Genomic DNA, 113,590 nt, shown 5'->3' with positions numbered 1-113,590 from the left:
CCGGCACGGCTTCGGGCGGCACGATGACCTCCGACTCCGGCAGCAGCGTATAGAAGTCGTACTTGGGCTTGACCGGCTGCTGCTGCGCAGGTGCGCTGCCTTTACCGGCTTCGGCGACCTTCGCCGGCTTCTGCTGCTCGGGCTTGGTGCGCTTGATGTCGTCGCCGCCAGGCTCGAGCTTCATCAGGAAGACGATGAAGGCGCCGACGGTCAGGCCGACCGCCAGCCAGATCCAGCCCGGGATCGGCTGTTTGGCCGGTGCCTGGTTACGGCTGGCGCCACGCTTGGGTGCGGGTTTTTTCTTGGCAGCCAACTTACATGCGCTCCAGGGTTTCCAGGCCGAGCAGTTCCAGGCCCTGCTTGAGGGTCCGACCGGTCAGGGCGGCCAGGCGCAGACGGCTCTGTTGCTGCTCGGCGGTCTCGGCGGCGAGGATCGGGCAGTTTTCGTAGAAGCTGGAGAACAGGCCGGCGATGTCGTACAGGTAGCTGCACAGCACGTGTGGGGTGCCCTTCTCGGCCACGTTGTTGAGCACTTCGCCGAACTGCGCCAGGCGCGCGGCCAGGTCCTGCTCGTGGGCAGCCTGCAGGGTGATCTTGCCCTCGACTTCGTCAAAGCCCTTGCCCAGCTTGCGGAACACACTGGCCACGCGGGTGTAGGCGTACAGCAGGTACGGCGCGGTGTTGCCGTCGAAATTGAGCATCAGCTCGAAGTTGAAGCTGTAGTCGCTGGTGCGGTGCTTGGACAGGTCTGCGTACTTCACTGCGCCGATGCCGACCACTTCACCGATGCGGCGCAGTTCGTCCTCGGACAGGCTCGGGTTCTTGTCCTTGACCAGGGTATAGGCGCGTTCCTTGGCCTCTGTGAGCAGGTCGATCAGCTTCACGGTGCCGCCGTCGCGGGTCTTGAACGGGCGGCCGTCGGCGCCGTTCATGGTGCCGAAGCCCATGTGCTCCATCTGCATCGGGTGGCCGACGAAACCTGCGCGGCGGGCGACTTCGAATACCTGGTTGAAATGCAGGGCCTGGCGCTGGTCGACGAAGTACAGGGCACGATCGGCCTTGAGCACATTGCTGCGGTAGCGTACGGCGGCAAGGTCGGTGGTGGCATAGAGGTAGCCACCGTCGGCCTTCTGCACGATCACCGGCAGCGGCTCGCCTTCGGCATTCTTGAATTCGTCGAGGAATACGCACTGGGCGCCCTGGTCCTCGACCAGCAGGCCCTTGGCCTTGAGGTCGGCCACGACATTGGCCAGGTCGGCGTTGTAGGCGCTTTCGCCCATCACATCGGCCATGGTCAGTTTGACATTGAGCAGCTCGTAGGTCTTCTGGCAGTGGGACAGGGAGATGTCCTTGAAGCGGGTCCACAGGGCCATGCACTCGGGGTCGCCGGCCTGCAGCTTGACCACCAGGCCACGGGCGCGGGTGGCGAACGCTTCGGACTCGTCGAAGCGCTTCTTGGCTGCGCGGTAGAAGTTCTCCAGGTCCGACAGTTCGTCGCTGGTGATCGGGTTCTCTTCCAGGTAGGCCAACAGCATGCCGAACTGGGTGCCCCAGTCGCCCACGTGGTTCTGGCGGATCACCTGGTCGCCGAGGAACTCCAGGACCCGGGCGACGCTGTCGCCGATGATGGTCGAGCGCAGATGGCCGACGTGCATTTCTTTGGCCAGGTTCGGTGCCGACAGGTCGATCACCACCTTCTCGCTCGGGCCGGCCTTGCGCACGCCCAAGTGATCGTCGGCCAGGGCGGCGTCCAGGCGGTTGGCCAGCGCCTGGGTGTTCTGGAAGAAGTTAAGGAAGCCTGGGCCTGCGATCTCGACCTTGGTGATGTCGTCGCTGGCCGGCAGGGCATCGATGAGTTTTTCGGCCAGGTCGCGTGGCTTCATGCCGGCGGGCTTGGCCAGCATCATGGCGATGTTGCTGGCGAAATCGCCGTGGGTCTTGTCCCGGGCATTTTCCACCTGGATCGCCGGCGTCAGCCCTTCAGGCAGCACGCCGTCGGAGACGAGTTGGGTGAGGGCTTGCTGGATCAGCTGGCGAATGGTGTCTTTCATGGCGTTCTCTTTTCGACCGCAAGCGCGGTGGGGCGCTTCGATGCGCAGGTGGAAAAACTGGGCATTATCCGTTCCTGGGGGCGTGTTGCCAACCTTTGGTGCTGCATGGTCCGGCCCTATCGCCGACTACAGGTACGGCGTTGTCTCTGAAATAGTGCAGGGCAGGTGGGAGCCGGCTTGCCGGCGATAGGGCGATCGGTTCAGTACAGGTCGACCGGGTCCACGTCCAGCGACCAGCGTACCTGGCGCCCTGACGGCATGTGCTCCAACACTAGCAACCAGGCGCTGATCAGTCGATGCAAAGGCGCCCGGGTATTGGCCTGGAGCAATAATTGCGCGCGGAAGCGCCCGGCTCGGCGCTCCATGGGCGCCGGTACCGGGCCGAGCAGCTCGATACCGTGCAGGTTCTGCTCGGCCAGCAGGCGTTCGGCCGCGGCGCAGGCCTCGTCGAGAAAGCCCTCCGCCTGGCCCGGCTTGTGCGCCTCGGCGCGCAGCAAGGCCAAATGGGCGAAAGGGGGCAGGCCTGCAGCCCGACGTTCGCTCAGGGCCTGTTCGGCGAAGGCGAAGTAGCCCTGCTCGGTCAGCTGCACCAGCAAGGGGTGCTCGGCCAGGTGGGTCTGGATGATCACCTTGCCTGGCTCCTCGGCCCGCCCGGCGCGGCCGGCCACCTGGACAATCAGCTGGGCCATGCGCTCGCTGGCGCGGAAATCGCCGGAGAACAGGCCGCCATCGGCGTCGAGGATGGCCACCAGCGTCACCCGGGGGAAGTGGTGTCCCTTGGCCAGCATCTGCGTCCCGACCAGGATGCTGGGCTGGCCGCGCTGGATGGTGGTGAACAGGTTGTGCATGGCGTCCTTGCGCGAGGTGCTGTCGCGGTCGACGCGCAGGACAGGGTAGTCGGGGAACAGCGTTTTCAGGCGCTCCTCGGCCCGCTCAGTGCCCGCGCCCACCGGGCGCAGGTCGACATGGGCACACTGCGGGCACTGGTGCGGCAAGCGCTCGTCGTGGCCGCAATGGTGGCAGCGCAGCACGCCGGAGCGTTGGTGTACAGTCATCCGCGCATCGCAGCGTGGGCATTCGCTCAGCCAGCCGCAGTCATGGCACAGCAGCGTCGGGGCGAAGCCGCGGCGGTTGAGGAATACCAGCACTTGCTGGCCGGCTTCCAGGGTCTGGCGGATGGCTTGCTGCAGCGGGCCGCTGATGCCGCTGTCCAGGGGCAGGCTGCGCACATCCAGGCGCAGGAAGCGAGGGGCACGTGCGCCGCCGGCGCGCTGGTTCATGCGCAGCAGGCCGTAGCGCCCGCTGTGGGCGTTGTGCAGGCTCTCCAGCGAGGGCGTGGCGGAGCCGAGCAGGATCGGGATGTTTTCCTGGTGGGCACGAACCACGGCCAGGTCCCGGGCGTGGTAGCGCAGGCCTTCTTGCTGCTTATAGGAACCGTCGTGCTCCTCATCGATGATGATCAGGCCCGGATTCTTCATGGGCGTGAACAGCGCCGAGCGCGTGCCGATGATGATGTCGGCCTCGCCATCGCGGGCCGCCAGCCAGGCATCGAGGCGCTCACGGTCGCCTACCGCCGAGTGCAGCAGGGCGATGCGGGCATTGAAACGCTGCTCGAAACGCGCCAGGGTCTGTGGACCCAGGTTGATCTCGGGGATCAGGATCAATGCTTGCTTGCCCGCTTCCAGGGTTTCACGGATCAGCTGCAGGTAGACCTCGGTCTTGCCGCTGCCCGTCACGCCGGCCAGGAGGAAGGCGTGGAAGGCGCCGAAGCCCGAGCGCACGGCATCGAAGGCAGCCAGCTGCTCCTCGTTAAGAGGCAGTTCCGGCTGTGCCAACCAGTGTTCGTGACGAGCCTGGGGCAGGTGGCGGCGTATTTCCACCTGGACCAGTTCCTTGGCCAGCAACAGATCCAGGCTGTCTTTGTTCAGGCCCAGCTTGGCCAACAGGCTGTGGGCGACACCGTGGGGGTGTTGCGACAACGTCTTGAGGGCTTCGCGCTGGCGTGGTGCACGGGCGATGCGCGGGTCTTCCAGGCGGGCGCCGGGCGCCACGTGCCAGAAGCGCTCCTGACGCATCTCGGCCGGCTCGCCCTGGCGCAGCAGGGTCGGCAGGGCCCAGTTCAGGGTGTCGCCCAGGCTGTGCTGGTAATACTGCGAGGTCCACAGGCACAGCTTGAACAGCGCGGCGGGCAGGGGCGAGACCGGGTCGAGCAGGGCGCTGGCAGGCTTGAGCTTGTCTGCCGGGACTTCGCTCTTGTCGCAGACTTCCACCAGCACGCCGATCATCTCCCGGCGCCCGAACGGCACGCGGATGCGCATGCCTGGCACCAGCGCCTGGCGGGCCATGCTGGCCGGGGCCCGGTAGTCGAACAGGCGACGCAGGGGCGAGGGCAGGGCAAGGCGCAGGATGACGTCGGACACGCGGAAGGTCTCTGGAGGGCATTTCGGAATCCGCCGAGACTAGCAGACGACAGTCGGTGATCGCGACACCTTGCGTTGGCGTGATGCTCTGGTATTATTCGCCGCCTAATTACGTGCGGTATTCAACAATTGGTGTTGGGTGGCGGCACGCAGCTCGAGGAAGTGACGATGAAACCAGAAATTCACCCGAATTACGAAGTAGTTGCAGTCACCTGCAGCTGCGGCAACAAGTTCGAGACCCGTTCGACCCTGGCCAAGCCTCTGTCGATCGACGTCTGCTCCCAGTGCCACCCGTTCTACACTGGCAAGCAGAAGGTCCTGGACACCGGTGGTCGCGTACAGAAGTTCGCCGATCGCTTCGGTATGTTCGGTACCAAGAAGTAATCATGCGTATGGCGAACCCCTCGGGTTTCGCGCTGCTGCAGAAAAAGGCGCCCCTTGTGGGCGCTTTTTTTGTGGGCGCGATCTGGCACCTCCCCGCTCTGGCCTACTGCCCCCTCCCCGACAAACCGCAGCAAGTGGCGGTGCGCCAGGTGGTCGATGGCGACACCTTGCGCCTGAGCGATGGGCGCAGCGTTCGCATGATCGGGCTCAACGCACCGGAAATCGGCCGCAAGGGGCGCTCCAGCGAACCCTATGCCGAGGCTGCCAAGCGCCGCCTGCAAGCTTTGGTGAAAGCCAGCGACGGGCGCGTCGGCCTGGTGCCGGGCGTGGAGTCGAAAGACAAGTACGGGCGCACCTTGGCGCATATCTACGGTCGCAATGGCGACAATCTCGAGGCGGTATTGCTCAGCGAGGGGTTGGGCTATCGGGTCGCGGTGGCGCCCAACGTCACCCTCGCTTCCTGCCAGCAGCAAGCCGAGCAAGCGGCCAGGGCAGCCCGAACCGGGCTCTGGCGGCAATCGCCGGTGCTGCGTGACGGCGATGTGCGACAGTCTGGGTTCGCCATCATCAGCGGCAAAGTCCAGGGCATCGAGCGCAATCGTGGCGGCGTCTGGCTCGATCTTGGCGAGCAAGTGGTGCTGCAGGTTCCCGCTCGTCTGCAACGCAACTTCCCGGCAAGGTTCTTCGATAGTCTCAAGGGACGCCAGGTCGAGGCGCGTGGCTGGGTGCTGGATCGTTCCCGCAAGGGCGGCCTGAAGCCAGGGCAGCGGCGTTGGTTGTTGCCATTGACCGATCCGAGCATGTTGGAGCGTGTTTCAGGTTAAATAGTTGTAGACATTTCGCTATTGGATTGTACACACTTGATGGCGTATGCCCCGTGGGTTATAGCGTAAAGTCGTAGGCTAAAGGCCTTGACACAAGTGACCGGGCAGTCTTGTAGCCCCCCGGCTCTTTGCGTATCCTCGGCGGTCCGTCAGAACAGTAAACAAGCGGAATGCCCACCATGTCAGACCTGAAAACCGCCGCTCTCGAATATCACGCTCAGCCTCGCCCGGGGAAACTGAGCGTCGAACTCACCAAGCCAACCGCAACCGCTCGTGACCTGGCCCTGGCCTACAGCCCGGGCGTCGCCGAGCCGGTGCGCGAGATTGGCCGTGACCCAGAGCTGGCCTACAAGTACACCGGCAAGGGCAACCTGGTCGCAGTGATTTCCGATGGTACCGCCATCCTCGGCCTCGGCGACCTGGGTCCGCTGGCCTCCAAGCCGGTCATGGAAGGCAAGGGTGTTCTGTTCAAGCGTTTCGCCGGTATCGACGTATTCGACATCGAAGTCGACTCGGAAAGCCCGCAGGCCTTCATCGACACCGTCAAGCGCATCTCCATCACCTTCGGTGGCATCAACCTGGAAGACATCAAGGCGCCAGAGTGCTTCGAGATCGAGCGCACCCTGATCGAGCAGTGCGACATCCCGGTCTTCCACGATGACCAGCACGGTACCGCGATCGTCACCGCGGCCGGCATGATCAACGCCCTGGAAATCGCCGGCAAGAAGCTCGAAGACGCCAAGATCGTCTGCCTGGGTGCCGGCGCTGCCGCCATCTCCTGCATGAAGCTGCTGGTCAGCATGGGTGCCAAGGTCGAGAACATCTTCATGATCGACCGCACTGGCGTCATCCACGCTGGCCGCGACGACCTGAACCAATACAAGGCGCAGTTCGCCCATGCCACCGACAAGCGCACCCTGGCTGACGCCCTGGAAGGTGCCGACGTGTTCGTCGGTCTGTCCGGCCCGAATCTGCTGAGCGCCGAAGGTCTGAAATCCATGGCGGCCAACCCGATCGTGTTCGCCTGCTCGAACCCGGACCCGGAAATCGCCCCGGAACTGGCCCACGCCACCCGCAACGACGTGATCATGGCCACCGGTCGTTCCGACTACCCGAACCAGGTCAACAACGTGCTGGGCTTCCCGTTCATCTTCCGTGGTGCCCTGGACGTTCGCGCCAAGCGCATCAACGAAGAAATGAAGATCGCTGCCGCCATCGCCCTGAAGGACCTGGCCAAGCTGCCGGTGCCGAAGGAAGTGTGCGACGCCTACGGCGTACAGGCCCTGGAATTCGGTCGTGAGTACATCATTCCGAAGCCGATGGACCCACGCCTGATCACCGTCGTCTCCGACGCCGTGGCCAAGGCTGCCATCGAGTCCGGCGTAGCTACCCTGCCATATCCGAAGCACTACCCGCTGCAGAGCGTGAACGACGTGTTCAACGGCTGATCCAGGCCGTAGCGCCATGAAAAAGCCCCGGCTCGTGAGAGTCGGGGCTTTTTCGTTTGGGGCTCCTACCTGCCCTGCGCTGTTTTCAGAGACACCGCCGTACCTGTGGGAGCTGGCTTGCCAGCGATAGGGCCGGAGCAGGCAACTCAAGAGAGTCGCTCCCGCAGGGGCAATCTCCTGAAAGTGGACGTCGCGCCTGCTAGAACAGATCCATCGGCGCGGTTTCGTCCGCCGGCAGCGGGCTGCCGGGGATGGCGCCATTGCCCAGCTCGTCCACCGAAGGCGGCGAATCCTCGGCCTTGAACAGCTCGAAATAGGCGTTCGGCGTGCTCGGTGTGGCCGCGCGGCCGCTGACCGGGTCGACCCGCAGGCTGAGGATGCCCTCCGGCTCGGCGGGCGCGTGCTCGGGTTTGTCCTTGAGTGCCGCGCCCATGAAGCTCATCCAGATCGGCAGCGCCGCGGTGCCGCCATACTCGCGCCGGCCCAGGGTTTCCGGCTGGTCGAAGCCGACCCATACGGTGGTGACATAGTCGGCGTTGTAGCCGGTGAACCAGGCGTCCTTGGATTCGTTGGTGGTGCCGGTCTTGCCTGCCAGGTCGCTGCGACCCAGGGCCAAGGCACGGCGGCCGGTACCGCGCTTGATTACGTCCTGGAGCATGCTGGTGAGGATGTAGGTGGTGCGCCCATCGATGATGCGTTCGGCTACCGCTGGCACCTGTAGCTGTGGCGTAGCCTGGCCGGCGACCACGGGCGCTTCGCCGGGCAGGGCGGCGGTGCTGATCGGTTGTTCCGGTGCGGCGATGCCGGCTTGGTCCTGGTCGCCTTGTGGGACCCGGGCCGGGTTGGCGGTGAACAGGGTCTCGCCGTTACGGCTCTCGATGCGCTCGATCAGGTACGGGCTGATCTTGTAGCCGCCGTTGGCGAAGGTGCTCCAGCCAGTGGCGATCTCCATCGGGGTGAGGGTCGCGGTACCCAGGGCCAGGGACAGGTTCGGCGGCAGGTCCTGCTTGTTGAAGCCGAACTTGGTGATGTAGTCGATGGTCTTGCCTACACCCATCGATTGCAGCAGACGGATCGAGACCAGGTTGCGCGACTTGTACAGCGCCTCGCGCATGCGGATCGGGCCGAGGAAGGTGTTGGTGTCGTTCTTCGGGCGCCAGACCTTGTCCAGGTACTCATCGACGAACACGATCGGTGCGTCGTTGACCAGGCTGGCCGCCGTATAGCCGCTGTCGAGTGCGGCACTGTAGACGAATGGCTTGAAGCTCGAGCCCGGCTGGCGCTTGGCCTGCATGGCGCGGTTGTAGTTGCTCTGTTCGAACGAGAAGCCGCCGACCAGGGCGCGGATGGCGCCGCTGTACGGGTCGAGGGTGACCAGGGCGCTCTGCGCGCCGGGGACCTGGCTGAACTTGAGCTTGCCGTCTTCCAGGCGCTGGATGCGGATCAGGTCGCCGACCTGGGCTACGTCCTTCGGCGACTGCGGGGAGCGGCCCTGGGCATTGCTGTTGATGAACGGGCGGGCCCACTTCATGGTGTCCCAGGCGACATGTTCCTGCTGGCCACCGCGGGTCAGCACCTGCAGGCCGTCAGCCTGCACCTGGGTGACGATGGCCGGTTCCAGGCCACCCAGGATGCGCTGCTTACCCAGCTCCTGCTGCCAGGCTTCGAGGGTCTTGCCCGGGAAGCGCGCCTCCGGGCCTCGGTAGCCGTGGCGTTCATCATAGGCGGACAAGCCGTTGAGCACGGCCTTGTTGGCCATTTCCTGCATGTCGCTCGGCACCGTGGTGGTGACGCGGAAACCTTCGGTGTAGGCCTCGCTGCCATAGCGGCCGACCATTTCGGCGCGGGCCATCTCGGCGATGTAGGGCGCGTTCACTTCCGGCGTCGGTACGTGATAGCTGGCATTGAGCGGCTCGGCCAGGGCGGCTTCGTAGCTAGCCTGGTCGATCTTGCCGAGCTTGTACATGCGCCCCAGGATCCAGTCGCGACGCTCCTTGGCGCGCGCCGGGTTGGCCAGCGGATTGAAGCGCGAAGGGGCCTTGGGCAGGCCGGCGATCATGGCCATCTGCGCCAGGCTGACGTCACGGATCGACTTGCCGTAGTACACCTGTGCCGCAGCCTCGATGCCGTAGGCGCGGTTGCCCAGGTAGATCTTGTTGACGTACAGCTCGAGGATCTCGTCCTTGGTCAGCTCGCGTTCGATCTGCAGGGCCAGGAGGATCTCGTTGGTCTTGCGCGAGAAGCTGCGCTCGCTGGTGAGGAAGTAGTTCTTCGCCACCTGCATGGTGATGGTGCTGCCGCCAGTCTGGATGTGGCCGGACTTCACCAGCTGGGTCGCGGCACGCATCAGGCTGCTCGGATCGACCCCGTAGTGGTTGAGGAAGTTGTCGTCCTCGGCTGACAGAAGTGCCTGGATGAATTGTGGGGGGATGTCCGCGAAGCGGATCGGCGAGCGGCGCATTTCGCCAAACTCGGCAATCAGCTTGCCGTCGCTGCTGTATACCCTCAAGGGGATCTGCAACTGGATGCTTCTGAGGGACTCGACCGAGGGGAGGCTGGGGCTAAGATACAGAAACGCACCGCTCACACCGAGTACGAGCGCGCAGATGACTGCGACGAAAGACCACCAGAAGAACTTCAGCAGACGTATCAAGGCTTTTGGGTGTCCAGGTTGGGAGTGGATTGCACGCGGTCCGGCGGACAGGAAAAAACGCTGGGCATTATAAGCATTTTTCGCTTTGCCGGGGTGACCGGCCGGCCTGGGCGGTCGGCTCCGGTGGCGCGGTATTGCGACGAACTGTCAGGAAAACGCCATGCTTGGACGCTTCGGCAGGGATGCCGGTTCACTGCTGGGGGTGGAAATTGCCTCCGATTCCGTTCGAATCCTTCAATTGCAAGGGCGTCACGGGCGTCGTTCGGTCGGGGCCTGGGCGCTGGAACCTTTCGAATCGCCGGAGGGCGGGTGGGCTACCCGCCCCGATGTGGTGGCCGGTGCGCTGCGGCGCGCCTGGCATCGCAGCGGTAGCCGGCAACGCCAGGCGGCAGTCGCCCTGCCGGCCTCGGAGGTGATCTGCAAGGTCTGTAGGCTGCCTGCGGGTTTGTCCGAATCCGAGATGGAGGCACAACTGCTGGTGGAGGCCGAGCGCCTGTTTCCCTTCCCCTTGCAGGACCTGGCGCTGGATTTCCAGGTACTGGAGCCTGCGGCTGGCCAGGCCGGTGAAGCCCGCGTGCTGGTGGGGGCGTGCCGCCAGCAGTCTCTCGCACCATTGGAAGAGGTGCTCGGCAGCGCCGGGCTGCAGCCCGTGGCCGTGGAGGTCGACAGCATTGCCCTGGCGCGGACCCTGCCAGCAGGCGACGGTTCGCCGGCATTGCTTCGGATCGAGCCGGACTGTGCGGTGCTGCATGGCTGGCCGGAGCCTGGTCTGCCCCAGCGGACGACGCTGCGGCTGCTTGCCTCGGAGGATCGTTCACTGGCTGCCGAGCGTGTCGCGCAGTGGTTGCGCAGTGCCTTGTCGTTGGCCCTGTGCAAGCCTCTTCTGGTCGCCGCCGACGAAGGTTGGGTCGATGCCTTGTCCGAGCAGTTGGGCATGCCCTGCACGGTATTCCAGCCGTTTACCCGGTGCGAACCAAGCCTGGTGCTGGCGTTGGGCCTGGCGATGGGGGATGCCCGATGAGGGTGCGCCTGAACCTGTTGCCCTGGCGCGAGCATCGCCGCCTGGCTGCTGTGCGGCGGTTCAAGACGGCGCTGGTCGTCTGTCTGCTGTTCGCGCTCGGTGGCGTGATGCTGTTGGACCACCTGGCACGCCAGCGCCTGCAGCAACAAGCCTTGGCGGCCACCGCCAGGCAAGCAGCCTTGCAGCCGGTAGAGCAGGCCCTGGCGCGTATCGAGGCGCTACGTGAGCAGCGCCTGAGCATCGAAGGGCAAACCCGTGCGCTGGCGCGCTTGAGGTCCGGCCAGGGTGCGTTCGTGACAATGCTGCTGGAGCTCGAACGGGTAATACCTGACGGATTGCACCTGAGCGAGCTGCAACTCAAGGATGACGAGGTTCGGCTGTTGGGGCTGACCGCCTCTCCAGCGGTGCTTGCCCAGTTCATGCGTGACTTGATGCAGGCCTCGGTATTGCAAGGCTTGGAATTGAAACGGCTTCGCAACCTGCCTGCCGGAGACGAGTTCCTGTTGGTCGCGCGCCTATCGGCAACCTGGTCATGAAAGGGCTGGGCGAGGCGCAGTGGTCGGAGTGGGTTGGTCGTTCACGGGTCGTCATGGTGGTTGCCCCTGGGCTGCTCATGCTGGCGGTATTTCTCCTCGGGTGGCTCCTTTTCCTGCGGGAAAGCCATCGGGCCTTGCAGCACGGCGAGACCTCAGCCGATGACTTGCGCCTGGTGCACGAGCGCAAGGCCCAGGCCGCTCGTCAGCTGCAGCCGGCCACCGAGGCGCTGGCCGACCTGCAGCGTCAGTTGCTCGACGCGCGCTGGCGACTTTCGGCAGGGGAGGACATGAGTGACCTGTTGGACGGGTTGGCCAGCTCGGGGCACGCCTTGGGATTGGTGTTCGAGCAGCTCGATGTGTTGCCTGAGGGCGCCGGGCTGGGGTACCGGGTGGTGCCGCTCGAGATCCAGGTCATTGGCACCTATCCGGCCTTGCGATCTTGGCTGCAGGCGTGGCTGGATCAAGTTCGCCTGTTGCGGCCTACGCGTCTGGAATTGACCGGTGTGCAAGGTCGGCCGGGTGTGCGGCGGCTGAGCTTGCAGGTCGAGTCGTACCATCCCGCAGAGGCCCTGGCAGCGCCGGCTTCGTTGGCCTATGAGCCGGCGCGGTCTGTTGCCCAGCCTGCCAGTGTGGATCTGTTCGCGCCGTGGTCGATGCAAAAGCCACCTCGAGGCTTGGCCGGGGTTGCGCTTGCACAGGTGGAAATGGTGGGGAGCCTGTCGCGCAATGGGCAAAACCAGGCGTTGCTCCAGGCTGCGGGTCGCCTTTACCGGGTGGGCGAGGGTGACAGGCTGGGCCGGGACCAGGGCATTGTCGTGGCGGTGAGCGCCCAACAGGTCGAAGTGCGTGAGCGTGTGTTCGTCGCAGGTGCCTGGCACGAGCGGACGGCATACCTGAGGCTAAGGAAGCAGGTGGGTAATGAGGTCATGGATGAGCGTGAACGGGCTGGGGAAATGGATGCTGGCGATACTCCTGACGGGCAAGGCCAGCATGGCGCTGGGCAGTCGGGATGAGCCGCTCTCGCTGAACTTCCAGGACATAGAGGTACGTGCGGCGCTGCAGGTGCTCGCCGACTTTGCCGGTGTCAACCTGGTGGCCAGCGACACCGTGCAAGGCAACCTGACCCTGCGCCTGGAGGGGGTTCCCTGGGAGCAGGCCCTTGACCTTGTGCTGCGCAGCAAGGGCTTGGCCCGACGTGAGGAGGGCAATGTACTGCTGGTGGCACCGGCAGCCGAGTTGGCCGAGCAATTTCGCGAAGCACGCTTGGGGCAGGCGCTGGAGGCGCAACAGCAGCCCATGCGTCGGGCATTGCTGCCGATTCACCACGCCAAGGCTGCGGACCTGGCCGAGCTGTTGCTGGCTGCGCTGGCCGACGATGGCATCCTCACCGGGCGCGGCAGCCTGAGCGTGGACGCCCGCACCAACACGTTGGTGGTCTACCAGCCTGCCGATCGGCTGGCCGAACTGCGACAGTTGGTGGCGCAGTTGGACGTGCCGGTGCGCCAGGTGCTGATCGAGGCGCGTATCGTCGAGGCCAATGTCGACTATGAAAAGAGCCTGGGGGTGAAATGGGGCGCGCCGCTGCAGGGCGAGGAGGCTCGCCTGGGCAAGGATCTGTTCGTCGATCTGGGCGTGGAGCGGGCCAGTTCGGGTGTCGGGCTGGGCCTGCTACGTGGGGGCACGTTGCTGGACCTGGAACTCAGTGCCATGGAGAAGAGCGGTAACGGCGAGATCATCTCCCAGCCGAAGGTGGTCACGGCGGACAAGGAAACGGCGCGGATCCTCAAGGGTACGGAGGTCCCCTACCAGGAAACCAGCAAGAGCGGCGCCACCTCCATCTCGTTTCGCGAAGCATCGCTTTCATTGGAGGTCACGCCGCAGATCACGCCGGACGGCAAGGTGATCATGGCGGTGAGGGTGACCAAAGACGAGCCTGACTACGTCAATGCACTGAACAACGTACCGCCGATCCGCAAGAACGAGGTCAACGCCAAGGTCCGGGTGGCCGATGGCCAGACCATCGTCATCGGTGGCGTCTACTCGACCACGCAAAACAAAGTGGTCGACAAGGTGCCATTTTTAGGCGATCTGCCGTATGTTGGGCGGCTGTTTCGACGCGATGCATTACAAGAGAAAAAATCCGAGCTGCTGGTCTTCCTGACTCCGCGTATCATGAGTGACCAGGCGATTGCTGTGAGTCGTTGATTCTGTGCGAAATTTGATACTTGTGGGGCCCATGGGCGCTGGTAAAAGCACCATCGGACGCCTTTTGGCCAAAGAGCTGCGCCTGCTGTTCAAGGATTCCGACAAGGAAATCGAGCTGCGAACCGGCGCCAATATCCCGTGGATCTTCGACAAGGAAGGCGAGCCGGGTTTTCGTGACCGTGAGCAGGCCATGATCGCCGAGCTTTGCGCCCTCGATGGCGTGGTCCTGGCAACCGGTGGCGGTGCAGTGATGCGCGAGGCCAACCGCAAGGCCCTGCACGACGGCGGGCGGGTGATCTACCTGCACGCCTCGGTGGAGCAGCAGGTCGGGCGTACCGCCCGCGACCGCAACCGCCCTTTATTGCGCACGGCCAACCCCGAGGCGACCCTGCGCGCCCTGTTGGAAACCCGGGACCCGCTGTACCGAGAGATTGCCGACCTGGTGGTGGAAACCGACGAACGGCCGCCGCGCATGGTGGTGCTCGACATTCTCGAGCGCCTGGAGAAGTTGCCGCCCCGGTAAGCCGGGACTATGCTCGGCGACCAACGCCGAGGCGGGTTGAACGTTACCGCGCGGTGTCGCCTGGACGATGCCGCGCCCTAGTACATTGTGGGGATACATGCAGACACTAAAGGTCGACCTGGGCGAACGCAGCTACCCGATCTACATTGGCGAAGGCCTGCTGGACCAGCCCGAACTGCTGGCACCGCACATTGCCGGGCGGCAGGTCGCCATCGTTTCCAACGAAACCGTCGCGCCCCTGTATCTCGAGCGCCTGAGCCGAACCCTCGGTGCCTATTCGGTGCTGCCGGTGGTGCTGCCCGATGGCGAGGCCCACAAGAACTGGCAAACCCTGCAACTGATCTTCGATGCCCTGCTCACTGCGCGCCACGACCGCCGCACCACCGTGGTAGCCCTGGGCGGTGGCGTGATCGGCGACATGGCTGGTTTCGCCGCCGCCTGCTACCAGCGCGGCGTCGACTTCATCCAGGTGCCGACCACCCTGTTGTCCCAGGTGGACTCGTCGGTAGGCGGCAAGACCGGCATCAACCACCCGCTGGGCAAGAACATGGTCGGCGCGTTCTACCAGCCCAATGCGGTCCTGATCGACACCACTAGCCTCAAGACCCTGCCCGAGCGCGAGCTGTCGGCGGGCCTGGCGGAAGTGATCAAGTACGGCCTGATCTGCGACGAGCCATTCCTGACCTGGCTCGAAGAACACATGGGGGCCTTGCGCGCGCTGGAGCCTGCCGCCCTGACCGAGGCCATCCGCCGCTCCTGCGCCGCCAAGGCGGCCGTGGTCGGTGCCGACGAGCGCGAGTCCGGCGTGCGGGCGACCCTGAACCTCGGCCACACCTTCGGCCATGCCATCGAGACCCACATGGGCTACGGCATCTGGCTGCATGGAGAGGCGGTGGCCGCTGGTACCGTGATGGCCCTGGAGATGTCCATGCGCCTGGGCTGGATCGACCAGCCCGCGCGGGACCGTGGCATTCGCCTGCTGCAGGCTGCAGGCCTGCCGGTGGTGCCGCCCGAGGAAATGACCCCAGCGCATTTCATGGAGCACATGGCGGTCGACAAGAAGGTGCTCGACGGTCGCTTGCGCCTGGTGCTGCTGCGCCAGATGGGCGAGGCCGTGGTGACCGACGACTATCCGAAAGAGATTCTTCAAGCCACGCTGGCGGCGGACTACCGCGCGATCGTGGCCCAGCTTTGAGGTTGTGACAGCGCGATGACCAGTTTGCATGCCGATGAGGCGTTTCTCGACCACTACCAGTTGAGCCATGACCCGTTCGCACCTCGGGTGCCCGGCTTCAAGTTCTTCCCCGCCCAGCGCAAGCCGGTGCTGGGCCAGCTCCATCACCTGGCACGCTACAGCCAGCTGATGCTGGTGGTCACCGGCCCCATGGGCAGCGGCAAGACCCTGCTGCGCCAGGCCCTGGTGGCCAGCACCAACAAGCAGTCGGTGCAGAGCGTAGTGGTGTCTGCTCGCGGCGCGGGCGATGCGGCCAGCGTGCTCGGCCAGGTGGCCCAGGCGCTCGACGTGGCCCATGCCGAGGTCCAGGCCATTCTTGCTCAGGTGGTGCAATTGGCACTGACCGGCCAGGAAGTCTATTTGCTGGTGGACGATGCGGAACAACTGGACGAGTCGGCACTCCAAGCGTTGCTGGAGTTGGCGGCCGGCGTTCCTGAAGGGCGTCCGCACGTATTCCTGTTCGGCGAGCCGTCGTTGATCGCTGGCCTGGAAGGGCTCGATGCCGGTGGCGAGCGGTTCCATGTCATCGAGCTTGCCCCGTACAGTGAGGAGGAGACCCGCGAGTACCTGGAGCAGCGCCTGGATGGCGCGGGCCGAGGCATCGAGGTGTTCACCCGCGAACAGATCGTCGACATCCATGAAAACTCGGACGGCTGGCCTGGAACGATCAACCAGGTTGCCCGCGATACCTTGATCGAAGCCATGATCGCCAGCCGCAGTACGGCCAAGCGACCATCCATGGGGTTCAATATGCCTAAGAAACATGTGCTAGCGCTGTCCGCTGTCGTCGTGGTCGCGGTTGCCGCGGCGGTGCTGATGCCCAAGAAGAGCGACAAACCCGCCGAGGCGCCGGCCGCCCAGGCCCAGCTGCCTCTGGGCGAAGGCCAGCCGGCCATCGAGTTCTCCGGCTCATCGCAGCCCATGCCGCTGCCGCTGGTTGGTCAATCGCAGCCGGTGATGCGTGAGCCGCTGGCCCAGGCGGCCGGGATGGGTGACGGCGAGGAAGGCAGCCCAGCTGGCGACACCGCGCTGCAACCCGCGACGCCACCGACCGTGACCACGACCGCGCCGCCGCAGGGCGTGCCTGCTGGCCCTGCACCGGCTCCAGCGCAGCCTGTGACCAATGCTGCGCCCCAGACCATCGCCACGGCGCCCGCGCAGCCGGTTGCGCCGGCGCCCAAGCCTGTTGCCACCCAGCCGGCCAAGCCGGTTGCACCTGCCAAGCCTGCTCCGGCACCGACCCAGGTGGCCACGGCCAAGCCTGCGGCCAAACCTGCCGCGGGCGGTTCGGGCAACAGCAGCTGGTACACCGGCCAGAAAGCCGGCAACTACGTGGTGCAGATCCTGGGGACCAGCTCCGAGGCGTCGGCCCAAGCCTTCGTCAAGGCCCAGGGTGGCGACTATCGCTACTTCAAGAAAACCCTGCAGGGCAAGCCGCTGTACGTGGTCACCTACGGTAATTTCGCCAATCGCGATGCAGCGGTTGCGGCAATCAAGAACTTGCCAGCCAAGGTCCAGGCTGGTAAACCTTGGCCTCGTACCGTCGGCAGCGTCCAACAAGAGCTGGCGGCGGCCCGCTGATACCTTCCGGGCGGCAACATCCCGCCGCCCAGTTGCAAAGCGATTCCCGACTTGCAGAGCCTGCTGCGCCTGAGCGCGGCAGGCTTTTCTGTCCCAGACTGCCGGCCACAAGCCCACTCTTGCAGTCCTGGCTGAAACGCTTCAGACTCGAGCCAAGCCGCTACCACGGCTCATGGCGCAAAAACATTCAAAAATGCGACATAAGTTTTCAATGATGCGCCATGAAAATTTGTGGGCGTTGCTGTCCCTGTGCAACAATGGTTTCCCATTGCCCACCGCAAAAAGCTGGCGTTTGATCGGCGTGGATGGTAAGTGGTTGTACTAAAAAGAGATTTGCCTTCGTTGAGAGGCGAACCTGGTGAGAAAGTGTCTATGAAAACAGGTCTGTACCATCCCGAAGAATTCAAGGACAACTGTGGTTTCGGCCTGATCGCCCATATGACGGGCGAGGCGAGCCACCATCTTCTGCAAACCGCCATGCAGGCACTGACCTGCATGACCCACCGCGGCGGTATCAACGCCGACGGCAAGACCGGCGACGGTTGCGGCCTGCTGATGCAGAAGCCCGATCAGTTCCTGCGTGCCGTGGCCCAGGAACACTTCGCCGTCGAGCTGCCCAAGCAGTATGCCGTCGGCATGGTGTTCTTCAACCAGGACCCGGTGAAGGCCGAAGCGGCCCGCGCCAACATGGACCGCGAAATCGTCAATGCCGGCCTGAAGCTGATCGGCTGGCGCAAGGTGCCTATCGACACCCGCGTACTCGGCCGCCTGGCCCTGGAGCGCCTGCCGCAGATCGAGCAGGTGTTCATCGGCGGTGAAGGCCTGAGCGACCAGGAGTTCGCGATCAAGCTGTTCAGCGCGCGTCGTCGCTCGTCCGTGGCCAACGCCCACGACGCTGACCACTACATCTGCAGCTTCTCGCACAAGACCATCATCTACAAAGGCCTGATGATGCCGGCGGACCTCGCCGCCTTCTTCCCGGACCTGGGCGATGAACGCCTGAAGACCGCCATCTGCGTCTTCCACCAGCGCTTCTCCACCAACACCCTGCCGAAGTGGCCGCTGGCCCAGCCCTTCCGCTTCCTCGCCCACAACGGCGAGATCAACACCATCACCGGCAACCGCAACTGGGCCGTGGCCCGTCGCACCAAGTTCGCCAACGACCTGATCCCCGATCTCGAAGAGCTCGGCCCGCTGGTCAACCGCGTCGGTTCGGACTCCTCGAGCATGGACAACATGCTCGAACTGATGGTCACCGGTGGCATCGACCTGTTCCGCGGCGTGCGCATGCTGGTGCCGCCGGCCTGGCAGAACGTCGAGACCATGGACGCCGATCTGCGCGCCTTCTACGAATACAACTCCATGCACATGGAGCCGTGGGACGGCCCGGCCGGTATCGTCATGACCGAAGGCCGCCACGCGGTCTGCCTGCTCGACCGTAACGGCCTGCGCCCGGCGCGCTGGGTCACCACCAAGAACGGCTACATCACCCTGGCGTCGGAAATCGGTGTGTGGGACTACAAGCCCGAGGACGTCCTGGCCAAGGGCCGCGTCGGCCCGGGCCAGATCTTCGCCGTGGACACCGAGACCGGCCAGATCCTCGACACCGATGCCATCGACAACCGCCTCAAGTCGCGCCACCCATACAAGCGCTGGCTGCGCCAGCACGCCCTGCGCATCCAGGCGACCCTGACCGACGACCAAGGCGTGGCCAGCTACGATGCCGACCAGCTCAAGCAGTACATGAAGATGTTCCAGGTCACCTTCGAGGAGCGTGACCAGGTGCTGCGTCCGCTCGGTGAACAAGGCCAGGAAGCCGTGGGCTCGATGGGCGACGACACGCCGATGGCCGTATTGTCCCAGCGCGTGCGTTCGCCGTACGACTTCTTCCGTCAGCAGTTCGCCCAGGTAACCAACCCGCCGATCGACCCGCTGCGTGAAGCGATCGTCATGTCCCTGGAGATCTGCCTGGGTGCAGAGCGCAATATCTTCCAGGAGTCCCCGGAGCATGCCTCCCGGGTGATCCTCAGCTCGCCGGTGATCTCCCCGGCCAAGTGGCGCTCGTTGATGAACCTCGAGCGCGAGGGCTTCGACCGCCAGTTGATCGACCTCAACTACGAGGAAAGCGTCGGTCTGGAAGCGGCCATCCGCAATATCGCCGACCAGGCCGAAGAGGCCGTGCGCAGCGGCAAGACCCAGCTGGTGCTGAGCGACCGCTATATCGCCCCGGGCAAGCTGCCTGTGCACGCTTCCCTGGCCGTCGGCGCAGTGCACCACCGTCTGACCGAACAGGGCCTGCGGTGCGACAGCAACATCCTGGTGGAAACCGCCACCGCCCGTGACCCGCATCATTTCGCGGTGCTGATCGGCTTCGGTGCGTCCGCCGTGTACCCGTACCTGGCCTACGAAGTCCTGGCCGACCTTATCCGCACCGGCGAGGTGCTCGGCGACCTGGACGAAGTCTTCAAGTACTACCGCAAGGGCATCTCCAAAGGCCTTCTGAAGATCCTGTCGAAGATGGGTATCTCGACCATCGCTTCGTACCGTGGCGCCCAGCTGTTCGAAGCCGTGGGCCTGGCCGAGGAAGTGGTCGGCCTGAGCTTCAAGGGTGTGTCCAGCCGGATCAAGGGCGCACGTTTCGTCGACCTGGAGAGCGACCAGAAGCTGCTGGCCGCCGAAGCCTGGAGTGCGCGCAAGCCGATCCAGCAGGGCGGCCTGCTCAAGTTCGTCCACGGTGGCGAATACCACGCCTACAACCCGGATGTGGTCAATACCCTGCAGGCTGCCGTGCAGCAGGGCGACTACGCCAAGTTCAAGGAATACACCACGCTGGTCGACCAGCGTCCGGTGTCGATGATCCGCGACCTGCTGAAAGTGAAGGTCGCTGACCAGGCGCTGCCGTTGGAGCAGGTCGAGCCGCTGGAAGAGATCCTCAAGCGTTTCGACTCCGCAGGCATCTCCCTCGGTGCCCTGTCGCCGGAAGCCCACGAAGCCCTGGCCGAGGCCATGAACCGCCTGGGCGCGCGCTCCAACTCCGGTGAGGGCGGCGAAGACCCGGCGCGCTACGGCACCATCAAGAGCTCGAAGATCAAGCAGGTGGCTACCGGCCGTTTCGGCGTCACCCCCGAATACCTGGTCAATGCCGAAGTGCTGCAGATCAAGGTGGCCCAGGGCGCCAAGCCCGGTGAGGGCGGTCAGCTGCCCGGCGGCAAGGTCAACGGCCTGATCGCCCGCCTGCGCTATGCCGTGCCGGGCGTGACCTTGATCTCGCCACCGCCGCACCATGACATCTACTCGATCGAAGACCTGGCCCAGCTGATCTATGACCTCAAGCAGGTCAACCCGCAGGCCCTGGTATCGGTCAAGCTCGTGGCCGAGGCGGGGGTGGGCACCATCGCCGCCGGCGTGGCCAAGGCCTATGCCGACCTGATCACCATCTCCGGCTATGATGGTGGCACCGGCGCTTCGCCGCTGACCTCCATCAAGTATGCCGGCGCCCCATGGGAACTGGGCCTGGCCGAAACCCACCAGACCCTGCGCGGCAACGACCTGCGCGGCAAGGTGCGGGTACAGACCGACGGCGGCCTGAAAACCGGCCTGGATGTGATCAAGGCCGCGATCCTCGGCGCAGAAAGCTTCGGCTTCGGCACCGCGCCGATGATCGCCCTGGGTTGCAAGTACCTGCGCATCTGCCACCTGAACAACTGCGCTACGGGCGTGGCCACGCAGAACGACAAGCTGCGCAAGGATCACTACATCGGTACCGTCGACATGGTGGTGAACTTCTTCACCTTCGTCGCCGAAGAAACCCGCGAGTGGTTGGCCAAGCTGGGCGTGCGCAGCCTGGGCGAGCTGATCGGCCGCACCGACCTGCTGGAAGTGCTGCCTGGCGACACCGAGCGCCAGCAGTTCCTGGACCTGTCGCCGCTGCTGGGCAGCTCGCATATCCCGGCCGACAAGCCGCAGTTCTGTGAAGTCGACAAGAACCCGCCGTTCGACAAGGGCGAGCTGGCCGAGAAGATGGTCGAGATGGCCCTGCCGGCCGTTCGCGACCTGGCCGGTGGCGAGTTCAGCCTGGATATCTGCAACTGCGATCGCTCCATCGGTGCGCGTGTCTCCGGCGAGATCGCCCGCCTGCATGGCAACCAGGGCATGGCCGGCGCGCCGATCACCTTCCGCTTCAAGGGCACCGCAGGCCAGAGCTTCGGGGTATGGAACGCCGGTGGCCTGAACCTGCACCTGGAAGGCGACGCCAACGACTACGTCGGCAAGGGCATGACCGGGGGCAAGCTGACCATCGTGCCGCCTGCCGGCAGCCCGTTCGAAACCCAGCACAGCGCCATCATCGGCAATACCTGCCTGTATGGCGCCACCGGCGGCAAGCTGTTCGCTGCCGGCACCGCGGGCGAGCGCTTCGCTGTGCGTAACTCCGGCGCCCACGCTGTGGTCGAGGGTACCGGCGATCACTGCTGTGAATACATGACCGGCGGCTTTGTCTGCGTCCTGGGCAAGACCGGTTACAACTTCGGTTCTGGCATGACGGGCGGTTTCGCCTACGTGCTCGACATGGACAACACCTTCGTCGACAAACTCAACCACGAGCTGGTGGAAATCCAGCGGATCAGTGGCGAGGCGATGGAGGCCTACCGCAGCCACCTGGCGCGGGTCCTTGCCGAATACGTGGAAGAAACCGGCAGCGAGTGGGGGCGCGAGCTCTCGGAGAACCTGGACGACTACGTGCGGCGCTTCTGGCTGGTCAAGCCGAAGGCGGCCAACCTCAAGCAACTGCTGTCCAGCACCCGTGCCAACCCGCAGTAACAACAGCTGCAAGTGGCAAGCCCCGTGCGCGGGGCTTGCCCGGCTCAAGTGATCGTCTTGCAGCTTGCGGCCCAGGCCAGCAACTGCGGTATAGAGGTTTTGAAAAATGGCTGAACGTCTGAACAACGACTTCCAGTTCATCGAAGTAGGGCGCAAGGACCCCAAGAAGAAGCTCCTGCGCCAGCGCAAGAAGGAGTTCGTGGAAATCTACGAACCCTTCAAACCGCAACAGTCCGTGGAGCAGGCACACCGCTGCCTGGGCTGCGGCAACCCGTATTGCGAGTGGAAGTGCCCGGTGCACAACTTCATCCCCAACTGGCTGAAGCTGGTGTCCGAAGGCAACATCCTCGCGGCGGCAGAACTTTCGCACCAGACCAACACCCTGCCGGAAGTGTGCGGCCGCGTGTGCCCGCAGGACCGTCTCTGCGAAGGTGCCTGTACGCTGAACGACGGTTTTGGCGCAGTGACCATCGGCTCGGTGGAGAAGTACATCACCGATACCGCCTTCGCCATGGGCTGGCGCCCGGACATGTCCAAGGTCAAGCCGACCGGCAAGCGCGTCGCGATCATCGGCGCGGGCCCAGCGGGCCTGGGGTGTGCCGACGTGCTGGTGCGTGCCGGCGTGACCCCGGTGGTGTTCGACCGCAACCCAGAGATCGGCGGCCTGCTGACCTTCGGCATCCCCGAGTTCAAGCTGGAAAAGACCGTGCTCAGCAATCGCCGCGAAGTCTTCACCGGCATGGGCATCGAGTTCCGCCTGAACACCGAGGTGGGCAAGGACATCACCATGGAGCAGCTGCTCGCCGATTACGACGCGGTGTTCATGGGCATGGGCACCTACACCTACATGAAGGGCGGCTTCCCCGGCGAAGACCTGCCAGGTGTGCATGACGCCCTGGACTTCCTGATCGCCAACGTCAACCGCAACCTGGGCTTCGAGAAGTCGCCGGAAGACTTCGTCGACATGCAGGGCAAGAAGGTCGTGGTGCTTGGTGGTGGCGACACCGCGATGGACTGCAACCGCACGTCGATCCGCCAGGGCGCCAAGTCGGTGACCTGTGCCTATCGTCGTGACGAAGCCAACATGCCGGGTTCGCGCCGCGAGGTGAAGAACGCCAAGGAAGAGGGCGTGAAGTTCCTCTACAACCGTCAGCCCATCGCCATCGTCGGCGAGGACAAGGTCGAAGGTGTGAAGGTGGTCGAGACCCGTCTCGGCGAGCCGGACGCCCGTGGCCGCCGCAGCCCCGAGCCGATCCCGGGCTCCGAGGAGATCCTGCCGGCCGATGCCGTGGTGATCGCCTTCGGCTTCCGCCCGAGCCCGGCGCCGTGGTTCGAGCAGCATGGTATCCAGCTGGACAGCCAAGGCCGCGTGGTGGCGCCGGAGAAGGGCAAGTTCAAGCACCAGACCAGCAACCCGAAAGTGTTCGCCGGTGGTGACATGGTGCGCGGTTCGGATCTGGTGGTTACTGCCATCTTCGAAGGGCGTACGGCCGCTGAAGGTATCTTGGACTACCTGGAAGTCTGATCCATTGTTGGGGGCCGCTGTGCGGCCCTTTCGCGGCGCAAGGCCGCTCCTACAGGATATGCGCGATCCCCCTGTAGGAGCGGCCTTGCGCCGTGAAAGGGCTGCAAAGCAGCCCCCTCTATGCATTTTGTATACAAAAACCATTGATCCACGGCATCCAATAGACAAACAGCCGTGCCTTTTCTCTGTACGTCTGAGAAAATGCCCGCACTTTTTTGCTGGATGCCGACATGACTGCCCTGAAGAACGATCGTTTCCTGCGTGCACTGCTCAAGCAACCCGTAGACGTCACCCCGGTCTGGATGATGCGCCAGGCTGGCCGCTACCTTCCGGAATACCGCGCCAGCCGTGCCAAGGCCGGTGATTTCATGAGCTTGTGCATGAACCCGCAGTTCGCCTGCGAGGTCACCCTGCAGCCGCTGGACCGCTACCCGCTGGATGCGGCGATTCTCTTCTCGGACATCCTCACCATCCCCGACGCCATGGGCCAGGGCCTGTACTTCGAAACCGGCGAAGGCCCGCGTTTCAAGAAGGTCGTCAGCACCCTGGCCGACATCGAGGCGCTGCCGGTTCCCGACCCGCAGAAGGACCTGGGCTATGTGATGGACGCCGTCAGCACCATCCGCCGCGAGCTCAACGGCCGCGTGCCGCTGATCGGCTTCTCCGGCAGCCCCTGGACCCTGGCCACTTACATGGTCGAAGGCGGTTCCTCCAAGGACTTCCGCAAGACCAAGGCCATGCTCTACGACAACCCCCAGGCGATGCACCTGCTGCTGGACAAGCTGGCCCAGTCGGTCACCCGCTACCTCAATGGCCAGATCCAGGCCGGTGCCCAGGCGGTGCAGATCTTCGATACCTGGGGCGGCAACCTGTCGGCGGCGGCCTACCAGGAATTCTCCCTGGCCTACATGCGCAAGATCGTCAGCGGCCTGATTCGCGAACACGATGGGCGCAAGGTGCCGGTGATCCTGTTCACCAAGAACGGCGGCATCTGGCTGGAAAGCATCGCCGAAGCCGGCGCCGATGCCCTGGGCCTGGACTGGACCTGCGAAATCGGCGATGCCCGTCGCCGTGTGGGCGACAAGGTCGCGCTGCAAGGCAACATGGACCCGACCGTGCTGTACGCCAAGCCCGAGGCCATTCGCCAGGAAGTGGCGCGGATTCTCGAAAGCTACGGGCATGGCAGCGGCCATGTGTTCAACCTGGGGCACGGCATTACCCCGGAAGTGGACCCGGAGCATGCTGGTGTGTTCATCAATGCAGTGCATGAATTGTCGGCGCGGTATCACGGCTGAGCCGAAGGGAAGGGTTCTCCTGCAATAGGGGAACCCACCTATTAAAGAGCTACCGCTTCAATACGTTATATTGACCTCGCGAGTTCACTATTGCCGCACTTATTTGGTGCGTGGGTGAACAAAATTATTTTTTGTTAATAAAAATTACTCTGATTAATTGGTGTGGTTATACCTACTAATCTTGCGAGGTATGTAGAACTTTCCTACATAAAGAGCTCCGATGACGTAGTTAGATTGCGATCGTCACGTGCGCCGGTCTTACTGGGTGCTTACTGGCTATTAGAGTCTAATAATTTCTTCGGAGTTTTCTTGTGACTACCAGAAGTGTAATGTGTAAAGGGTTTGCCTTGAGCGGCCTTTGGGTCGCGGTCCTTGGTGCGGGCCTGCATGCGCAGGTGGTAAATGCGCATGGACATCTTGCTGACCCACCTTCTCGCGCTGCGCTCTGCCATGCGAAGTATCAACATCAGAACGTCGATTGTGGACAAGTCCAATACGAGCCTTGGGCTGTCGGTGAGGTTGTCGGGAGCTTCCCTGGCGCAGGTCCTGCCGATGGGGTAATTGCAAGTGGTGGCGTTCGCCTCGACTTCGCAGCGCTTGACGAACAGTCCGCCAACCGTTGGCACCTGACGCCGATTGTCGACCGCAATGTTCAGTTTGCTTGGCACTACGAAGCTCCACATCCTGTGAAGAACTGGGAGTACTTCATTACCAAGGCAGATTGGAATCCTAACCAGAAATTGACGCGGGCCTCGTTCGACTCGACTCCGTTCTGCAGAGTTGAGGGACATAATCAGATACCTAACCCAGGGACAGGCACCAACCCAACGCATAGTTGCACCTTGCCTGCAGACCGGTCGGGGCAGCATGTCATTCTGGCTATGTGGGACGTTGGGGATACAGACAAAACCTTCCATAGCGTTGCTGATGTCGATATCCAACTCGATGGCGGTCCTGCCCCGGAATGGCCTCGCCTGGCAGAAATCTCGCCAAACCGCGATCTCGAAGTTGGAGACAAAGTCATTGCCCGTGCATTTGACGCCAACGGCGAGAACCAGGCATTCAGGGTGACCATCACAATCGATAATGCTGAAGAAGCGATTGGCGCCAACTGGGCCTTCAAGCTCGCTAAGCGGATCAACGAAACCCAGACGCTGGTGCGTGCCGGCAAGCTGGACGCCGAGGGCAATATCGAGCCTGTGCCAGGTTCCAATACCATCTTCGCCAAAGTGGAGAGTGGTCTGACCAACTATATCGTTGACATCGAGGCCGCTGCGGGCGACCCAGCCACCATGCACCTGCATGACGTCAAGCCTGAATACACGCTTAAAGACGGCAAGACCACGATGGACTTCAGCGTAATGAGCAACAAGGCGCTGAAGGTCAAGGCCCAGCTGTTCGATGCCAACAACAAGCAAGTCGGCTTTGCTCAACAAGCGGTCAACGGCACTGCCAAGTTCGTGTTGAATGTCGAGAGCGTCGAAGGTGCGCATACTCTCAAGGTCGTAGGTGTGGACAAGGGCGAGCGCGTGTTGCTGCAGGAAGAGCGCACTGTTGAGCTGAAGGCCGCAGGCAACGTGGAATACGACTTCGAATACCCGCAGTCCATCAGCAGCTACGTAGCTGGCACCAAAGTGCTGCAGCGCAAGACCGGAGAAGTCTTCGAGTGCAAGCCATTCCCTTACAGCGGCTGGTGCAGCAACCCTAGCGCTATCCATTACGAGCCCGGTTTCGGAAGCAACTGGTCCGACGCTTGGAACAAGCTCTAACGGATTGAACCGGGTACCCGTTAACGGGTACTCGGTTTCCTATCGGTATTTTTATGCAAGTGCAAAAGTATTGCTGGCAGCAGATCCTCCTGCACTGGATCTCTGCCCTGGTCATCATCTGGGTGCTAATCAGTGGCTTCTATGTCGCGCACATGGATGTCGCCACCACCACATTCCATGCCGTTGCGTTCTTCAATGTCGCCCTGACCACGCTGTTCATCCCGGTCTTCTTGCTGCGTTGGCTGGTGCGTTTGGTCAAGCCCGCGCCCAAGAGCCTGCATGACGACCCGCGCAATCGCCGCATCGTCCATGTCGTGCATGAAGCCCTGTACTGGACCATCGCCACCGTCCTGTTGTCCGGTGTGCTGATGATGGACCGCGACATCGATGTCTTCGGCTGGTTCGCCATCGCGCCGGTGCTGAGCGACCCGTTCTGGCACGGTGTCTGGTTCAACATCCACATTGCATCCTGCCTGCTGTTGGCGCTGGGCGTGGCGATGCATATCGCCGCGGTGGTGCTGCATGAGCTGTCCGGGCGGCGAGTACTTCGGCGGATGCTGCCCTGAATCCGATGAAGCTTTCCGTGCACCTGCCCTGGGCTGCGATGGTGCTGGCCACAGGGGCCCTGCTGATATGGCGTGATGCGGCCAACCCGGTGGTGGCAGACGCTGCCGCCCCGGCCGTGCCCGTGGCCCCTGCGTCGGCTGCGCAAAAGCCATTGCCTGTGGCCACCCTGGCCCTGGCGTTCGGCTTCCAGGCACCCGGCCAGCCCCAGTCGAGCCGGTCGGACATCACCCTCAAGGCCACGTTCGTTTCCAGCCAGGGCGATGCCCGCGCGCTGGTCAAAAGCGCCAACGGCGATGCCATCTATCGGGTCGGCGACCGCCTGCCGGGCGGCGGTGTGCTGCGGCGTATCGACGTGCGCTCCATCGTGCTCTGGGTCGGTGGCCGCGAAGAAGCCGTGTCGCTGTCGACCAGCAGTTCTCCTGTATTCCAAGCGACCGCTAGCGCCAAGGGTGCTGCTTCGGTTTCCCCTTCTTCACCCCGCCTGTTGCGGGAGGTGCAATGACTTTCAAGCGATACCTGCGCGCCGCCTCTCTCGGCGCCTGCCTTACCCTGACCTGTTCCCTGGCGCTGGCTGACGAGCCTACCTGGCAGCTGGCGATGAGCGATGCCGACGTGCGCGATGTGGTACGCGAAGTGGGGGCGATACTCGACCAGACGATCATCCTGGACCCGCGCGTACAGGGGCGGATCACTGTCCTGTCCAGCGAGGCGCTCGATCGTGAAGGTATACGCCGGCTGTTCTATTCGGTGCTCAACGCCCAGGGCTTCGCCGCAGTGAACGACGGTGACCGGCTGTTGGTGCTGCCGGCCAGCGAAGCCAAGGCCTGGGCCAACCAGCAGGTCGAGGCCATCCCGGCAGCATTCACGACACGCGTGCTGCCCTTGTCCGGCAGTACCGCATCGGACCTGGCAGGGCTGCTGCGCCCGTTGGTTTCCAGCAATGGCTATATCGGCCCTTCCAGTTCGGCCAATGCCTTGGTGGTCACCGACTCGGCTGCCAATCTGGACCGCCTGGAAGACCTGGTGCTGCAGCTCGACAGCGGCCAGCGGCATGACTATGAACTGGTGACCCTACACAAGGCCCAGGCCAGCGACGTGCTGGCCGTGGTGGAAGGAGCCGCCGGTGGTCCGGAGAGCGGCGTGCGGGTGCTGGCCGACCTGCCAGGCAACCGCCTGCTCATCCTCGGGCCCGCCAAGTCGCGTCAGCGCCTGGCGCAGTTGAGCCGCTCGCTGGATGTCCCTGCGCCTACCGCCTCGCAGAACTGGCGTGTGGTCCGCTTGCAGCACAGCAATGCCGAGCAGTTGGCTGAAGTATTGGGTGATGTAGGCAAGCGCCTGGACGGCAAGCCGACCGGTGACGGCCTTGGCGAGACGCTCAACGGTGAAGCCATGGTCAAGGCCGATGCCAACCAGAACGCCTTGGTGCTGTTGGGCGAACCCCAGACCCTGGGCAGCGTCGAGCAGATCATCGAACAACTGGACCAACCACGGGCCCAGGTGTTGATCCATGCGGCCATCGTCGAAGTCAGCGGTGACATCAACGAGGCCCTCGGCCTGCAATGGGGCATCGACAAGGGCGGCCTGAAGGGTGGCATCACCTTCCCGGACAGCGGCGCTTCGCTGGCCGATCTGCTCGGCGAGGGCAAGTCCATCCCGGCGGGCGCTGCCGTGGCCATCGGCTCGGATCGCTTCGGCCTGCTGGTGTCGGCCCTGGCCAGCAATACCCGCAGCAACCTGCTGTCCACCCCCAGTCTGCTGACCCTCGACAACCAGGAAGCGCAGATCCTCGTCGGCCAGAACGTGCCGTTCAAGACCGGCTCTTATACCACCACCGGCAGTGGCGCGGACAACCCGTTCACCACCGTCGAGCGCAAGGACATCGGTATCAGCCTGAAGGTACGTCCGCACATCAACGAAGGCCGGACCTTGCGCCTCGAGGTCGAACAGGAAAGCTCGGAGCTCGCCCCCAGCACGCTGGAAAACGACCTGATCACCAACAAGCGCACGCTCAAGAGCACCATCCTCGCCGCGGATGGCGAGATCATCGTGATCGGTGGCCTGATCAAGGACAGCGTACGGAAAGAGCAGCGTGGTGTACCGTTGCTCAGCCGCATTCCCTGGGTGGGTGGCCTGTTCCGCTGGAACCGGGATGTCCAGGAAAAGACCAACCTGATGGTCTTCCTGCGCCCCACCATCCTGCGTAGCCAGGCCGAGCTGGTCCAGGCAGGACGACGCGCCTACGAAAACGTTCGTGCAGTGGACGACTCGGTGCTGCCGGAGGACGCCCAGAAGCTGTTCGAGGCCCAGCGCCTGCCTGACAACCAAGGCGGCCGTCGATGACTGCCAGCCTGCCGTTCAGCTTCGCCCGGCGCCACGGCATCCTGCTCGACCAGCAGGCGGACGAACCTGCCTTGCTGATGCGCGAGGATGCATCGCTGGCCGCCATGGCCGAGGCCTGCCGCTTGGTGGGCAGTGCCTGGCCGCTGCGCCAGGTGGATGACGCCTGCTTTGCCGAGCGCCTGGCCAGCTGCTATGGCGGCAGCCAGGACGCGGCGCAGGCGGTGGTCCAGGGCCTGGACCAGGAAATCGACCTATCCCGCCTGGCCGAAGCCTTGCCGCAGACCTGCGACCTGCTCGACCAACAGGACGATGCGCCGATCATTCGCCTGCTCAATGCCCTGCTCAGCGAGGCCGTCCGCTCCAGGGCTTCGGATATCCACCTGGAAACCTTCGAGCAGCAGCTGCGGGTGCGCATGCGTATCGATGGCGTGATGCGCGAAGTGCTGGCGCCGCCGCGGGAGCTTTCCGCCTTGCTGGTTTCCCGTATCAAGGTCATGGCGCGCCTGGACATTGCCGAGAAACGCGTGCCCCAGGATGGCCGGATCAGCCTGCGCCTGGCCGGTCATGAGGTCGATGTGCGGGTCTCGACCTTGCCGGCGGCCCATGGTGAACGGGTGGTACTGCGCCTGCTGGACAAGCAGGCGGTGCGCCTGGATATCGACCATATGCAAATGGCAGGTTCGGTGCGCACGGGCTTCTTGCGCATGCTGGAAAAACCCCACGGTATCTTCCTGGTCACCGGCCCTACCGGCTCCGGCAAGACCACCACGCTGTACACGGCGCTGTCCTACCTCAACCAGGTATCGCGCAACATCCTCACGGTGGAAGACCCGATCGAATACCACCTGCCCGGCATCGGCCAGACCCAGGTCAACACCAAGGTCGACATGACCTTCGCCCGGGGCCTGCGCGCCATCCTGCGCCAGGACCCGGACGTGGTCATGGTCGGCGAGATCCGCGACCGGGAAACCGCCGACATCGCCGTCCAGGCCTCGCTGACCGGGCACCTGGTGCTATCCACCCTGCACACCAACAGCGCGTTGGGCGCCATCACGCGCCTGGCGGACATGGGCATCGACACCTGCCTGCTCGCCTCGTCGCTGGCCGGGGTCATGGCCCAGCGCCTGGTGCGCAGGCTCTGCCCGCACTGCAAGGTCGCCTGCGAGGTGGACGATGCCATTGCCAGCGCGCTGGGGCACCCCGCCGAACGGCCAGCGGTGGTCTACAAGGCCCAAGGGTGTGGCGAATGCCAGCAGGGTTACAGCGGCCGACTGGCCTTGCATGAAATGGTGGTGGTCGAGCCGCCGCTGGCGCAGGCGATCCATACGCGCGCGTCCCAGGCACAGATGCTGGAGCTGATCCGCCAGGACACGCCGAGCCTGTTCCAACATGGCGTCGAGCGTATCCGCCAAGGGCAGACCAGCGTGGAAGAACTGCTACGCGTGACGGGGCACGACTGACATGGCGTTGTTTCGCTACCAGGCTCAGGACGCCCGCGGCGCCCGCCAACGGGGCACACTGGAAGCGCCGGGTGCGCGCCAGGCCCGGCAGGCCCTGCGCGACCAGGGGCTGCTGGTGCTGCAGGTCGAACCTGTACGGGAATCGCCGCTCAATGGCTTGCTGACGCGCAACCACCTGAGCCTTGCCCGGCGCTCGCTGCTGACCCGGCAACTGGCGACCTTGCTGCATGCGGGCGTGCCGCTGACCGAAGCCTTGCAGGCCGTCGCTGCGCAAACCACTCAACGCCAGGTGCGGCAGGTGCTGCGCGGCGTGGCTGAGCGCGTCGCCGAAGGCCACGCCCTGGCGCAAGCGCTTGGGGCTTATCCACAGGCGTTTCCCATGGTCTACCGGGCCACCGTCGCTGCGGCAGAACGCTCGGGGCACCTGGCCGGGGTACTCGACCGCCTGGCCGAACATGGCGAGAACCAGCAGGCCCTGCGCCAGAAAGTCCAGCTGGCGATGGTGTACCCGGTGATCCTGCTGGTGGTCTCGTTGCTGGTGGTGGGCTTCCTGCTGGGCTATGTGGTGCCGGATGTCGTGCAGGCGTTCTCCCGGGACCAGGCCCAACTACCCATGGCGACTCAGGTACTGATTGCGCTCAGCGACGCCACCCACCGCTATGGGGTAGTGGGCGTTGCGGCCCTGGCGGCAGCGGCTGCGGCGGTGTATTGGGGCTTGCGTCATCCCGCCCGGCGCCGGAAATGGCAGGGTGTGTCGTTGCGCCTGCCGGCATACGGCGAGTTCGTTCGCGCCAGTGAAGCGGCGCGTTTCATCAGCACCTTGGCGATCCTCGGCCGCAGCGGTGTCGCCCTGGTCGAAGCCATGCACATCGGGGCCGGTGTCATCGGCAACCTGGTATTGCGCGAGCGCTTGCTGCAAGCCGCCCGCGAGCTTGGCGAAGGCGCCACGCTGGCCAACTGCCTGGCGCGCAGCGAGACCTTGCCGCCCCTGATGCTGCACATGATCGCCAGCGGCGAGCGCGCCGGTGAGCTGGACACGATGCTCGAACGTGCCGCCGACCTTCAAGGCAAGCAGCTGGCGGGGCGGATATCCCTGCTGGTGAGCCTTTGCGAACCCCTGATGCTGCTGGTGATGGGCGGCATCGTGTTGTTCATCGTGCTCGCCATCCTGTTGCCGATCCTCAACCTCAACCAACTGGTCAATTGATATGTCCATTCGTTCCGCGCGCCGCACACAACGCGGCTTCACCCTTATCGAAATCATGGTGGTGGTCATCATCCTTGGCGTGCTGGGCGCGCTGGTGCTGCCCAATGTGATGAGCCGTCCGGACCACGCCAAGCTCACTGCGGCCCGTACCGACATCCAGTCGATTTCCACCGCCCTGGAAATCTACCGGCTGGACAACGGCCGCTACCCAAGCACTGCCCAGGGTCTCGACGCCCTGGTCAAACGTCCCACCGTGGCGCCGTTGCCGCGTCAGTGGAATGCCCAGGGCTACCTCAAGAGCACGCCTACCGACCCGTGGGGCTCGCCTTACCAGTACACGAGCCCCGGTACGCATTCGAGCCAGGGTTACGACCTTTATTCCCTGGGCGCCGATGGCCAACCAGGTGGCGAGGGCATGGATGCCGATATCGGTAACTGGCTCGAATGACAGGGTGCCGCTCCCGGGGCTTCACCCTGTTGGAACTGCTGGTGGTCATCGCGTTGCTGGGCATCGTCATGGCCATGGCAGGGCTGACGTTCGGGCGTGACCCACAGCGTGTGGCCAGGCAGGAGGCCGGTCTATTCCTGCAGATGCTGCAGCATGCGCGGCAACAGGCGGTGCTGGAGGGGCGTGCACTGGGCATTCGCGTCGACACCCAGGGCTATCGCTTGCTCAAGGCGGCCGGGCAAGGCTGGGAGCCTGCAGGCCCGCCGCGAGCTCTCGAACTGGAGCTGCGCCTGGAGATCGACGGGGTGCCTGTATCGATTTCCCCACGCGGCAACGCACCGCAATTACTGATGTACGGCAACGACGAACACACCCCTTTCTCGTTGTATTTCATGGCGCCGGACAGGCGCCTGGCCAGGGTGTCGAGCGATGGGCTCAATGATCCGAAACTCACGCCGTGAGCGCGGCTTCACCTTGCTGGAGGTCTTGGTTGCGCTGGCGATCTTCGCGGTTCTGGCGGTGGCGGTGAGCTCGGCTACCCGGCATGTCCTGATGCAGTCCCAGGGCTTGCAGGACCGCCTGTTCGCCAGCTGGATCGCCGACAATCACCTGGCCGAACTGCGCCTGCAGCCGACACGTGGCGACGGGCAGCGCCCCATGGAAGTGTCTTTCGACCAACGACGCTGGACAGTGGCTCAAGAGCGCCGTCGCCTGGGGGACCGGGCCCTGGTCGAAGTGGTCGTGCGGGTCGGCCTGGCAGCGGACCGCCAGGTGCTGCACCAGGCCACCGGTTGGCTGGAGGACGTCGATGGGGCGAAGTGATCGTGGCCGCAAGCGTCGTCAGCGGGGCTTCACCTTGATCGAGCTGCTGTTGGCCATTGCCCTATTTGCATTGTTGGCGGTTGGGACCGCGCGCTTGCTCGACGTGTTGGTCCGAGCCGATGGCAAGCGCCAGGAGCAGGCCGAAGACCTGCGCGCCTTGGGCAGGGCGATGAGCCTGATCCAGCGGGATGCGTTGCACGGCTATCTCCCTGCGAGCCTGAAACAGCGTGGTTTTGGCGTCATGCTGGAGCAGCAGCGCATGGCATGGTGGATTGCAGGTGTGCAGGACAGCCAGCCCTTGCCGCGCAGCGAACTGCGGCTGGTCAACTACTGGTTGAAGGATGGCGTGCTATGGCGTCAGCGCCATACGCTGGAGCACGGCCAGAGTGCGCCCCAGCGCTTGCTCGATGGCGTCGTCGAGCTGCGTTGGCGCTTGTATGTGCCGGATGTCGGGTGGCAGGCACATTGGCCGATCGTCCAACGTCGGCCGGCGCCGCCGCAGGCGTTGGAGATCATTCTGTCCACCAAGCGGTTTCAACAGATACGGCGTGTATTTCCCTTGGCCGGGGTCAGCCAATGAAGCGCAGGCGACAAGAGGGGCTGGCCCTGGTCACGGTGCTGTTGATCATGGCGCTGCTGTCGTTGCTGGTCGCCGGCATGCTGCGCAGCCATCAGTTGCTGTTGGGGGGCGTTACCCAGCAAATGGAGGCCACGCGACTGCTGCAGCTGGCCCATGGCGCGGAGCGCAGGATTCTGCTGCAGCTGCGCCAGCAGGTGGGCGAGGTCGTGCAGGTCGCCCACGGCGGTCAGCAATGGGCCCGCGTCCAATCGCTGTCACTGGGTGAGGGGCGGGTTCGCACGCAGCTTTCGGACCTGTCGGCGCGTTTCAACCTGGGGGCATTGCTGGCGGGCAAGACCCCCGACCCGATACTGCTCGAACGCTGGGAGCGCCTCTGCCAGTCGTTGCAGATAGAGCCCCCTGAGCTGGACAACCTGGTCGGGCAGCCGCTGCTGGACCCAACGCAACTTCGCGCGTTGCCGGGCGTGTCCGCCGAGGTGATGGACCGCCTGAGGCCCTGGGTCGTTGCGTTGCCCAAGGAAGCCCGGCTCAACATCAATACCGCCCCGGCACAGGTCTTGGCTGCGCTGGAGGGGCTGTCGCCGGCGGTTGCGCGTCAGTTGGTGGCTGAACGGCCCGAGCAGGGCTACACCCGGGTCGACCAATTCCTGGCCCTGCCACAGGTGGATGGCCTCGGCATCACCAGCCGTGGGCTGACGGTGAGCAGCCAGTGGTTTCGTCTCGAAGTGCAGGTGGAGCTCGGTGGCAGGCGGATGTACCTGTACAGCGACCTGGAAATCGATCTGAACACGCACCGGGTTCGTGTGGTGCGACGTGTGTTTTCTGCAACGCGGGAGCAAATGCCGGATGAGTGACAATTGGTTGTACCTGCTGCCCGCAGGAACAGGGGCGATCGATACGCAGTGGCCTGTGTGGGTGCGAACAGCCGCTGGCCAGCTGCACCGCATCTGCATGGGTGAAGCGGCGTCGATCCTGGGCGGCGCGGCAGTGGTAGTGGTGCCGATGGAAATGGTCGGCAGCTGCGAAGTCGGCCCGCTGCCAGGCCGGCGGCCCAAGCCTGATACCTTGGCCTTCGCCGTCGAGGATCAGCTGGCAGCACCGCTGGAGAGCGTGCACCTGGCCTTCGGCCCTGCGAACGAGCAGGGGCATCGTCGGGGGCTTGTGATTGACCGAGAGGCCATGGACAGCCTGCTGGCCCTGTTGCAGGCACAGGGTATCGAACCGCTTGCCCTGCATGTCGATGCCGACCTGCTGTGTGGCGAACCCGCGTGCGCGTTGTGGGTCGAGGGGCGTTGGTTGATTGGCGGTACCGGGGGGCCACGGTTGGCTGCCGCCCCTCAGGTCGCCGAAGTGCTGGCGCAAAAGCTGCCGGCCATGGCGTGGCTGGCCGAAACGCAACCTGCAGGGCTTGCCCTGCGTACCCAAGCGGTCCCCTGTGCCTTCGATACGCTCAGGCAAGGCCGTGGGCAGGCCATCGACCTGCTTCAGGGCGCCTATCGACGACGCCGTGCGAGCGTGCCCTGGCGTGCCCTGGCGATTGGGGTGGTGATGGCGTTCGCGATGATGTGCGTGGCCGATTACCTGCGTGCAGGCTGGCTGCTGCAGCGTACGGCGCAGCTGCAGGCGGAAAGTCGCCAGGCCTTTCAACGTTGGGCGCCCGGGCAGCCTGTCAGTGCGGATCTCGCCAGCCAGATACGGGCGCTCGAATACCACCCGCAACCGACAACGGCCATAGAAGGGCTGGCGTCGCTCGGCGAGCAGTTGGTCGAAACCGGGAACGTAACCGTTACCCAGGCGACGCTGAGCGCCGCCGAAGGCTGGCGCGTGGAGGTGCTGGCGCAAGGGTTCGAAGACCTCGAGCGCCTTCGCCAACGCGTTCCGGCGGTATCGATGGATCAGGCCCGCCAGGACGAACGGGGTGTGCGGGCCACGCTGACCTGGAGGGCAGCACGATGATGCAATGGCGCGAACATGCCTTGGTGCGCCAATGGCGAGAGATACCGGACGAGCGACGGATGACGATCGTCATCACCCTATGGGCGTTGGCCTTGGTTGCGTTGTGGCAGCTGGCCTGGGTACCAGGCCAGGCACGTCTGCAGCAGGCTGAGCAGGCATTGGCCCGAGAACAAGCGCTGGCCGCCCATCTGCAGCGGGTATCGGCCGGGCCCGCCCGGGCGCAGGAGATCGTCCAGGCGTTGACACCGGCCAGGCTGAGCGAGCGTGCCCAGGCGGCGGGCGTGCGCATCATTGGCCTCGAGATCAGGGCGCAGCAGGTCGAGGTCAGCCTCGAGGGCTCGCCTGCGTTGGTGTTCGCGTGGTTGCATTCGCTGGAGCGCGAGGGTGGTCGCGTGCGGGAGATGCAGCTGCAGGTCATTGGCGAGCAGCTGCAGGCGAGGGTCGGCCTGGAGCTGGAGGAGACGTAAGGCTGATTAAGCTTCGCTTCAGCCTGCTTCGGTAGGCTGTTCCCATCGAAACCGAAACAGGACCTGACACCATGAAAACCCGTTACCTCGCCCTGATCCTCGCTCCGTTGTTCAGCACCGCCGCCCTGGCGGCCGGCTATACCGGCCCCGGCGCCCAGTCGGTGACCACCGTTGCCGCCGCCAACGATGCCGCCGACGACACACCGGTGGTGCTGCAAGGCTTCGTGACCAAGAAGATCAACAACGACGACAAGTACGAGTTCAAGGACAACACCGGCACCATCACCGTCGAGATCGATGACGAAGACCTGCCGCAGACGCCGTTCAACGACAAGACCAAGGTCAAGCTCACCGGCGAGGTGGAGAAGCACTTGATGAGCCGTGAAGTGGATGTGGACATCGTCGAGATCGTCAACTGATCCCTGGCCCATTCGCAGGTGAACCCGCTCCCACAGGCGTCGCTCTGGTCTGAAGGCCGCGCGCGTCCTGTAGGGGGCGGGTTTACCGTGCGGCTCAGGGATACGAGTAGTCATATCGCAGAAAAGTTTTTCATTTCCCTTCCTTGCGTCAAATATTTTTATGGTTCTCCGTAACGATTCCCGGCGTCAGCCTCAGGAAGCAGTTGCTCAGCGAATCTGGCCACCACATGGTCAAACGGGTTCTGCCTGTCCAATGGCAGCGCGCGTATTGTTGTCGCTAGTTGTAAAAGTTCATCATTGCTAACGGTAGCGAGGAAATGTTGGTCGAAAACTTCGGATATGGCATCTGCACGTCGATTATTGAGATAAGGAATATCTAGGGCCAACACCTCGATCATTTTTGCAGCGGCCGAGTCTACTTCTAGGGTCGACTGGATATTTCCATCTAAAAGGTAACGGAAACGCCCCTCGCAATCATCTTCAAGGGGAGAAATGTGTAGGTCTTCATCGAACCAGTTTCCTTTGTGATGACCGCAGTGCAATGGTGTTCCTGGATCAGTTTGACGAATGCACGACGCGTGCAGATTCTCGTAATCAAGCTCAAGCTGTTTGAAAAGCTCTTGAGGTCTGAAGTGTTCGATATGGCTGTCTTCTATTGAGATCCGTCTCCCGCAGTAGCAACATAGGCTTCCTTGCTCATTAAGCAGGCTGAGGTGAAGCTCGCGCTTCTGGGGGTTTTGTAAGGTTGCATAAGTGGGTTGCCAGTTTTCATTCGCTTGCGCCTTCCATGAAGTCAGGCTCGCTGGGGCGTCAGATTTTATGATTCTTTTCATCTTCCCAGAATTTCCTTTCTCCGGATGAGCGCTTCCGCACCTGCGAACTCGGGTAGATCAGGGGCTTTTTCTTTTAATAGTTCTAACTTGCCCTTGGCTAGGTCAAGTTTATTGTCTTCGATCAAAGTAAATAGGTCGGTCAGTAGAACTTGAATGTCTGGATCCCGTTTCTCGACATCCATGACTTCCGAAAGAATGCTGCTAGAGTCCAAGCCGTAGGTTACCCTAGGGTGGGAAGCATCGCCATGATCTAGAACGATGACCTCTTCAGGTTTAAGCGTTCCAATAATCTGCGGTGAGTGACTTGCAGCGATGAATTGGACTTTTGGAAACGCTGCCTTAAGCGCCTTGACAAGGCTGCGTTGCCAAGCAGGGTGCAGATGAATATCTAGCTCATCGATTATTACGATACCATTGGTGGCTATAAGTACGTCTGGACCAAGATGTGGGTTTAACAGGCACATGCGCCTGGCAATATCAGAAAGAAGGGCGACCAAAGCGCGCTGGCCATCACTCAAGTTATTAAATGGCAGTGGCTTATCGTTTTCTAGATCGAGCATCAAACTTCGAAGCGTCATGTCGTAACGTAGCCCAATGGATTGGGGTAACGCGTGTTTGATCGCTTCGTTCAGAAGATCCAACTCATCTTGTTGCAGTTTATCTCGTGTCTCCGACTCGGCAATAGCCTGAAGGCGCTCGAGCGTTTTGCTGATCACCCATCGTTCTAAGTCTTCGATATTGGACGCGGCGTTCCACCAATATTGATACCCCGCCATTCTAGAAGGTTGGTCGGTTGCAGCGGACAATGCTGTGACATTGCCAGGGGCCCATCGGCGATCGGATTTATAGAATGCCAGCACTGGCAAGGTTATGCTGTTGCCTGTATCCAAGTTGGTCAGTGCTTGATCTATGTGCGCTTTGAAGTCGTAATCAGTGTTTACTGATGGATCGCTACGAAGCTTTTCGATTGTCCATTGCGTTGCGCCAAATGCTTCGCCCTTTGCAGTTAAACGCATGGGGTAGCATCTTTCAAATCTTACCTTTCCATTAATTTTGTCCAGCGTAAACCTTACGTCCTCCTCGTCTATAGCCGTATAGTGGGCTAGCGCGGAGTGGCTGACATCTCTTAATGAGGTGGCTATCGCCTTAAGCAACGAGGTTTTGCCGATGCCGTTTACACCGATAATAAGATTGAAATGTGAATTGAAATTGAATTCGGCTGTCTCATGGCAGCGGAAGTTTTCGATCTTCAAGCTATCAAGGCGCATTTTTAAATCCTAACCTCACGGGCTGAAAGGCTAGTGTAACGCGACCTGATATGGAAACCAGCATGAGCATGCATGACGGGTTGTTTCTGACGAAACTTTACTTCGGGTCAATATTGGCCTAACGGACGTCATAGACTTGTCGAGATCGTCCTGATCCCTGGCCCATTCGCGGGTGAACCCGCTCCCACAGGCGTCGCTCTGGTCTGAAGGCCGCGCGCGTCCTGTGGGGCGGGCTTACCCGCGAATGGGTTCAAGCGGTCTTCGGTGGCAACCTGCTCAGGTGCAACGCCACCAGCAACGCCACCGTCAGCAGGCTGCCGATGAACAGGCCGATGCCGTTCCATCCGGCCTGGTGCCAGAACACCCCACCCGCCGTCCCGGCCACGCTGGAGCCTGCGTAATAGCAGAACAGGTACAGCGACGATGCCTGCCCCTTGGCCTTCAACGCCCGGCGCCCGATCCAGCTGCTGGCCACCGAGTGTGCGCCGAAGAAGCCGAAGGTGAACACCAACATGCCCAGGATCACCATCGTGAGCGGGTTGGCCAAGGTCAGCAACAAGCCGCCGGCCATCACCAGGATGCTCGCCCAGAACACTTTGCGCCTACCCAGTTTGTCCGCCAGCGCGCCCACCTGGGCGGAGCTGTAGATGCCCGACAGGTACACCACCGACAGCAGGCCCACCAAGGCCTGGTTCATGTGATAGGGCCCTGCCAGCAGGCGATAGCCGATGTAGTTGAACAAGGTGACGAAGGCGCCCATCAGCAGGAAGGCCTCGAGGAACAGCCAGGGCAGGCCGGCATCACGAAAATGCATGGCGAAGCCGTCCAGCAGGCTGCGAGGGTTCATGGGCTGGGGGCGGAAATTGCGGGATTCGGGCAGCACCTTCCAGAACACCAACGCCGCCACCAGGGCCAGGCCGCCGATGGCCAGCATCGCGGTGTGCCAGCTGACGAAGTCGATCAGCACGCCGCTGATCAGGCGTCCGCTCATGCCGCCGATGGCATTGCCACCGATGTACAGGCCCATGGCCAGGCCGATGTGCTGTGGATGGATTTCTTCGCTCAGGTAGGTCATGGCCACGGCGGCCAGGCCACTCAAGGCCAGCCCCACCAGTGCCCGGGTGGCCAGTACCAGCTCCCAGGTCGGCATCACCGCGCTGGCCAGGGTTGCCAGGGCGGCGCAGAGCAGGGCGCAGACCATGACCGGCTTGCGGCCGATACGGTCGGAAACCGGCCCGGTGACCAGCAGGCCGAAGGCCAGCATGGCCGTGGATACCGAAAGCACCAGGCTGCTCTGCGCGGCGTTGATGGAAAACTCCTGCGACAGCAAGGGCATCATCGGCTGTACGCAATACAACAGGGCGAAGGTGGCGAACCCGCCGCTGAACAGCGCCAGCACGGTCTTGATGAAGGCGGGCGTGCCTTTTTCGATCCAAACGTCGTTCAGGGCAGGCGTGGCAGGCTCGGGCTCGATGGAAAACGGGGCGACGACGGATTTCACGGAAGGTACCTCAGGCGCTGGCCGGTGTTGCGTTGAAAAAAATCATATAGCTGCCTAATGGATACATCCAATATATTGTTCGACCTGTTTAAGACGTTCTGCGACTTGTTTGGGGCCGATCATGGAATTGCGTCACCTGCGGTATTTCATCGCTGTGGCCGAAGAACTGCACTTCGGTCGTGCTGCCCAGCAGTTGGGCATCTCGCAACCGCCATTGAGCCAGCAGATCCAGGCCCTGGAGCAGGAACTGGGCGCGCGCCTGTTCGAGCGCACCAACCGCCGGGTCGAGCTGAGCGAGGCCGGGCGTCTGTTCCTCGACGAAGCGCGCCAGGTCCTGGCCCAGGTGGAAAAGGCCGCGGATGTTGCCCGGCGTGCGCAGTTGGGTGAGCTGGGCGAGATGAAGATCGGCTTCACCTCTTCGGCGCCGTTCACGTCGAGGATCCCCAAGGCACTGCATGCCTTTCGCCAGCGCTTTCCCGCAGTGCACCTGAACCTGCGCGAGATGAGCAGCCGTGACGTGGCCGATGCGGTGTTCGACGAAACCATCGAGGTCGGCCTGATGCGCCCGATGGCATTGCCCGAAGGGCTGGTGGCCACCGAACTGTTCAGCGAGCCGCTGGTAGCGGTGATCCATGCCTCCCATCCCCTGGCCCAGGGCAGCGAACAGGGTGTGTACATGCAGGCCCTGGCCAACGAGCCCTTCGTGTTCTTCCCACGCAGCTACGGCAGCGGGTTGCATGCGCAGTTGCTGAGCCTGGCGCGCCAGGCCGGGTTCAGCCCGCATTTCGCCCAGGAAGCGGGCGAGGCGATGACCATCATCGGCCTGGTGTCGGCGGGGTTGGGCGTGTCGGTGCTGCCGGCGTCGTTCCAGCGCATGCGTATCGATGGCGTGGTGTACCGGACCCTGCTGGATGAGGGCGCGACGACCGCGGTGTGGCTGGTCCAGCGGCAGGCGGCAGGCTCGGCCATGGCCAGGGCGTTTGCCGAATTGTTGACCCGGTAGGGCACTGCTGTTCGCCGCTGCGCTTTAAGTGAACAGTATCAGCCTGTGACCGGCCAGCGCCGGAACACCAACGAGGTGTTCACCCCGCCAAAGGCGAAGTTATTGTTCATCACATACTCATGCTGCATGGCCCGGAACCCGCCGCGCAGGTAGTCCAGCTCGCCGCAACGGGGGTCGATGTGGTCGAGATTCAGGGTATGTGCGTATTGGTCGCGGTTCATCATCTCGATGCTGAACCAGGACTCCAGCGCCCCGCAGGCCCCCAGGGTATGGCCGAGGAAGCTCTTCTGCGAACTGATGGGCATGCGCGGGCCGAACAGCTCATGGGTGGCCAGCGTCTCGGCGATGTCGCCTTGCTCGGTGGCGGTGCCATGGCCATTGACGTAGCCGATGGCCTCGGGCCCAAGGCCGGCGTCTTCCAGCGCCAGCTCCATGGCCCGGCGCATGGTGGCCTGTTCGGGGCGGGTGATGTGCTGGCCGTCGGCGTTGCTGCCGAAACCGACGATCTCGGCATGGATACGGGCGCCCCGAGCCAGGGCGTGCTGCAACTCCTCGAGCACCAGCATGCCGGCGCCTTCGCCCACCACCAGGCCATCCCGTGCACTGTCGTAGGGCCGTGGGGTCAGGGACGGGGTATCGTTCTTCAGGCTGGTGGCGTACAGCGCGTCGAAGACCATGGCCTCGCTGGGGCACAGCTCTTCGGCGCCGCCGGCGAGCATCAGCGGCAGGCGCCCGTACTTGATCGCTTCGTACGCATAGCCGATGCCCTGGCTGCCGCTGGTGCAGGCACTGGAGGTAGGGATCAGGCGCCCGGTGAGGCCGAAGAAGATGCTGATGTTGGCCGCGGTGGTGTGCGGCATCATGCGTACGTAGGAGTTGGCATTCAGGCCATCGGCCTTGGAGTTGAGCAGCATGTTGCCGAAGGCCTTGATCTCTTCGGTGCTGCCGATCGACGAGCCGCAGGCGACCCCCATGCGGCCGTCTCGGATGCTCGGGTCGTCGAGCAGCCCGGCGTCGAGCAGCGCCTGCTCGGCAGCCGCCACTGCCAGGCGGGCCACCCGGCCCATGCTGCGCAGCTGCTTGCGGGTCCAGTGCGTGGGCACCTGGAAGCCGTCCACGGGCCCGGCCAGGCGGGTATTGAGCTCCTCGAAGCGGTCCCATTCGTCCATGCGCCGGATACCGCTGTGGTTGGCGGCGAACTGCGCAGCGATGCTCGTCCAGTCGTTGCCCAGGGCAGTGATGCCGGCCATGCCGGTGACCACGACACGGCGCATCAGCACAGCCCTCCGTTGACCGCCAGGACCTGGCGGGTGATGTAGGCGGCCTCGTCCGACATCAGGAAGTTCACCGCGCCCGCCACTTCCTCGGGCGTGCCCATGCGTTGCGCCGGGATCATCTTCAGCAGCTCCTCCACCGGCACCTGTTCGTCGAGCATGGCGGTATCGATCAGGCCCGGCGCCACGCAGTTGACCGTGATGCGGCGCTTGCCCAGCTCGATGGCCAGCGCCTTCGCCGCACCGATCAGGCCGGCCTTGGAAGCGCTGTAGTTGACCTGGCCACGGTTGCCGATCAGGCCGGACACCGAGGTGATGCAGACGATCCGGCCAGGGGCACGGCGGCGGATCATCGGCATGATCAGCGGGTGCAGCACGTTGTAGAAGCCGTCGAGGTTGGTGCGCATGACGGTATCCCAGTCGTCCTCGGTCAGCGCCGGGAAGGCGCCGTCACGGGTCAGCCCGGCGTTGCACACCACGCCGTAATAGGCACCATGGGCTTCGACATCGGCCTCGAGCGCCGCGACACAGCCGCCTCGGTCGGCCACATCGAACTGCAGGATCCGCGCCTGGCGGCCCAGGGCACGGACTTCGCCGGCGACCGCTTCGGCCTCGTCTCGCGCGCTGCGGCAATGCAGGGCCAGGTCGAAGCCGGCGCGGGCCAGGCGCAGGGCGATGGCGCGCCCGATCCCTCGGCTGGAACCGGTGACCAGGATGGTGTCAGTCATGCTGCGACTCCTCCGGGCCCGCCTCGGCCAGATAGCTGGCGGCTTGCGGCGGGCGGTAGACATTCAGGCGGGCGCTGGCATCTATGCCTTCGCCGCGCAGGTGGCATTCGAACACGCCCATGCCGTTTTCGTCCTCGAGCGAACGCAGGGCATGGATGTGCAACTGCGCACCGGCGGGAAACGCCTCGACATTGCATTCGAACTTGCGCGTGCCGAGCAAAAAGCCCATTTCCACAGGGCGCCCCTGGCGACGCGCCTGGCAGCCGGCATAGGCTGCCACGCTCTGGGCCATCAGTTCCAGGCCAAGCCAGGCGGGCAGGCTGCCGTCGGCCCGGTTGAACTGGCCATCGGGGCGAACCGTCGTGCAGGTGTGGATCTGCTCGTCGTCGCAGCTGTCGATGCGCTCGATGAGGATCATGTCCCCGGCGTGGGGCAGCAGTTCGGCCAAGGGCCAAGTGATCATGGGGCATCTCCGAGAATCAGGCTGACATTGTTGCCACCGAAGGCGAACGAATTGCTCATCAGCCGGCGTGGCCCGTGCGCTGGCAGGCGCTGGCGGCCATCGACCAGGTTCAGGCCCGGCAAGCCCGGGTCGGGCTGGCCATCCCAGCAATGGGGTGGCAACAGGCCCTGCGGGTTGTGCCGGCTCAGGCTCAGCCAGCAGAACGCGGCTTCCAGCGCGCCGGCAGCCCCCAGGGTATGGCCGGTCATGGGCTTGCTGGACGAGCAGGGCAACTGGCCGCCGAACAGGCTGTGCACGGCCAGGCATTCCATGGCGTCGTTGTGCACGGTGGCGGTGCCATGCAAGTTCAGGTAATCGACCTGCCCTGGCGTCAGGCATGCATTGTCCAGTGCTTTGCGCATGGCCTGCAAGGCGCCCTTGCCGCTGGGGTCCGGTGCCGAGATATGGAACGCATCGGAACTGGCGCCGGCGCCGAGCAGGGCGATGCCGTGCCCGTCGGGTGTCGCTTGGCGGGTCATCAGGAACAGGGCAGCCCCTTCGCCGATGTTGATACCGTCGCGGTTGGCCGAGAGCGGGTTGCAGCGCTGCTCACTGACGGCCTCCAGGGCGGTGAAGCCATTGAGCGTCAGGCTGCAGAGGCTGTCCACGCCACCGCACAGCACGGCATCGCACAGGCCCAGGTCGAGCAGGCGCCGTGCGCTGAGCAGCGCGCGGCCGCTGGAGGTGCAAGCGGTGGACAACACGTAGGCAGGCCCTTGCAGGCCCAGCCAGGCTGCCAGGAAGTTCGCCGGCGCGCTGAGTTCCTGCTGGTCGTAGCGGTAGTCGGCTGGGAAGCGGCCCGCCTGGAGGTAATGGGCGATGCCGGTGGTGGCTTCGGCGATCCCCGAGGTGCTGGTGCCCAGCACTACGCCGACCCGTTGCGGGCCGTGGCGCTCGAGGGCTTGCCGGATAGCCGGTTCGATCTGCAAGGCGGCGGCCAGCAGCAGCCGGTTGTTGCGGCTCTGGTGGTCGGGCAGCGGCAGCTCGGGCAGTGGCCCGGTCACGGCACCTACCGGCAGGCCGCGCCCGGGCACCCAGCCGTCCTGCAGCTGCATGCCGGAGCAGTCGCCGGCAAAGAGCCGGCGGGCCACGTCGGCCTGGCCGTGCCCGAGGGCACAGACCAGGCCCAGGGCGTCGAGGAAGGCGGTCATGGTGCGTTCTCGCTGGGCAAGGGGGAAACGTAGTAGCGCAGGCCTTGATCGAGGGCCAGGGTGAAGTCGTCGGCAGTGCGATAGGTGACGCGCCAGCGGCCTGGCAGGCGACGTTGCTGGTCGTGGCCGATGGCCCGGGGATAAAGCCGGGACAGTTGGGTCTCTGGGGTCAGGGCGAACAGCATGGCGGCGAACAGCTCGCGGGCGGCAGGGTTCGGCGGCAGCAGGCCGTCGGCTTGCCACTGCTGGCCTTCGAGCAACTGGCGTGCCTGGGGAGCGCCCAGCAGGTCCAGCAGCGACCAGCGCAGATGGCCGTCTTCACGCTGGATCACCAGCAACCAGTCCTGGCGTTGGCCGCCTTGTTCCTGCTGCACATGGAACTGGCGCGGCAGCTCGAGCGGGGGCAGTTGCTCGGGCAGGGGGGGCTGCCAGGCGCAGGCACCGAGCAGCAACAGCATCATCACGGTCAACAGGTGTTTCATGGTGCTATGTCCCTTGCTCACGGCTCGCCGCCCAAGGTGCCAGCAGGAAGCTGAACACCAGCCCCAGGCTCACGGCCAGGCCGAAGTTGCTCACTGCCGGCGTGCTGGACAGCGCCAGCAGGCCGAACGACAACCAAGTGGTGGCCGCCGCCAGCAAGGTGCCCAGCAGGCTGACCGCGGTACCGCCGATGCGCTCATGCATCAGGATGGCATAGTCCACGCCGATGGCGGTCACCAGCAGCAGGCCGAACAGGCTGAACAGGGTCAGTGGCTGCCCCAGCCAGCCGAGGCAGGCCAGGCTGCACAGCGCCGCCAGCAGCGGCAGGGCGACGATGCGCAAGGCCGCGCCCAGCCCGAAGGGCAGCACCAGCAGTACCAGGATCAGCCCACAGGACAACAGCTTGAGTTCGGCGGCGCTGACCTGGGTGGCGGCGAACAGCTGGTTGAGTTCGCCCAAGCGGTCGACCAACTGCACGCCCGGCAAATCCTGAGCCTGCAGGCGAAGCAGGGCGACATCGCCCTGGCCTTGCAGGCTGACGACGGCGGCCACGCCATCGTCGGTGCTGCCCAGCCACAGCGGCCGCCAGGCTTCGCCCAGCGGCCCGGCGAGTACCTGGTCGATCGTCAGCAGGGGCAAGGCTTGCAGTTGCTGCAGCTCGCCGCGCAAGGCTGTTTCAGGTACCCCCAGGGCCAGCAGGGGTTGCCAATGGTCGGGCAACTGCACCAAGGCCTGCTGCAACTGCCGTTGCTGCGCCGGGCTGGCCACCCGCTGGCTGAGCGTCATATAGCCCTTGAGCTTGCCCAGATCGACCAGTTCATCGAGTTTGCCGGCCAGTGTCTGCAGGCGCTCGAGCAGCTGTGTTTCATCGCTGGCGCGCACCAGGTAGAACTGGCTGGTCGGCTGGTAGCCCGTGATCCGCGCCACGGCCTGGGCTTCTTCGAGCAGCTGTGGCGGTGCGCCGACCCACTGGCGGATGTCGTTTCGTGTCTGCAGCTGCCACAAACCTGCAGCGCAGAACGCCAGCAGCAGGGCAAGCAGGACGGCGCTCGGTACCTTGGCCAACACGCGTTCGCGCAGGTCGGTCAGCCTCTGGGCGATACGCAGCGGCAAGCGCGCCGGGCGCAGCTGCGTGCCGCCGAACAAGGCCGGCAGCAGGCACACCGCGCTCAGGTAGGCGCCGACCAGGCCAGCGGCGGAAAACGCCGCGATCTGGGTCAGTGCCGGGAAGGGTGTGAAGGCCAAGGCCAGGTAGCCGATGCAGGTGGTCGCCAGGCTCAGGCTCAGCCCGGGCAAGGTCAGGCGCACGGCTGTCCAGCTGTGCCAGGGGCGCAGGCTCCAGCTCTTGGACAGGTAGTGCAGCGGGTAGTCCACCGCCACGCCGATCAGGCTCGAGCCCAGCACCAGGGTCATGACATGCACGCGGCCGAACAGGGCCGTGCAGATCACCGTGCCGAACAGCATGCCTACCAGCACCGGCACGAAGGCCAACAGCACCCGCCAGCGCCGGAACGCCAGCAGCAGCAACAGAAGGATGCCCAGGGTGGCGCCGCCCCCGACCCAGGTGATTTCCCGGCTGGCCTGGCGTTGTCCGCTGGCCGCATGCAGCAGCCCGCTGGCGGCCAGCAGTTGGGCGCCTTGCTGTTCGGCCTGCTGGCGGCCGATGGTGAGCAGGTCGGCGATCTGCAACGGCAGCTGCAGGTCGAAGGCGTCGTCGCGGGTGCTGGCGCGCAGCATCACCCAGTGCCTGCCACCTGCCTCGGCGACCAGGGCGCCGCTGGCCGTGTCCAGCTCGACATTGGCGGGTTTGGGTTGGCTGGCCTGGACGCGCGCACCCAGGCCCAGCCAGTCGTCCTGGTTGGCCAGCAGGCTGAAGCCTGCGAAAGGGTCGAACAGCGCCTGCACGCGTTGTTCGATGAAGGTGTCGGGCTGTGTCAGCAGCTGTTGGCGGTCGGTGGCGCCGAGCATCGCCAGGCGGCCTTGCAGCACCTGGGCGCGCATGGCCTGCAGGTCGGTCTGCAGGTTCCATTGCACCTGCTCGAACAGGCCGCTGGCCTGCCACTGGCCCGCCAGGCGCTCGGCCAGGCCCAGCGCCTGCTGGCGGTCGGCATGACCGACCAGTACCAGCAGTTGGCGGTTGAGCGGCGCCTGCATGCGCTGCTCGGCGCGCGCGACCAGTTCGTCCTGCGCAGCCCCTGGCACCAGGGTCATCAGGTCAGCGGAAACGGGGGCGCCGCGATGCCATTGCCAACTTGCCAGGGCGAGCACGGCCAGCAACAGGGCCAGGAACAGCCTGGGCAGCAGTCGTTCAGTCGGCAAAGTCACTGCGCTCCGAATCGCTCAAGGCCGTGGCGCCGGTGCTGCCAGGCATACGCAGCACGGTGCTGTCGCCCTGGGTTTCGGCCAGCACGATACGCTCCACGAAACGCCCGCCGGCAATATCGATGTGGGTGAACACCTGCTTGAGCAGCAACGAACGAGGCACCAGGTGCAATTGCCAGTGTTCGGCATTGCCGGTAAGGCTCAGCTCGAAGTCGCGCTGCAGGCCACTGCTGTCGCCTTGCAGCACGGCGAAGAACAGGCGGTTCTGTTGCGCCCCGGCACTCTGGCTGGGCAGCTTCTGCCAACCACTGGCGTCGCGCCGGGCTATGCCGTCGGCGGTGATGCGGTAGTCCTGGCGCAGCGGTGTCTGCAGCAGCCAGAGCAACCCGTGGTCGCGGGCCAGGACGAAGCGGCCCTGGCTCACCAGTGGCTGGGGCAGGGCGCGCAAGTGTTTCTCCTGGACGAAGGGGCCCTTCACCACTGTCGATGCGCCGAGCTGTTTTTGCAGCTCATCCAGGCTGAACGCCATGGCCTGCCGGCTGGCCAACAGCAAGGCGGCCATCAGCAGGTAGCCGGCCAGGCGCCTCATGCCAGCACCTTGCCGACGGCGTCGAGCATGGCCTGGGGCGAGGCCAGCTGCATTTCGCCGCTGTCGATGTGCACCGCGACCTGTACCGTGCTGGCGCGGGTCATGCGCTCGCCGCTGAGTGCATCGCTGATCAGGTAGTTGATCTTCAGGCGATGCTCCCATTCCACCAGGCTGGCACGTACCTTCAGGCGCTGGCCGAAGGTGGCGCCGCGGATGTAGCGCAGTTGCAGGTCGATCACCGGCCACATGTAGCCGCTGGCCTGCATGCGCGGGTAGTCGTGGCCCAGGCGTTCGAGCAGGGCGCAACGGGCCTGCTCCAGGTACTTGACGTAGTGACCGTGCCAGACGATGTGCATGCTGTCGACATCGAAGAAGGGCACGAGGATCTCCGTGTCCACATGGAATACCCCAGGCTTACGCATGCAGCCTCCAGTGGCGTTCGCCGATACGCGCCAGGCACAGGCGCAGCTCGCGCTCCAGGGCGCGGTCCTCGGTGACTGGGGCGAAGTCCTGCAGCAGGGCGGCATGCATGCTTGCCAGTGCCGGCGGCAACGGGATGGCATCGGCCCCACGGCCGCGCAGCCACACCCCCTGGTTGGCGGCCAACAGGGTCGCTGCGGCCACCTGTTCGCTCAGCTCCAGCACGCGCAAGGCATCCCGGGCGGCGATGGTGCCCATGCTCACTTTGTCCTGGTTGTGGCACTCGGTGGAGCGCGAGAACACGCTGGCCGGCAGAGTCAGCTTGAGGGCCTCGGCGGTCCAGGCACTGGCGCCGATCTGCACGGCCTTGAAGCCATGGTTGAGCATCGCGCGCCCGGGCTCGGCACCTGACAGGTTGCTGGGCAGGCCATGGTTATAGCGCTCGTCCACCAGCAGTGCCAGCTGGCGGTCGAGCAGGTCGGCGACATTGGCTACCAGGGTCTTGAGGCTGTCCATGGCGAAAGCGATATGGCCGCCATAGAAATGCCCGCCATGCAGCACCCGTTCGGCGTCGCCGTCGATGATCGGGTTGTCGTTGGCGCTGTTGAGCTCGGTCTCGATGAAGCTGCGCAACCAGCCCAGGCTGTCGGCCAGCACGCCCAGCACATGGGGCGCGCAACGCAGCGAGTAGCGGTCCTGCAAGCGGTGCAGGGGTGCCGCCGGGGCCTCGATGGCCAGGTCCTGGCGCAACCAGGCGGCGACCTGGTTCTGGCCGGGGTGTGGCTTGGCGGCGAACAGGCGCTCGTCGAAGTGCTCGGGGTTGCCTTGCAGGGCGATGACGTTCAGCGCCGTGATGCGCGTGGCCAAGTGCAGCAGGTAGTCGGCACGGGCATAGGCCAGGCAGGCCAGGCCGGTCATCACCGCGGTGCCGTTCATCAGCGCCAGGGCCTCCTTGGGGCGCAGCACCAGGGGCTGCCAGCCCAGCTCGCGGTGTACATCGGCGCTGTCACGGCGCTGCCCCAGGTACATCACTTCGCGCTCGCCCGACAAGGCTGCAGCGACGTAGGACAGCGGTGTCAGGTCGCCGCTGGCGCCGACCGAGCCTTCCTCGGGAATCAGCGGCAGGATGTCGTACTCGAGAAACGCCTGCAGGCGCTCCAGCAACGCCACGCGCACCCCCGACATGCCGTGGCTCAGTGAGCGCAGCCGGGCCGCCAGCACCGCCCGTGTGGCCGGCGCGTCGAGCAGCCGGCCAAGGCCACAGCCGTGGAAGGTGTACAGGTGGCGCGGCAAGGCTTCGACATGCTCCAGCGGCACGGCCACCACGCAGGAGTCGCCGTAGCCGGTGGTGACGCCGTAGATCACCCCTTCCTTGTCCAGCAGGCTGTCGACGAAACGCGCGCCGCGGGCGATGCGCTCGCGGTACGCGGCGTCTTCCTGCAACAGCGGGCGGGCGTGGCGTTGGCTCAGGGCCAGGATGTCCTCGATGGCGAGCGGGGCCTCGCCAAAGGTCACGGGCTCATGGGGATGCGTCGTCATCGTCGTTCCAGAAAGGGTAGAAGTTGAACCACTGGCCAGGGGCCTGCAGACAATAATGGCCCAGGCGGGCGGCATAGCGCCCGGCCCATTCGGCAATCACCTGCTCGCGCAGGTCGCGGCGCCACTGCAGGCGCTCGGCGAATGGCTCCAGGGTGATCCGGTAGCGGCCCTGGTGCTTGAGGCAGAACAGCAGGTTGACCGGGCAGCCCAGCAGGCCCGCCAGCAGCCAGGGGCCTTGGGGGAAGGGCGCCCGGTGGCCGAGAAAATCCACGGCCACGGTGCGGCTGCCGTGCAAAGGCACGCGGTCGCCGGCGATGGCCAGCCATTCGCCGCGCTCCAGGCGCTCGGACAGTTGCAGCATGATCGCCGGGTCCAGCTCGCTGACCTGGATCAGCCGCAGGTGGCTGGCGCCGGCCTCCCCCAGCAGGCGATTGAAGCGTTCGGCATGGCGGGTGTGCACCAGCACGTTCATGGTCACCCGCTCGCCCAGCTCCGCCAGGGCCCGGCAGACTTCCAGGTTGCCCAGGTGTGCGCCGACCAGCATCTGCCCACGGCTGCCGCGCAATTGCCGGCGCAGCTGGCTGAGGTCGTCGATCTCGATATCTTCAAGGCGCAGGCGGCCGTTCCAGGCGTCCAGCTTGTCCAGCAAGGCGTCGGCGAAGGCCATGAACTGGCCGAACACTCGCCCATGGGTCGGTGCCGGTACCTGGCCGCCGCTCCAGGCGGCCAGCCGTTGCTGGTACTGCCAGGCGCTACGCCGGGCCTTGCGACCGAACAGGAAGAAATACAGCACGATGCCATGGATCAACGGGCTGAGCAGGCGTCGGCCGAGCAGGCGCACCAGCACGGCGGTCAGCTTCATCAGCCAGAAGCTGCCGCGTTCACCCTGTTCGGCCCAGTGCCGGGAAGGGCGGTTCATCGTCGCCACCTGCGCCAGAGGATTCGCGGTGCGCGCAGCAGCATGCCGAAGAACAGCCGGGCGTGCATCCGCGAGATCAGCACGTTGTCGTGCAGCAGGCGAAAATGCGAGACGCCATCGCTCGGGTAATGCACCCGGATCGGCCGCCAGCGCATCGGCTGCCCGCGCCAGGCCAGGCGCACCAGGACCTCCGTGTCGAAATCCATGCGCTGCCCGAGGCGTACCCTGTCCAGCAACGCCAGGGTGGGGGCGAGCGGGTACACGCGAAACCCGCACATCGAGTCCGGGATGGCCAGCGACAAGGTGTTGATCCACACCCAGACGTGGGTCAGGTAGCGCCCATAGAGGCGCCCCTTGGGCACGCTGGCGTCGTACTGTGGATAACCGCACACCAAGGCCTGTGGGCAAGCCCTCGAGTCGGCCAGGAATGCGTGGACATCGGCAAGGTCGTGCTGGCCATCGGCGTCCACCTGCAAGGCATGGGTGAAGCCCAGCCGGGCGGCTTCGCGCAGGCCGGCCATCACCGCGCCGCCCTTGCCCTGGTTGACGGCCAGGCGCACCAGGAACACCTGTTCTTGCCTGGCCAACTGGTCCAGCACCTCGGCGCAAGGCGCGTGGCTGGCATCATCCACCAGCACGCAAGGCAACCCGGTGCCGAGCACCTGGGTGACCACCGCCGGCACGGCGTGTTCATGGTCGTATACCGGGATCACGGCGCAAGGCTTATGCACGGCCGGGCTCCAGGAGAATACGGCCACTGGAGCAGGCCTGGCCGTTGCTGGCGTAGGTGAAGTACAGCTTGCCGCGCTGGGCATCGTAGCGCAGGGTCAGCTCCAGCTCGTCGCCTGGGCGAACCAGTTGCTGGAACTTCAGCACTTCCATGCCGGCGAAGTGCAGCCCTTGCGGCAGCAGGGGCGTGGCCAGGGTCATGGCCCAGTCGACCTGCACCACGCCGGGCAGAATGGGGGTGGTGGGAAAGTGACCGGTGAAGCAGGCCAGGTCCGCCGGTACCGCCAGGCGCAGGCTCAGTTGCTGGTCGTCAGGTGTCGCCTGGAGCACGTCCGGAGCATTGTTGCGTGGGGCCTGCAGCAGTGCTTGGACCTGCGCCTGGGGAAGCTTGCCCTGGCCGTTGAGCGGCAGTTGCCGCAGCAGGCGCCAGCGCCGTGGCAGGGCCAGGCGCTCGCAATGTTGCGCCAGGTGCTGGCGCAGCGTATCGAGCAGGGCACGACGCCCCTGGGTACGCAGCTGATGCAGGCCAGCGGGGCTGGGCACGAGCAAGACGCCGAGGAACGCACGGCCTTGCTGCACAACGCCCAGTCGCGCTTCGCTGACCCATTCATGGGCGCACAGCGCCTGCTCCAGCAGCGGCAGCGAGATGCGCTTTTCTTCAAGCTTGACGATACGGTCCAGGCGCCCAAGCAGGTGGAAGCGGCCATCGTCGGTGAACTGCACGGCATCGGCGGTGTGTTCGACATGGCCTTGCGGCAGGTAGGGCGAGGCGACACACAGGGCGCCGTCCGCCGACTGGCTCAAGGTAATGCCTTCGAACGGACGCCATGGGGCATCGCCCTCGCGCCAGGCGATGCCACCGGTCTCGGAGCTTCCGAGGATTTCCACCGGCCACTGGCCCAGGCGCCGATGCAACTGCTGCGCGGCGTCCTCGGGCAGGGCGCCGCCGGAGGAGAACACCCGGCGCACTTGGCCCAGGGCCGGCCAATCGAGGTTGTCGCCCATGCGCTTGAGCAGTGCCGGGCTCGCCACCCAGGCGAAGCCCGGCTGTTCGCGGCTGGCACGCTGCAGGTCCTCCGGGAAGGGCAGTTGGCGACGCAGGAAGCTGCGCCCGGCGCACAGCGGCCAGAGGACGCGGAACAACAACCCGTAGATGTGTTGGGTGGCGACGCTGCCGATGATCCAGGCATCGCCCAGGTCAGAGCCCCAGAGGCGCTCAAGGGCTTGCACTTCATTGGCCAGCTGGCGCAGTTGCTTGTCGATGCGCTTGGGCTCGCCGCTGGAGCCTGAGGTGCACAGGCTGATCCGGCAGGCGTCCAGGTCCAGGTCGGCAGGTGCCAGCGGTACGCCTGAAAGCGACGCCAGGCTGTGGTCGCCCGGCTGGTCGCTGAGCCACAGATCGACCTGGTCGCTCCAGCGCGCACGGGTCTGTGCCTGCAGGTCGGCGGGCAGCAGTACCTGGGCCCCGGCTCGCCAGGCGCCCAGCAAGGCAATGGCCAGTTCGCCGGCATCCTCCAGATGCACCGCCAGGCGCTGCACGCCACGTTCGCGCAGGCCACCTGCCAGGCACAGGGCGGCCTGGCAGAGGGTGGCGTGGTCCAGCGCAGGCGCGCGGGTAACGACCCGAGGGGCGGCCTGTGGCCGCAGCAAATGCTGGGGTTCGATCCAGTTCATGAGCGTGCTCGCATACGTTGCCTGGCCAGCCATTCCACGGCGAACAGCACCCCCATGGCCAGATAGGCGATCAGGCCGTTGTAGAGGGTCCACCAGGCCAACGGCGCCCACAGGGTCAGGCCTGCGGCGATCAGCCCGTTGGCCAGGAAGAACAGGCACCAGACCTGCGTCACCCGGCGTGTGTAGGCAATGGCGGCGGCAGGCAGCTGCGGCTCGCGCAGGCGTGCCAGGCGTTCCACCAACGGTGGCCCGTACCTGAGGCTGGAGGCGAATAGCGCCAGCAGGAACCCATTGACCAGCACCGGGTACCAGCGCAGCAGCTGGCGGCTGTCGGACAGTGCCAGCAGCGCGCAGAAGGCCAGGGCGATGGTGGTCATCCACAGGTTGCCGGGCCGGCGCGGCGCGCCCAAGGCGCGGGCCAGCCACAGTGCGGCGAGCACCAGGGCGAACTGCCAGGGGGCGAAACGGGCCAGGCCGTAGTGCACGGCGAAGGGGTAGAGCACCCCGGCCAGCACCAGGCCGAGGCCGACCAGGCGCTTCATGCGGCGGAATTCACCAGGCGGTGCACCGCCTCGACCACATCCTCGACGGTGCGCACGGACTTGAAGTCCTCGGCGGTGATCTTCTTGCCGGTCTGGCGCTTGATATGGTCGATCAAATCGATAGCGTCGATGCTGTCGATTTCCAGGTCCTGGTAGAGGTGGGACTCCGGGCGGATGCTGGCCGGATCGAGTTCGAACAGCTCGACCAGGGCATCGCGCAGGAGGTTGAAGATGGCTTCGCGGTTTTGCATGGTGCGGTCTCAGGCAGCCTGTCGGGCAGTGATGAATGCCGCCAAGGTGGCGACATTGGTGAAATGGGAACGGGTGTCCTTGGCGTCGGCATCGATCTTGATGCCGAAGCGCTTCTGCAGGGCCAGGCCCAGTTCCAGGGCATCCACCGAATCCAGGCCCAGGCCTTCGCCGAACAGCGGCTGCTGGTCATCGATGTCCTGGACGCCGATGTCCTCCAGGCCCAGGGCGTCGATGATCAGTTGCTTGATATCACGGTGCAGGTTGTGTGGATCGCTCATCTTCGGCGAGCTCCTTGAAGAAGTACTGGTGCAGGTAGTCGTTGAGGCGGCGCGAGGCCACCGGTGCCGGGCCCAGCGCGGCGAAGGTGGCCGGGTCGATGTCGGCGCCGACGCGTAGGCGAAAGTGCACGCGGCGGTGCGGGATGCGGTACCAGGGCTCATGCTTGGTCAGTGTGCTGGGGCTGACGCTGATCGTCACCGGTGTGATGATTTTCGCACCGCGCAGGGCGATGGCCGCGGCGCCACGATGAAAGGCCGGGGCCTGGCCGGGCGGGGTACGGGTGCCTTCGGGGAAGATGATCAGCGGCTGGCCCTGGCGCAGGGTCGCGGCGGCGGTTTCCAGCATCTGCAGGCTGCCGTCGTTGCCGATATAGCCCGCTTCACGCACCGGGCCGCGGGTGAACGGGTTGTCGAACAGGCTCTGCTTCACCACGCAGTTGGCGTTGCGCGCCAGGCCGATGAGGAACACCACGTCGATCAGCGAGGGGTGGTTGGCGATGATCAGCTGGCCGGGGCGCCCCAGGCGCTCGGCTCCCTCCACCTCATAGGTCAGCACGCCGGTGACGCGCATGAAGCGGATGAAACGCCAGAACAGCCCGCCGATGGTGCGTCGCGCACGGCGTTGATGACGCGCCACGCCACCGGGCAGACAGGCCAGCAACGGGAATACCAGCACGCGCAGGCACAGGCCGCCGATACCGAAAACGGCGAAGCTCAGCGCGGTCGCCAGCAGGCGCCAGGGGTAGGCGTCCGTTGGCCTGTTCACGCGAGCCGATGCCAGTTCCATGACCGCAGGGCTCCTGGGTGGGTGAGTCGGGTTTGGCCGGCGAGCAGGTTCTTCAGCCAGTTCAGGGCGTGGGGCAGGGCGACGGGTGTGGCGCTGCTGCCGGGGGCCATGTCCAGGCGCCACTGGCTGCCGGGGGTGAGCAACAGGCCGAGGGCATAGCTGAAAGGCACATCCCCGACCCATGGGCTGTAGGCCACGGGCGGCGTCTCCTCGGCCACGATCAGCAGCACTGCCGGTGCACCGTCGTGCAGCAGGCCGGCGGCCTCCAGGAGCCCTTGCTCGAAACCATCGCCTGCGGCGGCCAGGGCGGTCATCTCGCAGGTCTGGCCACGGATGATCGACCACAGCCCGATCACCGCGTTGTGCACCGAGAGGCTGAACTGCGTCGGCGAAAGTGGCTGGCCCTGGGCGAGTTCGCCGAGCATGGAGAAGGTGCGCGGCGTTTCGCCATGGCGCGAGGCATATACCAGCGGCAGCGCGTCGTGGCCCTCGGCCAATGGCCAGCCGACGGCGAACGCCATGCGTGCCAACAGGCCCAGGCGCCTGCGTTGCAGGGCTGGCAGGAACGAAACGTCCGGCGCAGGGCCGTCGCCCTGCGGCAGTGACCTACCCTCGGCCCAGGCACGCCAGTCAGCAGGCGTCTGCAGGCCAGGGGCCCAGGCGCGCCATTGGCTGATGTTGAAAGTGATCACGATGTGTCTGGTTCCCGCCCTGAAAGACTTCCTTTGGCCAAGGAATGCGTCGGAACAATGACCTGACAGGGGTTGGTGCTCGTCGAGTGGCGCGCATTATCCCGGTGCAGGCGATCTGTAGCAAATACCCGTTGGACAATGGCGAACGGGCAAGTCGCCGGCCAGGGATGAAAGGTTCTATCGTTTGCCGGCATTTTCCGATGAACGGTGTAGGCAATATATCGGCCTGCAGGTAGGAAGGTTGAGGCAGGCGGTACTGGTCATTGTCATGCGCGGGCCACATACTCGGGCATTCGTTGATACACGGAGGTCTCCCATGCGGCGCGTGGTATTCAATCAGAAAGGGGGCGTGGGCAAGTCGAGCATTGCCTGCAACCTGGCGGCGGTCAGTGCCAATGAAGGCTACCGGACCTTGCTGGTGGACCTGGATGCCCAGGCCAACTCGACCCAGTACCTCACCGGGCTCACCGGCGAGGATATTCCCATGGGCATCGCCGATTTCTTCAAGCAGACCCTTTCCAGCGGGCCGTTCGCCAAGAAGAACCGGGTGGATATCTACGAAACGCCGTTCGACAACCTGCACGTGATCACCGCCACGCCGGAGCTGGCCGACCTGCAGCCCAAGCTCGAGGCCAAGCACAAGATCAACAAGCTGCGTAAGTTGCTCGACGAGCTCGACGAGGACTACGAGCGGATCTACATCGACACCCCGCCTGCGTTGAACTTCTATGCCGTTTCCGCGCTGATCGCAGCGGATCGCGTACTGATTCCTTTCGATTGCGACAGCTTCTCACGCCAGGCCCTGTATGGGCTGTTGGCGGAGATCGAGGAGCTCAAGGATGACCACAACGAGGAGCTGGTGGTCGAAGGTATCGTCGTCAACCAGTTCCAGTCACGGGCCAGCCTGCCGCAGCAGATGCTCGACGAGCTGCTGGCCGAGGGCCTGCCGGTATTGCCGGTGTACCTGGGCAGTTCGGTGAAGATGCGCGAGTCGCACCACGCCAGCTTGCCGCTGATCCATCTGGAGCCGCGGCACAAGTTGACCCAGCAGTTCGTCGAGCTGCATGCGCTGCTCGAAGAAAACGCCTAGACCCCCTGGCTACGCAACCACTCCAGCAACGACTGGAGGGGAAACGCCCCTGCCTGGCGACCGACTTCGCGGCCGTTCCTGAACAGGATCAGGCTGGGGATCGAGCGGATGCCCAGCTGCGCGGCCAGGTTGCGGTTGGCCTCGCTGTCGAGCTTGGCCAGGCGGCAGCGGCCGGTGAGTTGGCGGGCGGCCTGTTCGAAGACCGGAGCGAAGGATTTGCACGGGCCGCACCAGTCGGCCCAGACATCAAGCAACAGGGGCAGGTCGCCTTTGATCTGGCTGGCGTAGCTGCGCTCGGTAAGGTCGAAGGGCTTACCCAGCAGTACGTCCTGTTTGCAGCGGCCGCATTTGGGGGCATCGCCCAGTCGCTCGGCCGGCAGGCGGTTGAGGCCATTGCAGTGGGGGCATGGGATTAGCATTGGGTCGGACATGGTGTTTCCTCTTCAAGTCTTGCGCGCCCCTTGTAGGAGCGGCCTTGTGCCGCGATGGGGCGCGAAGCGGTCCTGATCCTGATGCACCGCGTTCGCTGGTCCTAGGGCCGCTGCGCGCCCCATCGCGGCACAAGGCCGCTCCTACAGGAGTAGGTGATCTTCAGGATGAGCAACTGATTTCCAGATGCTTGCCCCACTCCGGCGGCCGCTCGGCATAGGCTTGCATCCCCGGTTGCTCCTCGAATGGTTTGCACAGCACCTGGTGCAAGCGCCGCACTTCGCCGTAGTCCCCGGCTTCGGCCGCTTCGATGGCCTTTTGCGCCAGGTAGTTGCGCAGGATGTACAGCGGGTTGACCGCATGCATGCGCGCGCGCCGGCCTTCGGCATTGGTGGGTTCGCGTTCACAGCGGGCCAGGTAGTCCTGGCTCCACGCATCGAAACCGGCCAGGTCGATGAAGTCGTCGCGTACCACCTTCAGGGCATCGGCCACCGGTCGGTCGCCCAGCTTGCGGAAGAACAGGTTGTAGTCCACACCGCCGCTTTGCATGCGTTGCAGCAGGCGCTCGACCAGTGCCATATCGTCGTCCTCGGCGGTGGTCAGGCCCAGGCGCCGGCGCATGAGGTCCAGGTAGTGGGCCTGGTACAGCGGCAGGAACAGCCCCAGGGCCTCCTTGAGCGGCTCCACTTCGATCACGGTGGTCAGGGCCTGGGCCAGGGCGCTCAGGTTCCAGTGGGCGATGGGCACCTGGTTGGAATAGCTGTAGCGGCCGCGGTCATCGGAGTGGTTGCAGATGAAGTTGGCGTCGAAATCGTCGAGGAAGGCGTATGGGCCGAAGTCGAAGGTGATGCCCAGGATCGACATGTTGTCGGTGTTCATCACCCCGTGGCAGAAACCGTAGGCCTGCCAGTAGGCGATCAGCTCGGCGTTGCGCTCGACGATGGTGCGGAACATCGCCAGGTACGGCTGCTCTGCGTCCTGGCACTCGGGGTAGTGGTGTTCCAGCACATGGTCGATGAGCACCTTCTGCTGCTCGGGCTGGCGGGTGTAGTAGAAGTACTCGAAATGGCCGAAGCGGATGTGGCTCTGGGCCAGGCGTAGGAGCATGGCAGCGCTTTCACGGGTTTCGCGCCAGACTGTGGTGCTCGAGCCGATCACGCACAAGGCGCGGCTGCTGGGAATGCCCAGGGCGTGCAAGGCCTCGGAGGCGAGGAATTCACGGATCGAGGAACGCAGCACGGCGCGGCCGTCGCCCATGCGCGAATAGGGCGTCTGGCCGGCGCCCTTGAGGTGCAGGTCCCAGTGCTCGCCGGCGTCGTTGAGGACTTCGCCCAGCAGCAGGCCACGGCCATCGCCCAGGCGCGGGTTGTAGGAGCCGAACTGGTGGCCGGAATAGACCATGGCACGCGGGTCGGCCTCTTCCCACAGCTTGTGGCCGCTGAACAGCTCGGCAAACACCGGCAGTTCGGCCTGGGCCGGGTCCAGGTCGAGCAGGGCCATGGCCGCCTCGCTGGCCACCACCAGGCGTGGCTCGGCGATGGGGTCGGGCAGCACCTCGGTGGAGAAGGCGTCGCCCAGGCGGGCGAAGCGGTTGTCGAAGGTCAGTTGGTCGAGGGCTTTCACGGGGCCTGCTCCTGGGCTTTGGGGCTGAGGGGCCGCGTTGCGGCCCGTCGCGGGGCAAGCCCGCTCCTACAAGGGACGCGCGGAACCTGTAGGAGCGGGCTTGCCCCGCGAACGAGGGCGCAGCCCTTGCAAGGATTCTGCACAGAATAAAGTATTCGAGTGCACTCAGGCCGATGCAGTGCCATCCGGTTTCAGGTTTTCCGCCGGCACCAGCTGTTGCTTGCCACCTTTGGTGTCGATCAGGAACACCTCCACCTGGCGCACCGAGATCTTGATGCCATGGGCCTTGAATTCGCGGCTGATGTAGCGGTTGAGCTCATCGAGCGTCGGGTTGCGGTCGCCCAGGTCGCGCACGTGCATGCGCAGTTCATGGTCCAGCGAGCTCTCGCCGAAGTTGAGGAAGTACACGATCGGCTCCGGGTCCTTGAGCACCCGGGGGTTTTCATGGGCGCCCTTGAGCAGCAGGTCGCGCACCAGGTCCAGGTCCGAGCCGTAGTCGATGCCAAGCTTCAGGGTGACCCGGGTGACCGTGTCGGTCAGCGACCAGTTGATCAGCTGGCCGGTGATGAAGGTCTTGTTGGGGACGATGATGTCCTTGCGATCGAAGTCGGTGATGGTGGTCGCCCGGATGCGGATCTTGCTCACCGTGCCCGACAGGTTGCCGATGGTGATGGTATCGCCGATGCGCACCGGGCGCTCGAAGAGAATCATGATGCCGGAGATGAAGTTGGCGAAGATCTCCTGCATGCCGAAGCCAAGCCCCAGGGACAGGGCTGCCACCAGCCATTGCAGCTTGTCCCAGCTCACTCCGAGCGTGGCCAGGGTGCTGACGATGCCGACCCCGGCGATCACATAGGAGAGCAGCGTGGTGATGGCGTAGGCGCTGCCCTGGGCAAGGTTCAGGCGCGACAGCACCAGCACTTCGAGCAGGCCGGGCAGGTTGCTGGCCAGGGCCACGGTGATGCCGGCGATCACCAGGGCGCCGAGCAGGTCGCCGAGGCTGATCGGCACCATGCTCGCCGCCGCGCCGGTGCCGCTGCTGTATTCGTACAGGGTCACGTTGTTGAGGTAGGAGAACACGGTGATCAGGTCCGACCAGACCCAGTACAGGCCACCGATGAAGCCGCCCAGCAGGGCCAGACGGATCAGGCGCAGGGACTGCTGGTTGACCTGTTCGATGTCCAGGGTCGGCTCTTCGGTGATCACTTCGCCGTCGAGCCCTTCCTTGACGGCCTGGCGCTTGCTCAGCGCGCGCTGGTAGGCCAGGCGCCGCGCGGCCACCGACAGGCCGCGCACGAACGCCGCCTCGATCACCAGCCAGAACAGCAGCAGGTACAAGGTGTAGATCAGCCGGTCGGTGAGCTTCAGGGCGGTGTAGTAGTAGCCGAAGCACACCGCCACGAACAGGGCGATGGGCAGCGCGGTGAAGGCCACCCCGACTGCCTTGCGGAACAGCGAGGTGTCGCGGTGCGCCGGGCTGCTGAGCAGCAGGCGGCTGAGCAGCCAGGCCATCAGGGCATAGCAGGTCAGGACCACCCCGATGCCCAGCACGTCGTCGGCCAGGGCCGAAGGCTGGTGCTCGGCCACCGCTACCACGCCGACCAGGGCCAGCACCACGGTACCCAGGCGGCGTACCCAGCCGCGCAGGAATTCGACCTGAGGCTTGTACCAGCGGAAGTGGATCTCGGCCACACCGCCTGGGGCGAGGATACGGTAGGCGGTGTAGAACACCAGCCAGGCCTGGGCGATCTGCCACAGGGCGGCGCCCAGGTTGGCATTCTGCCCCCGGGCGTCGATCTGCAGGGCGTAGCCGGCCAGGGCCAGGCCGAGGGCGACCGGCAGGGCCAGGAGAATGTTGATCAAGATCGCCTGGGGCGTGTGCCACTGGCTGTCGCGGCGGAAATGGCCGATGTCCTGGTGTACCTTGCCCAGGCGCTGATACAGGTACTTGCGTCGCCACAGCAGCGCGCCGATCACCAGCAACAACGGCAGGAACAGCAGCGGCCGCTGGACCAGGCCATCGGCCAGCTCCTTGATGCCCGAACCCCACGGCAGGTTGGCCACCTGGTCAGCGAGACGCTGCGGTACATAGCTCAGCCATTCCCAGTCCAGGGGCTTGTTGCTGGGGATCCAGAACATCTGCTCTTCCAGGGTGGTGCGCAGGTTCTGGGCGGTACCGAGCAACTGCTTCTGGTTCAGCTGCAGGGTGATGGACTCGTTGAGCAAGGCCGACAGTTCACGGTTCAGGCGCTCGAGCAGGTCGCTGCGGGTGATCACCACTTCGAGCAAGGCCTTGCGCAGCTGGGGCGTGGCGTCTTCACCGGGCTGGTTGGCCAGCAGCTTGTCGACATAGGTGGACGGGCTGCTGATCTGCTCGCGCTGCTGGTTGACCTCGAACTGGTACAGGCGGATGTCGGCGATCTGGTCGGCCAGGTCGCGGTCGACCTTCAGGTGCGGCAGGGATTGCTTCTGCTTGTACAGGATCTTCGACAGCAACAGGCTGCCCTTGAGCACGTCGATCTGCTCGTCCAGGGCTTGGTCGGCCTGGGTCAGGCTGTCGAGCTGCTGCTTGGTGCGCAGGTTCTGCTGGGTGACCTCGTTGAGGCGGTCGGTGCTTCTGAGCAGGTAGTCGGAGAGCTTGAGGTTGGCCGTGCTTTCGTTGGCCAGCAAGGTGCTGCCGCCAGCCTTCTGCGCCTCGATCGACTGCTGGGTGACGGTCTGCTGGGACTGGGCCAGGCGCTTGTCGTTGATCAGCGTCTGCAGGTCCTGGATCTCCTGCTCCAGGCGCGTGGCGCGTTCGATCAAAAGGTCGTGACGGGCGTTGCCCAGGTCCTGCAGCAGGCTGTTGCTGGCCATCTCCTGGCGGCGCAGCAGGATCCGGCTGTCGAGGGCGGCAAGCTCGGCGGTGAGCTGGTTGCGCAGGTCGGCGGTCAGCGGCTTGCCGTTGTCCTTGCCGCTCTTGAGGCTGTTGTTGATCTGCTGGATGCGCGTCTGGCTGCTGCTGATCTCGGCCTGGGCCCGCTCCGGGCGGGTCTGGGAATTGATGATCAGGCTGTTGGCCTCCGACAGCGCCTTTTGCAGGTCGCCCTGCTGGGCACTGCGCTCGCCGAGCATCTGCTCGAGTTGGGGCACGGCCAGGCTTGCATAACGCTGGGCCACCGGCACGGTCTTGCTGTCCTTGAGCTTGGCAAGCTCGCGCTGGCTTTCGCGGATTTCGTTGGGCGCGCCGGCGATCTGCTGCTTGAGGTCGGCCAGCTTGCGTGTGTTGTCCTCTTGGCTTGCGAGCAGGCTCAGGGTCTGTTCGAGCACCTGCTGCAGGGCCTTCTGCTCGGCCTCGGGCAGTTTGCGGTCGGCGATCTTGTCCAGGCTGCCCTGGATGCCGGCGGCGGTGGGCGCCTCAGCCGCAGAGGCCAGGAACGAAAGTGACAGGCACAGCCCGAGCAGGGCTGCGCTGAGTGTTGAACGCAGGGACATAGGCAGAATTCTTGTGGAACGAGGCAAATCGGAGTTTAGAGGAACAACCCGGGGCCGGGGCGGGTACCTTCGGGAAATCTGACGCCCACTTTCTGGATCTTGTTCCCTTCCATGGTCGCCACGGTCCAGATCGTGCTGTTCCATTCGACCTGGTCGCCTACTACTGGAGCGCCTCCGACCTTTTGTCGGATGAACTGCGCCAGCGGCATTTTCGCGTCCAGGCCTTCGAGTTTCAGACCATAGAGCGCAGCCACCGCGCCGAGCTCGGCATCGCCTTCGAGCACGAAGTCTCCGAAGAAGCGCAGGTCCAGGCCGCGTTGCGGTGCCTGGCTGAACAGTTTACCCAGGGCTGGCAGGTTATGTTCATGGCCGATCACACAGAGCATATCGCCGACCTCCAGTACCGTGCTGCCCGAGGGGTGCAGCAGTTGTTCACCGCGAAACAGCGCGGCGATACGCGTGCCCTCGGGCATCTTCAGCTCGCGCAGCGCGGCGCCGATGCACCATTTCTCAGCACCCAGGCGGTAGACGAACAGCTCCCATTCGCTGGTGATGTGCACTTCCAGGGCGGAGCGGGAGATCGGGGCCGGGTCCGGCGGCACCGTGACCTTCAGCAGCTTGGCCATCCACGGCAGGCTGGTGCCTTGCACCAGCAGCGATACCAGGACGATGAAGAACGCCAGGTTGAAGAACAGCTGGGCATCCGGCAGCCCGGCCATCAGCGGGAACACGGCAAGGATGATGGGGACCGCGCCGCGCAGGCCGACCCAGGAAATGAACGCCTTCTCGCGGCCGTGAAAGGCCTTGAACGGCAACAGGCTGGCGACCACCGACAGCGGCCGGGCGAACAGGATCATCCACAGCGCCAGGCCCAGGGCCGGCAGGGCGATGGGCAACAGGTCGTGGGGCGTGACCAGCAGGCCCAGCACCAAGAACATGCCAATCTGTGCCAACCAGGCCATGCCATCGAGCATGTGCAGGATGCCGTGGCGGCTGCGGATCGGCCGGTTGCCCAGCACCAGGCCGCATAGGTACACAGCCAGGAAGCCGCTGCCGTGCAGGGCGTTGGTCAGGGAGAACACCGCCAGGCCGCCGGCGATCACCAGGATCGGGTACAGGCCACCGGCGAGGCTGATGCGGTTGACCAGCTGCAACATCAGCCAGCCGCCACCCAGGCCCAGCAAGCTGCCGATGCCGAACTCGCGCAACAGGTGGGTGAGCAGGCTCCAGTGCAGGCCGGTCTGGCCGCTGGCGATCATGTCGATGAGGGTGACGGTGAGGAATACCGCCATCGGGTCGTTGCTGCCCGACTCGATTTCCAGGGTGGCCGAGACCCGCTCGTTCAGGCCCTTGCCGCCGAGCAGCGAGAACACCGCTGCTGCGTCCGTGGAGCCGACGATGGCGCCGATCAGCAGGCCCTGGATCAGGCTCAGGTCGAACAGCCAGGCGGCGACCATGCCGGTCAGGCCGGTGGTGATCAGCACGCCCACCGTGGCCAGCGACAAGGCCGGCCACAGGGCCACGCGAAAGCTCGCCACCCGGGTGCGCAGGCCGCCGTCGAGCAGGATCACGGCCAGGGCCAGGTTGCCCACCAGGTAGGCGGTCGGGTAGTTGTTGAAGATGATGCCGCCACCATCGACACCGGCAGCCATGCCGACGGCGAGGATGATGACCAGGATAGGAATGCCCAGGCGGGATGACAGCGAGCTGACCAGGATACTTGCCCCGACCAGCAGTGCGCCGATCAGGAACAGGCTGTTGATGGTGCTCGCATCCAAAGGCAGTACTCCGGTACATCGCGGGGAAAGGGCAGGGCAGCGTTGACTTAGCAGGTCGCGTGCCAATCGATTCTAACCCGATGAATTGGCCGCCTGTAAAGCGTTTCTGCAAATGAAAAAAGCACCGATCAAGGTGCTTTTCTCTGTGTTGCAGTGTCGACGCTATCGCGGGGCAAGCCCGCTCCCACAAGGAACGGTGATCGCCTGTAGGAGCAGGCTTACCCCGCGAAAGGGCCTCAGCCCTGCTTGACCTCACGCATCGGCTTGCCTTTGACCGGCGCGCCGTTGGCCACGTAGTACTTGGCGGTGCTGCGCGGCAGCGGCTTGCGGCCACGGATCTTGTCCGAGATCTTCTCGGCGATCATGATCGTGGTGGCGTTGAGGTTGCCGGTGATGATGATCGGCATGATCGAGGCATCGACCACACGCAGGCCCTGCATGCCGTGCACGCGGCCTTCGCCATCGACCACCGCCATGTCATCGGTGCCCATCTTGCACGAGCAGGACGGGTGGAAGGCGGTTTCGGCGTGCTCGCGGATGAACTTGTCCAGTTCCTCGTCGGTCTGCACGTGGGCGCCTGGGCTGATCTCGCGACCACGGTAGGGGTCCAGCGCCGGCTGGGCCATGATTTCGCGGGTCAGGCGGATGCCGTCGCGGAATTCCTGCCAGTCCTGCTCGGTGGCCATGTAGTTGAACAGGATGCTTGGGTGCTGGCGCGGGTCCTTGGACTTGAGCTTGATGCGGCCGCGGCTTGGCGAGCGCATGGAGCCCATGTGCGCCTGGAAGCCGTGCTCCTTCACACCGTTCGAGCCGTTGTAGTTGATCGCGACCGGCAGGAAGTGGTACTGGATGTTCGGCCACTCGAACTCAGGGCGGGTGCGGATGAAGCCACCAGCCTCGAACTGGTTGCTGGCGCCGATACCGGTACCGTTGAACAGCCACTCGGCACCGATGGCCGGCTGGTTCCACCACAGCAGCGAGGGGTACAGCGAGACCGGCTGGGTGCAGGCGTACTGCATGTACAGCTCCAGGTGGTCCTGCAGGTTCTCGCCGACACCCGGCAGGTCGTGTACGACCGGGATATCCAGGCTTTCCAGCAGTTCGCGCGGGCCGACGCCGGAGCGTTGCAGCAGCTGTGGCGAGGCGATGGCGCCGGAGCTGACGATGACTTCCTTGCGGGCGCGGGCTTCCATGCGCTCTTCGCTGTCGCCGACCAGGTAGGTCACGCCGATGGCGCGCTTGCCGTCGAACAGGACGCGGTCGGTCAGGGCGTGGGTGACGATGGTCAGGTTCGGGCGCTTCTTGGCCTGGTCCAGGTAGCCGCGGGCGGTGCTGGCGCGACGGCCTTTCGGCGTCACGGTGCGGTCCATCGGGCCGAAGCCTTCCTGCTGATAGCCGTTGAGGTCTTCGGTGCGCGGGTAACCGGCCTGCACGCCAGCTTCGACCATGGCGTGGAACAGCGGGTTGTTGCCGGCCTTGGGCGTGGTCACGCTGACCGGGCCGTCGCCGCCGTGGTAGTCGTTCGGGCCGATGTCACGGGTTTCGGCCTTGCGGAAGTACGGCAGGCAGTCCAGGTAGGTCCAGTCTTCCAGGCCTGGCAGTTTCGCCCAGCCGTCGAAGTCCATGGCGTTACCGCGGATGTAGCACATGCCGTTGATCAGCGAAGAACCACCCAGACCCTTGCCACGGCCGCATTCCATGCGACGGCCGCCCATGTGCGGCTCCGGGTCGGTCTCGTAGGCCCAGTTGTAGCGGCGGCCCTGCAGCGGGAAGGCCAGGGCGGCCGGCATCTGGGTGCGGAAGTCGAAGCGGTAGTCCGGGCCGCCGGCTTCGAGCAGCAGGACGGTGACGCCAGCGTCTTCGGTCAGGCGGGTCGCCAGGGTGTTACCGGCGGAACCGGCGCCAACGATGATGTAGTCGAATTCTTGGGACATTGAAGTACCCTCGTGTTAGCGGTGATCAGGGAGCGGAAACGCCCGTGCACGGCGGCACGGGCGTGGCTAGACAGGGTTTAGAAAACCGAGTTGTAGCCGCCCAGCTCGACCTGGACCGACTTGATGCGGGTGTACTGGGCCAGCGAGCTGACGCCGTTTTCGCGGCCGACGCCCGACTGCTTGTAGCCACCGACCGGCATTTCGGCCGGGGACTCGCCCCAGGCGTTGATCCAGCAGATACCGGCTTCAAGCTTGTGGATGATGCGGTGGGCACGGCTGATGTCGTTGGTGCACACGCCTGCGGCCAGGCCGTATTCGGTGTCGTTGGCGCGACGGATGGCTTCTTCTTCGGTTTCGTAGGTCAGGATGCTCATGACCGGGCCGAAGATTTCTTCCTTGACGATGGTCATGTCGTCGGTGCAGTCGGTGAAGACGGTCGGCGCAACGAAGGCACCCTTGGCGAAATCACCGTCCATCAGACGCTCGCCACCGCACAGTACGCGTGCACCTTCTTCCTTGCCCTTGGCGATGTAGCCCAGGACGCTTTCCATGTGCGGGAAGCTGACCAGCGGGCCGAAGTTGGTGTTCTCGTCTTCCGGGTTGCCAACGCGGATGCGGGCAACGCGCTCGGCGATCTTGGCTTCGAAGGCGGCCTTCATCGACGCCGGTACGAACACGCGGGTGCCGTTGGTGCAGACCTGGCCGGAGCTGTAGAAGTTGGCCATCATGGCGATGTCGGCGGCCTTGTCCAGGTCGGCGTCGTCGCAGATGATCAGCGGCGACTTGCCGCCCAGTTCCATGGTGACTTCCTTGAGCGTGGAGCTCGAAGCGCTGGCCATGACCTTCTTGCCGGTGGTGGTGCCGCCGGTGAAGGAGACTTTCTCGATGCGTGGGTGTTCGGTCAGCCAGGTGCCGACTTCACGGCCGCTGCCGGTCAGGACGTTGAACACGCCGTCAGGCAGGCCGGCTTCGGTGTAGATCTCGGCCAGTTTCAGGGTGGTCAGCGAGGTGACTTCCGAAGGCTTGAAGATCATGGCATTGCCGGCGGCCAGGGCCGGGGCGGATTTCCACAGGGCGATCTGGATCGGGTAGTTCCAGGCGCCGATACCGGCGGTCACGCCCAGCGGCTCGCGGCGGGTGTAGACGAAGGAGCTTTCGCGCAGCGGGATCTGCTCGCCTTCGATGGCCGGTACCAGGCCTGCGTAGTATTCCAGCACGTCGGCGCCGGTGACGATGTCGACGTAGCGGGTTTCAGAGTACGACTTGCCGGTATCCAGGGTTTCCAGCATGGCCAGCTCGTCGTTGCGCTCGCGCAGGATATCGACGGCGCGGCGCAGGATGCGCGAACGCTGCATGGCGGTCATGGCAGCCCAGACTTTCTGGCCACGCTCGGCGCTTTCGACGGCCTTCTCGACGTCCGCCTGGGTGGCGCGCTGCACGTGGGCGAGGACTTCGCCGGTGGCCGGGTTGATGGCTTCGAAGGTAGCGTCGGAGCTAGCGTCGACATAACCACCATCAATATAGAGTTTTTGCGTTCCGAAACGGGCCATAGTGTCCTCGCAAGTGCAGTGTGTGGTTGGCTACCGCGTCACGCTCCTGCCTGCTCGGCAAGCGCTGCGCGCGAAGGTTCAGAGGCCTGGTCGGTAATGCCCAGGGTCTGTTGTTTAGCCAGTTGTAGATCCATGTATTCGTAAGCAATCCGTATCGCCTGGTCGGTGTCGAATTCGTCACCCGACAGCGCACCACGCAGCCACAGGCCATCGATCAGGGCCGCCAGGCCGCGGGCAGCCTTGCGCGCATGGTAGAGCGGCAGGACGCGGCGGAACTGGCAGCACAGGTTGGAATACAAGCGGTGGTCGTTGATCCGCTGCAACCTGTGCAGGTCTGGCTGGTGCATGCTGGAGGCCCAGAAGGCCAACCAGGTTTTCATTGCCGGGCCATTCACCTGGCTCGCATCGAAGTTGCCTTCGATGATCACTTTCAGGTGGGCACGCGGGCTGTCGTCCGTCAGTGCCTGGCGACGCGCCGCCACCCCTTCGTTGAGCATGCTCATGACGTAGCCCATCGTCGCTGCGATCAGGCCATTCTTGTCCCGAAAGTAGTGACTGATGATGCCGTTCGACACACCGGCCAAACGGGCAATCAGCGCAATGCTGGCATCTCCCAGGCCGACCTGATCGACAGCCTGTAGCGTGGCTTCGATCAACTGCTGGCGGCGGATGGGTTGCATACCGACCTTGGGCATCTTGCTATCTCCTCAGGCCTGCGATCAGACGACGAGCGGCTGCCTCGGCGAAGGCCAGTCTATTTTGTTTTGATTGAACGTTCAATCAATAAAGAATAAGCTCTGCGACAATTTGTGCCATTGACAGTTTTTCAGGCGGTCGAGAAGGCACGGATTGACACCCCAGGAAATCGCGTAACCCCCGGAATACAAGGCGTTGACGGGCATGAGCGATGCGAATGACAGATTCCGCCGGGCGGTCACAGGCCGAACGGGAAGCCCTTTGGAGCGGGCTGGAACTGTTTTTTTTGCAACGATTCGATTCGGGATCACGGTTTCCTAGGTGCATTTATAACACCTGACGCAGTGGGGCTATTCCACCATTTGCTTGGGAAACATCTGATTAGCCTTCACCCCGCACTTGCCCGGAGCATTCGTGCAATGAGTTCTGCCTCCCTAACCAAGCCTCCCGCCGAACGCGTGCGGGTCAACCGCGTGGTGTTCTACACCTCCGCCCTGCTGGTCCTCGCCTTGACTGCCTTGCTCATCGCGGTTCCTGAAACAGCTGGCCATGTGCTGGGCATTGCCCAGAAATGGCTGACCCGCACCTTCGGCTGGTACTACATGCTGGTGATCTGCGGTTACCTGCTGTTCGTCGTCTACCTGGCCTTCTCCGACTACGGCAAGCTCAAGCTGGGCGGCAAGGACGACCAGCCTGACTTCAGCTACGGCGCCTGGGCCGGCATGCTGTTCTCCTCCGGTATCGGTATCTCGTTGCTGTACTTTGGCGCATCCGAGCCGCTGGACCACTACTTCAACCCGCCAGAGGGTACCTCGGCCAGCCTCGAGGCCGCGCGCCAGGGCCTGCAGCTGACCTTCCTGCACTGGGGCCTGCACGGCTGGGCGATCTACGCCCTGGTCGGCCTGGCCGTGGGGTACTTCGCCTACCGCCACAACCAGCCGCTGGCACTGCGCTCGGCGCTGTACCCGCTGGTCGGCGAGCGTTGGGTCAAGGGTGCCGCGGGCAACGCCGTGGACATCTTCGGCATGTTCGTCACCCTGCTGGGCCTGGTCACCAACTTAGGGATAGGCTCGATGCAGGTGGCCTCGGGCCTGGAATACCTGTTCGGCATCGACCACAGCAAGACCAACCTGCTGGCGGTCATCCTGGTCATGGCCGGTGTTGCCACCGTAGCAGCGGTATCGGGCGTGGAGAACGGCATCCGCCGCCTGTCCAACCTGAACATCATCCTGTTCAGCGGCCTGCTGATCTTCGTGTTGCTCGGCGGCCAGACCCTGCACCTGCTCAACGCCTTCGTGCAGAACATCGGCGACTACCTCAACGGCCTGGTGCTCAAGACCTTCGACCTCTATGTCTATGAAGGCGAGGCGGGCAAGTCCGAGCGCTGGCTGGGCCTGTGGACCGTGTTCTACTGGGCTTGGTGGATTTCCTGGGGCCCGTTCGTCGGCATGTTCATCGCCCGTATCTCCAAGGGCCGTACCGTGCGCCAGCTGGTGACCGGCGTGCTGCTGATTCCGTTGGGCTTCACCCTGGCCTGGCTGTCGATCTTCGGCAACACCGCGCTGGACCTGGTGATCAACCAGGGCGCCGTGGAGCTGGGCAAGACGGCGCTCGAGCAGCCTTCGATGTCGATCTACCAGCTGCTGGAATACTTCCCGGCCGCCAAGATCGTCATCGGTGTAGCGGTATTCGTCGGCTTCGTGCTGTTCCTCACGCCGGCCGACTCGGGCGCGGTGATGATGGCCAACCTGTCGTGCAAAGGCGGCAAGGTGGACGAAGATGCGCCGCACTGGATGGTGGTGTTCTGGTCGGTGATCATCACGCTGGTCACCATCGGGCTGCTGTTCGCCGGTAACTTCGAAGCCATGCAGACCATGGTGGTGCTGGCTGGCCTGCCGTTCTCGGTGGTGCTGGTGCTGTTCATGTTCGGCCTGTACAAGGCCATGAAGCAGGACGTGGCCGTCGAGCAGGAGCGCGCCGAGCTGGCTGCCCGTGGCCGCCGTGGCTTCAGCGAGCGCTTGAGCCAGATGGACCTGCAGCCGACCCAGGCCGTGGTCCAGCGTTTCATGGACAAGTACGTAAGCCCGGCGCTCAAGGACGCCGCCGCGCAGATGCGTCTGCAAGGCTTCGAGGTCGAGGCCCGTGCCGGTCACTCGCGTAACCTGATGGGCCTGCGGGTGATGATGGAAGAGGGCAACCCGTTCGTTTATGAAGTCAGCCTGGACGGCTACCAGGCCGCGCCGAGCGAGGCGCAAGTCGAAGGGGCGCCGGAAGTGCCCCAGCGCTTCTACCGTGCTGAGGTCTACCTCCATGATGGCAGCCAGGAATACGACCTGATGGGCTTCACGCCTGAGCAGATCGTGCGCGATGTGCTGGATCAGTTCGAGAGCCATCGCCAGCTGCTGGGGCGTGTGTATAGCTGATACGGCTTGATGCAATGAAGAAGAGCCCGGTTCGTGAGAATCGGGCTCTTTTCATTTGTGGATGAGGGCTCGGCTTGAGTGTTGTGGCGGGGCGGGAATCGAGCGCCGCTCCGCCTATTTGCTTCTCAACGGTTGCTGTAGCGCCCGTTATGGCCATGGCCCGGCATCGCCTGGTTGCCGCGCTGGGCGATCATCTGATGGATGTCGATCAGCTCGATGCCCTGGCCTCTGAGCCGAGGTATCTCCCGCGCCAGGACGTCCAGGGTCTGCGGATAGGGATGCCCGATGAGCACCGCCGAGCCTTGCTTGCGAGCCAGGGCGATGCCTTGTTGCAACTGGGCCGTGATGGCTTCGGTGGTGCGCACGTCGTCCAGGAACACATCCCGCGAAACATGCGCCAGACCCTGCTCCTGGGCCTTGGCCGCGGCCACGGTGGTGGCGCTGGTGCGGCTGTCGACGAAGAACAGGTGGCGCCGCTGCAATTCGCCCATCAGCCAGGCCATGGGTCCAGGCTGGGCGGTCATGCGGCTGCCCATGTGGTTGTTGATGCCGGCGGCGAAAGGCACCTTGGCCAAGGCAGTGTCCAGGCGGCGGGCCAGTTCCTCGACCGGCGTGCCCGGCGTCCAGGCATAGGGGCCAGTAGCCGGATCCATGGGCATGTGCAGGATCACCGTGCGCCCGGCCTTGTGGGCCTGGCGGGCGAAATCGGTGGCGTGGGGTGTGTCGGGCATGATCGCCAAGGTGACCGGGCCTGGCAGGGCGAGGGTGCGACTGTCGCGCTCGCTGTTCTGGCCCAGGTCATCGATGATGATGCTCATGTAGGCCTTGGCCGGCGCCGCGTGGGCGGGGCCGGCCAGCAGGCAGAGCAGCGAGAACAGCAGGTAGCGCATGGGCAGGGTCAGTCACCCTTGGTGATGTTCAGGCCCTTGAGCAGGCTCAGGGCCTGGCTGAGCTGGAAGTCGCCATCCTGCGGGCGGTCCTTGCGCTTGGCGCTGCCGGTCGGACGATCGGCGCCACCATTACCGTTGCCCAGGTGGCCTTGCAGGTCGGCTTCCTTGAAGTTGTCGGTGTCCGCTTCGGCGGTGAGCTTGGCCGGGCGTACTTCGATATCCGGGACGATGCCCTGGGCCTGGATCGAGCGGCCGTTGGGGGTGAAGTACAGGGCAGTGGTCAGCTTCAGGGCGCGGTCGTTGTTCAGCGGCAGCACGGTCTGTACCGAGCCCTTGCCGAAGCTGTCGGTGCCCATCAGCACGGCGCGTTTCTGGTCTTGCAGGGCGCCGGCGACGATCTCCGAGGCCGAGGCGCTGCCGCCGTTGATCAGTACCACCAGCGGCACGCCTTCGCTGGCATCGGCCGGGTCGGCCGAGAAGCGCAGCTCGGAGTTGGCGATGCGGCCCTTGGTGTAGACGATCAGCCCTTTGGTCAGGAAGTGGTCGGCCACTTCCACCGCCGACTGCAAGACGCCGCCTGGGTTGTTGCGCAGGTCCAGGACCACGCCGCGCAGCTTCTTGCCGTTGTCCTTGCGCAGCTTGGCCAGGGCCTTGCCCACTTCATCGCCGGTCTTGACCTGGAACTGGGTGATGCGGATATAGCCATAGTCATTTTCCAGCAGCTGGCTCTTCACGCTCTTGACCTGAATCACCGCACGGGCGAGGGTCACGTCGAACGGCGTACCGCCGTCGCGCACCAGGGTCAGGGTGATCTTCTCGCCGACCTTGCCGCGCATCTTGTCGACGGCCTCTGTCATGGTCTGGCCACGGGTCGGGGCGCCGTTGATCTTGACGATCAGGTCGCCCGCCTCGATGCCGGCGCGCGAGGCCGGGGTGTCGTCGATCGGCGATACCACCTTGACGAAGCCGTCCTCCATGCCCACTTCGATGCCCAGACCGCCGAATTCGCCGCTGGTGCTTTCCTGCAGCTCCTGGAAGTCTTCGGGGCCCAGGTAGGCCGAGTGCGGGTCGAGGTTGCTGAGCATGCCCTTGATGGCGTTTTCCAGCAGGGTCTTGTCGTCCACCGGCTCGACATAGGCCGCCTTGATGCGGTCCATGACTTCGGCGAAGGTGCGCAGCTCATCCAGCGGCAGCGGTGCGTTGGCCGTCACCTCGGTGGCCGGGACCGCAGCGCGGCTGGCCGGCGTTGCCGGTGCCGGCTCGGCGGCGCAGGCCAAGGGCGCGCCGACCACCAGTGCGATGGTCAGGGCCAGCTGGGTGAGGCGAGGCGAGTGCAGCATGTCGAACGAACTCCTGATCCTGTTGGCGCTCCCGCGGGAGCATCGGCGCAGCGGTGGGTTGCGCTACGCCGTAGACGTTTGAGGGGGCTAGCCCCGGCACCATTGGGCAGGGTCGGTCGGCCGGCCCTGCTGGCGGATGGCGAAGTACAGACCCGAACTGTCCTGCCCACCGCTGTCGCCGACGGTGGAGATGGCTTCGCCGGCCTTGACGATATCGCCGGCGCTCTTGAGCAGGCTCTGGTTGTGGCCGTACAGGCTCAGGTAACCATTACCATGGTCGAGAATGACCAGAAGTCCAGCGCCGCGCAACCAGTCGGCGAACACCACGCGCCCGCCGTGCACGGCGCGCACCTGGGTGCCGGGGCTGGCGCCGATCATCACGCCGTCCCACTTGGCCCGGGCATCGCCACCGCGTGCATCGCCGAAGCGTGCCAGCAATCGACCATTGACCGGCCATGGAAGTTTTCCGCGCGCGGCAGAAAATGCGCCGCCATAGTTCGCGCCGTCGCTGGAAACCAGCGGGCCCAGCGTGGTTCGGGCCTTTTTCGTGGGCGTTTCGGTGGCCGAGCGGGCGGCGAGGGCTTCCTGCTGGCGGCGTTTTTCCGCCTCGCGCTGGGCCAGCAGCGCCTTCTGGCGAGCTTCCTCGGCTTCGCGGGCCTGGCGGGCCAGGGTTTCCTCGATGGTCTTGAGCACCTTGGTGAGGTCGGCCTGGTCCTGCTGGCGAGCCTGCAGCTTCTGGTCGCGAGCCTTCATGTCGCCGTTGAGCTTGGCCAGCACCTGCCGGCGCTCGTTGCGGACGGCCTCGAGGGCCTGCCGGCGGCTGTCGAGGTTGCCGCGCTGGGCCAGCAACTGCGCCTGCTGGCGGCTGATGTCCTGCTCGACGTTGGCCAGCTGGCGCAGGGTTTCGTTGAAGGCGCGCAGTTGTTCCAGGCGCGCCTTGCTCAGGTAGTCGTAGTAGGTGAGGGTGCGGGCGAACTTCTCGGGGTTCTGCTGGTTGAGCAGCAGCTTGAGGTATTCCTCGCGGCCGCTCTGGTAGGCGGAGCGGGCCTGGATGGCGATCAGTCGCTGTTGTTCAACGCGGGCGCTCTGGAGTTTTTTTTTCTCGGTATCAAGGCGCTCCAGCTCGCCCTCGGTCTTTTTTAGTTCTTCTTGCAGCGCCTCCACCTGTTTTTCGAGATCGCCGATTTCGGTCTCGGTGGTCTTGAGGTCTTTCTGCACACCGGACTTCTCCTCCTGGAGCTTGCCCAGCATTTTTTTCAGCTCGGCGATGTCCTGGCGGGTGGCTTCCAGTTGTTGCTGGGTCTGCGCACGCTCGTCGGCGAAGGCCGGGCTGAGCAGGCAGGACAGGGCGATGAGGATCAGGGCGCGGAGCATGGGGTTGGGCGTACCAGGGATGGAGACTGGCCTAGTATGCCCGCCCGTGCCCGCAAAAAAAACGCCTCGCGGTATTTGTGGCGAGGCGTTTGTCTGGAAACCGTGCAGCGGGGCTGCCTTGCAGCCCCTGGCAATGGCTCAGGCGTCGACCAGAATCGAGGTGCCGGTCATTTCCGCGGGTTTTTCCAGCCCCAGCAGCTTGAGCATGGTCGGCGCCACATCGGCCAGCACGCCGCCTTCGCGAACCTTGAGGTCGCGCTTGCCGACATAGATGAACGGCACAGGCTCTGTGGTGTGGGCGGTGTGCGCCTGGCCGGTGCACGCGTCTTCCATCTGCTCGACGTTACCGTGGTCGGCAGTGATCAACGCTTCGCCGCCGACCTTGTCCAGCGCCTCGACGATGCGGCCGACGCAGCCATCCAGGGCCTCGACGGCCTTGACCGCCGCCTCGAACACGCCGGTGTGGCCGACCATGTCGCCGTTGGCGTAGTTGACCACGATCACGTCGTAGCGCTGCTGCTCGATGGCCTCGACGATGCGGTCGGTGACCTCCGGTGCGCTCATCTCAGGCTGCAGGTCGTAGGTGGCCACCTTCGGCGACGGAATCAGGATGCGCTCTTCGCCTTCGAACGGCTCTTCGCGCCCGCCGGAGAAGAAGAAGGTGACGTGGGCGTATTTCTCGGTCTCGGCGATGCGCAGCTGGGTCTTGCCGTGCTTGGCCAAGTATTCGCCGAGCACGTTGTCCAGGCTGGCCGGGGCGAATGCGGCCGGGGCCGGGATCTTGGCCGAATACTGGGTCAGGCCGATGTAGGCGGCCAGTTTCGGCAGGCGGGCGCGGGGGAACTCGTTGAAGTCGGGCTCGACGAACACGCGGGACAGTTCGCGGGCGCGGTCGGCGCGGAAGTTCATGAAGACCACGGCATCGCCGTCCTCGACCTTCACCGCTTCGCCGATGCGCGTGGCTTTCACGAACTCGTCGCTTTCATCGCGGGCGTAGGCGGCTTCCAGGCCTGCCACGGCCGAGTCGGCGGTGTAGTCGGCGACGCTGTCGACGATCAGGTTGTAGGCGGCGGCGACGCGGTCCCAGCGGTTGTCCCGGTCCATCGCGTAGTAGCGGCCGATGAGGCTGGCGATACGGCCTTTGCCCAGCTTGGCGAAGGTGGCATCGAGCAGCTCGATGGATGACTGCGCGCTGCGTGGCGGGGTGTCACGGCCGTCGAGGAAGGCGTGCAGGTAGATTTTTTCGGCGCCACGTTGTGCGGCCAGCTCGGCCATGGCGATGAGGTGGTCCTGGTGGCTGTGCACGCCACCATCGGAGAGCAGACCGAGGATATGCACGGCCTTGCCGGCACCTACGGCCTTGTCCACCGCGCCGGTCAGGACTGGGTTGTGGAAGAACTCGCCATCACGGATGGCCTTGGTCACCCGGGTGAAGTCCTGATACACCACACGCCCTGCGCCGAGGTTCATGTGGCCGACTTCGGAGTTGCCCATCTGGCCGTCGGGCAGCCCGACATCCATGCCGGAACCGGAGATCAGGCCATGGGGCTGGCTGGCCCGCAGGCGATCGTAGACCGGGGTGTTGGCGGCGAAGATGGCGTTGTACTCGGGGCTTTCGCTGTGCCCGAAACCATCCAGGATAATCAGGACCAAGGGTTTTGGCGTGCTTGTCATCAATCCTACTCACGGTTGCAAGATGATAAAGACACGCATTCTAGGGCAATTCGGCCAAGCGCGGCCAATTTCCTCCGGATGGCCGGCCATCGCTCCGACAGGCTGCCGATGTAGGTGTTTTCCCAGCGGGCCCGGCGGGCTTTGGCCGGCTTTGGGGGCTGTGTATACTGGCCGGCATTTTCAATCGCGTGGAACACCCTCAGATGGTTGCTAACCTGATCCAATTTGCGACAAACCACTACATCCTGGTCGCGATCTTCGTTGTACTCCTGGTCTTGCTGCTCATCAACGAGATCCGCCGTGGCGGCCAGAGCCTGAGCAATGGCCAGCTGACCGCCCTGGTCAACGCCGACAAGGGCGTGGTGATCGACATCCGTCCGGCCAAGGAATACGGGGCGGGCCACATCGTAGGCGCCTTGAACATCCCGCAGGACAAACTGGTCAACCGTATGGCCGAGCTGGACAAGCACAAGGGCAAGACCCTGATCGTGGTGGACAGCATGGGCCAGCAGTCCGGCACCATCTGCCGCGAGCTGCTCAAGGCTGGTTACACTGCCGCCAAGCTCAGCGGTGGCGTTTCCAGCTGGAAAGCCGATAACCTGCCCCTGGTGAAGTGATCATGAAGCCTGTCATCGTCTACTCCAGCGACTATTGCCCCTATTGCATGCGCGCCAAGTACCTGCTCGAGAGCAAGGGGGTGGCCTTCGAGGAAATCAAGGTCGACGGCAAGCCCCAGGTGCGCGCCGAGATGAGCCAGAAGGCCGGCCGCACTTCGGTGCCGCAGATCTGGATCGGCACCACTCACGTTGGCGGTTGCGATGACCTCTACGCCCTGGAGCGCGCAGGCAAGCTCGACGCCCTGCTCGAGGCCTGAGCACTTCCTCTTACATAACCATTAGGAAAAGGATCTGCCATGACAGACCAGCAGAACAACGGCGCCGCCGAAGACAACTCCCCGCAATTCTCCCTGCAGCGTATCTACGTGCGCGACCTGTCGTTCGAAGCGCCGAAGAGCCCACAGATCTTCCGCCAGCAGTGGGAGCCGAGCGTCTCGCTGGACCTGAACACCCGCCAGAAGGCCCTGGAAAGCGATTTCCACGAAGTGGTGCTGACCCTGTCGGTGACCGTCAAGAATGGCGAGGAAGTGGCGTTCATCGCCGAAGTGCAGCAGGCTGGTATCTTCCTGATCAAGAACCTCGACGCCGCTTCCATGAGCCATACCCTCGGCGCGTTCTGCCCGAACATCCTGTTCCCGTACGCCCGCGAGACCCTGGACAGCCTGGTGACCCGTGGTTCGTTCCCGGCCCTGATGCTGTCGCCGGTCAACTTCGACGCCCTGTACGCGCAAGAGATGCAGCGTATGCAGGAAGCTGGCGAAGCGCCGACCGTTCAGTGATCCTGCCGGTATGAAGAAAGCGCCCCTCGGGGCGCTTTTTTATGGGGCGTTTTGAGGATGTGTCAGGGCTGCCAGGTGTTCGTCGTGAAAGATTCAGCGCCTGTCAGGCAAACCCCTGCTGGCGCCATGCCTCGTACACCGTCACCGCCACGGTATTGGACAGGTTCAGGCTACGGCACCCTGGTCGCATCGGCAGGCGCAGGCGCTGCTGCGCGGGCAGGCTGTCCAGCACCTCGGCGGGCAGCCCGCGACTCTCAGGGCCGAACAGGAAGGCATCGCCCGGTTGGTACGCCACTTCATGGAAGGGGTGCGAGCCCTTGGTGGTGAAGGCGAACAGCCGCGGCTGGCCGAGGCTTTCCAGGCAGTCGGCCAGGCTCTGGTGGCGCTTGAGCGTGGCATACTCGTGGTAATCCAACCCTGCCCGGCGTAGGCGCTTGTCGTCCAGCTCGAAGCCCAGCGGCTCGATCAGGTGCAGGTCGCAGCCGCTGTTGGCGCACAGGCGGATGATGTTGCCGGTATTCGGCGGAATCTCTGGTTGAAAGAGGATGACGTGAAACATGCACGGCTCCAGGCGTAATGATGACGAGCATTCTACCCTCGAACCCGACCTGCGTTCGAAGGCCTGGCCACGTGTGCTGTTGTCACTGGCCATCGTCGGCTTGATGATGGGCCTGATGATCGGCCGCCTGACCGCGCCTGAGGAGCGGATACTGGAACAGGTGGGGGTGGTGCCGGACGGCTTGGAGCTGTGGTTCGATGACGAGCCCAGGCTACATGGTGAAAACGTAGAGGGCACGGTGGCGCTGGTCTTCCAGGCCCAGGGGCGGGAACAGCGCGGCCAGATGCAGGTCCAGGGCAAGCCTGCGGCCTGGCGGTTGCGCCAGAGCGAAGAGGGGCTGCTATTGACCGTGGTTGCCGCGCGCCCTCTGCAGGGCGAATGGGCCGGTGCAGAGGACGCTGGTCGCTGGCGGGTGCGGGTGAAGCTGCACGAATAAAAGAGGGGATATCCCGGCCTGCCTGTACCGAGGTCCCCAAAACTGGAGGTACCTGGTGTATTGCAGGTGCCGTGCCAGTTCTGCAAAAGCCCGTGAATGCTGGGTTTAGAACGGTTCTGGCGGGACTTCCGGTAGTTTTTGTGCCTTTGGGCAGTGCGGTGGGCACCGGATCGGTGCAAGAGGCGGCTTGAGGTGTTGCCCTTGCAGACGCAATCGCGGGACAAGCCCGCTCCTACAGGGGGGCACGGTGCTGAGGGCAGCGGCCTCCCGTGGGAGCGGGCTTGCCCCGCGATTGCGTCAGTGGTCGTCGCTGTCCTCTTCATCCCCGCCATCGACCCGCATGCCCAGCTCCTTGATCTTGCGCGTCAGGGTATTGCGCCCCCACCCCAGCAGCACCGCCGCATCGCGCCGGCGCCCGGCGGTGTGCTTGAGGGCGGTCTCGATCATGATGCGTTCGAAGCTGGGCACGGCGCTGTCGAGCAGGTTCGACTGGCCGCGTGTCAGGGCCTGGTCGGCCCATTGGCGCAGGGCTTGTTCCCAGTTGGTCACCGGCGCCGCATCGTGCGGTAGGTTGAGCAGCTCCGGTGGCAGGTCGCCGATCAACACCTCGCGGCTGGAGGCCATGACGGTGATCCAGCGGCAGGTGTTCTCCAACTGGCGCACGTTGCCCGGCCAGGGCAGGTTGCGCATGAATTCCTCGGTTTCCGGCTTGAGCAGCTTGGGTTCCACTGCCAGCTCCTTGGCCGCCCGGCCAAGGAAGTGACGCGCCAGGGCGGGAATGTCCTCGCGCCGGTCTGCCAGGCGCGGGATATGGATGCGGATCACGTTCAGGCGGTGGAACAGGTCCTCGCGGAACTTGCCGGCCTGCACCAGCGATTCGAGATTCTGGTGCGTGGCGGCGATGATGCGCACGTCCACCTTGACTGGCACATGCCCGCCAACCCGGTAGAACTCGCCATCGGCCAGCACTCGCAGCAGGCGGGTCTGGGTGTCGGCTGGCATGTCGCCGATCTCGTCGAGGAACAGTGTGCCGCCATCGGCCTGTTCGAAGCGGCCGCGGCGCAGATTGGCCGCGCCGGTGAAGGCACCTTTCTCGTGGCCGAACAGTTCGGATTCCATCAGGTCCTTGGGGATCGCCGCCATGTTCAGCGCGATGAACGGCGATGCCGCGCGCGGGCTGTGACGGTGCAGCGCATGGGCCACCAGCTCCTTGCCGGTGCCGGACTCACCATTGATCAGCACGGTGATATTGGAATGGCTGAGCCGGCCGATGGCGCGGAACACCTCCTGCATCGCCGGGGCCTCGCCGATGATCTCCGGCGTGCGGGCCAGGCTTGTCGGCACGTCGAGCGCCTGTTGCTCCTGGGCATGCTGGTTGGCGCGTTTGACCAGCGCGACGGCTTCGTCCACATCGAACGGCTTGGGCAGGTATTCGAAGGCGCCGCCTTGGTAGGACGCCACGGCGCTGTCCAGGTCGGAATGGGCAGTCATGATGATGACCGGCAGGCGCGGGTGCTGTTCGCGGATCTGTGCGAGCAGGTCCAGGCCGCTGGTACCGGGCATGCGTATATCGGAAATGATCACGTCCGGTTGTTGCCGGGCCAGGCGGCCCATGACCCCGTCGGCGCTGTCGAAGCTCTGGGTGGTCATGCCTTCCTGTTGCAGGGCTTTTTCCAGGACCCAGCGGATGGAGCGGTCATCGTCGACGATCCAGACGGTTTCACTTCGGCTCATGAGGCGGTGGCTCCTTGTTCCAGGGGCAGGAAAATCGAGAAGGTGGTATGGCCAGGGTGGCTGTCACATTCGATCAGGCCCTGGTGCTGGCTGATGATGTTCTGGGTGATGGCCAGGCCCAGCCCGGTGCCGTCCGGGCGCCCGCTGACCATGGGGTAGAAAAGGGTGTCCTGCAGTTCGGCGGGAATACCCGGGCCGTTGTCGATGATTTCGATCCGTGCGACCAGGCGATGACGGATGTGGCCGATGGTGAACTGGCGCACGGCGCGGCTGCGCAAGGTAATTCGGCCCAGGCGCAGTTCGTTCTGCCCGGCGATCGCCTGCATGGCGTTGCGCACGATATTGAGCACGGCCTGGATCATCTGTTCGCGGTCGATCAGCACGTCCGGCAGGCTCGGGTCGTAGTCGCGCACCAATGTGATGCCGCCTTGGCTCTCTGCCTCCACCAGGCTGCAGACCCGCTCCAACACCTCATGGACGTTGGTCATGGCCAGCGACGGCAGCTTGTTCGAGCCGAGCATGCGGTCGACCAGGTTTCGCAGACGGTCGGCCTCCTCGATGATCACGTTGGTGTAGTCGCGCAGGTCGTCATGGGGCAGCTCGCGTGACAGCAATTGCGCCGCGCCACGGATCCCCCCCAGAGGATTCTTGATTTCGTGGGCCAGGCCGCGTACCAACAGCTTGGTGGTCTCCTGCTTGCTCAGCTGGGCTTCTTCCTTGGTGATGCGCAGCAGTCGGTCGCGGGGGTGGACCTCCAGCAGCAGCAAGGTCTGGCCCTGGTGCAGGATGGGGGTGACGGCATAGTCGACGGTGATTGCCTGCCCGGTCAGGGAGGTGAGCTGGGCTTCGCGCTTGGTGAACGGGTGCGCCTGTTCCACGGCCTGGCGCAGGGAATTGAGCGCCTCGGTCGATTCGGTGAACAGCTCGCTGATGAATTGCCCATGGCTGCGCTGCCCGCTGACCGCCAGCAGCATTTCCGCCGCCGGGTTCATGTACTCCAGGCGCAGCTCGGCATTGAGCAAAAGCGTGGCCGTGGTCAGGTTGTCCAGGAGCAGCCGGTGCTGGGCATCGCTGATGGTCATGGCGTCTTGGACCTCGTTTGGGCGCGTGGTTGGCTCGTGAGCGGGCTCCGGCTGGGCTAGGGCGCGCGCGGGTGATCCTCTCGGTGCAAAGGAAAATGCAAGAAACAAACCAAGGCTCCGAAAAGAAGCGGATTTTCCGGATAAAGGCCTGGATTTGTGCGAAATCAGGACAAAAAGCCCTGGTTTATCGTTTCTTGTGACCTGTATTGGGATGCATCGCGGGGCGCATGGCCTCGCGGTGCACCAATATAGAGCATAGGGCGTTCAGCTGCGTTCGCACAGCTGCGCGGTGGCGCGGACCAAGGCGAAGGAGTGGGGGACATTCTTCGAGCGCTGGGCCAGGGCATCGGCCAGTTGTTCGGCACACAATGGCGTGCGCTGTTGGTCGAAGCGCGCCAGGTCCAGGAGCAGCTGGTTCTGCAGGTTGTCGAGCTGTGGGCGAATTTCACTGGCAAGGTCGCGGCGCGGGGTCTTGGGCGCACGGCGTTGCTGGTGCCATGTGTTGAGGTAGTGGTATTGCAGCAGCTTGTTGGCTTCGATCTGGTCGGCGAAGAACGCTTCGGCGCGCGTTGGGCTCAGGCGATAGTCAGGGGCTGCCTGGCGCACGTTGGCCAGAACCTCTCGTTCGCGCTGCGGAGCCTGTACCGGCTGGCGCTGGTCCCACTTGTGAAGGGCAACGGCTTCGGCCAGCTCCAGGCGCTGTTCCATGTTGTCCAAGAGGCGAACCAGAGCGATGTTGCGGTTGTCAGGCGTGGCGCAGCCAAGCAGGCTCGTGGCGAGCACCAGGAAGGTGAGCATGCGTATGGGCATCGGTTCCTCCTCCAGGGTAGGCGCGAAGAAAACGCTCAAATCTGCTCAGGACAGAGCGGCGCAGGCGTGGCATCGGGAACCCCTGGAGCGCTTGCATAGAACACGAGCAACTGCGCCGGTTGTTCCTCGGTGAAGCCGCGGTGGATGCCTCCGACGATTTCGGCCAGTGCATCCCCGGCTTTGAGCGTTCTTTGCTTGCCGTTCTGGGTTTCGACCACCAGCTCGCCTGCCATCACAAAGCCCACGTTGGGGGCCGTATGACAGTGCCAGTCGAGAGCGGTGTTGGCTGGGATGCTTATTCTGAGCAATGCCAGCTCCGGTTGCCCCTTGGGATAGGCTTCATAGGGTGTGCCGTCCCAGGCGCTGGTGGTACGAAGCAGGACTTCAGTCTCGGCGCCGTTGGGCCCGATGGAGGGGCTGGTGCAGCCTGTCAACAGTATCGAGGCGGCGAGGGCAAGGCGGGCAGTGCGTGGCATGAAGAGGCTCCATCTGGAAGACGAAGCTCTGAGCCTGCGGTGGCTGGACGAAGAATGCTGTAGGCATTGTCTGAAATGAAAAGGCCTCCAGAGGAGGCCTTTCGTTACGCCGGGTCGTACAGGTCTGGAATCAGACGCTGTAGTACAGGTCATATTCCAGCGGGTGGACGAAGGTGCGGACTTTGATCTCTTCTTCGGACTTCAGCTCGATGTAGGCATCGATGAAGTCGTCGGAGAACACGCCGCCCTTGGTCAGGAACGCACGGCCCTTGTCCAGCTCTTCCAGGGCTTCCTTCAGGCTGCCGCAGACCTGCGGGATTTCCTTGGCCTCTTCAGGCGGCAGGTCGTACAGGTTCTTGTCGGCGGCATCGCCTGGGTGGATCTTGTTCTGGATACCGTCCAGGCCGGCCATCAGCAGGGCGGCGAAGCACAGGTACGGGTTGGCAGCCGGGTCCGGGAAGCGCGCTTCGATACGGCGGGCTTTCGGGCTGGAAACGTACGGGATACGGATCGAGGCCGAACGGTTACGGGCCGAGTAGGCCAGCATGACCGGGGCTTCGAAGCCAGGCACCAGACGCTTGTAGGAGTTGGTGGCCGGGTTGGTGAAGCCGTTCAGGGCCTTGCCGTGCTTGATGATGCCGCCGATGAAGTACAGGGCGGTATCGGACAGGCCGGCATAGCCTTCGCCGGAGAAGGTGTTCTTGCCGTCCTTGGAGATCGACATGTGGACGTGCATGCCCGAGCCGTTGTCGCCGTACAGCGGCTTGGGCATGAAGGTGGCGGTCTTGCCGTAGGCGTCAGCCACGTTGTGCACGCAGTATTTCAGGGTCTGGACTTCGTCAGCCTTGGTGACCAGGGTGTTGAACTTCACACCGATTTCGTTCTGGCCGGCGGTGGCCACTTCGTGGTGGTGAACTTCGATGACCAGGCCCATTTCTTCCATGGCGTTGCACATGGCAGTACGGATTTCGTGGTCGTGGTCGCACGGCGGAACCGGGAAGTAGCCGCCTTTGACAGCAGGGCGGTGGCCCTTGTTGCCGCCTTCGACGTCCTGGTCGGTCATCCAGGAGCCCTGTTCGGAGTAGATCTTGAACATGGAGCCCGAGATGTCGGACTTGAACTTGACCTGGTCGAAGATGAAGAACTCAGGCTCCGGGCCGACGAACACGGTATCGCCGATGCCGGTGGTCTTGAGGTATTCCTCGGCGCGCTTGGCGATGGCGCGTGGGTCACGGTCGTAGCCTTGCATGGTGGACGGCTCGACCACGTCGCAGACCAAGATCAGGGTCGGTTCTTCGGTGAACGGGTCCAGGACGGCGGACGCGTCGTCCGGCATCAGGATCATGTCGGAGGCTTCGATACCTTTCCAGCCTTCGATCGACGAGCCGTCGAACATCTTGCCGGCTTCGAAGAAGTCGTCTTCCAGCGCATCGCGAGCGGGCATGGTGACGTGGTGCTGTTTGCCTTTGGTGTCCGTGAAACGCAGATCAATCCACTTGACGTCATGATCTTTGATGAGTTGAACCGACTTCGACATGTTGTCCTCCGGATGGTCTAGGGCGCGGTGGGCCGCTGCCCTGGAAAAAGGGTGTCGCCGGGCGCGGATAGTCGGCCAAGCTTACCTGCCTCACAAGAGAGCAATTTGCATGCCAGTGCTCGAAAATGGCGAGGATGGGATAAAAGGGGGCGTTGGCAGGCATTTTGCCTAAAGGGTACCTTTGAAAATGCACCCATAAGATGCGTTTTTTTGAAGCGGCGCACCATTGTGGTGCGATGGTGATCATGTGCGCCCCATCGCGGGACAAGCCCGCTCCTACAGGGAGTTGCGCACAACGGGCTCTCGGTGGGAGCGGGCTTGTCCCGCGATGAGGGCCGCACAGGCAACATAAATCCATGTCCTGATCAAAAGTTGCTCAAACCTTGAGCTATTTCCGCTATAATTCGCGCCCCTCATTTTCGGCAGGCCCTGCGCGCGCTGTTAAACCAATGAAACTTATCGTCAAAGTCTTCCCAGAGATCACCATCAAGAGCCGGCCGGTGCGCAAGCGTTTTATCCGCCAGCTCGGCAAGAACATCCGCGTCGTGCTCAAGGACCTGGATCCGGAGCTCGTGGTCGATGGTGTCTGGGACAATCTCGAGGTGGTTACCCGCGTCGAGGACGAGAAGATCCAGCGCGAAATGATCGAGCGCCTGACCTGCACCCCGGGTATCACCCACTTCCTGCAGGTCGAGGAATACCCGCTGGGTGACTTCGACGATATCGTCGAGAAGTGCAAGCACCATTTTGGCCACCTGCTGGCCGGCAAGCGCTTCGCTGTGCGTTGCAAGCGGGGCGGGCACCATGACTTCACCTCGATGGATGTCGATCGCTATGTCGGCAGCCAGTTGCGCCAGCAGTGCGGCGCCACCGGCATCGACCTCAAGGCCCCGGAAGTCCTGGTGCGCATCGAGATCCGCGACCAGCGCCTGTACGTGATCCACAACCAGCACCAGGGCATCGGCGGTTACCCGTTGGGCGCCCTGGAGCAGACCCTGGTGTTGATGTCCGGCGGCTTCGACTCCACCGTCGCTGCCTACCAGATGATGCGTCGCGGCCTGATGACCCACTTCTGCTTCTTCAACCTCGGTGGCCGTGCCCACGAACTGGGCGTGATGGAAGTGGCCCACTACCTGTGGAAGAAGTTCGGCAGCAGCCAGCGCGTGCTGTTCATCAGCGTGCCTTTCGAGGAAGTGGTGGGTGAGATCCTCAACAAGGTCGACAACAGCTACATGGGCGTGACCCTCAAGCGCATGATGCTGCGCGCCGCGGCGCGCATGGCCGATCGCCTGGAGATCGAGGCCCTGGTCACCGGCGAGGCGATTTCCCAGGTGTCCAGCCAGACCCTGCCGAACCTGTCGATCATCGACTCGGCCACCGACAAGCTGGTGCTGCGCCCGCTGCTGGCCAGCCACAAGCAGGACATCATCGACACCGCCTACCAGATCGGTACCGCCGAGTTCGCCAAGCACATGCCTGAATACTGCGGCGTGATTTCGGTGAACCCGACCACCCATGCCAAGCGCCACCGCATGGAGCACGAAGAGAAGCAGTTCGACATGGCGGTGCTCGAGCGCGCCATGGAGCGCGCCAAGTTCATCTCCATCGACCACGTGATCGACGAGCTGGGCAAGGACGTCGAGGTCGAGGAAGTGGCCGAGGCGTTGCCGGGCCAGATCGTTCTCGACATCCGTCACCCCGATGCCCAGGAAGACGAACCCCTGGTGATCGAAGGCGTCGAAGTCCAGGCCATGCCGTTCTATGCCATCAACAGCAAGTTCAAGCACCTGGATGCCAACCGCCAGTACCTGCTGTATTGCGACAAGGGTGTGATGAGCCGCCTGCACGCACACCACCTGCTCAGTGAGGGACATGCCAATGTGCGTGTTTATCGTCCGACATAAGACCCCAGGGCTGTATGGCGGCAGCATCCGCCATCGCCCTCCCGACCACCGGGCCCGCTGAGCCGCAAACTTACATATTCGCCGCCTACACTGGCGGCAACCGAATCCTCTGATCGAGATACAGTTGTGATCGAAAATCTGCGTAACATCGCCATCATCGCCCACGTTGACCATGGCAAAACCACCCTGGTCGACAAACTTTTGCGCCAGTCCGGCACCCTGGAGCGTAACGAGCTCAACGACGAGCGCGTGATGGACTCCAACGACCAGGAAAAGGAGCGTGGCATTACCATCCTGGCGAAGAACACCGCCATCCGCTGGAACGACTACCGCATCAACATCGTCGACACCCCCGGTCACGCCGACTTCGGTGGTGAAGTAGAGCGCGTGATGTCCATGGTCGACTCCGTGCTGCTGCTGGTCGACGCCCAGGACGGCCCGATGCCGCAAACCCGCTTCGTGACCAAGAAGGCCTTCGAAGCCGGCCTCAAGCCGATCGTCGTGATCAACAAGGTTGACCGCCCGGGCGCACGTCCTGACTGGGTTCTGGACCAGATCTTCGACCTGTTCGACAACCTCGGCGCCACCGACGACCAACTGGACTTCCAGGTCGTCTACGCCTCGGCCCTGAACGGCATCGCCGGCCTGGACCACACCAACATGGCCGAAGACATGACCCCGCTGTACCAGGCCATCGTGGACCACGTGCCCGCTCCGACCGTTGACGTCGACGGCCCGTTCCAGATGCAGATCTCTGCGCTGGACTACAACAGCTTCCTGGGCGTCATCGGTGTTGGCCGTATCGCCCGTGGCCGCGTCAAGCCGAACACTCCGGTCGTCGCCATCGACACCGAAGGCAAGAAGCGCAACGGCCGTATTCTCAAGCTGATGGGCCACCACGGCCTGCACCGCGTCGACGTCGAAGAAGCCACCGCGGGCGACATCGTCTGCATCAGCGGCTTCGACGAGCTGTTCATTTCCGACACCCTGTGCGACATGAACCACGTCGAAGCGATGAAGCCGCTGACCGTCGACGAGCCGACCGTTTCGATGACCTTCCAGGTCAACGACTCGCCGTTCTGCGGCAAGGAAGGCAAGTTCGTCACCAGCCGCAACATCAAGGAGCGTCTGGACAAAGAGCTGCTGTACAACGTTGCCCTGCGCGTCGAAGAAGGCGACTCGGCTGACAAGTTCAAGGTGTCTGGCCGCGGTGAGCTGCACTTGTCGGTGCTGATCGAAACCATGCGTCGCGAAGGCTTCGAAATGGCCGTAGGCCGTCCTGAAGTGATCATTCGCGAAGTCAACGGCGTCAAGCAGGAGCCGTTCGAGAACGTCACCATCGACATCCCTGAAGAATCCCAGGGCAAGGTCATGGAAGAGATGGGCCTGCGTAAGGGCGACCTGACCAACATGGCGCCGGATGGCAAGGGCCGCGTGCGTCTGGAGTACAACGTTCCGGCCCGTGGCCTGATCGGTTTCCGTAACCAGTTCCTGACCCTGACCAACGGTGCGGGCATCCTGACCTCGATCTTCGATCGCTACGACACCATGAAGCCAGGCACCATGTCGGGCCGTCTGAACGGTGTGCTGGTCTCGATCGAGACCGGCAAGGCCCTGACCTACTCGCTGGAAACCCTGCAGGCTCGCGGCAAGCTGTTCATCGAGCATGGCCAGGACATCTACAACGGTCAGATCATCGGCCTGAACAGCCGTGACAACGACCTGGGCGTGAACCCGACCAAAGGCAAGAAGCTCGACAACATGCGTGCTTCGGGCAAGGACGAAGTCATCGCCCTGGTTCCGCCGGTTCGCCACACCCTCGAACAGGCCCTGGAATTCATCCAGGACGACGAGCTGTGCGAAGTCACGCCGAAGTCGATCCGTCTGCGCAAGAAGATCCTCGACGAAGGCGAGCGTACCCGCGCTGCCAAGAAAGCCAAGGCTTGATTCATTTAGCCTGAGCTGAAACGAAAACGCCCCCGGTCGAAAGGCCGGGGGCGTTTTCGTTTGTCTTCAAGAAAGTTGGGGGCCGCTTTGCGGCCCTTTCGCGGCGCAAGGGGCGCGAAGCGGCCCCGAATTCTCGACTGAAACAGACTCAGCGCCCGACCACCTTGGGCTTGTACGCACAATATCCCGGTCGCGGCCCGACCTTGGGGTGGTTGCGGCAGGTGTCGGGCCGCTTGTCATAGATGGTGCACAAGCGGCTCTTGCGATCCAGATACAGGCAATCGTCGTTGCTCATGCGCGTCAGGGTGAAGATCCCCGACTTCTGGTTGAAGCGCTCGATGATGCCGTCTTTCTGCAGGCGCTTGGCGATGTGCTTCGGTGGCTCGTCTTTTTCGAACTCGTCCACCACGCCGATGCGGATCAGGTCCTTGATCTTCACTTCCACCGGCAGTGTGCAACAGGTCGAGTGGCAGCCTCCGCACATGTGGCTGGCATAGCGTTGCCAGGTTTCCAGGCGGTCGACTTCGGCGGCGGCGATCAGGGTCGGTTTCATTTTCTTGGGGTATATCACGGTTTGCGGGGCGCGCGATGATACCGGAGTTGTTCAATTTGTGAACAACCTTTTGCCCGAATCGCCGAGCGGACATGAAAACCTCGAACCCTCGCTGACGCTCTGTGTCGAAGCGTCTAGGCTGAACAACCTGTGCTTTCGTCAACTTGCCCGAGGATGCCGCATGTCCCAGGAACCCAAAGCTCGTGACGCAGAGGTGGCCGAGTTCCGCGCCGCTGTACTGGCCAAGCTGACCTACGCGGTCGGCAAGGATCCGGAGCATGCCTTCGACCACGACTGGTTCGAAGCCATCGCCCTGGCTGCCCGCGATCACATGGTCGACCATTGGATGGACCACACCCGTCAGGCCTACCGGCGCAGCCAGAAGCGGGTCTACTACCTCTCCCTGGAATTTCTCATCGGCCGCCTGCTCTACGACAGCCTCAGCAATCTGGGCCTGCTGGAGATCGCCCGCGAAGCCTTGGTGGGGCTGGACGTGGACCTGGAACGCATCCGCCTGCTGGAGCCGGACGCCGCGCTGGGCAACGGCGGCCTCGGTCGCCTGGCGGCGTGCTTCATGGAGAGCATGTCGACCCTGGGCATCGCCGCCCATGGCTATGGTATCCGCTACGAACACGGCCTGTTCCGCCAGGCCATGGTCGATGGCTGGCAACAGGAGCAGACCGAGAACTGGCTGGACTTCGGTAACCCGTGGGAGTTCGAGCGCGCCGAGGTGATCTACCCGATCAGCTTTGGCGGCAGCGTCGAGACCGTGTACGACACCCATGGCCATCCGCGCCAGGTCTGGTGGCCGGGCGAGACGGTGCGGGCGGTGGCCTATGACACCCCGGTGGTCGGCTGGCGCGGGGCGAGCGTCAACACCCTGCGCCTGTGGCGTGCCCGGGCCATGGAAGAGCTGCACCTGGAGCGCTTCAACGCTGGCGATCACCTCGGCGCGGTCGCCGAGGTGGCACGGGCCGAGAGCATTTCGCGGGTACTCTACCCGGCCGACAGCACCGAGGCCGGCCAGGAGCTGCGCCTGCGCCAGGAATACTTCTTCGTCTCGGCATCGTTGCAGGACCTGCTGCGCCGACACCTGAACATGCATGACAACCTGCTCAACCTGCCGGATGCGGCGGCCATCCAGCTCAACGACACCCACCCCTCGATCGCCGTGGCCGAATTGATGCGGCTGTTGGTCGACCAGCATGAAATCCCCTGGGACACCGCCTGGGAACTGACGGTCGGGACCTTGGCCTACACCAACCACACCCTGCTGCCCGAGGCCCTGGAAACCTGGCCGGTGGCGCTGATGGAGCGCATGCTGCCGCGTCACATGCAGATCATCTACCTGATCAACGCCCACCACATCGATGCGTTGCGGGCCAAAGGCCTGCATGACTTCGACGTGCTGCGCGCGGTGTCGCTGATCGAGGAGGACAACGGCCGGCGGGTACGCATGGGCAACCTGGCGTTCCTCGGTTCGCACAGCGTCAACGGGGTGTCGGCTCTGCACAGCAAGCTGATGCGCAGCACGGTCTTCGCCGAGCTGCACAAGCTCTACCCGCAACGGATCAACAACAAGACCAACGGCATCACCTTCCGCCGCTGGCTGTACCAGGCTAACCCGCAGCTCACCGCCATGCTGGTGGAGGCATTGGGCGAGCAGGTGCTGGACGACCCCGAGGGGCAACTGAAGGCGCTGGTACCGTTCGCCGACAAGACCACCTTCCGCAAGCAGTTCGCCGCACAGCGCCTGCACAGCAAGCGCGCCCTGGCCAGCATCATCCAGGACCGGGTCGGGGTGACGGTCAACCCCGAGGCGCTGTTCGACGTGCAGGTCAAGCGGATCCACGAATACAAGCGCCAACTGCTCAACCTGCTGCACACCGTGGCCCTGTACCAGGCCATGCGCGCCGAGCCGGATATCGACTGGGTACCACGGGTGAAGATCTTCGCCGGCAAGGCCGCAGCCAGCTATCACCAGGCCAAGCTGATCATCAAGCTGGCCAACGACATCGCCCGGGTGGTCAACAACGACCCGACCGTGCGCGGCCTGCTCAAGGTGGTGTTCCTGCCCAACTACAACGTCAGCCTGGCCGAGAGCATCATCCCGGCGGCGGATCTGTCCGAGCAGATCTCCACCGCCGGCTACGAAGCCTCCGGTACCAGCAACATGAAGTTCGGCCTCAACGGCGCACTGACCATCGGCACCCTCGATGGCGCCAATGTCGAGATGAGCGAGCAGGTCGGTACCGAGAACATGTTCATCTTCGGCCTCACGGCCCAGCAGGTGGAGGCACGCAAACGGGCCGGGGACTTCGGTGCCGGCGCTGCGATCGCAGCGTCGAACCGCCTGGGCGATGTGCTCGAGGCGATCCGCAGCGGCGTCTTTTCACCCGATGACCCGGCACGCTACACGGGCCTTGTGGATGCGCTGGTGGCCCATGACCGTTTCCTGGTGTGTGCCGATTTCGATGCCTACTGGGAGGCCCAGCGCCGGGTCGAGGCGCTGTGGCACCAGCCGCAGAGCTGGTGGCGGATGGCGGTGCTCAACACTGCGCGGATGGGGTGGTTCTCGTCGGACCGGACCATTCGCGAATATGCCAGCGAGATCTGGAAGGCGCTGGACTGAGGTGAAGCCATTCGCGGGTCAACCCGCTCCCACAGGCCCGCCCAGGTTCCGAAGCCTGCGACAAACCTGTGGGAGCGGGTTTGCCCGCGAATGGCCGCGTGCTCCGACCGCCGGCCTGGCGGGGGCTGAACTACCGACCTATTGTGCCGTCTGAACGACCAGTCGAGTCTCATCGCTCGCTAGCCCGCCACTCTCCCTGTAAACTGCGGGGGTTTTTCTCCCCCTTTCCATTTCGGAGCCATACATGTCCCGCGTTACCCTGAGTCGCTATCTGATTGAGCAGACCCGCAGCAACAATACCCCTGCCGATCTGCGCTTCCTGATCGAAGTGGTGGCGCGTGCGTGCAAGGAAATCAGCCACCACGTGTCCAAAGGGGCCCTGGGCGGCGTACTGGGCAGCATGGGCACCGAAAACGTGCAGGGCGAAGTTCAGAAGAAGCTCGACGTGATCTCCAACGACATCCTGCTCGAGGCCAACGAGTGGGGTGGCCACCTGGCCGGCATGGCGTCCGAGGAAATGGACAACGCCTACCAGATCCCGGGCAAGTACCCCAAGGGCGCCTACCTGCTGGTCTTCGACCCGCTGGACGGTTCGTCGAACATCGACGTCAACGTCTCGGTCGGTACCATCTTCTCGGTATTGCGCTGCCCCAACGAATACCTGAGCCAGAACGAAACCCTGAACGAGAAGGCGTTCCTCCAGCCGGGCACCCAGCAGGTCGCCGCCGGCTACGCCATCTACGGCCCGCAGACCATGCTGATCCTGACCCTGGGCAACGGCGTCAAGGGCTTCACCCTGGACCGCGAGCTGGGCAGCTTCGTCCTGACCCACGAGAACATCCGCGTGCCGGAAAGCACCGCCGAGTTCGCCATCAACATGTCCAACCAGCGTCACTGGGAAGCCCCGGTGCAGCGCTACGTGGGCGAACTGCTGGCTGGCGAGACCGGGCCGCTGAAAAAGAACTACAACATGCGCTGGATCGCCTCGATGGTGGCCGATGTGCACCGCATCCTCACCCGTGGCGGCCTGTTCATGTACCCACGCGATGCCCGTGAACCCAGCAAGCCGGGCAAGCTGCGCCTGATGTACGAAGCCAACCCGATGTCGTTCATCATCGAGCAGGCCGGCGGCGCGTCCACCAACGGTTACGATCGCATCCTCGACATCCAGCCCGAAAGCCTGCACCAGCGCGTGTCGGTGATCCTGGGCTCGAAGGAAGAGGTCGAGCGCGTCACCGCCTATCACAAGGAGTAAGTCATGCTCGCACCTTGGCAGCCTTTACTGGAATGGTGGTTCGGTTGGGGCACCAGCCCCCAGGCCGTGGCTGACGAGAAGAGCACGCTGTGGTTCGGCAAGCACCATGACGATGAAGCTCGCGAGTACTTTGGCGAGCTGGTCGAGCATGCCCTGGCCGGTGGCTTGGACGAATGGCAGCAGAGCCCCCAGGGTTGGCTTGGCCTGCTCCTGTTGCTCGATCAGCTGCCGCGCATGATTTACCGGGACTCGCCGCGCGCCTTCGAGGGCGACCGGCGTGCCCAGGTGGTCGCCATGCAGGGTTTGCAGAAGGGCTGGGACTACCAGCTGTTGCCGATCCAGCGGGTGTTCGTGCTGCTGGTGCTGGAGCACGCCGAAGTGCTCGACTGGCAGAACCTGTGCGTGGAGCGCTACCAGGCCCTGCTGGAGGAACAGCCCGAGGCCAACCGCCGCCTGTTCGAAGGGTTCCTCGATTACGCCGAGCAGCACGAACGGGTGATCGCCCGCTTCGGCCGCTTCCCGCACCGCAACCTGGTGCTGGGCCGACCGAGCACCGATGAAGAAATGGACTTCCTGCTCGAGCCAGGCTCGCGTTTCTAGGCCAGCAGGCTTTGCGGGGCAAAGCCGCTCTCATGCGAGATGCGTGGGGGCGGGTTTGCCCCGCAATCGTTTTGGCGATGTGAACCGGTTCGCAAGGTTCGCGCCAGCCGACCAACGGTGTAGGCACAAACCCAGGGGAGTAGGGAACCGAGGCGGCTTTTTGCCTTCTAAGCTGTCTGCAGGCCACCATGCCTGTGCCTTCATCTCCAGGAGTGTCCCTTCATGTCGTTGCGTTCCCTCGCCCTGTTGTCCTTGTGCGTCGTCCTGACTGCCTGCAGCAAGATCAACCAGGAAAACTATTCCAAGCTCAAGGCCGGCATGAGCAAGGCCGAGGTCGAGCAACTGCTCGGCACCCCGGCAGAATGTTCGGGGGCGCTGGGCATGAGCAGCTGCACGTGGGGCGACGAGAAGAGCTTCATCAGCGTTCAGTACGCTGCCGACAAGGTCTTGATGTATTCCGGGCAGGGTCTCAAATGAAGCGTATCCACCTGCTGCTGGCGGTTTGTGCAGCGTTGCTGCTGGGCGGTTGCGCCACGTCCCCGAGCGACCCGCTGGCGCCGAAGACCGCAGGCGGTCTCGACCTGAAGCGCTATGAGGGCAAATGGTTCGAGCTGGCGCGGTTGCCGATGCCCTTCCAGCGTGATTGCGCCCAGTCCGAGGCCCACTACAACCTCAAGCCCGATGGCTCGATGGGTGTGCTGAACCGCTGCCGCATGTTCGACGGCGAGTGGTTGCGCGCCGAGGGTTCGGCCTGGCCACAGGAGCAGGGGCACAACGACCGGCTGTGGGTGGAGTTCAACAACTGGTTCACACACCTGGTGCCGGGTGTGGCCAAGGGTGAGTACTGGGTGCTGTACGTGGACGAGCGCTACCGCACGGCGATCGTCGGCAGCCCGGACCGCAAGTACCTGTGGATCCTGTCGCGGACCCAGAGCCTGCCGGCGGTGGAGCGCGAGAGCCTGCTGGCCAAGGCCCGCCAGCAGGGGTATGACACCACCCGGCTGATCTGGCGTGCGTCGGACAAGCAGATCGTCGCTTCGCACTGAGTTCTGCTGGTAGACCGCAATCGCGGGACAAGCCCGCTCCCACAAGGGTGACGGTGATCACTGTGGGAGCGGGCTTGCCCCGCGATCAAGGGCGAAGCCCTTGCCGTCGTCAGTCGAGCAGCTGGCGCAGTACCTCGACGAACGCCTGCGCACTCGCCTCTTCCTGTTCGTGCCGCCCCTGGCGCACCACCCATTGCCCGTTGACCATCACGTCGCGCACCTGGCGATCGCCGCCGGCGAACAGCCAGCGGTTGAGAATGGCATCCCCGTTCGCGGTCGCCAGGTAAGGGTCCCGTCCATCGAGCACCAGCCAGTCGGCACGCTTGCCTACGGCCAGCTCGCCGATGGGTTGTCCCATCGCTTGGGTGCCGCCGACCAAGGCTGCGTCGTACAAGGTCCGGCCAACCATCGGCTGGTCGCCGCGATACAGCCGGTTGCGTCGCTGGTCGCGCAGGCGTTGGCCATATTCCAGCCAGCGCAGCTCTTCCACCACGCTCAGTGACACGTGGCTGTCCGAGCCGATGCCCATGCGACCGCCCTGGGCCATGAAGTCCACGGCCGGGAAGATACCGTCGCCCAGGTTGGCCTCGGTGGTCAGGCACAGGCCGGCCACGGCGCGGCTGCGGGCCATGGCGCTGACCTCATCGGGCTCGGCGTGGGTCGCATGGACCAGGCACCAGCGCGCATCCACCTCGACGTTTTCATAGAGCCATTGCAGGGGGCGCAGGCCGCTCCAGGCCAGGCAGTCGTCGACTTCCTTCTGCTGCTCGGCGATATGAATGTGCACCGGGCAATGCTGGTCGCTGGCAGCCAGCACCTCGGCGATCTGCCCAGGGGTGACCGCGCGCAGGGAGTGGAAACACAGGCCCAGGCGCTGGGCGGGTTGCGCCGCCAGGTGCGGGGCGAGCTGCTGTTGCAGGCGCAGGTACTGCTCGCTGGAGTTTATGAAACGGCGCTGGCCTTCGTTCGGCGCCTGGCCGCCGAAGCCTGCATGGCTATAGAGCACCGGCAGCAGGGTCAGGCCGATGCCAGTGTCGGCGGCGGCGGCACTGATGCGCAGCGACAGCTCGGCGGCGTCGGCATAGGCGTGGCCATTGTGGTCGTGGTGCACGTAATGGAACTCGGCCACCGATGTATAGCCGGCCTTGAGCATCTCGATGTACAGCTGGCGGGCGATGACCTGCAGCTGTTGCGGCGTGATCCGGCCGACCAGTCGGTACATCAGGTCGCGCCAGGTCCAGAAGCTGTCGTTGGGGTTGCCGGCCACTTCCGCAAGGCCTGCCATGGCGCGCTGGAAGGCATGGGAATGCAAGTTGGGCATGCCCGGCAGCAGCGGGCCGCCCAGGCGCTCGGCACCCTCGGCCGAGGCGTTGGCCTCGACGTGGCTCAGACGACCGTCTTCGGCGACCTCCAGGCGGACATTGCTGGCCCAGCCGGTGGGCAGCAGGGCGCGTTCGGCGAAAAAGGCAGGCATTGGGTAAAATCCTGTTATTGTTTAACTTGTATATACATATACAGGCGTTTGCGCGCCGGGTAAACTGCGGCAAGCTACCGTTCAACCCATTGCACAAGGATTCAACGCCGTGCCGACACCTCCTGTCTCCGCGCTGGTTGCCCAGATGGGCGAAGGTCCGGCGCCGCTGTATGCCCGGGTCAAGCAGATGATCGTCCAGCAGATCGAAAACGGCAGCTGGCCGCCGCACCACCGGGTCCCCTCGGAAAGCGAGCTGGTCAGCCAGTTGGGCTTCAGCCGCATGACCATCAACCGTGCTCTACGCGAACTCACCGCCGAAGGGCTGCTGGTGCGCATGCAGGGCGTCGGCACCTTCGTGGCCGAACCCAAGACCCGTTCGGCGCTGTTCGAGGTCAACAACATCGCCGACGAGATCGCCGGCCGTGGCCACCAGCACAGCTGCCAGGTGATCCGCCTCGCCGAGGAAGCGGCCGGCTCCGAGCGTGCCCTGGCCCTGGACATGCGCGAAGGGCAGCGGGTGTTCCATTCGCTCATCGTGCACTACGAAAACGGCGTGCCGGTGCAGATCGAGGACCGCTACGTCAACGCGCAGATCGCCCCGGACTACCTCAAGCAGGATTTCACCCGGCAGACGCCCTACGCCTACCTGTCGCAGGTCGCCCCGTTGACCGAGGGTGAGCACGTGGTCGAGGCGATCCTGGCCGAGCCCGAGGAGTGCCGCCTGCTGCAGATCGAGCGTGGCGAGCCGTGCCTGCTGATCCGCCGACGCACCTGGTCCGGCCGCCAGCCGGTGACCGCCGCACGCCTGATCCACCCTGGTTCCCGTCATCGCCTGGAAGGACGATTCAGCAAATGACTCAATTGCAGCTGTTGCGCGCCCAAGACTACCCGCGCATGCCCTGGAAGAACGGTGGAGGCTTCACCGAAGAGATCACCCGCGACGCCGGCGAGGGCCTGGAGGGGTTCGGTTGGCGCCTGTCGATCGCCGATATCGAGGAGTCCGGCGGGTTTTCCACCTTTGCCGGCTACCAGCGGATCATCACCGTGCTCCAGGGCGACGGCATGCGCCTGCTGGTCGACGGCCAGGCCAGCCGGCCATTGCTGCCGTTCGATGCCTTTGCCTTCAAGGGCGAAAGCCAGGTCAGCTGCAAGCTGCTGGGCGGGCCGATCCGCGACTTCAACCTGATCTACGCGCCGCAGCGCTACCGGGCGCGGCTGCAGTGGCTCGATGGTACGCACCGGTTGTACAGCTCGGCCTCGACCGTGCTGTTGTTCGCGGCCAGCGGGCATGTCGAGGCGAGCGTGTCGGGGCATGGGGTGCAGCGGCTGGGCTTGTATGACTGCCTGCGCCTGGAGGGCAACGAAGAGCTCCTGGGGCTGGATGTGCAAGGGCGGTTCTGCCTGATCGAATTGATACCGCGCTAAACGGGCATCGTGAAAAAGGGGCTGCTGTGCAGCCCGATCGCAGCACAAGGCCGCTCCTACAAGTTGATCGCAAATCCTTGTAGGAGCGGCCTTGTGCCGCGATCGGGTCGCGCAGCGGCCCCTTTGTCTTTCTGGCTTCCCGAGGAGCGGTATAAAAAAATGGTTGTCCATGCTTGTACATACAAGTAAAGATGTGTTTGTATATCGCCATCGACACACCGCCGTCGACACCGACCGCAGAGGACATCTCCCGTGACTGACAACAACAAATACCGTGACGTAGAAATCCGCGCCCCGCGTGGCAACAAGCTGACCGCCAAGAGCTGGCTGACCGAAGCGCCGCTGCGCATGCTGATGAACAACCTCGACCCACAGGTTGCCGAGAACCCGAAGGAACTGGTGGTCTACGGCGGTATCGGCCGTGCCGCGCGTAACTGGGAGTGCTACGACAAGATCGTCGAGACCCTGACCCGCCTGGAGGACGACGAGACCCTGCTGGTGCAGTCCGGCAAGCCGGTCGGTGTCTTCAAGACCCACGCCAACGCCCCGCGCGTGCTGATCGCCAACTCCAACCTGGTGCCGCACTGGGCCAACTGGGAGCACTTCAACGAACTGGACGCCAGAGGCCTGGCCATGTACGGCCAGATGACCGCCGGCAGCTGGATCTACATCGGCAGCCAGGGCATCGTCCAGGGCACCTACGAAACCTTCGTCGAGGCCGGCCGCCAGCACTACAACGGCAACCTGACCGGCAAGTGGGTCCTGACCGCAGGCCTCGGGGGCATGGGCGGCGCCCAGCCACTGGCCGCTACCCTGGCCGGTGCCTGCTCGCTGAACATTGAATGCCAGCAGAGCCGCATCGACTTCCGCCTGCAGACCCGCTACGTCGACGAGCAGGCCAAGGACCTGGACGACGCCCTGGCGCGCATCGCCAAGTACACCGCCGAAGGCAAGGCCATCTCCATCGCCCTGCACGGCAACGCTGCCGAAATCCTGCCTGAGCTGGTCAAGCGTGGCGTGCGCCCGGACATGGTCACCGACCAGACCAGCGCCCACGACCCGCTCAACGGCTACCTGCCGGCCGGCTGGACCTGGGAAGAGTACCGCGACCGCGCCCAGACCGACGCCGCTGCCGTGGTCAAGGCTGCCAAGCAATCGATGGCCGTGCACGTGCAGGCCATGCTCGACTTCCAGAAAATGGGCGTACCGACCTTCGACTACGGCAACAACATCCGTCAGATGGCCAAGGAAGAGGGCGTGGCCAATGCCTTCGACTTCCCTGGCTTCGTACCGGCCTATATCCGCCCGCTGTTCTGCCGCGGTGTCGGCCCGTTCCGCTGGGCTGCGCTGTCGGGCGATGCCGAGGACATCTACAAGACCGACGCCAAGGTCAAGGAGCTGATCCCGGACGACGCCCACCTGCACCGTTGGCTGGACATGGCCCGCGAGCGCATCAGCTTCCAGGGCCTGCCGGCACGTATCTGCTGGGTTGGCCTGGGCCTGCGCGCCAAGCTGGGCCTGGCGTTCAACGAAATGGTCCGTAGCGGCGAGCTGTCCGCGCCGATCGTCATCGGCCGCGACCATCTGGACTCCGGCTCTGTGTCCAGCCCGAACCGCGAGACCGAAGCCATGCGTGACGGCTCCGATGCTGTCTCCGACTGGCCGCTGCTCAACGCCCTGCTCAACACCGCAGGCGGCGCCACCTGGGTTTCGCTGCACCACGGTGGTGGCGTAGGCATGGGCTTCTCCCAGCACTCGGGCATGGTCATCGTCTGCGACGGTACCGACGAAGCCGCGGCACGTATCGCTCGCGTACTGACCAACGACCCAGGGACCGGCGTCATGCGCCACGCCGATGCCGGCTACCAGATCGCCATCGACTGCGCCAAGGAGCAGGGCCTGGACCTGCCGATGATCACGGGCTGATCGACGTTCCTTTGGCTGTCGCCGAACAACGTTGATACTGAACAACAAGAAGGGGGCCTACGGGCCCCATGCGAATTGGAGTAGCGAAGTGACCGACCTGACTCTCAAGCCCGGCACCCTGACCCTGGCCCAACTGCGTGCTGTCCACGCAGCGCCTGTACGCCTGCAGCTGGACGCCGGCGCAATCCCGGCGATCGACGCCAGCGTCGCCTGCGTCGAGCAGATCATCGCCGAAGACCGCACCGCCTACGGCATCAACACCGGTTTCGGCCTGCTGGCCTCGACCCGCATCGCCAGCCATGATCTGGAAAACCTGCAGCGCTCGCTGGTGCTGTCCCACGCCGCCGGTATCGGCGCGCCGCTGGACGACGCCCTGGTGCGCCTGATCATGGTGCTGAAGATCAACAGCCTCAGCCGTGGCTTCTCCGGCATCCGCCGGAAGGTCATCGACGCGTTGATCGCCCTGGTCAACGCCGAAGTCTACCCGCACATCCCGCTCAAGGGCTCGGTAGGCGCCTCGGGCGACCTGGCACCGCTGGCCCACATGTCGCTGGTGCTGCTGGGTGAAGGCAAGGCCCGCCACAAGGGCCAGTGGCTGCCTGCCACCGAAGCCCTGGCGGTCGCCGGCCTGGAGCCGCTGACCCTGGCCGCGAAAGAGGGCCTGGCCCTGCTCAACGGCACCCAGGCATCCACGGCCTACGCCCTGCGCGGGCTGTTCGCCGCCGAAGACCTGTACGCCGCGGCCATCGCCTGTGGCGGCCTGAGCGTGGAAGCCGCGCTGGGTTCGCGCTCGCCGTTCGATGCGCGCATTCATGAAGTGCGTGGCCAGCGTGGCCAGATCGACACCGCCGCCTGCTTCCGCGACCTGCTGGGCGACTCCAGCGAAGTTTCGCTGTCGCACAAGAACTGCGACAAGGTCCAGGACCCGTACTCCCTGCGTTGCCAGCCGCAAGTCATGGGCGCCTGCCTGACCCAGATCCGCCAGGCTGCCGAAGTGCTGGGCATCGAAGCCAACGCCGTGTCGGACAACCCGTTGGTATTCGCTGCCGAAGGCGACGTGATCTCCGGTGGTAACTTCCACGCCGAGCCTGTGGCCATGGCCGCCGACAATATCGCCCTGGCCATCGCCGAGATGGGATCGCTGAGCGAGCGCCGTATCTCGCTGATGATGGACAAGCACATGTCCCAGCTGCCGCCGTTCCTGGTGGAGAACGGTGGGGTGAACTCCGGCTTCATGATCGCCCAGGTCACCGCTGCCGCCCTGGCCAGCGAGAACAAGGCCTTGTCGCATCCGCACAGCGTCGACAGCCTGCCGACCTCCGCCAACCAGGAAGACCACGTATCGATGGCCCCTGCCGCCGGCAAGCGCCTGTGGGAAATGGCCGAGAACACCCGTGGTGTGCTGGCCATCGAATGGCTGGGCGCCTGCCAGGGCCTGGACCTGCGCAAGGGCCTGAAGACCTCCGCCAAGCTGGAACAGGCGCGCCAGGCACTGCGCCGCGAAGTGCCGCACTACGACCGTGACCGCTTCTTCGCGCCGGACATCGAAATCGCCGCCGAGCTGCTGGCCAAAGGGACCTTGACCAGCCTGCTGCCGGCCGGCGTCCTGCCAAGCCTGTGACATCGCCATCGCGGGACAAGCCCGCTCCCACAGGGACCTCGCCGTACCTGTAGGAGCGGGCTTGCCCCGCGATTGGGCTACGTAGCAGCCCCTTCTACTTCACGACCACAAGAACAATTCAAGAAGGACGTGACATGCAACAAACCCAAGGTCTCAAGCGCGGGCTATCGGCCCGGCACATTCGTTTCATGGCGCTCGGTTCCGCGATCGGAACCGGGCTGTTCTACGGTTCGGCCTCAGCCATCCAGATGGCCGGCCCGGCTGTCCTGCTGGCCTACCTGATCGGCGGCGCGGCGGTGTTCATGGTCATGCGCGCCCTCGGTGAGATGGCCGTGCACAACCCGGTGGCCGGCTCCTTCGGTCACTACGCCAGTACCTACCTCGGCCCCATGGCGGGCTTCATCCTCGGCTGGACCTACGCTTTCGAGATGGTCATCGTCGCCATCGCCGACGTCACCGCATTCGGGATCTACATGGGCTTCTGGTTCCCGGAGGTGGCCCGCTGGATCTGGGTGCTGGGCATCGTCTTCATCATCGGCGGCCTGAACCTGTGCAACGTCAAGGTCTTCGGCGAAATGGAGTTCTGGCTGTCGCTGCTCAAGGTCGGGGCGATCGTCGCCATGATCCTGGCCGGCTTCGGCATCATGATCTTCGGCCTGGGCCACGCCACCACCGAAACCACCGTCGGTGTGAGCAACCTGGTCAGCAATGGCGGCTTCATGCCCAACGGTATCGGCGGCCTGATCGCCTGCTTCGCCGTGGTGATGTTCGCCTTCGGTGGCATCGAGATCATCGGTGTCACCGCCGGTGAAGCCAAGGACCCGCAACGCGTCATCCCCAAGGCGATCAACGCCGTGCCGCTGCGCATCCTGCTGTTCTACGTGCTCACCCTGTTCGTGCTGATGTGCCTGTACCCATGGCCGCAGATCGGCAGCCAGGGCAGCCCGTTCGTGCAGATCTTCAGCAACCTGGGCATCGGTTCGGCCGCCGCCGTGCTGAACGTGGTGGTGATCTCGGCCGCGGTTTCGGCCATCAACAGCGACATCTTCGGCGCCGGCCGCATGATGTATGGCCTGGCCCAGCAGGGCCATGCGCCGCGCAGCTTCGGCAAGCTGTCCCGCCACGGCGTACCATGGATGACCGTGCTGGTGATGGGCGCTGCGCTGCTGGTCGGCGTGCTGCTGAACTACCTGATCCCGGAGAACGTGTTCCTGCTGATCGCCTCGATCGCCACCTTCGCTACCGTGTGGGTGTGGACGATGATCCTGGTCAGCCAGGTGGCCATGCGTCGCCGCCTGAGCGCCGAGCAGGTCGCCGAGCTGAAGTTCCCCGTGCCGTTCTGGCCCTACGGGCCGGCCATGGCCATCGCTTTCATGTTGTTCATCTTTGGTGTACTTGGTTACTTCCCGGATACCCAGGCTGCGTTGATCGTCGGCGTCATCTGGGTGGTGTTCCTGGTGGCCTCCTACCTGTTGTGGTGCAAGCCGCGGGCAGGGCAGGGCCAGCCAGTCCGGGAGCCGGCCGAACTGCACCGCTAGAAACGGAGACCGCTTATGAGAACCCTCTGGCAGCACTGTCACGTGGCGACCATGGCCCAAGGCCGCTACTCGATCATCGAGGATGCAGCGATCGTCACCAACGCGGGGCGGATCGAATGGATCGGCCCACGTGGCGAACAGCCGGCGGTCGACGCCGAGCGTACGGTGGACCTGGGCGGCGCCTGGGTCACCCCGGGGCTGATCGATTGCCACTCCCATGCGGTGTTCGGTGGTAACCGCAGCGGCGAGTTCGAGCAGCGCCTGCAGGGCGTCAGCTACGCCGAGATCGCCGCCCAGGGCGGCGGTATCGCCAGCACCGTGCGGGCGACCCGCGCGGCCAGCGAAGACGAGCTGTTCGCCAGTGCACGCCAGCGGGTCCAGGCATTGATGCGCGATGGCATGACCACGCTGGAGATCAAGTCCGGCTACGGCCTGGACCTGGCCAACGAGCGCAAGATGCTGCGGGTCGCCCGGCGCCTGGGCGAGGAGCTGCCGCTGACCGTGCGTAGCACCTGCCTTGCCGCCCATGCCTTGCCGCCGGAATACGCCGGCCGGGCGGACGACTACATTGCGCATATCTGCGACCAGATGCTACCCGCCCTGGCCGAGGAAGGCCTGGTGGACGCAGTGGATGCCTTCTGCGAACACCTGGCGTTCTCGCCAGCCCAGGTCGAGAAGGTGTTCATCAAGGCGCGTGAGCTGGGCCTGCCGGTCAAGCTCCACGCCGAGCAGCTGTCATCGCTGCACGGCTCGAGCCTGGCGGCGCGCTACCACGCACTGTCGGCCGACCATCTGGAGTTCATGACCGAGGAAGACGCCATCGCCATGGCCGAGGCCGGCACCGTTGCCGTGCTGCTGCCGGGGGCGTTCTACTTCCTGCGCGAAACCCAGCTGCCGCCGATGGAGGCCCTGCGCCGCCACGGCGTGAAGATCGCCCTGGCCAGCGACTTGAACCCAGGCACTTCGCCTGCGTTGTCGCTACGCCTGATGCTGAACATGGGCTGTACCCTGTTCCGCATGACCCCGGAGGAGGCGCTTGCCGGCGTCACCCTGCACGCTGCCACGGCGTTGGGCCTGGGCGAAAGCCACGGCTCGCTGGAGGTGGGCAAGGTGGCGGACTTCGTCGCCTGGCAAATCGAGCGCCCGGCGGATCTGAGCTACTGGCTCGGTGGCGACCTGCCTAAGCGGGTGGTACGCCTGGGCCATGAGATATCCAACTGAGCGAGGGCACATGGACAAGGTATTGAGTTTTCACCAGGGCCAGCTGCCGCTGCTGATCAGCATGCCTCATGCAGGCCTGGGCCTGACCGAGACCGTGCGTGACGGTTTGGTCGAGCCGGCGCGCAGCCTGCCGGACACCGACTGGCATATCCCACGGCTGTACGATTTCGCCCGGGACCTGGGTGCCAGCGTGGTGGCCGCGGAGTATTCGCGGTTCGTCATCGACCTGAACCGCCCGGATGACGACAAGCCGTTGTATGCCGGCGCCACTACGGGCCTGTACCCGGCGACGCTGTTCGAGGGCGAGCCGTTGTTCAAGGCGGGACAGGAACCCTCGGCGGACGAGCGCAAGGGCTATCTGGAGCAGATCTGGCGGCCATACCACGATACGATCCGACAGGAACTCGCGCGCCTGCGCGAGATTCACGGCTATGCCCTGTTGTGGGATGCCCACTCGATCCGCTCGGTCATCCCGCACCTGTTCGACGGCAAGCTGCCGGACTTCAACCTGGGCACCTTCAACGGCGCCAGCTGCGACCCGGTCCTGGCCGAGCGCCTGCTGGGTGTCTGCGCTCAGGCCCAGGGCTACACCTCTGTGCTCAACGGGCGCTTCAAGGGCGGGCACATCACCCGTCATTACGGCGACCCGGCGAACGATATTCACGCTGTGCAACTGGAGCTGGCGCAGAGCACCTACATGGAAGAGGTCGAGCCGTTCGCCTACCGCGAAGACCTCGCCCAGCCGACCCAGGTGGTGTTGAAGCAGTTGCTGGAAACCGTCTTGGCCTGGGGCAAGGCGCGCTACGGGCGTTGATACTTGGGCTGCCTTGCAGCCCTTTCGCGGCACAAGGCCGTTCCTACAGGGGGCGCGAGGTTCTTGTAGGAGCGGCCTTGTGCCGCGAAAGGGCCGCAAAGCGGCCCCAGTATCCCGATCGACATCCACCTGTTTCACCGCGACACATGCTCAAAGCGCAATTCAGGTTTATGATGCCAGGCGGCAGATTAAATCCTCACACGGAGTGCGCAATGCAGACCCTGTACCCGCAGATCAAACCCTACGCCCGGCACGATCTGGCCGTGGAAGCACCGCATGTACTCTATGTAGACGAAAGCGGATCGCCAGAAGGTCTGCCGGTGGTGTTCATCCACGGTGGCCCGGGCGCTGGCTGCGATGCCCAGAGCCGCTGCTACTTCGACCCCAACCTGTACCGCATCATCACCTTCGACCAGCGCGGTTGCGGGCGCTCCACGCCCCATGCCAGCCTGGAGAACAACACCACCTGGCATCTGGTCGAGGACCTGGAGCGCATCCGCGAGCACCTGGGGATCGACAAATGGGTGCTGTTCGGTGGCTCCTGGGGTTCCACCCTTGCCCTGGCCTATGCCCAGACCCACCCCGAACGCGTCCATGGCCTGATCCTGCGGGGCATCTTCTTGTGCCGCCCCCAGGAGATCCAATGGTTCTACCAGGAAGGGGCCAGCCGTCTGTTCCCAGACTACTGGCAGGACTACATCGCACCGATTCCGCCGGAAGAGCGCGGTGACCTGGTCAAGGCCTTCCACAAGCGCCTGACCGGCAACGACCAGATCGCCCAGATGCACGCCGCCAAGGCCTGGTCCACCTGGGAAGGCCGCACCGCGACGCTGCGTCCCAACCCGCTGGTGGTCGACCGCTTCTCCGAGCCGCAGCGCGCCCTGTCGATCGCCCGTATCGAATGCCACTACTTCATGAACAATGCATTCCTCGAGCCGGACCAGCTGATCCGCGACCTACCGAAGATCGCCCATTTGCCCGCGGTAATCGTGCACGGCCGCTACGATGTGATCTGCCCGCTGGAAAACGCCTGGGCGCTGCACCAGGCCTGGCCGAACAGCGAGCTGAAGGTGATCCGCGACGCCGGCCATGCTGCCTCCGAGCCGGGTATCACCGATGCCCTGGTGCGCGCCGCCGACCAGATGGCCCGCCGCCTGCTCGACCTGCCCCTGGAAGAAGCATGAAGGGCCTGCTGCAGCGCGTGCGGGGCGCGCGGGTAGAGGTGGAGGGGGAAATCGTCGGCGCTATCGACCAAGGCCTGCTGGTGCTGGTGGCGGTGGAGCCGGGGGACACCCGCGAGCACGCCGACAAGCTTTTGCACAAGCTGCTCAACTACCGTGTGTTCAGCGACCCCCAGGGCAAGATGAACCTGTCGCTCAAGGACATCGGCGGCGGCTTGCTGCTGGTGTCCCAGTTCACCTTGGCTGCCGACACTCGCAACGGCATGCGCCCAAGCTTCTCCACCGCGGCGCCGCCGGCCCTCGGCGCCGAATTGTTCGACTACCTGCTCGAGCGAGCCCGCGCCGCGCACGACGCTGTCGCCAGCGGCCGTTTCGGTGCCGATATGCAGGTGCATTTAGTCAATGATGGCCCTGTGACATTTATGTTACAAATTTGAGCTTAAAAACCCTATGTTTGCGTGAAAAACAAGAGGGTTTGTACGATAAATAGTTGTTCCAGCCTGATGCGTTGTAACGCGCTCTGCTGGATAATCGCGCGCTGCGTGAGCCTGCGTCCGTGGGCTCGTTTCACTCTGACTCGAGCATTGTCTGGAACCGTTTGGGGAATCATTGGGCCCTCACGGGGTCCGAACAGTGCTCGCCAACCCGGCATTGGTCGCTGGCCGTTGGTTTCATGATCTGTTTTCGGCGAGGGTTGCTCGTGATTGTAAGTCCCTGTATTGCACAAAGAATCCCCGGAAATCGGCTACGCAAGGCCCTGGTGGCTGGCGTCGCACTGTTTGGCCTGATGAGCGCTGGCCAGCTGTGGGCATTCAATCTTGACGATGTTGCAGCCAAGGCAAAGGATCTGGCCGGCCAGAAGTACGAAGCACCCAAGAGCAATCTGCCGGCGGTGTTCCGTGACATGAAATTCGCGGACTACCAGAAGATCCGTTTCATCCAGGAAAAGGCCGAGTGGGCCAAGGACAAGACGCCGTTCAAGTTGTCCTTCTATCACCAGGGCATGCACTTCGACACGCCGGTGAAGATCAACCAGGTCACCGCCACCACCGTCGAGGAGATCAAGTACGACCCGAGCCGTTTCGAGTTCGGCGACGTACCCCATGACCCCAAGACCGTCGAGAACCTGGGCTACGCCGGTTTCCGCGTGCTCTACCCGATCAACAAGGCCGGCAAGCAGGACGAGATCATGACCCTGCTGGGCGCCAGCTACTTCCGCGTGGTCGGCAAGGGCCACGTGTACGGTCTGTCGGCCCGCGGCCTGGCCATCGACACCGCATTGCCGTCGGGCGAGGAGTTCCCGCGCTTTCGCGAATTCTGGGTCGAGAAGCCCAAGCCCACCGACAAGCACCTGGTGATCTACGCCCTGCTGGACTCGCCGCGCTCCACCGGTGCCTACAAGCTGATCCTGCGTCCGGGCAGCGACACGCTGGTGGACGTCAAGTCCAAGGTGTTCCTGCGTGATCACGTCAGCCGCCTGGGCGTTGCCCCGCTGACCAGCATGTACCTGTTCGGCAGCAACCAGCCATCCAAGGTCCTCAACTACCGGCCGGCCCTGCACGACTCCGAAGGCCTGTCGATCCACGCCGGCAACGGCGAGTGGCTGTGGCGCCCGCTGAACAACCCCAAGCACCTGGCCGTGAGCAGCTTCAGCGTGGAGAACCCGCGTGGTTTCGGCCTGCTGCAGCGCCAGCGTGAGTTCAGCCACTACGAAGACCTCGACGACAACTACCAGAAGCGTCCGAGCGCCTGGATCGAACCCCGTGGCGATTGGGGTAAAGGTACTGTCGACCTGGTCGAGATCCCCACCGCCGACGAGACCAACGACAACATCGTTGCCTTCTGGAGCCCGGAGAAACTGCCCGAGCCGGGCAAGCCGGTGGAGTTCGAATACCGCCTGCGCTGGACCATCGACGAGTCCCAGCTGCACGCGCCGGAGTTGGGCTGGGTCAAGCAGACCATGCGTTCGACCGGTGATGTGAAGCAGTCCAACCTGATCCGTGAAGCCGACGGCAGCGTGGCCTTCCTGGTCGACTTCGAAGGCCCGGCGCTGGCCGCCCTGCCTGAGGACACCGCCCTGCGCAGCCAGGTCAGCGTGGGCGACAACGCCGAGGTGGTCGAGAACAACCTGCGCTACAACCCTGAAATCAAGGGCTGGCGCCTGACCCTGCGGTTGAAGGTCAAGGACCCGAGCAAGTCCACCGAGATGCGTGCCGCGCTGGTACGCGACGTTCCGGTGGAACCGGCCAAGCCGGCCAAGGAAGGCAAGCAGGAAAAGGCCGCCGGCAAGCACGCCAAGGCCGAGAAAGCCGTCAAGGCTGAACAACCTGCCGCCGATGCGGCGCCCACCAACGGGGCCCCGGCCACCACCGAGAAGGTGATGACCGAGACCTGGAGCTATCAGTTGCCTGCCGATGAGTAACTCAAGCGCCCGGCCAGAATCGCTTGCCGAATACCTGGCCCACCTACCACTGAGCGATGAGCAGCGGGCAGAACTTGCCAGCTGCACCTCGTTCAGTGAGCTGCACCAACGCCTGGCGGCCCATCCGGCCGCCAATGCCACCGAGGCCGTGCAGGCCTCGGTGGGCCCGCGCCTGACCGTGGGCAGCGCCGCCGAGCTGGAAGAGGCCGAAATGCTCGGCGTCGACGCCGGCGGGCGGCTGTGCCTGAAGATCGCGCCGCCGATCAAGCGTACCCGCGTGGTGCCCGAACCCTGGCGCACCAATGTGCTGGTGCGCATGTGGCGGCGCCTCACCGGGCGTACCAACGCCCCGCAGCCGCCCAAGCGCGAGCTGCCACCGGCCCGCTGGCGCCGGGTCGGCTCCCTGCGTCGCTACATCCTGCTGCTGCTGATGATCGGCCAGACCCTCGTGGCCGGCTGGTACATGAAGGGCATCCTGCCTTACCAGGGCTGGTCGTTCGTCTCGCTCGACGAGATCATGGCCCAGACCTTCTGGGAAACCGTGGTGCAGGTTTGGCCGTACGCCTTGCAGACCTCCATCCTGGTCTTGTTCGGCATCCTGTTCTGCTGGGTGTCGGCAGGTTTCTGGACCGCGCTGATGGGCTTTCTCGAGCTGCTCACCGGGCGTGACAAGTACCGCATCTCCGGCAGCAGCGCCGGCAGCGAGCCGATCGCGCCCCAGGCGCGTACCGCATTGGTGATGCCGATCTGCAACGAGGACGTGCCGCGGGTCTTCGCGGGCCTGCGCGCGACCTTCGAGTCGGTGGCCGCCACGGGCGACCTGGACCGCTTCGACTTCTTCGTGCTCAGCGACACCAACGACACCGACATCGCCGTCGCCGAGCAGCAGGCCTGGCTCGAGGTGTGCCGCGAAGCCAAAGGTTTCGGGCGCATCTTCTATCGCCGCCGCCGCCGCCGCGTGAAGCGCAAGAGCGGCAACCTGGACGACTTCTGCCGTCGCTGGGGTGGTGAGTACAAATATATGGTCGTGCTCGACGCCGACAGCGTCATGAGCGGCGAGTGCCTGACCAGCCTGGTGCGCCTGATGGAGGCCAACCCGGACGCGGGCATCATCCAGACCGCGCCGAAGGCGTCGGGCATGGACACTCTCTATGCACGCATCCAGCAGTTCGCCACCCGTGTCTACGGCCCGCTGTTCACCGCCGGCCTGCACTTCTGGCAGCTGGGCGAATCGCACTATTGGGGCCACAACGCGATCATTCGCATGAAGCCCTTCATCGAGCACTGCGCCCTGGCGCCGCTGCCGGGCAAGGGGGCCTTCGCTGGTGCGATCCTCTCCCACGACTTCGTCGAAGCCGCGCTGATGCGCCGTGCCGGCTGGGGCGTGTGGATCGCCTACGACCTGCCGGGCAGCTACGAGGAGCTGCCGCCGAACCTGCTCGACGAGCTCAAGCGCGACCGGCGCTGGTGCCACGGCAACCTGATGAACTTCCGCCTGTTCCTGGTAAAAGGCATGCATCCGGTGCACCGTGCGGTGTTCCTCACCGGCGTGATGTCGTACCTGTCGGCGCCGCTGTGGTTCTTCTTCCTGGTGCTTTCGACCGCATTGCTGGCTACCAATACCCTGATGGAGCCGCAGTACTTCATCGAGCCGTTCCAGCTCTACCCACTGTGGCCGCAATGGCACCCGGAGAAGGCCATCGCGCTGTTCTCCACCACCATCGTGCTGCTGTTCCTGCCCAAGCTGCTGAGCATCGTGCTGATCTGGGCCAAGGGCGCCACCGAGTTCGGCGGGCGCATCAAGGTCACCTTGTCGATGCTGATCGAGATGCTGTTCTCCATGCTGCTGGCGCCGGTGCGGATGATCTTCCACACCCGCTTCGTCCTGGCTGCGTTCCTCGGCTGGGCGGCGACCTGGAACTCGCCGCAGCGTGACGATGACTCCACCCCGTGGAGCGAAGCCGTGCGTCGCCACGGCCCGCAGACCCTGCTGGGCATCGCCTGGGCGGCGCTGGTGGCCTGGCTGAACCCGAGCTTCCTGTGGTGGCTGGCGCCGATCGTGGGCTCGTTGGTGCTGTCGATTCCGGTGTCGGTGATTTCCAGCCGTGTGCGCCTGGGCCTGAGCGCCAAGGACGAAAAGCTGTTCCTGATCCCTGAGGAATATGCGACCCCGCACGAGTTGCTGGCCACCGACCAGTACACCCACGAAAACCGTTGGCATGCCATGCATGACGGGTTCGTTCGGGCGGTGGTCGACCCGCGCCAGAACGCCCTGGCTTGTGCCATGGCCACTGCACGGCATGGTCAGGCTGCACCGATCGAAGCACTGCGTGCCGAGCGTGTCGCCAAGGCGCTGGAAGTCGGGCCCAAGGGGCTGGACGGCAACACCCGCCTGGCACTGCTGAGCGACCCGGTGGCGCTGTCGCGCCTGCATGAGCAGGTCTGGGCCACGCACAACGAGGCGTGGATCGGGGTGTGGCGCAACTCCATCACCAGCGACCCGCATTCACCCTTGCTGCCGCTGCATCCGGACAATCAGGCCCAGCCTTCGCTGGTTGGCGCCTGATCCCTCCCAAGGGGCCGCTGTGCGGCCCATCGCGGCACAAGCCCGCTCCTACACATTGCACGTCCCCTGTAGGAGCGGCCTTGTGCCGCGATCGAGGGCGCGGCCCTCGTCATCTCTTCGATTTTGGCCAACAAAGTCCCCCCTGGCTCTAGGTCCCAGCCTGCGCATGCGTTAGCATCCACCTCGATATGTATCGGTCTGACGACCTTCCAACAATAAAATTCGCACTACTTTGCTAGGGGACCTGGTGATGATGAAAAAATACCTGTCGCGACTCCTGGTCGGTGTCACCGCGCTGGTCGCGGTAACCGCCGCCCAGGCGGGGGCCATCGAAGACGCGGTCAAGCGCGGCACGCTGCGGGTCGGCATGGACCCTACCTACATGCCCTTCGAGATGACCAACAAGCGCGGCGAGATCATCGGCTTCGAGGTCGACATCCTCAAGGCCATGGCCAAGTCCATGGGCGTCAAGCTGGAGACCGTCTCCACCGCCTATGACGGCATCATCCCGGCCCTGCTGACCGACAAGTTCGATATGATCGGCAGCGGCATGACCCTCACCCAGGAACGCAACCTGCGGCTGAACTTCAGCGAACCCTTCATCGTGGTCGGCCAGACCCTGCTGATCCGCAAGGAGCTGGCGGGCGAGATCAAGTCGTACAAGGACTTGAACAACGAGAAGTACCGCATCACCTCCAAGCTCGGTACCACCGGTGAGATGGTCGCCAAGAAGCTGATCAGCAAGGCCAAGTACCACGGCTACGACAACGAGCAGGAAGGCGTGATGGATGTGGTCAACGGCAAGGCCGATGCCTTCGTTTACGACGCGCCGTACAACGTGGTGGCGGTGGACAAGGCCGGTGCCGGCAAGCTGCTGTTCCTCGAAGAACCCTTCACCTACGAGCCGCTGGCCTTCGGCCTGAAGAAAGGCGACTACGACAGCATCAACTTCATCAACAACTTCCTGCACCAGATCAAGAACGACGGGACCTACGATCGTATCCACGACAAGTGGTTCAAGAACAAGGACTGGCTGAAGGAAATGGAATAAGGCCCAGGCCACAAGCCCGGCTTTATCACCCCGACGCGCAGGCAAACCCTGCGCGTTCGCTTTTACGGAAGTACCCCAATTGATCAAGCACAAGAAAGCCCAGTGGCCCTGGCACGGGTTGACCGCGCTGGTACTGGTGGGGCTGGCGTTCAGCCTCTACCTGGCCACCTCGATGATTTCCTATGAGTGGCGCTGGAACCGCGTCCCCCAGTATTTCGCCTACAAGGCCGAAGAGACCCAGCGCGCTGCCGACTACGGTACGGTCCAAGAGATCGTGGTCAGCGGCGACACCGCGCGCGTCACCCTCAAGGACGAAAGCGGCGGCCAGCAGGTCGTGGAGGTGGACAAGGACAGCATGCTGCTCAGCCGTGGTGACGATGTCGCCGAAGGCGATGCGATCGGCGTGACCCGCCATTGGGCGGCCGGCCCGTTGGCGTGGGGCTTATGGACCACCCTGTGGATCTCGGTGGTGTCCGGTGCCCTGGGCCTGGTGATCGGCCTGTTCGCCGGGCTGTGCCGGCTGTCGAACAACCCGACCCTGCGTGACCTGTCCACGGTGTATGTCGAACTGGTGCGCGGCACGCCGCTGCTGGTACAGATCTTCATCTTCTACTTCTTCATCGGCACCGTGCTCAACCTGTCCCGGGAGTTCGCCGGGGTGGCGGCGCTGGCGCTGTTCACCGGCGCCTACGTGGCCGAGATCGTGCGCGCCGGTGTGCAGTCCATCGCCAAAGGCCAGAACGAGGCGGCGCGTTCGCTGGGCCTGAACGCCAGCCAATCGATGCGCCATGTGATCCTGCCCCAGGCCTTCAAGCGCGTGCTGCCGCCACTGGCGGGGCAGTTCATCAGCCTGGTCAAGGACACCTCGCTGGTCTCGGTGATCGCCATCACCGAACTGACCAAGAGCGGCCGCGAGGCCATCACCACCTCGTTCTCGACTTTCGAGATCTGGTTCTGCGTGGCAGGCCTGTACCTGCTGATCAACCTGCCGCTGTCGCACATCGCCAGCCGGCTCGAGCGGAGGCTTGCGCAAAGTGATTGAAGTCCGTGACCTGGTAAAAGTCTTCGACACCCGCGGCCAGGTGGTGCGCGCGGTGGACAACGTCACCACCGGCGTGGCCAAGGGCGAGGTGGTGGTAGTGCTTGGGCCGTCTGGCTCGGGCAAGTCGACCTTCCTGCGTTGCCTCAATGGCCTCGAGCATTTCGACATGGGGCATGTGTCCATCGACGGCCTGCAGCTGGATGACCCGAAGACCGACATCAACGCCTACCGCCGCGAAGTCGGCATGGTGTTCCAGCATTTCAATCTGTTCCCGCACATGACCGTGCTGGAGAACCTGTGCCTGGCCCAGAAGGTGGTGCGCAAGCGCAGCAAGGCCGAGCGCGAAGCCAAGGCCAAGGCGCTGCTGGAAAAGGTGGGCATCGGCCAGAAGGCCAACGAGTACCCGTCGCGGTTGTCCGGCGGCCAGCAGCAACGGGTGGCCATCGCCCGGGCCCTGGCGATGGATCCCAAGGTCATGCTGTTCGACGAACCGACCTCGGCGCTGGACCCGGAGATGGTGGGCGAGGTGCTGGATGTGATGAAGACCCTGGCCCAGGAGGGCATGACCATGGTCTGCGTGACCCACGAGATGGGCTTTGCCCGGGAAGTGGCCGACCGTGTCCTGTTCTTCGACCATGGCAAGTTGCTGGAGGACTCGCCGCCGCAGCAGTTCTTCGCCGCGCCCAAGGACCCACGGGCCCAGGCGTTCCTGCGTCAGGTGCTGTGACCGCCGGGGCCGCCAAGGCGGCCATCGCGGGGCCAGCCCGCTCCCACAGGGTGCGCTGTGAGAGCGGGCGTTGTGCGATTGTGCTGCGCAGCAGGCCTTAGAGCCTGAACCGTCCAACCAGCCCTTGCAGGTGCGTCCCCAGCCGTGCCAGTTCGACGGTCGAGCTCGCCGTCTCTTCGCTCGCCGCCGAGGTCTGGTCGGAAATATCCCGTACGTTCATCACGCTCCGGTTGATCTCCTCGGCCGTGGCACTCTGCTGCTCCGCCGCGGTGGCGATCTGCTGGTTCATCGCCTGGATCGCCGA

The 113,590-nt window shown here is 64.4% G+C and carries 99 protein-coding genes (2 of these 99 cut by a window edge); 55 read left to right on the top strand and 44 right to left on the bottom strand.

Features of this window, described 5'->3' with window-relative positions; all coding sequences use genetic code 11:
• The 3 genes from AC1MHZ_RS01780 to AC1MHZ_RS01770 form a co-directional block, all read right to left on the bottom strand.
• A protein-coding gene (locus AC1MHZ_RS01780) for an SPOR domain-containing protein (protein ID WP_084853826.1) crosses the window boundary here: on the bottom strand, window positions 1-313 show its 5' end (the start). 386 nt of this gene lie to the left of the window's left edge; 313 of the gene's 699 nt are visible here — the first part of the coding sequence; the start codon lies at window positions 311-313; its stop codon lies beyond the left edge, outside the window.
• A gap of 1 nt (window position 314) precedes the next feature.
• The gene (gene argS, locus AC1MHZ_RS01775; RefSeq protein ID WP_084853827.1) at window positions 315-2,051 is read right to left on the bottom strand and encodes an arginine--tRNA ligase; all 1,737 of its coding nucleotides are present in this window, start codon (window positions 2,049-2,051) and stop codon (window positions 315-317) included.
• A 200-nt stretch (window positions 2,052-2,251) separates the two neighbouring features.
• Window positions 2,252-4,471 carry a primosomal protein N' gene (locus tag AC1MHZ_RS01770; protein WP_084853829.1) on the bottom strand — a complete coding sequence of 740 codons (2,220 nt, stop codon included), beginning with the start codon at window positions 4,469-4,471 and terminating at the stop codon, window positions 2,252-2,254.
• 168 nt (window positions 4,472-4,639) lie between these two features.
• Between AC1MHZ_RS01770 and rpmE the strand changes: the two genes are divergently transcribed.
• The 3 genes from rpmE (at window position 4,640) to AC1MHZ_RS01755 (ending at window position 7,127) form a co-directional block, all read left to right on the top strand.
• Window positions 4,640-4,855, top strand: a complete 216-nt coding sequence (gene rpmE, locus AC1MHZ_RS01765; RefSeq protein ID WP_084853831.1) for a 50S ribosomal protein L31 — start codon at window positions 4,640-4,642, stop codon at window positions 4,853-4,855.
• Between the two features lie 2 nt (window positions 4,856-4,857).
• Window positions 4,858-5,679 carry a thermonuclease family protein gene (locus AC1MHZ_RS01760; RefSeq protein ID WP_084853832.1) on the top strand — a complete coding sequence of 274 codons (822 nt, stop codon included), beginning with the start codon at window positions 4,858-4,860 and terminating at the stop codon, window positions 5,677-5,679.
• 179 nt (window positions 5,680-5,858) lie between these two features.
• Window positions 5,859-7,127: a malic enzyme-like NAD(P)-binding protein gene (locus tag AC1MHZ_RS01755; protein ID WP_084853834.1), complete on the top strand. Its 1,269-nt coding sequence runs from the start codon at window positions 5,859-5,861 to the stop codon at window positions 7,125-7,127.
• Between the two features lie 199 nt (window positions 7,128-7,326).
• On the opposite strand, the gene AC1MHZ_RS01750 is transcribed toward AC1MHZ_RS01755, so the two are convergent.
• Window positions 7,327-9,777 carry a penicillin-binding protein 1A gene (locus AC1MHZ_RS01750; RefSeq protein WP_465002266.1) on the bottom strand — a complete coding sequence of 817 codons (2,451 nt, stop codon included), beginning with the start codon at window positions 9,775-9,777 and terminating at the stop codon, window positions 7,327-7,329.
• Between the two features lie 163 nt (window positions 9,778-9,940).
• On the opposite strand from AC1MHZ_RS01750, the gene pilM reads away from it, so the two are divergent.
• From pilM to AC1MHZ_RS01630, 24 genes are all read left to right on the top strand, one after another.
• Window positions 9,941-10,801 (top strand): type IV pilus biogenesis protein PilM, encoded by an 861-nt coding sequence (gene pilM, locus AC1MHZ_RS01745; RefSeq protein WP_324813692.1) that lies wholly within the window; start codon window positions 9,941-9,943, stop codon window positions 10,799-10,801.
• On the top strand, window positions 10,798-11,337 hold the full coding sequence (locus AC1MHZ_RS01740) for a PilN domain-containing protein (RefSeq protein WP_084853837.1): 540 nt from the start codon (window positions 10,798-10,800) through the stop codon (window positions 11,335-11,337). Before pilM ends, AC1MHZ_RS01740 begins: the two co-directional genes overlap by 4 nt.
• A complete protein-coding gene (locus AC1MHZ_RS01735) occupies window positions 11,334-12,350 on the top strand; it encodes a pilus assembly protein PilP (RefSeq protein ID WP_482965961.1) in 1,017 nt (338 codons plus the stop codon). The genes AC1MHZ_RS01740 and AC1MHZ_RS01735 overlap by 4 nt, the downstream gene beginning before the upstream one ends.
• Window positions 12,256-13,542, top strand: coding sequence for a type IV pilus secretin PilQ (locus AC1MHZ_RS01730; RefSeq protein WP_482965960.1), 1,287 nt, complete (start codon window positions 12,256-12,258; stop codon window positions 13,540-13,542). The genes AC1MHZ_RS01735 and AC1MHZ_RS01730 overlap by 95 nt, the downstream gene beginning before the upstream one ends.
• Before the next feature lie 4 nt (window positions 13,543-13,546).
• The gene (gene aroK, locus AC1MHZ_RS01725) at window positions 13,547-14,065 is read left to right on the top strand and encodes a shikimate kinase AroK (protein WP_084853842.1); all 519 of its coding nucleotides are present in this window, start codon (window positions 13,547-13,549) and stop codon (window positions 14,063-14,065) included.
• 97 nt (window positions 14,066-14,162) lie between these two features.
• A complete protein-coding gene (gene aroB, locus AC1MHZ_RS01720) occupies window positions 14,163-15,260 on the top strand; it encodes a 3-dehydroquinate synthase (protein ID WP_084853844.1) in 1,098 nt (365 codons plus the stop codon).
• A 15-nt stretch (window positions 15,261-15,275) separates the two neighbouring features.
• The gene (locus AC1MHZ_RS01715; RefSeq protein WP_084853845.1) at window positions 15,276-16,880 is read left to right on the top strand and encodes an AAA family ATPase; all 1,605 of its coding nucleotides are present in this window, start codon (window positions 15,276-15,278) and stop codon (window positions 16,878-16,880) included.
• A 372-nt stretch (window positions 16,881-17,252) separates the two neighbouring features.
• Complete coding sequence (gene gltB, locus AC1MHZ_RS01710) at window positions 17,253-21,698, top strand: glutamate synthase large subunit (protein ID WP_084853847.1); 4,446 nt, start codon at window positions 17,253-17,255, stop codon at window positions 21,696-21,698.
• A gap of 106 nt (window positions 21,699-21,804) precedes the next feature.
• A complete protein-coding gene (locus tag AC1MHZ_RS01705; RefSeq protein ID WP_196144082.1) occupies window positions 21,805-23,223 on the top strand; it encodes an FAD-dependent oxidoreductase in 1,419 nt (472 codons plus the stop codon).
• 230 nt (window positions 23,224-23,453) lie between these two features.
• On the top strand, window positions 23,454-24,518 hold the full coding sequence (gene hemE, locus AC1MHZ_RS01700) for a uroporphyrinogen decarboxylase (protein WP_084853850.1): 1,065 nt from the start codon (window positions 23,454-23,456) through the stop codon (window positions 24,516-24,518).
• A 347-nt stretch (window positions 24,519-24,865) separates the two neighbouring features.
• Window positions 24,866-26,287: an N-acetylglucosamine-binding protein GbpA gene (gbpA, locus tag AC1MHZ_RS01695; protein ID WP_253249292.1), complete on the top strand. Its 1,422-nt coding sequence runs from the start codon at window positions 24,866-24,868 to the stop codon at window positions 26,285-26,287.
• A 53-nt stretch (window positions 26,288-26,340) separates the two neighbouring features.
• Complete coding sequence (locus tag AC1MHZ_RS01690) at window positions 26,341-26,853, top strand: cytochrome b (protein WP_084853852.1); 513 nt, start codon at window positions 26,341-26,343, stop codon at window positions 26,851-26,853.
• A 17-nt stretch (window positions 26,854-26,870) separates the two neighbouring features.
• Entirely contained in the window at window positions 26,871-27,356 is a 486-nt protein-coding gene (locus AC1MHZ_RS01685; RefSeq protein WP_482965959.1) for a type II secretion system protein N, read from the top strand.
• On the top strand, window positions 27,353-29,194 hold the full coding sequence (gene gspD, locus AC1MHZ_RS01680) for a type II secretion system secretin GspD (protein WP_084853855.1): 1,842 nt from the start codon (window positions 27,353-27,355) through the stop codon (window positions 29,192-29,194). Before AC1MHZ_RS01685 ends, gspD begins: the two co-directional genes overlap by 4 nt.
• Window positions 29,191-30,654, top strand: a complete 1,464-nt coding sequence (gene gspE / locus AC1MHZ_RS01675; protein WP_324817451.1) for a type II secretion system ATPase GspE — start codon at window positions 29,191-29,193, stop codon at window positions 30,652-30,654. The genes gspD and gspE overlap by 4 nt, the downstream gene beginning before the upstream one ends.
• A 1-nt stretch (window position 30,655) precedes the next feature.
• The gene (gene gspF / locus AC1MHZ_RS01670) at window positions 30,656-31,861 is read left to right on the top strand and encodes a type II secretion system inner membrane protein GspF (RefSeq protein WP_482965958.1); all 1,206 of its coding nucleotides are present in this window, start codon (window positions 30,656-30,658) and stop codon (window positions 31,859-31,861) included.
• 1 nt (window position 31,862) lies between these two features.
• Entirely contained in the window at window positions 31,863-32,309 is a 447-nt protein-coding gene (gene gspG / locus AC1MHZ_RS01665) for a type II secretion system major pseudopilin GspG (RefSeq protein ID WP_324817445.1), read from the top strand.
• The gene (gene gspH, locus AC1MHZ_RS01660; protein WP_482965957.1) at window positions 32,306-32,770 is read left to right on the top strand and encodes a type II secretion system minor pseudopilin GspH; all 465 of its coding nucleotides are present in this window, start codon (window positions 32,306-32,308) and stop codon (window positions 32,768-32,770) included. Before gspG ends, gspH begins: the two co-directional genes overlap by 4 nt.
• On the top strand, window positions 32,748-33,131 hold the full coding sequence (gene gspI / locus AC1MHZ_RS01655; protein ID WP_482965956.1) for a type II secretion system minor pseudopilin GspI: 384 nt from the start codon (window positions 32,748-32,750) through the stop codon (window positions 33,129-33,131). Before gspH ends, gspI begins: the two co-directional genes overlap by 23 nt.
• Entirely contained in the window at window positions 33,118-33,711 is a 594-nt protein-coding gene (gspJ, locus tag AC1MHZ_RS01650) for a type II secretion system minor pseudopilin GspJ (RefSeq protein ID WP_482965955.1), read from the top strand. The genes gspI and gspJ overlap by 14 nt, the downstream gene beginning before the upstream one ends.
• A complete protein-coding gene (locus AC1MHZ_RS01645; RefSeq protein ID WP_482965954.1) occupies window positions 33,708-34,565 on the top strand; it encodes a type II secretion system minor pseudopilin in 858 nt (285 codons plus the stop codon). Before gspJ ends, AC1MHZ_RS01645 begins: the two co-directional genes overlap by 4 nt.
• Window positions 34,558-35,667: a type II secretion system protein GspL gene (gene gspL / locus AC1MHZ_RS01640; RefSeq protein ID WP_084853868.1), complete on the top strand. Its 1,110-nt coding sequence runs from the start codon at window positions 34,558-34,560 to the stop codon at window positions 35,665-35,667. The genes AC1MHZ_RS01645 and gspL overlap by 8 nt, the downstream gene beginning before the upstream one ends.
• On the top strand, window positions 35,664-36,134 hold the full coding sequence (locus tag AC1MHZ_RS01635) for a type II secretion system protein GspM (protein ID WP_084853870.1): 471 nt from the start codon (window positions 35,664-35,666) through the stop codon (window positions 36,132-36,134). The genes gspL and AC1MHZ_RS01635 overlap by 4 nt, the downstream gene beginning before the upstream one ends.
• Before the next feature lie 71 nt (window positions 36,135-36,205).
• A complete protein-coding gene (locus AC1MHZ_RS01630) occupies window positions 36,206-36,553 on the top strand; it encodes a YgiW/YdeI family stress tolerance OB fold protein (protein ID WP_324817429.1) in 348 nt (115 codons plus the stop codon).
• Window positions 36,554-36,711: 158 nt separating this feature from the next.
• On the opposite strand, the gene AC1MHZ_RS01625 is transcribed toward AC1MHZ_RS01630, so the two are convergent.
• The 3 genes from AC1MHZ_RS01625 to AC1MHZ_RS01615 all read right to left on the bottom strand — a co-directional run bounded on the left by AC1MHZ_RS01625 (window position 36,712) and on the right by AC1MHZ_RS01615 (window position 40,128).
• Entirely contained in the window at window positions 36,712-37,386 is a 675-nt protein-coding gene (locus tag AC1MHZ_RS01625; RefSeq protein ID WP_482965953.1) for a retron system putative HNH endonuclease, read from the bottom strand.
• On the bottom strand, window positions 37,383-38,654 hold the full coding sequence (locus AC1MHZ_RS01620) for an AAA family ATPase (RefSeq protein WP_482965952.1): 1,272 nt from the start codon (window positions 38,652-38,654) through the stop codon (window positions 37,383-37,385). Before AC1MHZ_RS01620 ends, AC1MHZ_RS01625 begins: the two co-directional genes overlap by 4 nt.
• Before the next feature lie 250 nt (window positions 38,655-38,904).
• The gene (locus AC1MHZ_RS01615; protein WP_482966033.1) at window positions 38,905-40,128 is read right to left on the bottom strand and encodes an MFS transporter; all 1,224 of its coding nucleotides are present in this window, start codon (window positions 40,126-40,128) and stop codon (window positions 38,905-38,907) included.
• A gap of 148 nt (window positions 40,129-40,276) precedes the next feature.
• Here AC1MHZ_RS01615 and AC1MHZ_RS01610 point away from each other — a divergent pair, with 148 nt between their 5' ends.
• The gene (locus tag AC1MHZ_RS01610) at window positions 40,277-41,158 is read left to right on the top strand and encodes a LysR family transcriptional regulator (RefSeq protein ID WP_084853875.1); all 882 of its coding nucleotides are present in this window, start codon (window positions 40,277-40,279) and stop codon (window positions 41,156-41,158) included.
• A 38-nt stretch (window positions 41,159-41,196) separates the two neighbouring features.
• Here AC1MHZ_RS01610 and AC1MHZ_RS01605 read toward each other — a convergent pair whose 3' ends face one another.
• From AC1MHZ_RS01605 to AC1MHZ_RS01525, 17 genes are read right to left on the bottom strand one after another with little or no spacing between them, the layout of a single operon-like run.
• Window positions 41,197-42,432, bottom strand: coding sequence for a beta-ketoacyl-ACP synthase (locus AC1MHZ_RS01605; protein WP_465001524.1), 1,236 nt, complete (start codon window positions 42,430-42,432; stop codon window positions 41,197-41,199).
• Window positions 42,432-43,160 (bottom strand): 3-oxoacyl-ACP reductase FabG, encoded by a 729-nt coding sequence (gene fabG / locus AC1MHZ_RS01600; protein WP_084853878.1) that lies wholly within the window; start codon window positions 43,158-43,160, stop codon window positions 42,432-42,434. Before fabG ends, AC1MHZ_RS01605 begins: the two co-directional genes overlap by 1 nt.
• Complete coding sequence (locus AC1MHZ_RS01595; protein ID WP_324817096.1) at window positions 43,153-43,623, bottom strand: hotdog family protein; 471 nt, start codon at window positions 43,621-43,623, stop codon at window positions 43,153-43,155. Before AC1MHZ_RS01595 ends, fabG begins: the two co-directional genes overlap by 8 nt.
• On the bottom strand, window positions 43,620-44,813 hold the full coding sequence (locus AC1MHZ_RS01590; RefSeq protein ID WP_416767278.1) for a beta-ketoacyl-[acyl-carrier-protein] synthase family protein: 1,194 nt from the start codon (window positions 44,811-44,813) through the stop codon (window positions 43,620-43,622). Before AC1MHZ_RS01590 ends, AC1MHZ_RS01595 begins: the two co-directional genes overlap by 4 nt.
• Window positions 44,810-45,295 (bottom strand): hypothetical protein, encoded by a 486-nt coding sequence (locus AC1MHZ_RS01585; RefSeq protein ID WP_324817102.1) that lies wholly within the window; start codon window positions 45,293-45,295, stop codon window positions 44,810-44,812. Before AC1MHZ_RS01585 ends, AC1MHZ_RS01590 begins: the two co-directional genes overlap by 4 nt.
• 4 nt (window positions 45,296-45,299) lie before the next feature.
• Window positions 45,300-47,612: an MMPL family transporter gene (locus AC1MHZ_RS01580; protein WP_482966032.1), complete on the bottom strand. Its 2,313-nt coding sequence runs from the start codon at window positions 47,610-47,612 to the stop codon at window positions 45,300-45,302.
• Window positions 47,602-48,204, bottom strand: a complete 603-nt coding sequence (locus tag AC1MHZ_RS01575) for an outer membrane lipoprotein carrier protein LolA (protein ID WP_465001522.1) — start codon at window positions 48,202-48,204, stop codon at window positions 47,602-47,604. The genes AC1MHZ_RS01580 and AC1MHZ_RS01575 overlap by 11 nt, the downstream gene beginning before the upstream one ends.
• Entirely contained in the window at window positions 48,201-48,626 is a 426-nt protein-coding gene (locus AC1MHZ_RS01570; RefSeq protein WP_368828834.1) for an acyl-CoA thioesterase, read from the bottom strand. The genes AC1MHZ_RS01575 and AC1MHZ_RS01570 overlap by 4 nt, the downstream gene beginning before the upstream one ends.
• Window positions 48,619-50,163 (bottom strand): HAL/PAL/TAL family ammonia-lyase, encoded by a 1,545-nt coding sequence (locus AC1MHZ_RS01565; protein WP_482965951.1) that lies wholly within the window; start codon window positions 50,161-50,163, stop codon window positions 48,619-48,621. Before AC1MHZ_RS01565 ends, AC1MHZ_RS01570 begins: the two co-directional genes overlap by 8 nt.
• On the bottom strand, window positions 50,144-51,082 hold the full coding sequence (locus AC1MHZ_RS01560) for an LpxL/LpxP family acyltransferase (protein ID WP_482965950.1): 939 nt from the start codon (window positions 51,080-51,082) through the stop codon (window positions 50,144-50,146). Before AC1MHZ_RS01560 ends, AC1MHZ_RS01565 begins: the two co-directional genes overlap by 20 nt.
• Window positions 51,079-51,813, bottom strand: a complete 735-nt coding sequence (locus tag AC1MHZ_RS01555) for a glycosyltransferase family 2 protein (RefSeq protein ID WP_084853893.1) — start codon at window positions 51,811-51,813, stop codon at window positions 51,079-51,081. Before AC1MHZ_RS01555 ends, AC1MHZ_RS01560 begins: the two co-directional genes overlap by 4 nt.
• Window positions 51,806-53,485: an ApeI family dehydratase gene (locus tag AC1MHZ_RS01550; protein WP_368828838.1), complete on the bottom strand. Its 1,680-nt coding sequence runs from the start codon at window positions 53,483-53,485 to the stop codon at window positions 51,806-51,808. The genes AC1MHZ_RS01555 and AC1MHZ_RS01550 overlap by 8 nt, the downstream gene beginning before the upstream one ends.
• Window positions 53,482-54,027 (bottom strand): COG4648 family protein, encoded by a 546-nt coding sequence (locus AC1MHZ_RS01545; RefSeq protein WP_482965949.1) that lies wholly within the window; start codon window positions 54,025-54,027, stop codon window positions 53,482-53,484. Before AC1MHZ_RS01545 ends, AC1MHZ_RS01550 begins: the two co-directional genes overlap by 4 nt.
• Entirely contained in the window at window positions 54,024-54,278 is a 255-nt protein-coding gene (locus tag AC1MHZ_RS01540; RefSeq protein WP_084853898.1) for an acyl carrier protein, read from the bottom strand. Before AC1MHZ_RS01540 ends, AC1MHZ_RS01545 begins: the two co-directional genes overlap by 4 nt.
• Window positions 54,279-54,287: 9 nt before the next feature.
• Window positions 54,288-54,557, bottom strand: a complete 270-nt coding sequence (locus tag AC1MHZ_RS01535) for a phosphopantetheine-binding protein (protein WP_084853900.1) — start codon at window positions 54,555-54,557, stop codon at window positions 54,288-54,290.
• Entirely contained in the window at window positions 54,529-55,344 is an 816-nt protein-coding gene (locus tag AC1MHZ_RS01530) for a lysophospholipid acyltransferase family protein (protein WP_084853901.1), read from the bottom strand. Before AC1MHZ_RS01530 ends, AC1MHZ_RS01535 begins: the two co-directional genes overlap by 29 nt.
• Complete coding sequence (locus tag AC1MHZ_RS01525; RefSeq protein WP_084853903.1) at window positions 55,320-56,036, bottom strand: beta-ketoacyl synthase chain length factor; 717 nt, start codon at window positions 56,034-56,036, stop codon at window positions 55,320-55,322. The genes AC1MHZ_RS01530 and AC1MHZ_RS01525 overlap by 25 nt, the downstream gene beginning before the upstream one ends.
• 316 nt (window positions 56,037-56,352) lie before the next feature.
• Here AC1MHZ_RS01525 and AC1MHZ_RS01520 point away from each other — a divergent pair, with 316 nt between their 5' ends.
• On the top strand, window positions 56,353-57,126 hold the full coding sequence (locus tag AC1MHZ_RS01520) for a ParA family protein (RefSeq protein ID WP_084853905.1): 774 nt from the start codon (window positions 56,353-56,355) through the stop codon (window positions 57,124-57,126).
• Here AC1MHZ_RS01520 and trxC read toward each other — a convergent pair.
• The 7 genes from trxC to betI all read right to left on the bottom strand — a co-directional run bounded on the left by trxC (window position 57,123) and on the right by betI (window position 68,609).
• The gene (gene trxC, locus AC1MHZ_RS01515) at window positions 57,123-57,557 is read right to left on the bottom strand and encodes a thioredoxin TrxC (protein WP_416767264.1); all 435 of its coding nucleotides are present in this window, start codon (window positions 57,555-57,557) and stop codon (window positions 57,123-57,125) included. The two genes, AC1MHZ_RS01520 and trxC, sit on opposite strands and share 4 nt — an antisense overlap.
• A 160-nt stretch (window positions 57,558-57,717) precedes the next feature.
• Window positions 57,718-59,178, bottom strand: a complete 1,461-nt coding sequence (gene selO / locus AC1MHZ_RS01510; RefSeq protein WP_084853907.1) for a protein adenylyltransferase SelO — start codon at window positions 59,176-59,178, stop codon at window positions 57,718-57,720.
• A gap of 165 nt (window positions 59,179-59,343) precedes the next feature.
• Complete coding sequence (mscK, locus tag AC1MHZ_RS01505; protein ID WP_324816972.1) at window positions 59,344-62,652, bottom strand: mechanosensitive channel MscK; 3,309 nt, start codon at window positions 62,650-62,652, stop codon at window positions 59,344-59,346.
• A gap of 35 nt (window positions 62,653-62,687) precedes the next feature.
• Window positions 62,688-64,430 (bottom strand): potassium/proton antiporter, encoded by a 1,743-nt coding sequence (locus tag AC1MHZ_RS01500; protein WP_084853909.1) that lies wholly within the window; start codon window positions 64,428-64,430, stop codon window positions 62,688-62,690.
• Window positions 64,431-64,666: 236 nt separating this feature from the next.
• Window positions 64,667-66,364 (bottom strand): choline dehydrogenase, encoded by a 1,698-nt coding sequence (gene betA / locus AC1MHZ_RS01495; RefSeq protein WP_224457208.1) that lies wholly within the window; start codon window positions 66,362-66,364, stop codon window positions 64,667-64,669.
• Between the two features lie 77 nt (window positions 66,365-66,441).
• Complete coding sequence (betB, locus tag AC1MHZ_RS01490) at window positions 66,442-67,914, bottom strand: betaine-aldehyde dehydrogenase (RefSeq protein WP_084853913.1); 1,473 nt, start codon at window positions 67,912-67,914, stop codon at window positions 66,442-66,444.
• A 38-nt stretch (window positions 67,915-67,952) separates the two neighbouring features.
• Window positions 67,953-68,609 (bottom strand): transcriptional regulator BetI, encoded by a 657-nt coding sequence (betI, locus tag AC1MHZ_RS01485; RefSeq protein WP_084853915.1) that lies wholly within the window; start codon window positions 68,607-68,609, stop codon window positions 67,953-67,955.
• A 420-nt stretch (window positions 68,610-69,029) separates the two neighbouring features.
• Between betI and AC1MHZ_RS01480 the strand changes: the two genes are divergently transcribed.
• Window positions 69,030-71,033, top strand: a complete 2,004-nt coding sequence (locus AC1MHZ_RS01480; RefSeq protein ID WP_084853917.1) for a BCCT family transporter — start codon at window positions 69,030-69,032, stop codon at window positions 71,031-71,033.
• A 125-nt stretch (window positions 71,034-71,158) separates the two neighbouring features.
• Here the strand turns inward: AC1MHZ_RS01480 and AC1MHZ_RS01475 are convergent, their stop codons facing one another.
• The 4 genes from AC1MHZ_RS01475 to gpmI all read right to left on the bottom strand — a co-directional run bounded on the left by AC1MHZ_RS01475 (window position 71,159) and on the right by gpmI (window position 76,311).
• Window positions 71,159-71,923 carry a divergent polysaccharide deacetylase family protein gene (locus AC1MHZ_RS01475; RefSeq protein WP_482965948.1) on the bottom strand — a complete coding sequence of 255 codons (765 nt, stop codon included), beginning with the start codon at window positions 71,921-71,923 and terminating at the stop codon, window positions 71,159-71,161.
• 8 nt (window positions 71,924-71,931) lie between these two features.
• Window positions 71,932-73,263: a S41 family peptidase gene (locus tag AC1MHZ_RS01470; RefSeq protein WP_084853921.1), complete on the bottom strand. Its 1,332-nt coding sequence runs from the start codon at window positions 73,261-73,263 to the stop codon at window positions 71,932-71,934.
• Window positions 73,264-73,350: 87 nt separating this feature from the next.
• Entirely contained in the window at window positions 73,351-74,637 is a 1,287-nt protein-coding gene (locus AC1MHZ_RS01465) for a murein hydrolase activator EnvC family protein (RefSeq protein ID WP_084853922.1), read from the bottom strand.
• 138 nt (window positions 74,638-74,775) lie between these two features.
• Complete coding sequence (gene gpmI / locus AC1MHZ_RS01460) at window positions 74,776-76,311, bottom strand: 2,3-bisphosphoglycerate-independent phosphoglycerate mutase (protein WP_084853924.1); 1,536 nt, start codon at window positions 76,309-76,311, stop codon at window positions 74,776-74,778.
• 203 nt (window positions 76,312-76,514) lie between these two features.
• Here gpmI and AC1MHZ_RS01455 point away from each other — a divergent pair, with 203 nt between their 5' ends.
• Genes AC1MHZ_RS01455 through secB form a run of 3 tightly spaced genes read left to right on the top strand, consistent with a single transcriptional unit; the run spans window position 76,515 to window position 77,707 of the window.
• Window positions 76,515-76,928, top strand: a complete 414-nt coding sequence (locus tag AC1MHZ_RS01455) for a rhodanese-like domain-containing protein (RefSeq protein ID WP_224457204.1) — start codon at window positions 76,515-76,517, stop codon at window positions 76,926-76,928.
• Between the two features lie 2 nt (window positions 76,929-76,930).
• Window positions 76,931-77,185, top strand: a complete 255-nt coding sequence (gene grxC / locus AC1MHZ_RS01450; RefSeq protein ID WP_043212544.1) for a glutaredoxin 3 — start codon at window positions 76,931-76,933, stop codon at window positions 77,183-77,185.
• A 39-nt stretch (window positions 77,186-77,224) separates the two neighbouring features.
• Window positions 77,225-77,707: a protein-export chaperone SecB gene (secB, locus tag AC1MHZ_RS01445; RefSeq protein WP_084853928.1), complete on the top strand. Its 483-nt coding sequence runs from the start codon at window positions 77,225-77,227 to the stop codon at window positions 77,705-77,707.
• Window positions 77,708-77,810: 103 nt separating this feature from the next.
• Here secB and trmL read toward each other — a convergent pair whose 3' ends face one another.
• On the bottom strand, window positions 77,811-78,266 hold the full coding sequence (gene trmL, locus AC1MHZ_RS01440) for a tRNA (uridine(34)/cytosine(34)/5-carboxymethylaminomethyluridine(34)-2'-O)-methyltransferase TrmL (RefSeq protein ID WP_084853930.1): 456 nt from the start codon (window positions 78,264-78,266) through the stop codon (window positions 77,811-77,813).
• Between trmL and AC1MHZ_RS01435 the strand changes: the two genes are divergently transcribed.
• Entirely contained in the window at window positions 78,265-78,702 is a 438-nt protein-coding gene (locus AC1MHZ_RS01435) for a hypothetical protein (protein ID WP_482965947.1), read from the top strand. The genes trmL and AC1MHZ_RS01435 overlap by 2 nt on opposite strands.
• Before the next feature lie 297 nt (window positions 78,703-78,999).
• On the opposite strand, the gene ntrC is transcribed toward AC1MHZ_RS01435, so the two are convergent.
• From ntrC to glnA, 5 genes are all read right to left on the bottom strand, one after another.
• Window positions 79,000-80,436 (bottom strand): nitrogen regulation protein NR(I), encoded by a 1,437-nt coding sequence (gene ntrC, locus AC1MHZ_RS01430; RefSeq protein WP_482965946.1) that lies wholly within the window; start codon window positions 80,434-80,436, stop codon window positions 79,000-79,002.
• A complete protein-coding gene (gene glnL / locus AC1MHZ_RS01425) occupies window positions 80,433-81,518 on the bottom strand; it encodes a nitrogen regulation protein NR(II) (protein ID WP_084853935.1) in 1,086 nt (361 codons plus the stop codon). Before glnL ends, ntrC begins: the two co-directional genes overlap by 4 nt.
• Before the next feature lie 264 nt (window positions 81,519-81,782).
• Window positions 81,783-82,328, bottom strand: coding sequence for a chorismate mutase (locus tag AC1MHZ_RS01420; RefSeq protein WP_084853937.1), 546 nt, complete (start codon window positions 82,326-82,328; stop codon window positions 81,783-81,785).
• 35 nt (window positions 82,329-82,363) lie between these two features.
• Window positions 82,364-82,804, bottom strand: coding sequence for a cupin domain-containing protein (locus AC1MHZ_RS01415; protein WP_324816712.1), 441 nt, complete (start codon window positions 82,802-82,804; stop codon window positions 82,364-82,366).
• A 130-nt stretch (window positions 82,805-82,934) separates the two neighbouring features.
• A complete protein-coding gene (gene glnA, locus AC1MHZ_RS01410) occupies window positions 82,935-84,341 on the bottom strand; it encodes a glutamate--ammonia ligase (protein WP_084853940.1) in 1,407 nt (468 codons plus the stop codon).
• Window positions 84,342-84,790: 449 nt separating this feature from the next.
• Between glnA and thiI the strand changes: the two genes are divergently transcribed.
• Both thiI and typA read left to right on the top strand, forming a co-directional pair.
• Window positions 84,791-86,245 carry a tRNA uracil 4-sulfurtransferase ThiI gene (gene thiI, locus AC1MHZ_RS01405; RefSeq protein WP_324817549.1) on the top strand — a complete coding sequence of 485 codons (1,455 nt, stop codon included), beginning with the start codon at window positions 84,791-84,793 and terminating at the stop codon, window positions 86,243-86,245.
• A gap of 126 nt (window positions 86,246-86,371) precedes the next feature.
• The gene (gene typA / locus AC1MHZ_RS01400) at window positions 86,372-88,192 is read left to right on the top strand and encodes a translational GTPase TypA (RefSeq protein WP_084853944.1); all 1,821 of its coding nucleotides are present in this window, start codon (window positions 86,372-86,374) and stop codon (window positions 88,190-88,192) included.
• A gap of 148 nt (window positions 88,193-88,340) precedes the next feature.
• On the opposite strand, the gene AC1MHZ_RS01395 is transcribed toward typA, so the two are convergent.
• Window positions 88,341-88,745, bottom strand: coding sequence for a YkgJ family cysteine cluster protein (locus AC1MHZ_RS01395; RefSeq protein ID WP_084853946.1), 405 nt, complete (start codon window positions 88,743-88,745; stop codon window positions 88,341-88,343).
• 181 nt (window positions 88,746-88,926) lie between these two features.
• Here AC1MHZ_RS01395 and AC1MHZ_RS01390 point away from each other — a divergent pair, with 181 nt between their 5' ends.
• The 5 genes from AC1MHZ_RS01390 (at window position 88,927) to AC1MHZ_RS01370 (ending at window position 94,278) form a co-directional block, all read left to right on the top strand.
• Window positions 88,927-91,377 carry a glycogen/starch/alpha-glucan phosphorylase gene (locus tag AC1MHZ_RS01390; RefSeq protein WP_084853947.1) on the top strand — a complete coding sequence of 817 codons (2,451 nt, stop codon included), beginning with the start codon at window positions 88,927-88,929 and terminating at the stop codon, window positions 91,375-91,377.
• 244 nt (window positions 91,378-91,621) lie between these two features.
• A complete protein-coding gene (locus AC1MHZ_RS01385; protein ID WP_051099541.1) occupies window positions 91,622-92,632 on the top strand; it encodes a class 1 fructose-bisphosphatase in 1,011 nt (336 codons plus the stop codon).
• Between the two features lie 3 nt (window positions 92,633-92,635).
• Window positions 92,636-93,232, top strand: a complete 597-nt coding sequence (locus AC1MHZ_RS01380) for a DUF924 family protein (RefSeq protein WP_482965945.1) — start codon at window positions 92,636-92,638, stop codon at window positions 93,230-93,232.
• A 222-nt stretch (window positions 93,233-93,454) separates the two neighbouring features.
• Complete coding sequence (bamE, locus tag AC1MHZ_RS01375) at window positions 93,455-93,709, top strand: outer membrane protein assembly factor BamE domain-containing protein (protein ID WP_084853950.1); 255 nt, start codon at window positions 93,455-93,457, stop codon at window positions 93,707-93,709.
• Window positions 93,706-94,278 carry a lipocalin family protein gene (locus AC1MHZ_RS01370; protein WP_084853952.1) on the top strand — a complete coding sequence of 191 codons (573 nt, stop codon included), beginning with the start codon at window positions 93,706-93,708 and terminating at the stop codon, window positions 94,276-94,278. The genes bamE and AC1MHZ_RS01370 overlap by 4 nt, the downstream gene beginning before the upstream one ends.
• Before the next feature lie 109 nt (window positions 94,279-94,387).
• On the opposite strand, the gene AC1MHZ_RS01365 is transcribed toward AC1MHZ_RS01370, so the two are convergent.
• Window positions 94,388-95,752, bottom strand: a complete 1,365-nt coding sequence (locus AC1MHZ_RS01365) for a formimidoylglutamate deiminase (protein WP_482965944.1) — start codon at window positions 95,750-95,752, stop codon at window positions 94,388-94,390.
• 145 nt (window positions 95,753-95,897) lie between these two features.
• Between AC1MHZ_RS01365 and hutC the strand changes: the two genes are divergently transcribed.
• The 14 genes from hutC to AC1MHZ_RS01295 all read left to right on the top strand — a co-directional run bounded on the left by hutC (window position 95,898) and on the right by AC1MHZ_RS01295 (window position 113,286).
• On the top strand, window positions 95,898-96,608 hold the full coding sequence (gene hutC / locus AC1MHZ_RS01360; protein ID WP_172402939.1) for a histidine utilization repressor: 711 nt from the start codon (window positions 95,898-95,900) through the stop codon (window positions 96,606-96,608).
• Complete coding sequence (locus AC1MHZ_RS01355) at window positions 96,605-97,177, top strand: HutD/Ves family protein (protein WP_482965943.1); 573 nt, start codon at window positions 96,605-96,607, stop codon at window positions 97,175-97,177. The genes hutC and AC1MHZ_RS01355 overlap by 4 nt, the downstream gene beginning before the upstream one ends.
• A gap of 252 nt (window positions 97,178-97,429) precedes the next feature.
• Entirely contained in the window at window positions 97,430-99,103 is a 1,674-nt protein-coding gene (gene hutU, locus AC1MHZ_RS01350) for a urocanate hydratase (RefSeq protein WP_084853959.1), read from the top strand.
• Window positions 99,104-99,191: 88 nt separating this feature from the next.
• Window positions 99,192-100,724: a histidine ammonia-lyase gene (hutH, locus tag AC1MHZ_RS01345; RefSeq protein ID WP_482965942.1), complete on the top strand. Its 1,533-nt coding sequence runs from the start codon at window positions 99,192-99,194 to the stop codon at window positions 100,722-100,724.
• A 134-nt stretch (window positions 100,725-100,858) separates the two neighbouring features.
• A complete protein-coding gene (locus AC1MHZ_RS01340; protein WP_084853962.1) occupies window positions 100,859-102,262 on the top strand; it encodes an amino acid permease in 1,404 nt (467 codons plus the stop codon).
• A gap of 15 nt (window positions 102,263-102,277) precedes the next feature.
• The gene (hutI, locus tag AC1MHZ_RS01335) at window positions 102,278-103,483 is read left to right on the top strand and encodes an imidazolonepropionase (protein ID WP_324816480.1); all 1,206 of its coding nucleotides are present in this window, start codon (window positions 102,278-102,280) and stop codon (window positions 103,481-103,483) included.
• 10 nt (window positions 103,484-103,493) lie between these two features.
• On the top strand, window positions 103,494-104,297 hold the full coding sequence (gene hutG / locus AC1MHZ_RS01330) for an N-formylglutamate deformylase (RefSeq protein ID WP_324816478.1): 804 nt from the start codon (window positions 103,494-103,496) through the stop codon (window positions 104,295-104,297).
• A 212-nt stretch (window positions 104,298-104,509) separates the two neighbouring features.
• Complete coding sequence (pip, locus tag AC1MHZ_RS01325; RefSeq protein WP_084853967.1) at window positions 104,510-105,481, top strand: prolyl aminopeptidase; 972 nt, start codon at window positions 104,510-104,512, stop codon at window positions 105,479-105,481.
• Entirely contained in the window at window positions 105,478-105,915 is a 438-nt protein-coding gene (dtd, locus tag AC1MHZ_RS01320) for a D-aminoacyl-tRNA deacylase (RefSeq protein WP_324816475.1), read from the top strand. The genes pip and dtd overlap by 4 nt, the downstream gene beginning before the upstream one ends.
• Before the next feature lie 263 nt (window positions 105,916-106,178).
• Window positions 106,179-107,900 (top strand): glucan biosynthesis protein G, encoded by a 1,722-nt coding sequence (locus AC1MHZ_RS01315; protein WP_084854291.1) that lies wholly within the window; start codon window positions 106,179-106,181, stop codon window positions 107,898-107,900.
• On the top strand, window positions 107,893-110,466 hold the full coding sequence (gene mdoH / locus AC1MHZ_RS01310; protein WP_324816473.1) for a glucans biosynthesis glucosyltransferase MdoH: 2,574 nt from the start codon (window positions 107,893-107,895) through the stop codon (window positions 110,464-110,466). The genes AC1MHZ_RS01315 and mdoH overlap by 8 nt, the downstream gene beginning before the upstream one ends.
• 253 nt (window positions 110,467-110,719) lie before the next feature.
• Entirely contained in the window at window positions 110,720-111,517 is a 798-nt protein-coding gene (locus AC1MHZ_RS01305) for a transporter substrate-binding domain-containing protein (RefSeq protein WP_084854293.1), read from the top strand.
• A gap of 79 nt (window positions 111,518-111,596) precedes the next feature.
• A complete protein-coding gene (locus tag AC1MHZ_RS01300; protein ID WP_084853972.1) occupies window positions 111,597-112,559 on the top strand; it encodes an amino acid ABC transporter permease in 963 nt (320 codons plus the stop codon).
• The gene (locus tag AC1MHZ_RS01295; RefSeq protein ID WP_324816483.1) at window positions 112,552-113,286 is read left to right on the top strand and encodes an amino acid ABC transporter ATP-binding protein; all 735 of its coding nucleotides are present in this window, start codon (window positions 112,552-112,554) and stop codon (window positions 113,284-113,286) included. Before AC1MHZ_RS01300 ends, AC1MHZ_RS01295 begins: the two co-directional genes overlap by 8 nt.
• Before the next feature lie 97 nt (window positions 113,287-113,383).
• Here AC1MHZ_RS01295 and AC1MHZ_RS01290 read toward each other — a convergent pair whose 3' ends face one another.
• Window positions 113,384-113,590, bottom strand: partial view of a methyl-accepting chemotaxis protein gene (locus AC1MHZ_RS01290; protein WP_084853974.1) — the 3' end only. Its footprint extends 1,395 nt past the window's final position; the window shows 207 of its 1,602 coding nt (coding positions 1,396-1,602); the start codon falls outside the window, past its right edge; the stop codon is at window positions 113,384-113,386.

It is taken from the genome of Pseudomonas sp. FA-1 (assembly GCF_056856075.1).
Note: the sequence above shows the minus strand (reverse complement) of the source record. Positions and strands in the feature narration are given on the sequence as shown.

What these genes read in the sequence shown, in the direction of transcription:
- glnL (WP_084853935.1), bottom strand. Translation starts at nt 81,518, where the DNA reads ATGACCATCAGCGATGCCCAGCACCGGCTGCTCCTGGACAACCTGACC.
- dtd (WP_324816475.1), top strand. Translation starts at nt 105,478, where the DNA reads ATGAAGGGCCTGCTGCAGCGCGTGCGGGGCGCGCGGGTAGAGGTGGAG.
- AC1MHZ_RS01550 (WP_368828838.1), bottom strand. Translation starts at nt 53,485, where the DNA reads ATGAACTGGATCGAACCCCAGCATTTGCTGCGGCCACAGGCCGCCCCT.
- AC1MHZ_RS01645 (WP_482965954.1), top strand. Translation starts at nt 33,708, where the DNA reads ATGAAGCGCAGGCGACAAGAGGGGCTGGCCCTGGTCACGGTGCTGTTG.
- AC1MHZ_RS01585 (WP_324817102.1), bottom strand. Translation starts at nt 45,295, where the DNA reads ATGAAACACCTGTTGACCGTGATGATGCTGTTGCTGCTCGGTGCCTGC.
- argS (WP_084853827.1), bottom strand. Translation starts at nt 2,051, where the DNA reads ATGAAAGACACCATTCGCCAGCTGATCCAGCAAGCCCTCACCCAACTC.
- gspI (WP_482965956.1), top strand. Translation starts at nt 32,748, where the DNA reads ATGATCCGAAACTCACGCCGTGAGCGCGGCTTCACCTTGCTGGAGGTC.
- AC1MHZ_RS01715 (WP_084853845.1), top strand. Translation starts at nt 15,276, where the DNA reads ATGACCAGTTTGCATGCCGATGAGGCGTTTCTCGACCACTACCAGTTG.
- AC1MHZ_RS01470 (WP_084853921.1), bottom strand. Translation starts at nt 73,263, where the DNA reads ATGCTGCACTCGCCTCGCCTCACCCAGCTGGCCCTGACCATCGCACTG.
- AC1MHZ_RS01730 (WP_482965960.1), top strand. Translation starts at nt 12,256, where the DNA reads ATGAGGTCATGGATGAGCGTGAACGGGCTGGGGAAATGGATGCTGGCG.
- secB (WP_084853928.1), top strand. Translation starts at nt 77,225, where the DNA reads ATGACAGACCAGCAGAACAACGGCGCCGCCGAAGACAACTCCCCGCAA.
- AC1MHZ_RS01520 (WP_084853905.1), top strand. Translation starts at nt 56,353, where the DNA reads ATGCGGCGCGTGGTATTCAATCAGAAAGGGGGCGTGGGCAAGTCGAGC.
- AC1MHZ_RS01635 (WP_084853870.1), top strand. Translation starts at nt 35,664, where the DNA reads ATGATGCAATGGCGCGAACATGCCTTGGTGCGCCAATGGCGAGAGATA.
- AC1MHZ_RS01630 (WP_324817429.1), top strand. Translation starts at nt 36,206, where the DNA reads ATGAAAACCCGTTACCTCGCCCTGATCCTCGCTCCGTTGTTCAGCACC.
- AC1MHZ_RS01465 (WP_084853922.1), bottom strand. Translation starts at nt 74,637, where the DNA reads ATGCTCCGCGCCCTGATCCTCATCGCCCTGTCCTGCCTGCTCAGCCCG.
- AC1MHZ_RS01380 (WP_482965945.1), top strand. Translation starts at nt 92,636, where the DNA reads ATGCTCGCACCTTGGCAGCCTTTACTGGAATGGTGGTTCGGTTGGGGC.
- AC1MHZ_RS01475 (WP_482965948.1), bottom strand. Translation starts at nt 71,923, where the DNA reads ATGCGCTACCTGCTGTTCTCGCTGCTCTGCCTGCTGGCCGGCCCCGCC.
- AC1MHZ_RS01535 (WP_084853900.1), bottom strand. Translation starts at nt 54,557, where the DNA reads ATGAGCGATCCACACAACCTGCACCGTGATATCAAGCAACTGATCATC.
- AC1MHZ_RS01530 (WP_084853901.1), bottom strand. Translation starts at nt 55,344, where the DNA reads ATGGAACTGGCATCGGCTCGCGTGAACAGGCCAACGGACGCCTACCCC.
- gpmI (WP_084853924.1), bottom strand. Translation starts at nt 76,311, where the DNA reads ATGACAAGCACGCCAAAACCCTTGGTCCTGATTATCCTGGATGGTTTC.
- AC1MHZ_RS01355 (WP_482965943.1), top strand. Translation starts at nt 96,605, where the DNA reads ATGACTCAATTGCAGCTGTTGCGCGCCCAAGACTACCCGCGCATGCCC.
- AC1MHZ_RS01415 (WP_324816712.1), bottom strand. Translation starts at nt 82,804, where the DNA reads ATGCCACGCACTGCCCGCCTTGCCCTCGCCGCCTCGATACTGTTGACA.
- grxC (WP_043212544.1), top strand. Translation starts at nt 76,931, where the DNA reads ATGAAGCCTGTCATCGTCTACTCCAGCGACTATTGCCCCTATTGCATG.
- AC1MHZ_RS01545 (WP_482965949.1), bottom strand. Translation starts at nt 54,027, where the DNA reads ATGAAGCGCCTGGTCGGCCTCGGCCTGGTGCTGGCCGGGGTGCTCTAC.
- AC1MHZ_RS01565 (WP_482965951.1), bottom strand. Translation starts at nt 50,163, where the DNA reads ATGACGACGCATCCCCATGAGCCCGTGACCTTTGGCGAGGCCCCGCTC.
- bamE (WP_084853950.1), top strand. Translation starts at nt 93,455, where the DNA reads ATGTCGTTGCGTTCCCTCGCCCTGTTGTCCTTGTGCGTCGTCCTGACT.
- ntrC (WP_482965946.1), bottom strand. Translation starts at nt 80,436, where the DNA reads ATGAGCCGAAGTGAAACCGTCTGGATCGTCGACGATGACCGCTCCATC.
- rpmE (WP_084853831.1), top strand. Translation starts at nt 4,640, where the DNA reads ATGAAACCAGAAATTCACCCGAATTACGAAGTAGTTGCAGTCACCTGC.
- AC1MHZ_RS01455 (WP_224457204.1), top strand. Translation starts at nt 76,515, where the DNA reads ATGGTTGCTAACCTGATCCAATTTGCGACAAACCACTACATCCTGGTC.
- hutI (WP_324816480.1), top strand. Translation starts at nt 102,278, where the DNA reads ATGAGAACCCTCTGGCAGCACTGTCACGTGGCGACCATGGCCCAAGGC.
- thiI (WP_324817549.1), top strand. Translation starts at nt 84,791, where the DNA reads ATGAAACTTATCGTCAAAGTCTTCCCAGAGATCACCATCAAGAGCCGG.
- AC1MHZ_RS01390 (WP_084853947.1), top strand. Translation starts at nt 88,927, where the DNA reads ATGTCCCAGGAACCCAAAGCTCGTGACGCAGAGGTGGCCGAGTTCCGC.
- gspJ (WP_482965955.1), top strand. Translation starts at nt 33,118, where the DNA reads ATGGGGCGAAGTGATCGTGGCCGCAAGCGTCGTCAGCGGGGCTTCACC.
- fabG (WP_084853878.1), bottom strand. Translation starts at nt 43,160, where the DNA reads ATGACTGACACCATCCTGGTCACCGGTTCCAGCCGAGGGATCGGGCGC.
- betA (WP_224457208.1), bottom strand. Translation starts at nt 66,364, where the DNA reads ATGTCCCAAGAATTCGACTACATCATCGTTGGCGCCGGTTCCGCCGGT.
- AC1MHZ_RS01610 (WP_084853875.1), top strand. Translation starts at nt 40,277, where the DNA reads ATGGAATTGCGTCACCTGCGGTATTTCATCGCTGTGGCCGAAGAACTG.
- AC1MHZ_RS01735 (WP_482965961.1), top strand. Translation starts at nt 11,334, where the DNA reads ATGAAAGGGCTGGGCGAGGCGCAGTGGTCGGAGTGGGTTGGTCGTTCA.
- AC1MHZ_RS01690 (WP_084853852.1), top strand. Translation starts at nt 26,341, where the DNA reads ATGCAAGTGCAAAAGTATTGCTGGCAGCAGATCCTCCTGCACTGGATC.
- AC1MHZ_RS01755 (WP_084853834.1), top strand. Translation starts at nt 5,859, where the DNA reads ATGTCAGACCTGAAAACCGCCGCTCTCGAATATCACGCTCAGCCTCGC.
- AC1MHZ_RS01365 (WP_482965944.1), bottom strand. Translation starts at nt 95,752, where the DNA reads ATGCCTGCCTTTTTCGCCGAACGCGCCCTGCTGCCCACCGGCTGGGCC.
- AC1MHZ_RS01395 (WP_084853946.1), bottom strand. Translation starts at nt 88,745, where the DNA reads ATGAAACCGACCCTGATCGCCGCCGCCGAAGTCGACCGCCTGGAAACC.
- AC1MHZ_RS01305 (WP_084854293.1), top strand. Translation starts at nt 110,720, where the DNA reads ATGAAAAAATACCTGTCGCGACTCCTGGTCGGTGTCACCGCGCTGGTC.
- trxC (WP_416767264.1), bottom strand. Translation starts at nt 57,557, where the DNA reads ATGTCCGACCCAATGCTAATCCCATGCCCCCACTGCAATGGCCTCAAC.
- betI (WP_084853915.1), bottom strand. Translation starts at nt 68,609, where the DNA reads ATGCCCAAGGTCGGTATGCAACCCATCCGCCGCCAGCAGTTGATCGAA.
- AC1MHZ_RS01590 (WP_416767278.1), bottom strand. Translation starts at nt 44,813, where the DNA reads ATGACCGCCTTCCTCGACGCCCTGGGCCTGGTCTGTGCCCTCGGGCAC.
- pip (WP_084853967.1), top strand. Translation starts at nt 104,510, where the DNA reads ATGCAGACCCTGTACCCGCAGATCAAACCCTACGCCCGGCACGATCTG.
- mscK (WP_324816972.1), bottom strand. Translation starts at nt 62,652, where the DNA reads ATGTCCCTGCGTTCAACACTCAGCGCAGCCCTGCTCGGGCTGTGCCTG.
- AC1MHZ_RS01340 (WP_084853962.1), top strand. Translation starts at nt 100,859, where the DNA reads ATGCAACAAACCCAAGGTCTCAAGCGCGGGCTATCGGCCCGGCACATT.
- mdoH (WP_324816473.1), top strand. Translation starts at nt 107,893, where the DNA reads ATGAGTAACTCAAGCGCCCGGCCAGAATCGCTTGCCGAATACCTGGCC.
- hutG (WP_324816478.1), top strand. Translation starts at nt 103,494, where the DNA reads ATGGACAAGGTATTGAGTTTTCACCAGGGCCAGCTGCCGCTGCTGATC.
- gltB (WP_084853847.1), top strand. Translation starts at nt 17,253, where the DNA reads ATGAAAACAGGTCTGTACCATCCCGAAGAATTCAAGGACAACTGTGGT.
- AC1MHZ_RS01620 (WP_482965952.1), bottom strand. Translation starts at nt 38,654, where the DNA reads ATGCGCCTTGATAGCTTGAAGATCGAAAACTTCCGCTGCCATGAGACA.
- AC1MHZ_RS01480 (WP_084853917.1), top strand. Translation starts at nt 69,030, where the DNA reads ATGAGTTCTGCCTCCCTAACCAAGCCTCCCGCCGAACGCGTGCGGGTC.
- gspE (WP_324817451.1), top strand. Translation starts at nt 29,191, where the DNA reads ATGACTGCCAGCCTGCCGTTCAGCTTCGCCCGGCGCCACGGCATCCTG.
- AC1MHZ_RS01420 (WP_084853937.1), bottom strand. Translation starts at nt 82,328, where the DNA reads ATGCCCATACGCATGCTCACCTTCCTGGTGCTCGCCACGAGCCTGCTT.
- AC1MHZ_RS01540 (WP_084853898.1), bottom strand. Translation starts at nt 54,278, where the DNA reads ATGCAAAACCGCGAAGCCATCTTCAACCTCCTGCGCGATGCCCTGGTC.
- gspH (WP_482965957.1), top strand. Translation starts at nt 32,306, where the DNA reads ATGACAGGGTGCCGCTCCCGGGGCTTCACCCTGTTGGAACTGCTGGTG.
- hemE (WP_084853850.1), top strand. Translation starts at nt 23,454, where the DNA reads ATGACTGCCCTGAAGAACGATCGTTTCCTGCGTGCACTGCTCAAGCAA.
- hutC (WP_172402939.1), top strand. Translation starts at nt 95,898, where the DNA reads ATGGGCGAAGGTCCGGCGCCGCTGTATGCCCGGGTCAAGCAGATGATC.
- AC1MHZ_RS01570 (WP_368828834.1), bottom strand. Translation starts at nt 48,626, where the DNA reads ATGCGTAAGCCTGGGGTATTCCATGTGGACACGGAGATCCTCGTGCCC.
- AC1MHZ_RS01435 (WP_482965947.1), top strand. Translation starts at nt 78,265, where the DNA reads ATGCACGGCTCCAGGCGTAATGATGACGAGCATTCTACCCTCGAACCC.
- aroB (WP_084853844.1), top strand. Translation starts at nt 14,163, where the DNA reads ATGCAGACACTAAAGGTCGACCTGGGCGAACGCAGCTACCCGATCTAC.
- betB (WP_084853913.1), bottom strand. Translation starts at nt 67,914, where the DNA reads ATGGCCCGTTTCGGAACGCAAAAACTCTATATTGATGGTGGTTATGTC.
- AC1MHZ_RS01760 (WP_084853832.1), top strand. Translation starts at nt 4,858, where the DNA reads ATGCGTATGGCGAACCCCTCGGGTTTCGCGCTGCTGCAGAAAAAGGCG.
- AC1MHZ_RS01385 (WP_051099541.1), top strand. Translation starts at nt 91,622, where the DNA reads ATGTCCCGCGTTACCCTGAGTCGCTATCTGATTGAGCAGACCCGCAGC.
- trmL (WP_084853930.1), bottom strand. Translation starts at nt 78,266, where the DNA reads ATGTTTCACGTCATCCTCTTTCAACCAGAGATTCCGCCGAATACCGGC.
- gspF (WP_482965958.1), top strand. Translation starts at nt 30,656, where the DNA reads ATGGCGTTGTTTCGCTACCAGGCTCAGGACGCCCGCGGCGCCCGCCAA.
- gspD (WP_084853855.1), top strand. Translation starts at nt 27,353, where the DNA reads ATGACTTTCAAGCGATACCTGCGCGCCGCCTCTCTCGGCGCCTGCCTT.
- gspL (WP_084853868.1), top strand. Translation starts at nt 34,558, where the DNA reads ATGAGTGACAATTGGTTGTACCTGCTGCCCGCAGGAACAGGGGCGATC.
- AC1MHZ_RS01560 (WP_482965950.1), bottom strand. Translation starts at nt 51,082, where the DNA reads ATGAACCGCCCTTCCCGGCACTGGGCCGAACAGGGTGAACGCGGCAGC.
- AC1MHZ_RS01595 (WP_324817096.1), bottom strand. Translation starts at nt 43,623, where the DNA reads ATGATCACTTGGCCCTTGGCCGAACTGCTGCCCCACGCCGGGGACATG.
- AC1MHZ_RS01705 (WP_196144082.1), top strand. Translation starts at nt 21,805, where the DNA reads ATGGCTGAACGTCTGAACAACGACTTCCAGTTCATCGAAGTAGGGCGC.
- pilM (WP_324813692.1), top strand. Translation starts at nt 9,941, where the DNA reads ATGCTTGGACGCTTCGGCAGGGATGCCGGTTCACTGCTGGGGGTGGAA.
- gspG (WP_324817445.1), top strand. Translation starts at nt 31,863, where the DNA reads ATGTCCATTCGTTCCGCGCGCCGCACACAACGCGGCTTCACCCTTATC.
- AC1MHZ_RS01575 (WP_465001522.1), bottom strand. Translation starts at nt 48,204, where the DNA reads ATGAGGCGCCTGGCCGGCTACCTGCTGATGGCCGCCTTGCTGTTGGCC.
- AC1MHZ_RS01605 (WP_465001524.1), bottom strand. Translation starts at nt 42,432, where the DNA reads ATGCGCCGTGTCGTGGTCACCGGCATGGCCGGCATCACTGCCCTGGGC.
- AC1MHZ_RS01370 (WP_084853952.1), top strand. Translation starts at nt 93,706, where the DNA reads ATGAAGCGTATCCACCTGCTGCTGGCGGTTTGTGCAGCGTTGCTGCTG.
- AC1MHZ_RS01740 (WP_084853837.1), top strand. Translation starts at nt 10,798, where the DNA reads ATGAGGGTGCGCCTGAACCTGTTGCCCTGGCGCGAGCATCGCCGCCTG.
- glnA (WP_084853940.1), bottom strand. Translation starts at nt 84,341, where the DNA reads ATGTCGAAGTCGGTTCAACTCATCAAAGATCATGACGTCAAGTGGATT.
- AC1MHZ_RS01625 (WP_482965953.1), bottom strand. Translation starts at nt 37,386, where the DNA reads ATGAAAAGAATCATAAAATCTGACGCCCCAGCGAGCCTGACTTCATGG.